The following is a 109,796-nucleotide window of genomic DNA, read 5'->3' as shown; positions in this document are numbered from 1 at the left end:
GGCCGTGACCGGCGAGGACGACGAGTTCATCGGCATGCTGTCGCGCAAGAAGGTGGTGGAGCTGGTGACGCCGGCCCTGTCCGAGACGGCGCCGGCGGAAGGCGCCGAGGCCGCGCCGGACCTGCCGCAGCCGGAGGGCGGCGCAGAGGTCCAGGCCGGCCCGGAGCGGCGCGACGAGGCTGCCTGACGCCCCTCCGGCGCGCCATCCGGCCAGCCTTCCTCGCTGCGCGAGCCGGCGCGACGGTCAGTCCGGGCAAGGCCCTGGCTCCATCCATGATGGGCCAGGGCCTTTTGCATGCGGGCGCGCCATGGCTATGATGGCTGTCGCCGCGCAATCCAGCGACGCGCGGCGACCACCTTCTCATTCATCCCGTCCGCTGTGGAACTTCGTCATGCCCATCCTGAACATTCAGATCCTGCAAGGCCACGCGGCCGCCGAAAAATCCGGGCTGCTGCGCGCGGCCTCCGAGGCCGTCGTCCAGAGCATCGCCGCGCCGCTGTCCAGCGTGCGTATCGTGCTGCATGAGGTGCCCGCCGGGCACGTGATCGTGGCCGGCGAGATCGGCAAGCGCATGGCGCAGGTGGACGTGGCGCTGATCGAGGGCCGCGACGAGGCCAAGAAGGCGGCGCTGATCGCGGCGCTGAACCAGGCGGTGTGCGGCGCCATCGGCATTTCCGGCGAAGACGTGCGGGTGCTGATCCGCGACGTGCCCAAGACCGACATGGGCGTGGCCAACGGCCTTTCCGCCAAGGCGGCCGGCCGCTAGCGTGTGGGACTGTCCCGGCCCGCCTGGCGCGGGCCGGCCGGCATTCTTTCCGTCCCTTGATCTGGAACGGATATCGGCCGCCGGCGCGTCGGCAAGCGAGCCGGCCGCGCGGGTATGATGGCCGGAACAACCAGGAGGAATCACCATGAATGAAGTCATCGTCGCGTCCGCCGTCCGCACCGCCATCGGCGATTTCGGCGGCGCGCTCAAGGACGTGCCGCCCTGCGACCTGGGCGCCACCGTCATCAAGGCCGCGCTGGAGCGCGCGGCGGTCAAGGGCGACGAAGTCGGCCATGTGGCCGTGGGCCACGTCATCAATACCGAGCCGCGCGACATGTATCTGTCGCGCGTGGCCGCCATCAACGCCGGCATCGCCAAGGAAACCCCGGCCTTCAACGTCAACCGCCTGTGCGGCTCGGGCCTGCAGGCCATCGTCTCGGCGGCGCAGACCATCATGCTGGGCGACGCCGAGATCGCGGTGGGCGCCGGCGCCGAGAGCATGAGCCGCGCGCCGTACATCGCGCCGGCGCAGCGCTGGGGCGCGCGCATGGGCGACAGCGTCATGCTGGACATGATGACCGGCGCGCTGTCCGATCCCTTCGGCCGCATGCACATGGGCGTCACCGCCGAGAACGTGGCGGCCAAGTTCGGCATCAGCCGCCAGGACCAGGATGCACTGGCCGCCGAATCGCACCGCCGCGCGGCCGCCGCGATCGAGGCCGGCCATTTCCGCGACCAGATCGTGCCGGTGACGCTGAAGTCGCGCAAGGGCGACATCGTCTTCGACACCGACGAGCACGTGCGCCGCGACGTCACGGCCGACAGCCTGGCCGGCCTGAAGCCGGTGTTCCAGAAGGAAAACGGCACCGTCACGGCCGGCAACGCCTCGGGCCTGAACGACGGCGCCGGCGCGGTCATCCTGATGAACGCCTCGGTCGCCGCCAAGCGCGGCGTCAAGCCGCTGGCCCGGCTGGTGGCCTACGCCCATGCCGGCGTCGATCCCAACATCATGGGCATCGGCCCCGTGCCGGCCACGCAGGCCGCGCTCAAGCGCGCCGGCCTGACGGTGGACCAGCTTGACGTGATCGAGGCCAACGAGGCCTTCGCGGCCCAGGCCTGCGCCGTGTCGCGCGAGCTGAAGCTGGACCCGGCCAAGGTCAACCCCAACGGCAGCGGCATCGGCCTGGGCCATCCCATCGGCGCCACCGGCGCCATCATCACCGTCAAGGCGCTGCACGAACTGCAACGCGTGGGCGGCCGCTACGCGCTGGTGACCATGTGCATCGGCGGCGGCCAGGGCATCGCCGCGATCTTCGAACGCATCTGAGCCCCCCACTGCGCACCAACCGTTGAACGGACGCGGCCCACCAGGCGGGAAAGGAACGCGTCCGACAAGCGGAGGGCCCCTATGAAAACGGGTGCCCCTCATCGGGACGCCGCGGATCCGGCTCCGCCGGTCCGCAGGCGTGCCCCTTGAGGGGGAGGCGCGCAAGCGCCTCGGGGGTGGGCCATCTCTCCGGTCCGTAGGCATGCCCCTGGGGGAGGCGCGCAGCGCTTCGGGGGGGCTCCACCCTCTACAATCGCGGCCATGCGCAGATCTTCTTCTCCCTCAGAATTCGACCAGCCCACGCTTTCCGAATCGGATGGCGTGCGCTACCTCCATTTCAATACCGAATGGGTGCAGGGCGCCATGCGCGTCAAGAACCCGGCCGAGCTGGTGCTGGAATACACCGGCCAGATGATGGCCTGGCTGCTGTTCCTGGAACCGCCCAAGGAAGAGGCCATCGGCATGCTGGGCCTGGGCGCCGGCTCGCTGGCGCGCTTCTGCGCCAAGCACACGCGCAGCCCGCTGCTGGCGGTGGAATGGAACCCGGCCGTCACCGCCGCCGGCCACATGTTCTTCCGCCTGCCCGGCCAGAACCGGCTGCAGGTCGAGCATGCCGACGCCGGTGCCTGGGTGGCCGATCCGCTGAACGCCGGGCGCTGCCCGGTGCTGATGGTGGACCTGTACGACGCCCAGGCCCAGGGGCCGGTGCGTGACAGCGTCAAGTTTTACCGCGACTGCCGGCGTGTGCTGGGCGAGGTCGGCGTGCTGGCGGTCAACCTGTTCGGCCGCCACGAGAGTTTCGGCAAGAACATCGACAACCTGTCCAAGGCCTTCGACGACCGCGTGATACTGCTGCCCGAGATCGACGCGGGCAACCAGATCGTGCTGGCCTTCTCGGGGCCGCGCCTGGCCGTCACTCCGGCCGAGCTGCTGGGCCGCGCGGCCATCGTCGAGGCGCGCTACGGCCTGCCGGCGCGCCGCTGGGCGCGGGCGTTGACGGCGCACGCCGTGGACGGGGTCCTGCACCTGTAGGACGCGTCCGAGTCGGCATCCTGCCGGCCCCGGTCTGGCCGGGGCGGCGCGCGCCTCGGGCCAGGCCGCGAGGGCACATCGTTTCCGTTCATTCAGGGTAGTCCCGGGGGCCGGCGGGGCTTTACCGGTCCCGCGTCGGGGTCTACTATGTCCGTGTTCATAATTATGAATTACGGCGTAGTCCAGGCCGTCCGACCATGACCGCTCCCATCGTCCGGCAAGCCTTGTACCTGGAAGTCGCGGATCGCCTGCGCGACATGATCCGCGTGCGCGCCCTGCGCAACGGCGAATGGATCGACGAGCTTCGGCTGGCCGGCGAAATGGGCATTTCCCGCACGCCGCTGCGCGAGGCCCTCAAGGTGCTGGCCACCGAAGGGCTGGTGCGGCTGGAGCCGCGCCGGGGCTGCTTCGTCAACGAGCTGTCGGCGCAAGACCTGGAAGACATCTTCCCGCTCATGGCCATGCTGGAAGGGCGCTGCGCCTTCGAGGCCGCGCGCAAGGCCGACGATGCCGAACTGGCCGCGTTGCAGCCCTTGCACGACGATCTGGCCGGACATGCCAAGGCCGGCCGCATCGACGAGTACTACCACACCAACTACCTGATCCACGAAGCCGTGCAGGCCCTGGCCGGCAATCAATGGCTGGTGGACATGGTGGGACAACTGCGCAAGGTGCTGAGCCTGTCGCGCCATCGCAGCCTGTCCTGGCCGGGGCGCATCGAGGAATCCTGCGCCGAGCACCTGGCCATCTATGCGGCGCTCAAGGCGCGCGATGCCCAGGGCGCCGAGGCGCTTGCCCGCAATCATTTGATGCGCCAGCTGGAAGTGCTGCGCGCCCTGGCGCTGGCCGAGACCGCCGGCGCCTCCGATCCGTCCGGCCCTATCGTCATGGAGGAACCTGCCCATGTCCGCACCCGAATCGCTCGCGCGCGTCGCGCGCACGCCTGAGTCCGATACCGGATTGCACGAAGAGGCCGCCAATGACGCCGCCGATGGCCTGATCGCGCGCCTGGGCCGCCTGTGGGAACGCGGCCGGTTGCCCAGCGAATCCGAAGTCCGCCGCTTGTTCGAGGCGCGGCTCACCGACGTGGCGGCCAACAAGCTGGCGCGGCGCTGGGTCGAGCTTTACACCGCCGCGGCCGGCAAGGAACGCCGCCTGATGCTGTCGGCGCTGGCCCAGGTGCGCGCCACCTATGCCGGCGACGGCGGTGAGGGCGTGCGCTTCTTCAAGCGCCTGAACGCCCAGTCGCAGGGCTTGCGCTTCCTGGTGGACCTGCGCGCTGACATGCTGCGCTGGCGCAAGCAGGTGGCGGGCCTGCAGGGGCTGGACAAGGAACTGGAAGGGCTGCTGTCGGCCTGGTTCGACGTGGGCCTGCTGGAGTTGCGTCCGCTGACCTGGGACTCGCCCGCCTCGCTGCTGGAGAAACTGATTCTTTACGAAGCCGTCCACGAGATCACCTCGTGGGACGACCTGCGCCACCGCGTCGCGCCCGACCGCCGCTGCTATGCCTATTTCCATCCGCAGATGCCGGGCGTGCCGCTGATCTTCGTCGAAGTGGCCTTCGCCGGGCAGATGGCCGGCAATGTGCAGGCGCTGCTGGACAGCTCCGCGCCGCCGCAGGACCTGGACAAGGCGCGCTGGGCGATCTTCTATTCCATCTCCAACACGCAGCCCGGCCTGAAAGGCATCAGCTTCGGCAATTTCCTGCTCAAGCGCGTGGTCGAGCAGCTGCTGCAGGAATTGCCCAAGCTCAAGTCCTTCGCCACGCTGTCGCCGATCCCCGGTTTCTCGGACTGGCTGGGCAAGCTGGACGCCAAGGCGGTGCAGGGCATCCTGCGCGATGGCAAGGGACGCGAGCGCGACGGCGGCCATGACGGCCAGCGCTGGGTCGCGCACCTGTCGCGAGCGGCCGCGGGCAAGGCGCCGGAGGCGCTGCGGCGCGCCGGCTTCCGGCTGGCGGCGCACTACCTGCAATCCATGAAGAACGGCGCGCCGCTGGACGCGGTGGCGCGTTTCCACCTGGGCAACGGCGCTCGCATCGAGCGCCTGAACTGGGCCGCGGACACCTCGGCCAAGGGCCTGAAGCAGTCCTGCGGGCTGATGGTGAACTACCTGTACGAGCTGGACGAGCTGGATGACAACCTGGCGCGGCTGGGTGAGGGCAAGCCGCAGGTCAGCCGGGGCGTCAGCCGCGCGGGCTGAGGCGACGCGGCGACAGCGGTGACGCCGGGGCGACCAGGCAAGCACGACCGTGCAAGAACAAGAGGCAAGCTCCAGGACGGAGCGGACATGAGGGGCGGACGGACATGAGCGCAGGGCAGGGCGGCCGCGTGCGGCTGGAAATCGACGGCCATCTGGCCTGGGTCACGCTGTCCCATCCGGGGCGGCTCAACGCCATCACCGTGGGCATGTGGGGCGAGCTGCGCGCGGTGTTCGATCAGCTGGCGGCCGACAATGCGCTGCGCTGCGTGATCGTGCGCGGCGAGGGCGGCAACTTCGCCGCCGGCGCCGACATCCGCGAGTTCCCCGCCGAGCGCGCCGACATGGCCGGCGTGCAGCGCTATCACCGCGAGGTGCTGGCGCCGGCGCTGGCGGCCGTGGCCGCCTGCCCGCATCCGGTCGTGGCCCAGATCGAGGGCGTGTGCGTGGGCGGCGGACTGGAGATCGCCAGCCAGTGCGACCTGCGCATCGCCGGCGCGTCCGCGCGTTTCGGCGTGCCGATCAACCGCCTGGGTTTTCCGATGGCGCCCGACGAGATGCGCGGCCTGATCGCGCTGGCGGGCCGCGCGGCCGCGCTGGCCATTTTGCTGGAAGGCCGCGTGTTCGGCGCCGACGAGGCGCGCGCCATGGGTCTGCTGACCCGCGTGGTCGACGATGCCCAGGTGGCGACTGAGGCCCGCCGCAGCGCCGAGCGCATCGCCCAGGGCGCGCCGCTGGCCGCACGCATCAACAAGCGCCTGTCGCGCAGGCTGGCCGAAGGCGGCCCGCTGAGCGAAGACGAATACCGCGATTATTTTTCCTACGCCGAGAGCCGCGACCACCAGGAAGGCGTGCGCGCCTTCCTGGCCGGCGAGGACCCCACCTTTACCGGAGACTAGACAAGGTGAGCAACGCCAATCTGTACGCAGTCCTGCAAGGCGGCTTCCCCGCCGATCGCAGCAAGGTCGCGCTGGAGACGCCCGACCTGCAATACACCTGGGACGATATCGACCGCGCCACCGCCTGCATGGCCAACCTGCTGGCCTCGCTCCGGCTGCCCGAGGGTTCGCGCGTGGCGGTGCAGGCCGAGAAGTCGCCCGAGGCGCTGCTGCTGTACCTGGCCACGCTGCGCGCGGGCCTGGTCTACCTGCCGCTGAACACCGCCTACCGCGAGGCCGAGATCGAGTACTTCCTGGAAAACGCCGAGCCCGCCGTGGTGGTGTGTTCCAGCAAGAACCGCGAGTGGGTCCAGCGCGCCGCCGACAAGGCCGGTTGCGCCCATGTCTACACGCTGGATGACGACCGCAGCGGCACGCTGCTGGACGCGGCCGGCGGCCTGTCGCAGCGCTTCGAGACCGTGGCGCGGCGGGAGGACGACCTGGCCGCCATTCTGTACACGTCCGGCACCACCGGCCGCAGCAAGGGCGCCATGCTGTCGCACGGCAACCTCGCGTCCAACGCGCGCGTGCTGCACCAGTACTGGGGCTGGCGCGCCGACGACGTGCTGCTGCACATGCTGCCCATCTTCCACGTGCACGGCCTGTTCGTGGCCTCGCATGGCGCGTTGCTGGCCGGCGCGCGCATGATCTGGCTGCCCAAGCTCGACATCGAGCAGGCGCTGCGCTATCTGCCGCGCAGCACGGTGATGATGGGCGTGCCGACCTACTACGTGCGCCTGCTGGCCGATGCGCGCTTCGACCGCAAGGTCTGCGCCAAGATGCGCCTCTTCATCTCCGGCTCCGCGCCGCTGCTGGCCGAGACCTTCGCCGATTTCAAGCAGCGCAGCGGCCACGCGATCCTGGAGCGCTACGGCATGAGCGAAACGGTCATGCTGACCTCCAACCCCTACGCGCCGGGCGACGGCGAGCGCCTGGCCGGCACGGTCGGACGGGCGCTGCCGGGCGTGCAGGTGCGGGTGGTGGACGACGCCGGCCTGGCGCTGGCGCCGGGCGAGATCGGCAACGTGCAGGTGCGCGGTCCGAATGTGTTCTCGGGCTACTGGCGCATGCCGGAAAAGACGCGCGAGGAATTCACCGCCGACGGCTGGTTCAAGACCGGCGACGTGGGCCGCTGGGGCGGCGAATCGGCCGGGCGCGACGTGCCGGCCGATTACCTGTCCATCGTCGGACGCAGCAAGGACCTGATCATCTCCGGCGGCTTCAACGTCTATCCGAAAGAGATCGAGACGCTGATCGACGACATGCCCGGCGTGGCCGAATCCGCCGTCATCGGCGTGCCGCACGCGGACTTCGGCGAGGCCGTGGTCGCGGTGGTCGTGCCCAAGGCGGGCGCGGCGCTGGACGCCGACGCCATGCAGGCCGAACTGAAGGCGCGCATCGCCAACTTCAAGGTGCCCAAGCGCCTGCACGTGGTCGACGAACTGCCGCGCAACGCCATGGGCAAGGTGCAGAAGAACGTGCTGCGCGAAACCTACAAGGCGCTCTGACCCGCACCGCCATGATGGCGCCGGCCCGCCCGGCCGGCGCCTTTTTTCCAAGGAGCCTCATCCGCCCAGCAGCCCTCATCCCACCCGCAGCTTTCCAATAATTCCCAAGTACTAGAAAGAAGAACGAGACGGGATGCGGAACCTCCGCGCCGTCCGCACGCTGCATGCCAGAGGAGACACTATGAAGACCCGCAAGACTGCGGCGGCCCTGTTCGCCGCCGCCGCGCTGATGGCCGGCGGCCAGGCCGCCGCGCAATGGCCCGAACGCCCCGTGACGCTGATCGTGCCGTTCCCGGCAGGCGGCGGCACCGACACCTTCGCCCGGCCGCTGGCCCAGCAACTGACCCAACAGCTCGGTCATTCGGTCGTGATCGACAACAAGGGCGGCGCCGGCGGCACCGTGGGCGCCGGCGTGGCGGCCAAGGCCCGGCCGGACGGCTACACCTTCTTCATGGGCGGCGCCCATCACGCGCTGGCGCCGTCGCTCTACAAGAGCCTGAACTACAACATTCAGAAGGACTTCGTGCCGGTCGCGCTGGTGGCGCAGCCGCCGCAGGTGGTGGTGATCAACGCCAGCAAGCTGCCGGTCAAGACGCTGCAGGAATTCATCGACTACGCGAAGAAGCGCCCCGGCGACATCAACTTCGGCACGGCGGGCAAGGGCAGCACGCACCACCTGGCCGGCGAGCTGTTCGCCATGCAGACCGGCATCAAGCTGGTGGACGTGCCCTACCAAGGCGCGGGGCCGATGCTGTCGGCGTTGATCGGCGGGCAGGTCGATCTGGCGTTCGATGGACTGGGCTCGTCGTCCAACCATATCCGTTCGGGCACCATCAAGCCGCTGGCCGTGGCCGCGTCCGAGCGTTCGCCGTCGCTGCCGGACGTGCCGACCGCCGCCGAGGCCGGCGTGCCGAACTACGTGGTGTCCACCTGGTACGCGATCTGGGCGCCGGCCGGCACGCCCAAGGAGGCCGTGGACCGCATGACGGCGGAGATCACCAAGGCCCTGAACACGCCCAAGATCAAGGAGATCTGGACCAGCAACGGCTCGGCCATTCCGGGCATGACGGGCGCCGATTTCGGCCAGTTCGTCGACAGCGAGGTCGCGCGCTGGGCCAAGGTGGTGCGGGATTCCGGCGTGCAGCTGGACTGAAGTCGCGCCAGGGCGGGCTGGATTGGATTATTATTGATAATTATTATCATTAATATATCTCGAGTCCGGTCCGTCGAATGGCCATGAATCAAAGCGGTTCCCCCGCGCCTGTCGAAGGGCTCTATATCCAGCATCACTCCTGGCTGCGCGATTGGCTGCGCAAGAAGACGGGCTGCCCGTTCGATGCCGCGGACCTGGCCCACGACACCTATCTGAAAGTGCTGTTGCGCGCCGGCGAGGCCCATGCCTGCCGCGAGCCTCGCGCCTATCTGGTGACGATCGCGCATGGTTTGATGGTCAATCTGTTCCGCCGCCGCGACATCGAACGCGCCTATCTGGACGCGCTGCATGCCTGCGAGGCCGGGCAGGCGCCATCGCCGGAACGCCGCGCCCTGGCGCTGGAAGCCCTGGTCGAAATCGATCGCCTGCTCGACGGACTGCCCGGCAAGGTGCGCAAGGCGTTCCTGCTGGCCCAGCTGGAAGGGCTGCGCCATGCCGAGATCGCCGATCGGATGCAGGTCTCGGTGAGTTCCGTGCGGCAGTACCTGGCCCGCGCCATGCAGCATTGCCTGGCGGCCTGGTGAGCGCGCGCGCGATGGCGGAGCCCGCCTTGCCCGAGTCGGTGATACGCGCGGCCAGCGAGTGGTTCGTGCGGCTGGGCGCGGAGGAGGCCGGCGCGGCCGACGAGGCCGCGTGGCGCGATTGGCTCGCGGCCGACGCGCGGCATCGTCGGGCCTGGGAGAGGGTGGAGGCGCTGGGCCGCCAGTTCGGCCAGGTGCAAGCGCGGGCCGGCCTGGCCGCGCTGGAACGGCCTGCCTCCGGCGGCCGCCGCCGCGCCTTGAAAATCCTCTCGCTGGCGGCAGGCACGGGCGGCCTGACCGCGGCGGGCCTGCCGTGGCGTGCCTGGACCTCGGACCTGTCCGCCGGTATCGGCCAGACGCGCGTCGCCACGCTGGACGACGGCAGCCTGCTCACGCTCAATACCGGCAGCGCGGCCGATGTCCGCTTCAGCGACGCGTTGCGCCTGATCGTGCTGCGCCAGGGCGAGCTGCATATCGCCACGTACCGGGACGCGATGACGCCTGCCCGGCCCCTGGCCGTGGACACGCCGATGGGTCGCGTGCTCGCGTTGGGCACACGCTACTTGGTGCGCCTGCACGACGACCGCGTCCGGGTGGTGGTGAATGACGGCGCGGTGCGGATCGAGCCCGCCGCCGCCGGCGCGGCGGGCGCGTGTCGGCTGGAGGCGGGCGAGGGCGCCTGGTTCGACGCGCGCGCGGCGCGGCCGTCCGGACCCGCGATGCACGAAGACGCCTGGCTTCAAGGGGCGCTATATGCCGACAACATGCGTCTGGACGCGTTCATCGCGGAACTGGGGCGCTACCGGCGCGGCCGGCTGGCCTGCGATCCGGCCGTGGCGGGTCTGCGCATTTCGGGATCCTTCCCCCTGGCGGACACCGATCGCGCGCTGGCCGCTGTCGAGCGCGCCTTGCCGGTGCAGGTGCTGCGCTATACCCGCTATTGGGTCGTGCTGCGCGGCAGAGCCTGAAAAACACAGGCCGGACTGTCACTTTTGCGTTTTCGATTGGCATACGGGTGAAGCCTCGATTTTCTTCGCCTGGAACCCAACGATATGTCCTTGCCTTCCGCTCCCTTCCATCCGCGCGTCTTGCGCATGAAAACCGGCGTCGCGCTGGTCATGGCGGCATTGGCCGGCGCCGCGCTGGCGGCCGCCCAGGCCCATGCGCAGACGCCCGCGACCGCCGCGCCGCGCGTCCGGGCCAATGTGCCGGCTGGCCCGCTGGGCGCGGCGCTGGCCGGCTTCGCGCGGCAGGCCCAGGTACTGCTGTCGTTCGATCCCGCCCTGGCCGATGGCCTGCAGAGCCCCGGCCTGCAGGGCAGCCATGGCGTGCAGGAGGGGTTTGACGCATTGCTGGCCGGCACCTCCTTGCAGGCGCATCGCCGCGCGGACGGTGATTTCGAACTGCGGCGCGCCGGCGCGGATGCCGCGCAATTGGCGCCGGTGGTGGTGCTGGGAGCGGGAGCGACGACCGAGGGCTCGGGCCTGTATACCGCCGACTGGATGCGGTCCGCCAACGGCCTGGTGCTGTCGCAGCGCGATACGCCGCAGTCGACCAGCGTCATCACCCGGCAGCAGATGGACGACCGCGCCATCGGCAGCGTGCGCGACGTCATGGAGAACGCCACCGGCATGAACGTGCAGCAGGCCGAATCGGAGCGCCTGACCTATTACTCGCGCGGCTTTTCCATGGATACCTTTCAGTTCGACGGCGTGGTCAAGCCCTTGAACAGCCTGTACCAGTTCGGCGAAGGCAACCTGGATCCGGCCATCTATGACCACGTGGAGATCATCCGTGGCGCCACTGGCCTGATGAGCGGCACGGGCAATCCCGGCGGTTCGGTCAATTTCATCCGCAAGCGTCCGACGCGTGAATTCCAGGGAGAGGCCAAGGTCTCGGCCGGCAGCCACGACACGTATCGGGGCGAGATCGACCTGTCGACGCCGTTCAACGCCTCCGGCTCGGTGCGGGGGCGCCTGGTCGGCGCGAAAGAGCGCCGTGGCGACACGATGGATCTCTACAGCAAGAAGCGGGACGTGCTGTATGGCATCGTCGAGGCCGATATCGGCGAGTCGACGACGATCAGCGCGGGCGGTTCGGTGCAGCGCTCGCGTCCGCGCGGCATCAGCTGGGGCGGCCTGCCGGCGCTGGACGCCTCGGGCAAGCCGATCGACTGGCCCAAGGGCCAGGCCATGGGCGCGAAGTGGTCGCGCTGGGACACGGATTCCCATGAATACTTCGCCCAGATCGAGCACGGTTTTTCCAATGGCTGGAACGCGCGCCTGTCGTACACCCGGCTGGAGAACACCTTCGATGCGCCGCTGCTGTTCACCTCGGACGTGCCGGTGACGTTGAACGGGTTCTCCAAGCCGCCGCTGCTGCGCAAGTTCAAGGGCGGCAGCGACCAGGACGTGTACGGCGGATCGATGGACGGCGCGTTCGATGCGCTGGGCCGCAAGCACCAGTTCAACCTGGGTTTCTCGCATTCGATCATCAAGGCGTGGAACCAGAGCTGGGACACGTCGGACCAGGCCGGCTACCCGATACCGGACGTGAAGGACTGGACCGGCGACTGGCCCGCGCCGCGCTGGAACATCCTGGCGCTGTCGCAGACCCACCGTGACGAGCAGACGGGCATCTACGGCACCTTGCGCCTGCAGCTGGCCGATCGCCTGCACCTGCTGGCCGGGGCGCGCTGGACCCGCTGGCAGTCCAGCGAGACCAGCGGCGGCGTGGCGGGCTACACGCATACCTATTCCGAGGTCACGCCGTATCTGGGCGCCACGTATGACCTGGACGATACCTATACCGCCTACGCCAGCTACACCAACATCTTCCTGCCGCAGATGGTCAAGACCCGCAGCTGGGACATGGCCGGCCCGGCCTATGGCCACAACTACGAGGCGGGCATCAAGGCCGCCTATCTGGATGGGCGGCTGAACGCGTCGCTCGCGGTGTTCCAGACGGACCAGAAGGATGTGGCCGAGTACGGCGGCTTCGATCCGGTGCATGACGACGGCTGGTACTACATCCTGGAAGGCACGCGCACGCGCGGCTTCGAGGCCGAGCTGGCCGGCGAGGTGACGCCGGGCTGGAACGTGTTCGTGGGCTATACCTACCGGCAGTCCAAGGACAACGAGGGCAGGAAGGTGCAGACCACGCAGCCGGAGCAACTGCTCAAGGCCAGCACGGCCTATCGCCTGCCCGGCAGCTGGAACAAGCTGACCGTCGGTGGCGGCGTGCGCTGGCAGAGTCGCACCAGCGCGCAGACCTATTACGGTCTGCAGGCGGGCGACATCGTGCAGAAGCCCTATGCCTTGTTCGACTTGATGGCGCAGTACGACTTCAGCGACAAGACCCGGCTGCAGTTGAATATCCGCAATCTGGCCGACAAGAAGTACTACCGGTCCATGGGCTTCTACAACTCCGTGTTCTACGGCGAAGGCAGGACCGCGATGCTGACGCTCAGCCAGCGCTTCTAGCGTGTCCGGCGTTCAGACGCGCCAGTCGCTGGCCCGGCTGAGCTTGGCGAGCTGGTCGCGGCTGAGCGTCAGGCTGGCGGCCTTGACCAGTTCGTCGAGTTGTTCCAGCGAGGTGGCGCTGACGATGGGCGAGGTGATGCCGGGCTGCGCGATCTGCCAGGCCAGCGCGGCCTGGGCCGGCGTGCAGTTCGCGTCCTCGGCCACTTCGTCCAGCGCCTTCAGGATGCGCAGGCCGCGCTCGTTCAGATAGGTGTCGACGATCTTGCGGCCGCGCACGCTCTTGCCCGCGTCGGCGGCGCTGCGGTATTTGCCGCTGAGAAAGCCGCTGGCCAGCGCGTAGTAGTTGATCACGCCCATGTCCTGCGCCCGCACCAGCGATTGCAGGCCGGACTCGAAGCCCTCGCGCTTGTACAGGTTGTATTCAGGCTGCACGCTTTCGTAGCGCGGCAGGTTGTGGCGCTCGCTGGCGATCAGGGCTTCGGACAGGCGCACGGACGTGTAGTTGGACGCGCCGATGGCGCGCACCTTGCCCGCTTCCATCAGCCGGGCGTAGGCGCCCAGCGTGTCGGTCAGCGGCGTGTCGGGGTCGTCCTGGTGCGACTGGTACAGGTCCACGTAGTCCGTCTGCAGCCGCGACAGCGAGGCTTCCAGCGACTGGCGGATGTAGGCGGGCGCCAGGCCCTTGCGGCCGGGCCCCATTTCCATGCCGACCTTGGTGGCGATCAGCACCTGGCTGCGCCGGCCCGAGCGCTTGATCCACTTGCCGATCAGGGTTTCGGATTCGCCGCCCTGGTTGCTCGGCGCCCAGCGCGAATACACGTCGGCGGTGTCGATGAAGTTCAGTCCGGCGTCGACCATGGCGTCCAGCAGGGAACAGGCGCCGGCCTCGTCGACGGTCCAGCCGAAGACATTGCCGCCGAAGGTCAGGGGAGGGATCTGCAGGCCGGAACGGCCCAGCGCGCGCTTGATCATGATGAGGCCCTCTGTGTTGCCGCCGGGGGCGGCCGGACGACCGTCCCGATTGTCCAGTGTATCGGGAATGGGGCGGGCGGCGGCGCCGGGATCCGGGGCGCGGCGCGCGCCATGCACCCATTCAGGGATTCCCCGCAAAGGCTTTTGATCTGCGCCACGTTAGACTATACGGCTTTTACGGCCGGACGGACCTGCGGGAAGCCGCCGGGGCCGCCGTAAAGAGAACCAAGACAGCCTTGGGCGTACAGTCCAACAACGAACAATCACCGAAGGTTCAAGGAGCTTATCTATGCTGATCGGAAAAAAACATTTTCTGACGGTTGGCGCCATGGCGCTCGCGATGGCTATCGCCTCGCCCGTGTCGGCGCAGCAGAAATCGGTGGCGGTGACCGCCATCGTCGAGCACCCGGCGCTGGACGCCGTGCGTGACGGCGTGCAGGACGCCCTCAAGCAAGCCGGCTATGAGCCGGGCAAGAACCTGAAATGGCAGTATCAGAGCGCGCAGGGCAATAACGGCACCGCCGCTCAGATCGCCCGCAAGTTCGTCGGCGACAAGCCCGACGCCATCGTCGCCATCGCCACGCCGTCGGCCCAGGCCGTCGTGGCGGCCACCAAGGACGTGCCGGTCGTGTACTCGGCCGTGACCGATCCGGTCGCCGCCCAGCTGGTCGCCAGCATGGAACCCACGGGCACCAACGTCACCGGTGTGTCGGACCTGCTGGCCCTGGACAAGCAGATCGACCTGATCAAGAAGATCGTGCCCAACGCCAAGCGCGTCGGCATGGTCTACAACCCGGGCGAGGCCAACTCGGTCGTGGTGGTCAAGAAGCTGCAGGAGCTGCTGCCCAAGTACGGCATGAGCCTGGTCGAGGCGGCCGCGCCGCGCTCGGTCGACGTGGCCTCGGCCGCGCGCAGCCTGATCGGCAAGGTCGACGTCATCTACACCAACACCGACAACAACGTGGTCTCGGCCTACGAGTCGCTGGTGAAGGTCGGCAACGACGCCAAGATCCCGCTGGTCGCCTCGGACACCGACAGCGTCAAGCGCGGCGGCATCGCCGCCCTGGGCATCAACTACCGCGACCTGGGCGTGCAGACCGGCAAGGTCGTCGTGCGCATCCTGAAGGGCGAGAAGCCCGGCGCCATCGCCTCGGAAACCAGCTCCAAGCTGGAACTCTATGTGAATCCGGGCGCAGCCGCCAAGCAAGGCGTCACGCTGTCCGACGCGCTGATCAAGTCGGCCGCGGTGGTGGTGAAGTAAGCCGCCCCGCCTGAAACCCCGCGCATGCCTTGCGGCATGAGCGGGGTTTTGTTTTACCTGCCTGTCTGTCTTGCCTTCCCGTCCCGCCGCTTTCCTGTCTTGCCGCACGGCGCCTGCCGCCGGCGGGAATGCCCGCGTCGGACTCGTCCCCGCTAGAAATCCGCGCGCCCTGGGCGCGCGAGCCGGCCGCCGAATCGGGCTGCCGGGGCAGGACCGTGCGCGCTTTGGCAGAAAACAGGCGAAAATCGTCGCTGGGGAAATGTTCGTTGCAAAAGCTCGGGTAAAACTTACCCCGAAACGCAAGAAGTGCGACGTTTCAACTCTTTAATATGCTCGTTTCTCATCTGATTGGATTTGACCCATGTCATTGTTTTCGTTGTTAGGCGCGTTGGAGATCGGGCTGATCTTCAGCCTGGTGGCTTTGGGCGTGTTTATCTCCTTCCGCCTGTTGCGCTTTCCGGACCTGACGGTCGACGGCAGCTTTCCGCTGGGCGGCGCGGTCTGTGCCACGCTGATCGCCGCGGGCACCGATCCCTTCCTGGCCACGATCGCGGCTACCTTCGCCGGCGCGGCCGCCGGCCTGGTGACGGGCTGGCTGAACGTCAAGCTCAAGATCATGGACCTGCTGGCGAGCATCCTGATGATGATCGCGCTGTACTCGGTCAACCTGCGCATCATGGGCAAGCCCAACGTGCCGCTGATCACCGAGCCCACCATGTTCTCCATCCTGCAGCCGGCCTGGCTGCCGGACTACGTGGCCCGTCCGCTCATCCTGGTGGTGGTCGTGATCCTGGCCAAGCTGCTGCTGGATTGGTTCTTCGCCACGCAGACCGGCCTGGCGATGCGCGCCACAGGCTCCAACGGCCGCATGGCCCGCGCGCAGGGCGTCAACACCGGCCGCATGATCCTGGGCGGCATGGCGCTGTCGAACGCGCTGGTGGCGATGGCCGGCGCGCTGTTCGCGCAGACCCAGGGCGGCTCGGACATCTCGATGGGCATCGGCACCATCGTGATCGGCCTGGCCGCGGTGATCGTGGGCGAGAGCATCCTGCCGTCGCGCAAGCTGGTCCTGGCCACGCTGGCCGTGATCATCGGCGCCATCGTCTACCGCTTCTTCATCGCGCTGGCGCTGAACAGCGACTTCATCGGCCTGAAGGCGCAGGACCTGAACCTGGTCACGGCGGTGCTGGTCACGATTGCCCTGGTCATTCCGATGCTCAAGAAAAAACTGAAGTAGAGATGGCCCACCCCCGAAGCGCTGCGCGCTTCCCCCTCAAGGGGGCACAGCTGCGGACCGGCGGAGCCGGATCCGCGCTGCCCCGATCTTGTGGGGACGGCCGGTGTGCGGGGGAACTATGCGCAGAATGGAGAATTGAAGAATGTTGTCCGCTAAAGATCTGAAGATCACTTTCAACGCCGGCACGCCGATCGAGACGCGCGCGCTGTGCGGACTGTCGCTGGAGATTCCGTCGGGCCAGTTCGTCACCGTCATCGGCTCGAACGGCGCCGGCAAGTCCACCTTCCTGAACGCCGTGTCGGGCGACCTGCTGGTGGATTCCGGCCGCATCGACATCGACGGCGTGGACATGACGCGCAAGCCGGTGTGGGCGCGCTCGTCCAAGGTGGCGCGCGTGTTCCAGGACCCGATGGCCGGGACCTGCGAAGACCTGACCATCGAAGAGAACATGGCGCTGGCGCAGCTGCGCGGCGACCGTCGCGGCTACAGCCGCGCGGTCAAGGCCTCGATGCGCGAAGGCTTCCGCGAGCGGCTGGCGACGCTGGGCCTGGGCCTGGAAAACCGCCTGGCCGATCGCATCGGCCTGTTGTCCGGCGGCCAGCGCCAGGCCGTCAGCCTGCTGATGGCGGCGCTGCAGCCGTCGCGCATCCTGCTGCTGGACGAGCACACCGCCGCGCTCGATCCGCGCACCGCCGATTTCGTGCTGCAGCTGACGGCGCGCATCGTCGCCGAAAGCAAGCTCACCACCATGATGGTGACGCACAGCATGCGCCAGGCGCTGGACGTGGGCGAGCGCACGGTCATGCTGCACCAGGGGCAGGTGGTGCTGGACGTGTCCGGCGACGAGCGCCGCGGCATGGACGTGCCGGACCTGCTGGCCATGTTCGAGCGCGTGCGCGGCGAGAAACTGTCGGACGACGCGTTGCTGCTGGGCTAGAAGACCGACGCTGTGGCGTCCAGCCCGCCGCCGGCCTGCACAAGGCGGGCGGCGGGTTTTTTCTTTGTCAGGCGACTTCGGGGCGCGCGCTCAGGATGCGCGCCGCCGCCGTCACGCCCCACCAGGCCGCTTCCTCGAACACCGAATAGCCCGACAGGTCGGCGTGGGCGAACAGGATCTGGCCGTCGACGTCCCGCAGCGCGGCCAGTCCGGCGTTGGACAGGCTGCCGCAATGCGGCGTGGCCATCGCATGGCCGCGCACGGTGATGTCCAGCCGGCGCGCGCGGCGCCAGAATTCCTCGCCATAGGCGGCGATCAGGTCGGCGGCGGCTTCGTCGCGCAAGGCCTCGGGGCTGGCCTGGCTGAGCCAGCGGCGCGCCTCGGCGGGTTCCAGGCGGCTCAGCGCATGGTAGGCGGTGAACACGCTGCGCGGCGACCGCGCCACCCGCAGCAACTGGTGCGTGGAGACCACATAGCCCAGTCCCTGGCCCTGGTAGACCACGTTGTCCCAGGACAGCGGTTCGCCGGGCGCTTCCAGCGGATAGCCGTCCATGACGAAGTTCGACACCATCCAGGCCGCGCGCGGCGAGGCGTGCACCGCCGGGTCGTAGCCATAGGCGCGGATGTCGGGCAGCAGGCGCTGCGCCACGAATAGCGGCATGGCGCAGACGGCGCGGCGCGCCCGCAGGGCGTAGGCGCCGCCGTCATCGGTGACGCAGGCGATGCGCGGGCCGGCGGGCGTTTCGCGGATGCGCGCGGCCGTGCCGGGCAGCAGCCAGCGTTCATGGCCCAGCCTGGCGCTGATCGCCGCGCGCATGCGCGCCACCAGTGTCGACAGGCCGCCCGGCCAGGTCAGCACCGCGCCCTCGGCGGCGTTGGCGGCATGGCCGTCGCGCGCGGCGAAGTAGTGCAGTCCGGCCCAGGCCGACACGGCGCCGGTGTCCGCGCCGTAGTCGTCGCGGCAGCAATAGTCCAGATACCAGCGCAGGGCTGGCGAGGTATAGCCCTCGCGCTCCAGCCATTGCCTGAAGGTGATGCCGTCCAGCGCGGTCCAGGCCGGATCGCGCGAGGACAGGGTCAGCGGGATGGCGAAGACCTTGCGTCCGTCGTTGCCGCGCCGCGTATGCAGGGCCTGCACCTGGGCCAGGAAGCGGCGGTGCTGCGCCAGGTCGGCCTCGGGCAGGCCCTGCATCGGCAGCAGGCTGTCTTCCCAGCGGCCATCGCGCAGCAGTCGTTCCTGCGGCGAATGGACCAGCGCGGTTTCGTCGTAGTAGGGCGTGTCGCCGCCGGCGTCGCGCTCGATCAGGCCGAAGTCGGCCAGCATCTCGCGCACGTGGATCGATTCGCGCGAGGGCAGGGGCAGGTAGTGCGCGCCCGTCGGATAGTCCAGGCCGTCCTGTGCGCCGCCGGCGGCGTTGCCGGCGTATTCCGGCCCCGCCACCACGACGAAATCGGCATGGCCCTCGCGCGCCAGTTTCCAGGCGCAGGACAGGCCGGCGACGCCGGAACCCAGGATCGCCACGCCGCAGGCGCGCGCGTCGGTGGGCTCGGGCAACGCGGCGCCGTCGCGCAGCGCATGGCCGGCCTGCATGCCGGGATAGCGGACCTGGGCCGGCGTCTCGACGATGCGCGCGCGCAGGTAGCCGGCGCCGCCGGCGATGGCGGCCGCGGCGGTCGCGCCCAGCAGGAACGCGCGGCGCTGCATCAGCGGATGACCTTGCGCCAGTCTTCGTCGAAGTAGCGCACGAGGGACTGCTCGTTCAGGCGGTTCGGCGGCATGGCCAGCGCGGGCATGTCGGCGGGGAAGTGGAACAGCTCGCGCAACGTGGCCGGGTCCAGGTAGCGCGCCGGCACGGTGATCTTGTCCGCGGGCGTGTAGTCGCGGCGCTTGCCGGCCAGGATGAAGCCCCAGTCGCCGAAGGACGGCACGTAGGCGTGGTAGGGCCAGGTGTGCAGGCCGGCTTCCTTGAGCGTGGCGTCCACGCTCCAGAACGAGCGCGGCGCGAAGTACGGCGAGGTGGACTGGATCACCATGTAGCCGTTCTCGGCCAGGTGGCGCGCCATCAGGTGGTAGACCGGCACAGAGTACAACCGGCCCAGGCCGAAGTTGGACGGGTCGGGGAAGTCCACCACGATGTAGTCGTAGACCTCGGCATGGCTTTCCAGCCAGCGGCCGGCGTCATCGTTGATGACTGTGACGCGCGGGTCCTTGAGCGCGCCCTGGTTCAACTTGACCAGCGGCTCGGAGCGCGAGAACAGGCCCGTCATGGCCGGGTCCAGGTCCACCAGCGTGACGTGTTCGACGTTCGGGTGCTTGAGAATCTCGCGCACCGCCAGCCCGTCGCCGCCGCCCAGCACCAGTACGTTGCGGGCCCAGGGCAGGGCCAGCAGGCCGGGATGCACCAGGGCCTCGTGGTAGCGGTGCTCGTCGCGCGAGGAGAATTGCAGGTTGCCGTTGATGTACAGGCGCAGGTCGTCGTGCCAGCGCGTGACCACCAGGCGCTGGTAGGGCGTGGTCTCGGCATGGACCACGTCGTCGCCGTACAGGCCCTTTTCCGCCCAGGCCGTCATGTGGCCGGAATAGACGAAGCCCAGCGTCAACAGGCCCAGCACCACGCCGCCGCGCACCGCGCGCTCGGCGGGCCGGCGCACTTCGGCGCGGAACAGCCAGGTGGTCCACAGCGCCACGCCGGCGTTCAGCATGCCGAACAGGAAACTGGTGCGCAGCAGCCCCAGCTTGGGCGCCAGCAGCAGCGGAAAGACCAGCGATACGGCCAGCGCGCCCAGGTAGTCGAAGGTCAGCACCCGGCTGACGATCTCGCGGAACTCGGCCTTGCGCTGATTGAACACGCGCATTACCAGCGGGATCTCCATGCCCACCATCAGGCCGATGACGAACACGCCCACGTAGAGCGCGGCGCGGAACGGCGCCGACAGCCAGGCGAACACCAGGAACAGCACGGCGGCCGATACCCCGCCCAGCAGCGCGACCAGCAGCTCCACGTCGATGAAGCGATTCAGAACGTCTTCATCTTTTACATATTTTGACAACCACGAGCCGATGCCCATGGCGAACAGATAGCAGCCGATGACCGAGGAGAACTGCAGGATCGAATCGCCCAGCAAATAGCTGGCGAGCGCGCTGCTGATGAGCTCGTAGCCCAGGCCGCAGGAGGCGACGATGAGGACCGACAGGATGAGGACGCGATCGCGCATGGAGGATCCGACAGGAAAAATGCACTCGGAGTATATCGAAGGCGCCGTATATACTTCGCGCAATTGGGGAGAGGCAACCATGCATCCTGCAGTGACCTATCTGATCTACATCGCCTCGGCGCTTGTCATGCTGGGGCTGTTCACGGTGATCTACACCGGCGTGACGCGCTACAAGGAATTCGACCTGATCCGCGAAGGCAACATCGCCGCGGCGATGTCCTACGGCGGCGCGCTGGTGGGTTTTTCGCTCACGCTCTGCTCCAGCATCGCCGTCCATGCCAGCTTCACCATGTTCCTGGTCTGGGGCCTGGCCGCGCTGGTCGTGCAGATCGTGGTCTACGTGGCGGTGGCGCAATGCGTGCGCGGCATGAATGACGCCATCCAGGAAAACAACGTCGCCATGGGCGGGCTGATGGGCGCCGTCTCGCTGGCGGCGGGCATCGTCAACGCCGCCTGCCTGACCTGATCGGGCGCGGCATCAGCATAGCAACAGGAGGACTGGCCATGAGTCTCGGTTCATTTATCCGCAAGCAGTTCATCGACATCCTGCAATGGAACGAGGATCGCGACGGCGTGCTCGCCTGGCGCCATCCGATGCAGGATTTCGAAATCCAGTACGGCGCCAGCCTGACGGTGCGCGAGTCGCAGATGGCGGTGTTCGTCAACGAAGGCAAGGTGGCCGACGTGTTCGGCCCCGGCATGTACAAGCTGACCACGCAGACGCTGCCGATCCTGACGTACCTGAAGAACTGGGACAAGCTGTTCGAGTCGCCGTTCAAGTCCGACGTGATCTTCTTCAGCACGCGCCTGCAGCTGGGCCGGCGCTGGGGCACGGCCCAGCCGGTGACGCTGCGCGACAGCGAGTTCGGCATGGTGCGCCTGCGCGCCTTCGGCGTGTACTCGTACCAGATCGCCGATCCCGGCACGTTCTACCGCGAAGTCAGCGGCACGCGCGACGTGTACACGGTGGACGACCTGGAATTGCAGCTGCGCAACATGGTGGTCGCCGCAATGACCACGGCGCTGGGCGGTTCCAAGGTGCCGTTCCTGGACATGGCCGGCAACCAGGGCCTGATGTCGCAGAGCATCAGCGAGCAGCTGGCGCCGACCTTCGAGCGCTACGGCGTCAAGCTGGACAACTTCACCGTCGAGAACGTGTCGCTGCCGGAAGAGCTGCAGAAGGCGCTGGACACGCGGATTTCCATGGGCATGGCCGGCGACCTGGCCAAGTTCACCCAGTACCAGACGGCCACGGCCATTCCGATGGCGGCGCAGAACGAAGGCGGCATCGCCGGCATCGGCGCCGGCCTGGCCGCGGGCGCGGCGCTGGGCCAGACCATGGCGCAGGGGCTGGGCGCGGCTGCGGCAGGGCAGGCCGCCCAGTCCGCCGCGCAGGCGGTGCCGGCCGCCGTCGATCCGGTGCAGAAGCTGCAGCAGCTCAAGGACCTGCTCGATAAGGGCCTGATCACCGCGGCCGACTATGACGCGGCCAAGGCCGACGTGCTCAAGAAACTCACCAGCTGATCCCAGACCGCACCAGAGCATCCTCCGAACCCATGCAGCAGGTCCTGTGCCCGCAGTGCGGCGCTCCCGTCTCGTTCACGTCCGCCGCCTCCGTCATGGCGGTTTGCGGCGCCTGCCGCAGCACGCTACTCAAGGATGCCGCCTCGGTGCGCCGCATCGGCGAGGCGGCCGAGGTGCTGGAGGACTACTCGCCGATCTGCCTGGGCGCGGCCGGCAAGTACGAGAGCAAGCGCTTCGACGTGGTCGGCCGCATCCAGATGCGCTACGACGACGGCTTCTGGAACGAGTGGTACCTGTGGTTCGAGGATGGCTCGGACGGCTGGCTGTCTGACGCGTCCGGCCAGTACGCGGTGACGCGGCGGCGGCGCGCCAAGACGGCCGGGGAAATGCCGGCCTTCGACCAGATCAAGCCGGGCTTCTTCTTCAAGCTGGACGGCCAGAATTACGTGGCCTCCGACATCCGCACCTGCGCGGCCGGCGGCACGCAGGGCGAGCTGCCCTTCGTGGCCGACGGCGGCTGGCAGGCCAAGGTGGCCGACTTCCGCAGCCTGGACGCCTTCCTGACGCTGGACTATTCCGACGGGCCCGATCCCGAGCTGTACATCGGCCGCGCGTTCGCGCTGTCCGACATGCAGGCCGCCTCGCTGCGCAACGCCGATCAGGTGCGCGAGACGGCGGGCCGGTTCCGCGGCCAGATCAAGGCGCTGGACTGCCCCAATTGCGGCGGCTCCATCAGCTTCGTGGCGGCGATGGCCACCCAGGTGGTGTGCCCGTCCTGTGGCTCTACCGTGGACTGCGCCGGCGAGAAGGCCGAGGTCATCGAGAAGGCGCGCAAGCTCAAGTCCATCAAGACCACGCTGGCGCTGGGCGAGACGGCCAGCATCGACGGCGCCGACTACAGCCTGATCGGCCTGATGAAATGCGCGGACCCGGATCCCGAGGAGCCGTCGCAATGGATCGAATACCTGATGTTCAACCCGGCCCAGGGCTTTCTGTGGCTGGTCGAGACCGATGAGGGCTGGGAGCGCGTCAAGGTCTGCGATACCTGGCCCAGCCAGGTCAATGCGTCCACCGTGCGCTGGCAATCGCGCCAGTACCGCAAGCTGTACGACTACACCTCGCGAGTGGATCTGGCGCTGGGCGCGTTCAACTGGCGCGTCAAGGTCGGCGACAGCACCCAGATCACCGATTACCAGACGGGCGATTTCAAGCTCACGCGCGAGCAGGGCGAGGCCGAGCTGGGCTGGTCCGCGTCCTCGCCGGTGTCGGGCGCGCAATTGGCCGAATGGTTCAAGCGGCCGGAGCTGGCGGCGCTGAAGTCGTCGGTCGGCGGGGGCAAGTCCGGCGCCTACGCCGGCTGGGCCTGGATCGCGACCATCGTCCTGGCTTTCCTGAATTTCGACAACATCCTTGAGGGCCGGCTGCTGCCGTCGCTGATCGGGCTGGCCTTCCTGTGGCTGCCGGCCAAGCTGGCGGACAAGCTTTCCGGAAGAGGCGAATAAGACGATGGGCAAGTTCATCTACACCGTCTATGCCGTGATCGTGGTGCTGGCCACCACCGGCGCCAGCGCGCCGGGGGCGCGCTTTGGCGGCACGGGCACCAGCGGCAGCACCTGGGGCGGCGGCTCCTCCAGCAGCACCGGCTGGTCCAGCGGGTCGCACAAGTGACGGTCCACGCCACGCCCGGCCGCCATGTGCTGGCCGATTTCCACGGCGTGGCCGCCGCCGGCCTGTCCGACGCGGCCGCGCTGGAGCGCCAGCTGCTGGCGGCGGCCGACGCCGCCGGCGCGCGCGTGCTGAGCGCGCATTTCCATCATTTCGGGGAAGGGGCGGGCGTGACCGGCGTGGTCATGCTCAGCGAATCCCATATCAGCATCCACACCTGGCCGGAACACGGCTACGCGGCGCTGGATGTGTTCATGTGCGGCGCGGCCCGGCCCGAGCGCGCGCTGGACAGCCTGCGCGCCGCGCTGGCGCCGGCCTCGGTCCGCGTCACGGTCGTCGACCGGGGCTGACGCGCGGCGCTTTTTCCCTTGTTTGACATGCCTCAAGGCGCTATAGGGTTCAAATTGACGTTCGTTATATACCTATATATATTTCGTGGCCAATAGACAACCCGATCGCTCTGGAGAGCAAGATGTCAGTCAACCGTCCGACCCTGCGCCCGACCCTGGCCGCCGCCTTCGCGCTGGCCACCCTGTGGGGCGCCAACGCCAGCGCCGGCGAGCTGGTCGTGTCCGCCGCCGCCAGCCTGACCAATGCGTTCAAGGACGTGGCCGCCGCCTATGAAAAAGAGCATGCCGGCACCAAGGTGGTCCTGAACTTCGGCGCCTCCGACGTGCTGCTGCAGCAGATCGTCAAGGGCGCGCCGGCCGACGTGTTCGCCTCGGCCGACCAGAAGGCCATGGACAAGGCGGTCGAGGAAAAGGCCGTCAAGCCCGCCTCGCGCGTGGACTTCGCCGCCAACCAGGTCGTGCTGATCGTCCCGACCGACAGCCGCGCCAACATCACCGCGTTGAAGGACCTGACGCGCGACGACGTCAAGCGCATCGCCTACGGCAATCCGGCCTCGGTGCCGGTCGGCCGCTACACGCAGGGCGCGCTGCAGGCCGCCGGCCTGTGGGACGCCGTGCAGGCCAAGAGCGTGCTGGCGCAGAACGTGCGCCAAAGCCTGGACTATGTGTCGCGCGGCGAGGTCGACGCCGGCTTCGTGTTCGCCACCGACGCCGCCATCATGGCGGACAAGGTCAAGGTCGCCGTGCGCGTGCCGTCGCAGACGCCCGTCACCTATCCCATCGCCGTGACCGCGCGCGAAGCCGCCGCCAAGGAGGCCCAGAGCTTCGTCGCCTACGTGCTTTCGCCCGCCGGCCAGGAGATACTGTCGCGCTACGGCTTCCAGAAGCCCTGATTCCGCTTGAGCGCATGCGTCGATGAGTGATTCTGTCTGGGTGCCCCTGCTGCTTTCCTTGAAAGTGGCGGGGTGGGCCACATTACTGGCGGCGGTGGCCGGCACCGCCGCCGCCTATGGTCTGTCGCGCTGGCGCTGGCGGGGCCGCGACCTGCTGGACGCCTTGCTGACGCTGCCGCTGGTGCTGCCGCCCACCGTGCTGGGCTACTACCTGCTGGTGCTGCTGGGCCGGCGCGGCGTGCTGGGCGAGACGCTGGCGGGCTGGGGCATCGAGCTGGTCTTCACCTGGCAGGGCGCCGTCATCGCCGCCGCCGTGGTGGCGTTTCCGCTGGTGTTCAAGTCGGCCCGCGCGGCGTTCGAGAACGTCGACGCGCAGCTGGAGAACGCGGCGCGGGTGCTGGGCGTGTGCGAGGCGGGGGTGTTCTTCCGCGTGACGCTGCCGCTGGCCGCGCGCGGCATCGTCGCCGGCGTGTTGCTGGCCTTCGCGCGGGCGCTGGGCGAATTCGGCGCCACGCTGATGATCGCCGGCAACCTGCCGGGCCGCACCCAGACGCTGTCGGTCGCCATTTACGAGGCGGTACAGGCCGGCGATGACGCCACCGCCAACCTGCTGGTGCTGGTCACGTCCGTGACCTGCGTGGTGGTCCTGCTGCTGGCGGGACGGCTGGTGCCGGTGTCCGGCAGGCGTGATTCGGGGGCACGATGAGCGTCGCCATACAGATCCGGAAGCGCATGGTGTCCGGCGACCGGCATTTCGCGCTGGACGTGGATGTCACGTCCAGGTCCAAGCGCATCGCGCTGTTCGGCCCGTCCGGCGCCGGCAAGAGCCTGACCCTGCGGGCCGTGGCCGGCCTGCTGCGGCCGGATGCCGGACGCATCGACATCAATGGCCGCGCGCTGTTCGATTCGGCGCAAGGCATATGCCTGCCGCCGCAGTCGCGCCGCGTGGCCTATCTGTTCCAGGACTACGCGCTGTTCCCGCACCTGACGGTGGCGCAGAACATCGCGTTCGGCATGCGGCGCGGCTGGCGCAATCCGCCGCGCAAGCAGGTCAGCGAGCAGGCGCGGCGCTGGGTCGACGCCTTCGAGCTGGGCGCCATCGTGGGCAGCTATCCGAGCGAGATATCGGGCGGCCAGAAGCAGCGCGTGGCGCTGGCGCGGGCGCTGATGCTGGAACCCGACATCCTGTTGCTGGACGAGCCGTTCTCGGCGCTGGACTCGCAGCTGCGCGGCAAGATGCGGCAGGAGCTGGACGCCTTGCAGCGGCGGCTGGACGTGCCGATGCTGCTGATCACGCACGATCCGGCCGACGTCGAGGCGCTGGCCGACGAGGTGTTCGAGCTGCGCGACGGCCGCGTGCGCCGCCGGGATGAAGACGTGGGATTGTGACGGCGACCGGATCGCTATCTGATTGATCAGCGCTGGCCCGAGACCGCCGCGGGCCGGTTCCCGGGGCCCGTGCGAGACGCTTAATCCAGCACGCCCAGGATGACGTTCGAGGCCTTGAAGATGGCGACGGCCGGCGAACCCTGTTTCAGGCCCAGTTCCTGCGCGCTTTCATTGGTGACGATGGCGGCCACGGTGGCGCCGCCGTCGAGCTGGATCAGGATTTCGCTGTTCACCGCGCCGGGGCGCACGGCCGAGACGGCGCCCGGCAGCTGGTTGCGGGCCGACAGGCGCAGGCCCTTGCCGGGCACGCCCACTATCACCGAGGATGCCTTGATCAGGGCGATGGCTTCCTTGCCGTCGGCCAGGCCCAGTTCCTGGGTGCTTTCGCGGGTGATGGTGGCGGTGAGCGTCTGGCCGCCGGCGATGCGCAGGCGGATTTCGTCGTTGACCGCGCCCGACGTGATGCCGATGACGGTGCCCAGCAGGCGGTTGCGCGCGGAGGTCTTGAGCATGAAGCGCCTCATGAGGTCGATGTCGCCGCTGGCGTCCAGGCCGGCGCGCGTCAGGTTTTCCATGAACTTGCGGTGTTCGGCCTCCAGCGCGCGGAAGGTCGCGATCAGGCGGCGCGCCCGGTCGGTCAGCTGCGTGCCGCCGCCGCCCCGGCCGCCGGCCGCCCGCAGCACCAGCGGTTCGCCCGCCAGGTTGTTCATCGCGTCGATGGCGTCCCACGCGCCCTTGTAGCTCATGCCCACGGCGCGCGCGGCGGCGGTGATCGAGCCGGTGGCGTCGATCTGGGCGAGCAGGTCGATGCGGTTCTTGCCGCCCCAGGTCTGGGCGCCGGAGCGCAGCCAGATCGAGCCGTCGAGTTCCAACATGGCGGTGAGGTCCGTTCAGTTCCGATTGAAGGCTTGCAGTGTAATGGACGGTCGGCCCCGGCGGCGACGGCGCGATGGGAATGAGAGGCGTCATTGAAACTTTGCGGGCTTCGCGGCACTATGTGCTGGCCTCGGATTCCTGGAGACCGGATCATGAAAGCCCCAACCCTGCTGGCCGCGGGCTGCCTGGCGGCGCTGCTGTCGGCCTGCGCCACCGGACCATCGATACGCAGCGACTACGACCAGAAGGCGGATTTCTCGCGCTATCGCACCTTCGGCTACATGAGCCCGCTGGGTACGGACAAGGCCGGCTACAGCAGTCTGCTGACCGAGCGCCTGAAGGACGCCACGCGCGGCCAGATGGAAATGCGCGGCTACGTCTATAACACCGCCGATCCGGACCTGCTGATCAATTTCAACGGCAAGCTGCAGCAGAAGACCCAGGTCACCCAGGCGCCGCCGGCCATCGGTCCTTATTACGGCTATCGCAGCGGCTTCTATGGCGGCTGGCCCGGCTATGGCTGGGGCGACACCGTCTATCAATACACGGAGGGCACGCTGAACATCGACCTGGTCGACGCGCGCCGCAAGCAGCTGGTGTGGGAAGGCGTGGCCGTGGGCGAGGTGCGCAATCCCGAGATGGCCGCGTCGCAGCAGAGCGTGGAAAAGGCCGTCGCCCAAGTGTTCTCGAAATATCCGTTCCGCGCCGGCGTGGCCGCGCCGCAGGGACCGGACAAGTCCAAGCCTTGAGGAGTCCCGCATGAGCACGGCACGCCCGTCCCGCAAGCGCCAGGCCGCCCCGGCCGATACCGACAGTCCGCGCCGCACGTCCAAGACCGCCCCGGACAACGCCGACAGCCCGGGCCGCGCCGCCGCGGACTCCGGCGGCGCGCAGTCCTACGACACGGTCGCCCTGGTGCTGCAGGGCGGCGGCGCCCTGGGGGCCTACCAGGCCGGGGTGTACCAGGGCCTGCACGAGGCCGGCATCCGCCCCAACTGGGTGGCGGGCATTTCCATCGGTTCGATCAACGCCGCCATCATCGCCGGCTCGCCCGAGGACGAGCGCGTGGCGCGGCTGCGCGGGTTCTGGGAGACGATCTGCCGGCCGACCGGCTTCGCCGCCCTGCCTTGGGGCGATACGCTGGCCGGCATGTTCGAGGGCATTCCGTTCGGCTTCGGCTCGCCGGCCATGAACGGCCAGCTGTCCGCCTTCCATGCGCTGGTGTCCGGTCAGCCTGGTTTCTTCAAGCCGCGCTTTCCGCCGCCCTACCTGTTGCATGGGCAGGGGGCGGCTTCCACCAGCTTCTACGACACGTCTGCGCTGGCCGATACGCTGCGCCAGTTCGTCGACTTCGACCTGCTGAACGCGGGCAAGGTGCGCGCCAGCTTCGGCGTGGTCAACGTGCGGACCGGCAACTTCGCCTATTTCGACAGCCGCAAGGACCGGCTGGGCCCCGAGCACGTCATGGCCTCCGGCGCATTGCCGCCGGGCTTCCCGTCCGTGGAAATCGATGGCGAGCATTACTGGGACGGGGGCGTGGTGTCCAACACCCCGCTGGCCCAGGTGGTGGGCGCGGAGAACATGCGCGACACGCTGGCCTTCCAGGTGGACCTGTGGCCGGCGCGCGGCGGCCTGCCCACCTCGCTGGAAGAAGTGGCCGAGCGGCAGAAGGACATCCAGTATTCCAGCCGGACCCGCCTGGTGACCGACCAGTTGCGCCGGGTGCTCAAGCTGCGCCACGGCCTGCAGAAGCTGCTGGCGCGCCTGCCCGAATCCGAGCGCGGCGCGGCCGACCTGGAAGAGCTGCGCCGGCTGTCGCACACGCCGGCGACCAACATCGTCAACCTGATCTACGAGTCCAAGCACCGCGAGCGCTATTCCAAGGACTACGAGTTCGGCACCGAGGCCATGCGCGAGCACTGGGAGTCCGGCCTGTCGGACATCCGCCTGACCCTGGCCCGGCCGGGCGTGCTGGACCGTCCGACCGAGGACAGTTGTTTTGTCGCCCACGACATCCATCGCAACGGCAAACGGCATTGATCGAGGGGGCGGGCAGGATGGGGAAAAGATAGGATCTTCAGCCGATATGAACTGAATTTAAAGGGATTAGTCTGATCCTGGCGTAGCAAGAGGAAATCCGGCTTGCAGGCCCGTTAGTCTCTCGAACAAGTTGCATTTTTTGTTTCCGGCGCCCGGAAACCGCGGATTGCGCGGTGCCGAGTCCGGTGGAGAGCCAGCCGTGATCGTTACCGCCCAATCCGAGCCCGTTCTGTCCGCCTCCGGCGCGCCCCTGGCCGCGCCGGTCCATGCCGTCCAAGGCGTCCCCGTCGATGGTCTGATAGCCGCCAGCGACAGGCTGGAAGGCTGGTGGACGCTGCGCTACGGCGGCTGGACGCTGCTTACGCCCCGTGGCGGCCGCCTCGACCTGTCCGAACTCGAGCGCGCCTGCTTCCTGTGTCTGTTGCGCAACCCGCGGCGCGAGCTGTTGCGGTCCGAGCTGGTGGCCATGCGGCAGCACACCAAGATGCGCACGCTGAATGTCGCCATCTGCCGGCTGCGCCGCAAGGTGGGCGATGCCGGCGACCAGTTGCCGCTGCATACCGTGCACGGCATCGGCTACGTCTTCCTGGGCAAGCTCCGGGAATTCGCCGAACCCTGACAGGCCAGAGGGCGCGCGCGGCTCGCGGCCCGCCCCTCACTTCAAGGCGTCCGCCTGATCGGACCCTGTTTTTGTGGCGAACTCCTCTCCATATAGTGTGGCGCGGCGCCAAATTTGGCGTCCGTCGCTGCGCAACCACGCCAAATCCCCCTCGAAAACCCTTGGATCGCCTGATAACTGAGTTACATTATTGGGCTATTCAGGCGCCCGCCCCGGCGCGGATCTTGCGTTGGCCATGGCTGCACGCAGGCGCCTGACGATCTTGCTTACTTGACGCGGCATACTACGCGGGGGTTTCGATGCGGTTTTCGCCTAAACGTGTTTCAGGTCTGGCTCTTTCGGGTGGCGCGCTGGCGCTGCTGTTGGCGGGGTGCGGCGAGCACCCGCAAATGAACCCCGGCATGCCCCAGGTCAGCGTCATCACGGTCCAGCCCGAGCGCACGCCGATCGTGGCGGAGCTGCCCGGCCGTGTCGATGCGGTCCGCGATGCGCAGATCCGCGCGCGGGTGACCGGCATCGTCCAGAAGATCGCTTTCGAGCAGGGCGGCGACGTCCAGGAGAAGCAACTGCTCTTCAAGATCGATCCGGCGCCGTACAAGGCGGCCTACGATCAAGCCACCGCCCAGCTCAAGCAGGCGCAGGCCAATCTGTTCAGCGCCAAGGTGCTGGCCGATCGCTACGCGCCGCTGGTCAAGGCCAATGCGGTCAGCAAGCAGGAATACGACAACGCCGTGGCGTCGTACCGCCAGGCCGAGGCCGCCGTGGCCGCCGCCAAGGCCGCGCAGGACAACGCCTCGATCAATCTCGGCTACACCGACGTGACCTCGCCCATCACCGGACGCATCGGCAAGCCGCTGGTCACCGAGGGCGCGCTGGTCGAGGGCACCTCGGCCACGCAGATGGCCACGGTGCAGCAGCTCGACCCCATCTATATCGACTTCAACCAGTCCACCACGGATCTGGCGGCGCTGCGTCGCGCCTTCGCCAGCGGCAAGCTGCAGCAGGTCGGCAAGGACGCCGCCCGCGCCACGGTGGTGCTGGAGGACGGTTCCGAGTATCCGCACCCGGGCAAGCTCTTGTTCACCGGCATCACGGTCGACCCGACCACCGGCCAGGTCAACCTGCGCGCCGAGGTGCCGAACCCGGACAACGTGCTGTTGCCGGGCATGTATGTGCGCGTGAGGCTGGAGCAGGGCGTGGACGACAAGGCGCTGCTGGTGCCGCAGCAGGCGCTGCAGCGCACGCCCGACGGCGCCCAGAGCCTGATGCTGGTCAACAAGGAAAACAAGGTCGAGCAGGTGCCGGTGACCACCGGCGGCGCCGTCAAGACCAACTGGATCGTCACCAGCGGCCTGAAGGCCGGCGACACGGTGGTGGTCGAGGGCTTCCAGAAGATCCGCCCCGGCGCGCCGGTGCAAGCCAGCCCGTGGAAGGCCGGCGGCCAGCCGGGCGCCGCGCCCGCCGGCCAGCCTGCTGCGCAGCAGCCGGCCAAGCCGGCCGAGGGCGCGCCCGCCAAGCAGGAGCCTGCCAAACAAGACCCGGCCGCAGGCCAGAAGTCCTAAGCGGCTCGCGGCGCCCATAAGGCGCCGCGTTCCCCTTCAGTGAGCATCGCTTTCAGAGTCCGCCCACATGCCGCAATTCTTTATTGAAAGACCAATTTTCGCCTGGGTCGTCGCCCTGTTCATCCTGCTTGCGGGTGTGCTGGCAATCCCCAGCATGCCGGTGTCGCAGTACCCGAACGTGGCACCGCCCGCCATCACCATCACGGCCACCTATCCGGGCGCGTCCGCCAAGGAGGTGGCTCAGTCGGTGACCTCCATCATCGAGGACAAGCTCAACGGCGCCAAGGGCCTGCTGTACTACGAATCGGTCAGCGATTCCTACGGCACCTCGACCATCACCGCCACCTTCGCGCCCGGCCGCGACCCCGATCTGGCGCAGGTGGACGTGCAGAACCGCGTGTCCAACGTGATCGCGCAACTGCCCACCGCCGTGCAGCAGCAGGGCCTGAAGTACGAGCAGACCAGCACGGGCTTCCTGCTCGTGGTGACGGTGTCGTCCACCGACGGTTCGCTGGACCAGACCGCGCTGGCCGACTACATCGCCCGCAATATCCAGAACCCGATCTCGCGCGTGCCCGGCGTCGGGCAGTTCCAGCTGTTCGCGGCGCCGCGCGCCATGCGCATCTGGGTCGATCCTGCCAAGCTGGTCGGTTTCAACCTGAGCATGGCCGAGGTCAATCAGGCGATTTCCGCGCAGAACGTCCTGATCTCGGGCGGCAGCGTCGGTTCGCCGCCTAACCCGGATTCGCAGCGCATCACCGCCACCGTGACCGCCAACGGCCAGCTGTCCACGATCGAGGGCTTCGGCAAGATCGTGCTGCGCGCCAATACCGACGGTTCCAAGGTGCTGCTGCGCGACGTGGCGCGCATCGAGGTCGGCGCCGACAACTACCAGTTCGGCGCCCGCCTGAACGGCAAGCCCACGGCCGCCTTCGCCGTCGTGCTGTCGCCCAACGCCAACGCGCTGGCCACGGCCCAGGGCGTGCGCAAGCAGATGGTTGAGCTGGCCAAGTATTTCCCGGGCAACATCACGTATTCCATTCCCTATGACACCGCGCCCTACGTGAAGGTGTCGATCGAGCAGGTGCTGCACACCCTGGTGGAAGCCATGGTGCTGGTGTTCCTGGTGATGTACCTGTTCCTGCAGAACGTGCGCTATACCCTGATCCCGGCGCTGGTGGTGCCGGTGGCCATGCTGGGGACATTCGCGGTGATGCTGGGGCTGGGCTTCTCCATCAACGTATTGACCATGTTCGCCATGGTGCTGGCCATCGGGATCCTGGTGGACGATGCCATCGTGGTGGTCGAGAACGTGGAGCGCATCATGGCCACCGAGGGCCTGCCGCCCAAGGAGGCCACCAAGAAAGCCATGCCCCAGATCAGCGGCGCCATCGTCGGCATCACGCTGGTGCTGGTGACGGTGTTCCTGCCGCTGGCCTTCATGGGCGGGTCGGTGGGCGTGATCTACCGCCAGTTCTCGGTGGCGATGGCCGTGTCGATCTTCTTCTCGGCCCTGCTGGCTCTGACCTTCACCCCGGCGCTGTGCGCCACCATCCTCAAGCCCATCCCCAAGGGTCACCATGAGGAAAAGAAGGGCTTCTTCGGCTGGTTCAACCGCAAGTTCGATGCCACCACGCACGGCTACCAGAACTGGGTGGCGCGCGTCCTGCACAAGGGCGGCCGCATGATGCTGGCCTTCGTGCTGCTGGTCGTGCTGCTGGGTTGGCTGTTCCTGCGCCTGCCGTCGTCGTTCCTGCCTGAGGAAGACCAGGGCTACGTGGTCAGCAACATCGAGCTGCCGACAGGCGCCACGGCCAACCGGACCGTCGACGTGCTCAAGCAGGTCGAGGACTACTTCATGAAGATCCCGGCGGTCGAGAACGTCATTGCGATCCAGGGGTACAGCTTCAACGGCAACGGCCTGAACGCCGCCATTGCCTTCACCACGCTCAAGGATTTCAGCAAGCGCAAGGGCAGCGAGGATTCCGCGGGCGCCATCGCCTTCAACGCCTTCCAGCAGCAGCTGATGGGCATCCACGACGCCATGGTGTTCACCCTGGTGCCGCCGGCCATCTCCGCGCTGGGCAACGCCACCGGCTTCGACTTCCGCCTGCAGGATCGCGGCGCGGCCGGAACCGAGGCGCTGGCCGCGGCCACCGGCCAGCTGATGGGCCTGGCGATGCAGAGCCCGGTGCTGTCGCAGGTCCGCATCACCGGCCTGGGACCGGGCACGCAGCTCAGCCTGAACATCGACCGCGACAAGGCGGCCGCGCTGGGCGTGGACTTCAACGAGGCTGCGGCGTTGATCTCCACCGCCGTCGGCTCGGCCTACCTGAGCAAGTTCCCCAACCTGGGCCGGATGCAGAACATCTGGGTGCAGGCCGACGCGCCGTACCGCATGCAGCTCAAGGATGTGCTGGCGCTGAACGCCCGCAACCTGCAGGGCGGCATGGTGCCGCTGTCGTCCTTCGTCACGGCCGAATGGAAGCAGGGCCCCGTCCAGGTGGTGCGCTACAACAGCTACGAGTCGATCCGTATCGGCGGCAATGCCGCGCCGGGCTATACCACCGGCGATGCCATGGCCGAGATGGAGCGCCTGGTGGCGCAGCTGCCGCCGGGCTACGGCTTCGAGTGGAACGGCCTGTCCTACCAGGAACGCCAGGCCGGCAACCAGGCCCCGATCCTGATGGGCCTGTCGCTGCTGGTCGTGTTCCTGGTGCTGGCCGCGCTGTATGAAAGCTGGGCCATCCCGCTGTCGGTCATGCTGGTGGTGCCGCTGGGCATGCTGGGCGCGGTGGCGCTGGTCAGCGCGCTGGGCATGTCCAACGACGTGTACTTCCAGGTGGGCATGGTGACCGTGATCGGGCTGGCGGCCAAGAACGCCATCCTGATCGTGGAATTCGCCAAGGACCAGTACGCGCGCGGCATGGGGCTCTACGAGGCGGCGGTCGAGGCCGCGCGATTGCGGTTCCGGCCCATCCTGATGACCTCGCTGGCCTTCATCCTGGGCGTGGTGCCGCTGGCCATGGCCACCGGCGCCGGCGCCGCCAGCCAGCGCGCGGTGGGTCTGGGCGTGCTGGGCGGCATGCTTGCCGCCACGCCTTTCGCCGTGATGTTCGTGCCGACCTTCTTCGTGGTGGTGCTGGGCCTGTTCAAGACCAAGCCCCGCCTGCTGGGCGCCGAACTGAAGGCATTCGAGGAAGAACAGGCCGCCAAGAAGGCCGCCGAGGCTTCCGGCGCGCAACTACCCGCTCAACCCCATGGTGGCCAGGAGGGCAAGGTATGAAAGCCCTGATGTACAAACAGACCGCCTTGTCCGCCTTCGTGGCGGTGGCGTTGGCCGGCTGCTCGCTGGCGCCCGATTACAAGCGTCCCGACGCGCCGGTGTCCGGCAACTGGCCGGACCAGCCCAAGGTGCAGTACGGCGCCTATGCCAAGCCGACCGCGCTGGGCACGCAGCCCGCGGCCTCGGTGGAGCCGCAGGCCGGCACGCCGGCCGCCGACATCGGCTGGCGCGAGTTCTTCCGCGATCCGCGCCTGCAGCGCCTGATCGAGCTGTCGCTGGCCAACAACCGCGACCTGCGCGTGGCCGTGCAGCGCGTCGAAGAGGCGCGCGCGCAGTACGGCGTGCAGCGCGGCGCGCAGTGGCCCAGCATCGGCGCCGGCATCCAGGGCCAGCGCCAGCACCTGCCCGCCAACATGCGGGCGCCGGGCGCTGGCTCGATCAGCAGCAGCTACCAGGCCGGCATCGGCCTGACCACGTTCGAGATCGACCTGTTCGGCCGGTTGCGCAGCCTGTCCGAGGCGGCGTACCAGCAGTACCTGTCGACCGAGCAGGCGCAGAAGAGCGTGCACATCACGCTGGTGGGCTCGGTCGCGCAGGCCTATTTCAACCTGCGCGCGGCCGAGGTCCAGATGGACCTGACCCAGCGCACGCTGGCCTCGCGCCAGGAGTCCTACAACCTGGTCAAGCGCCGCTTCGACGGCGGTGTGTCGTCCGAGCTGGACTTGAATCAGGCCAAGACCTTGCTGGATTCGGCCTCGTCCAGCCTGGCCGAGCTGGCCCGCGCGCGCGCGCAAGCCGTCAACGCGCTGGTGGTGCTGGTGGGCGCGCCCTTGCCCGAGGACCTGCCCGCGCCGGCCGCGTTCGGCCGCGAACAGCTGCTGGCCACGGTGCCGGCGGGACTGCCGTCCGACCTGCTGGAGCGCCGGCCCGACATCGTCGCCGCCGAGCACCAGCTCAAGTCGGCCAATGCCAATATCGGCGCGGCGCGCGCGGCGTTCTTCCCGACCATCTCCCTGACCGGCCTGCTGGGGGCGGCCAGCCCCTCGCTGTCCGATCTTTTCAAGGGCGGGCAGGGGTACTGGAGCTTCTCGCCGTCTATCACCACGCCGCTGTTCGCCGGCGGCAGTATCCGCGAAGGGCTGAACCTGGCCAAGGCGCGCGATAATATTGCGGTGGCGCAGTATGAGAAAACCATCCAGCAGGCGTTCCGCGAAGTCTCGGACGCGCTGGCCGGCGAGGCTACCTACAGCGCCCAGCTGGATGCCCAGCGCGGCCTGCAGGATTCCTCGGCGCGCACGCTGGAACTGTCGAACCTGCGCTATACCAACGGCGTCGACAGCTATCTGCAGGTGCAGACGGCGCAAGTGGACTTTTTCAATGCCCAGATTTCCCTGGTGCAGACGGGGTTGGCCGCATTGATCAACCGCGTGGAGCTGTACAAGGCCCTGGGCGGCGGCTGGCAGGAAACGACTAGGACGCAATGATAGAACTTGGTGTAAATATCGATCACGTGGCCACGCTGCGCCAGCAGCGTCACACGGTTTATCCGGACCCGGTCGCCGCCGCCCTGCGGGCGGAGGACGCCGGGGCCGACCTGATCACGCTGCACCTGCGCGAGGACCGCCGCCACATCCAGGACAAGGATGTCTACGCGCTGCGCCCGCTGCTGCGCACGCGCATGAACCTGGAGTGCGCGATCACGGCCGAAATGCTGGAGATCGCCTGTGCCGTCAAGCCCAGCGACGTCTGCCTGGTGCCCGAAAAACGCACCGAGCTGACCACCGAGGGCGGCCTGGAAGTGGCCGGCGCGCTGGCCGCCGTGACCGACGCCGTCGGCCTGCTGGCCGAGTCCGGCATCCGGGTGTCGCTGTTCATCGATCCCGAGCCGGCGCAGATCGCGGCCGCCGCCCAGGCCGGCGCGCCCGTGGTCGAGCTGCACACCGGCGCCTATGCCGAAGCGCAGGACGAGGCCACGGCCCGGGCCGAGCTGACGCGCATCCGCGTGGCGGTGGCCGAGGGCCTGCGCCACGGACTGCGCGTGAATGCGGGCCACGGCCTGCACTACGGCAATGTGGGTCCGGTGGCGGCGGTGGACGGGATCGCCGAATTGAACATCGGCCACGCCATCGTGGCGCAGGCGGTGTTCGACGGCTGGGAAAAGGCGGTGCGCGACATGAAGGCGCTGATGGTGCAGGCGCGCCTGGAAGCGCTGCGCGGCCGCTGATCCGTGGCCGCGAGGCCTGCACGACGCCCCGTACCTGAACCCGCCGCCGCGCTCATGCCCATGTCCGACGCCGCCTACGATCCCGCAGCCGCCACGCCGCCAGTCCCGTCCGCGCCGAAGGCGGGCGCCATCGCCGGCATCGGCATGGACCTGCTGCGCATCGACCGCATCGAGCGCGCGCTGGCGCGCCACGGCGACCGCTTCGCCGAGAAGATCCTGGGCGTGGAGGAACTTCGCAAGTTCCATGCGCGCCGCGCCCGCGACCCGGTGCGCGGCGTGCGCTTCCTGGCCACGCGCTTCGCCGCCAAGGAAGCGTTTTCCAAGGCCATCGGCCTGGGCATGCGCATGCCCATGACCTGGCGTCGGGTGCAGACCCTGAACGCGCCGGGCGGGCGGCCGGTGCTCGTCATCGCGCCGGAGCTGCAACAATGGTATGCGGCGCGCTTCGGCGCCGCGCATGTGTCCATTACCGACGAAACCGACATGGCCGCCGCCTACGTGGTGGTCGAAAGCAAGCCCTGACCGCGGCGCCCGTATCCTCGGGCCCGCCTGATGCAACGAAAAGGACTGCCCGATGACCAAGAAATCATCCAAGAAAGCGGTCCTGCCTCCCGGCCCCGTGATGGTCGATGTGGCGGGATTCACGCTCACCAAGGAAGAAAAGAAGCGCCTGCGCCACCCGCTGGTGGGCGGCGTGATCCTGTTCGCGCGCAATTTCGAGAGCCGCGCCCAGCTGACCCGCCTGACGCGCCAGATCCACAAGGCGCGCAAGGAGCCGCTGCTGATCCTGGTGGATCATGAGGGCGGCCGCGTGCAGCGCTTCCGCGAGGACGGCTTCACGCCGCTGCCGCCGATGCGCGCGCTGGGCGAGCTGTGGGACCGCGATCCGCTGAACGCCATGCGCCTGGCCACCGAGGCCGGCTACGTGCTGGCCGCCGAGCTGCGCGCCTGCGGCGTGGACATGAGCTTCACGCCGGTGCTGGACCTGGACTACGGCGTCAGCAAGGTGATCGGCAACCGCGCCTTCCACGCCGATCCGCGCGTGGTCGCCATGCTGTCGCGCGCGCTGATCCAGGGCCTGTCGCTGGCCGGCATGTCGGCCTGCGGCAAGCATTTCCCCGGCCACGGTTATGTGCAGGCCGATTCGCACCACGAGATCCCGGTCGACCCGCGCCCGCTGGCCGACATCCTGCGCGACGACGCCGCGCCCTATGCCTGGCTGGGCGACGCCGTGCTGCCCTCGGTCATGCCGGCGCACGTCATCTATCCCAAGGTCGACAAGCATCCCGCCGGCTTCTCCAGGCGCTGGGTGCAGGACATCCTGCGCAAGCGCCTGGGCTACGACGGGGTGGTGTTCTCCGACGACCTGACCATGGAAGGCGCCTCGGTGGCCGGCGACATCCTGGACCGCGCCAACGCGGCGCTGGGCGCGGGCTGCGACATGGTGCTGGTGTGCAACCGGCCGGACCTGGCCGACGAGCTGCTGTCGCGGCTGTCGTTCAAGCACCCGCCCGAGTCGGTCGAGCGCATCCGCCGCCTGATGCCGCGCTTCGACGCGCCGGACTGGGACACCCTGCAGGCCGAAAGCCGTTACCAGAATGCCCGACGACTTCAATCTCAAATCGTTCCTGGCTGACCTGCCGCATCTGCCGGGCGTGTACCGGCACCTGGATGCGGCCGGCGAGGTCATGTATGTCGGCAAGGCGCGCGACCTGAAGAAGCGCGTCTCGTCGTATTTCCAGAAGACCCTGTCCAGCCCGCGCATCGCCCAGATGGTGGCGAAGGTGGCGCGGCTGGAGGTCACGGTCACGCGCTCGGAGGCCGAGGCGCTGATCCTGGAAAACAACCTCATCAAGACCCTGAAGCCGCGCTACAACATCCTGTTCCGCGACGACAAGTCCTATCCGTACCTGCTCATCACGGGCCATGAGTGGCCGCGCATCGCCTACTATCGCGGCGCCACCAACAAGCGCGGCCAGTTCTTCGGCCCGTTTCCCAACGCCTGGGCGGTGCGCGAAACCATCCAGATCCTGCAGAAGGTCTTTCGCCTGCGCACCTGCGAGGACTCGGTCTTCGCCAACCGTTCGCGGCCCTGTCTGCTGCATCAGATCGGGCGCTGCTCGGCGCCCTGCGTGGGCGTGATCGGCGCCGAGGATTACGCGCGCGACGTGCAGCGCGCCGTGCGTTTCCTGAACGGCGAGGCCAAGGACGTCATGGGCGAGATCGAGTCGCGCATGCAGCAGGCGGCCAGCGAGCTGCGCTTCGAGGAGGCGGCGGCGCTGCGCGACCAGATGGGTTCGCTGGCGCGCGTGCTGCACCAGCAGACCATGGAAAGCACCAGCGGCGAGGACACGGACATCATCGCCGTGGCCATCGCCGGCGGCAAGGTCTGCGTCAACCTGGCCATGGTGCGCGGCGGCCGCCATCTGGGCGATAAGCCGTTCTTCCCATCGCACGCCGAAGGCGAGGCCGCGCCGCAGGTGCTGGAGGCCTTCGTCGCCCAGCACTACGCCGACAACGCGCTGCCGCCGGTGCTGGTGTGCTCGCATGCCTTGCCCGATCCCGAGCTGGTGGACCTGCTGGCCGAGCAGGCCGGCGGCCGTCCCACGCGCGTGCTGACTCGGCCGCAGGGCGCGCGCCGCGCCTGGCTGGAGCAGGCCGGCAAGAACGCCGACATGGCGCTGGCGCGGGCGCTGACCGAATCCGGCGCGCGCGCCGCCCGCACCCTGGCCCTGGCCGAAGCGCTGGACCTGGACACCGACGAGGCCGCGCTGGACGCGCTGCGCATCGAGTGCTTCGACATCAGCCACACGGCCGGCGAAGCCACCCAGGCGTCCTGCGTGGTGTTCGAGCATCACGACGTGCAGCCCTCGCTCTACCGCCGCTACAACATCGCCGGCATCACGCCGGGCGACGACTACGCCGCCATGCGCCAGGTGCTGTCGCGCCGCTTCGCCAAGGTGGCCGACGGCGAGGCGCAGATGCCGGGCCTGGTGCTGATCGACGGCGGCAAGGGCCAGGTGGAAGTCGCGCGGCAGGTGTTCGCCGAGCTGGGCCTGGACATCCAGACCCTGGTCGGCGTGGCCAAGGGGGAAGGGCGCAAGGTCGGCCTGGAAACCCTGGTCTTCGCCGATGGCCGCCCGCCGGTGGCGCTGGGCGGCGAATCGGCCGCGCTGATGCTGATCGCCCAGGTGCGCGACGAGGCGCACCGCTTCGCCATCACCGGCATGCGCGCCCGCCGCGCCAAGGCCCGCAACGTGTCGCGCCTGGAAGAAATCGAAGGCATCGGCGCCCGCCGCCGCCAGCGCCTGCTGGCCCGCTTCGGCGGTTTTTCAGGCGTGGCCTCGGCCAGCATCGAAGACCTGGCCTCGGTCGACGGCATCTCCCAAGACCTCGCCATCCGCATTTATGAAGCCTTGCGGTAGCACTTCCGTGCTACATATCCCCACCTTGTTCAAACCCGTCGCACAGGGAAAGCCGACCGCGCAGCGTGGAAAGCAGGCCTTTCAGGCCAGCCAATACAGCCTGTCTGCAACGCTGCCGCGCCACGCAACAGCCGAGCCGGGCCACGCAAGCCGAGCGACGCAAGCCGCTGGTGCCCCACAATCCGGGCCACGCGGAGCCGGCTTTGCCGGTCCGCAGTGGCGCCCCCTTGAGGGGGAAGCGCCGCAGGCGCGTCGGGGGTGGACCCTTGATGTAGCATACGGATACTATGCCAATTAACGTACCCATAATCCTGACATGGCTGCGCATCGCCATGATTCCGCTGGTCGTCGGGCTGTTCTACCTGCCCGACAGCTGGATGGCGGTCACCACGCGCGACACGCTGGCCGCCTGGGCCTTCATCATCGCCGCGTTGACCGATTGGTTCGATGGCTGGCTGGCCCGCCGCTGGAACCAGACCTCGGCGTTCGGCGCCTTCCTCGATCCGGTGGCCGACAAGCTGATGGTCTGCGCCGCGCTCATCGTGCTGCTGGACCTGAGCCGCGTCGACGCCTTCATTTCCCTGATCATCATCGGCCGCGAGATCACGATTTCCGCGCTGCGCGAATGGATGGCCCAGATCGGCGCCAGCGCCAGTGTGGCGGTGCACCGGCTGGGCAAGTTCAAGACCGCGGCGCAAATGGTGGCGATTCCCTGCCTGCTGTACAACCAGCCGGTCATGGGCGTGAGCACCAAGCTGCTGGGCGACCTGCTGATCATCGTCGCGGCGGTGCTGACGGTCTGGTCCATGCTGTACTACCTGCAGCGCGCCTGGCCGGCGATCCGCGAAAAGGCCAAGTAAACTAACGCGTTAACGTAATGGCGGCCCGGCTCGCGCCCGGGGCCGCCATCGTATTCCAAGAGCGATGCCGGCAGACCGGCACGGCCGCCGCGCCGCATTCGCCGAGAGACCGGCGCCGTGATCCGCGGCGCCGCCGGAGACAACCCGCGAGCCGCCCGCAGCCGGCGGCCGCCATCGCCGCCTCGCGCGGTCCATCGCAATGAACAGCGCAGCAAATTCCCTGGCCCCGGACGCCGCCGTCCGGCGCCGCGACTGGCAGATCATCCTCCTGATCGGCGTGATCCACGCCAGTTCGCACTTCTTCCAACTCGTCCTGCCGTCGCTCTACGTTTCGCTGGGCAATGCCTTCGGGCTGGATTTCGCCCGGCTGGGCCTGCTGGTGTCCACCTTCTACGTGGTGTCCGGCATCGGCCAGGCGTCTTCCGGATTCGTGGTGGACCGCATCGGCGCGCGGCCGGTGCTGTGGTTCGGCCTGAGCTGCTTCGTGGTGTCGGGGCTGCTGATCGGCTCGGCCAATGGCTACGCCATGCTGATGGCCGCCGCCGTGGTGGGCGGCATCGGCAATTCGGTGTTCCATCCGGCCGACTATTCCATCATCAATCATCGCGTCACGGCTCCGCGCCTGGGCCATGCGTTCTCGGCGCACGGCCTGACCGGCAATCTGGGCTGGGCGCTGACGCCGGTGTTCATGACCAGCATCACGCTGCTGGCCGACTGGCGCGTGGCGGCCTACTGCGCCGCCGGGCTGGTGGCGCTGGTGCTGTTGCTGGCCGTGTTGGGGCGAGATCTGATCGGCGGCCCTGCGGCGGCCGAGGCCGACGCGGCCAAGACCGGCGCGCGGCCGCCGGAGGCGCAGCAGGGCGTGCTCGCGACCCTGGCGACCTTGCTGTCCAAGCCGGCGCTGTGGGGCGCCTTCCTGTTCTTCGCTTTCACCTCGATCGCGCTGTCCTCGGTGCAGAACTACACCATTCCCTTGCTGGGCCAGCTCTATGACCTGTCCAAGGTCGCCGCCAGTTCGGCGCTGTCCGGCTACATGATCGCGTCCGCCGTGGGCATGGCGGCGGGAGGCTTCCTGGTGTCGGCCAATCCGCGCACCGAGCGCACCGTGATGGTGGCGCTGATCCTGGCCGGTCTGACGCTCGTGGTGCTGGCGCTGGGCCTGGTGCCCGCCGCGCTGGCCGCGCCGGTGGTGGGGCTGGCGGGCTTTTGCTCCGGCGTGGCGGCGCCGTCGCGCGACATGCTGATCCGCCGCGTGACGCCCAAGGGCGCCACCGGCTCGGTCTATGGCCTGGTGTATTCGGGCATGGACGTGGGCTCGGCCCTGGGGCCGCTGGCCTTCGGCCTGCTGCTGGACGCGGGCCTGCGCCAGGGGCCGTGGGTGGGCGCGGGCGTGGCTTTCGCCGTCGCGGCGCTGCTGGCCCAGTGGATCGCGGTGCAGGCGCGCCGCGCCGATCCGGTGGCGGCCGCGCCCGCGCGGTCCTGAGGCGCGTCGTTCACGGCGATCCGTCTGGCGGATCGCCGTGGGCCTGAGCGCCGGCACAATGGCCGCGACGCTCCTGCCGGCCGTCCGACCGGCCTTTCTCTTCGCCTTCCTCTTCGTTCTGCGCCGCATCTGGCGCGCGCATCTGCTCATTCCCCCTTTCGCCTTCGCGTGCTTGCGTCTGGTCAACGCCGCGCGTGGCTGGCGCGCGACCGGCTTGCAGGCTTGACCGGCCGCAAGCAGCGTCGGGGCCTTCATCGCTGTAATACCTCATAAGCAGAGAGGTCATTCAACGGGAGTAAGCGACATGAGTAAGCAAAGCGTATGGCTCGCCGCAGGACTGCTCGCGGGGCTGTGGGCCAGTCCGGCCACGGCGACGACCGCCGCGCAGGAGCCGATACAGCCGATCGAGGCCGCGGTGATCAAGGATCCCGCCAAGGTGGAGCTGGGCAAGAAGCTGTTCTTCGATCCGCGCCTGTCCAAGTCCGGCGCCATCTCCTGTAATTCCTGCCACAACCTGGGCATGGGCGGCTCGGACAACATCAAGGGCTCCATCGGCCACAATTGGCAGCAAGGCGGCATCAACTCGCCGACAGTGCTCAATTCCAGCCTGAGCATCGCGCAGTTCTGGGACGGCCGCGCCAAGGATCTGAGCGAGCAGGCCGGCGGCCCCATCGCCAACCCCATGGAAATGGCGTCCTCGCACGAGCTGGCGGTGCAGGTGCTCAATTCCATCCCTGGCTACAGGGCCGAGTTCAAGCAGGTGTTCGGCAAGGACGCCATCACCATCGAGGAAGTGACCGGCGCGCTGGCCGCGTTCGAGGAAACGCTGGTGACGCCGAACGCGCGCTTCGACAAGTGGCTGCGCGGCGACAAGCAGGCGCTGACGGTGCAGGAACTGGCCGGCTACCAGCTATTCAAGAACAGCGGCTGCGTGGCCTGCCACAACGGCGCGGCGGTGGGCGGCAACTCGTTCCAGAAGATGGGCGTGGTCGAGCCCTACAAGACCGACAACAAGGCCGAGGGGCGCTCGGCCGTGACCGGCAAGGACGCCGACCGCTTCAATTTCAAGGTGCCCACGCTGCGCAACGTCGAGCTGACCTATCCCTACTTCCATGATGGCGAAGCCGCCACGCTGACGCAGGCGGTGGACGTGATGGGCCGGCTGCAACTGGGCCGCACCTTCACGAAGGAGGAGAACGCCCAGATCGTGGCCTTCCTGAAGACGCTGACGGGCGACCAGCCGGTGTTCCAGTATCCGATCCTGCCGCCCTCGGCGGACGATACGCCGAGGCCGCAGCCCTTCACGAAGTAGGCCATGGCCAGGCGCGCGCAGTCCTCGATGGGGCTGCGCCGCCGCATTCCGCCGGCCGGGCGCGCCGGCGGTTTGCCTTATTGGCGCACCGTGCGCACGTCGGGCGGCGGGGCCGCCTCGAAGTTGCTGCGCCACGGGTTGATGTCCAGCCCGCCACGGCGCGTATAGCGCGCATAGACCGTCAGCAGCTCGGGCCGGCAGGCCGCCATGATGTCGGTGTAGATGCGCTCCACGCAGTGCTCGTGGAATTCCGCGTGCTGGCGGAACGAGATCACGTAGCGCAGCAGCGCTTCGCGGTCTATCGGCGCGCCGCGATAGCGGATCTGCACGCTGGCCCAGTCGGGCTGGCCGGTGACCGGGCAGTTCGATTTCAGCAGCCGCGAGCACAGCGTCTCCTCGACGGCATCGCCGGGCCGCGTGCGCAGCAGCTCGGGCGCGGGCTCGTAGGTGTCGATCTCGATGTCCAGCTTGTCTATATAGATGCCGTCCAGTTCGCCCATGCGCAGTTCGCCGAAACGCTGCGGCAGGATGAAGTCCAGGCCCACCGGCGCGCCGGCGGCCGCGCTCAGGTCGCGCTCCAGCCGGCCGCGCAGCGCGGCGGAATTGACCAGCCGGGTCTGGTTGAACGAGTTCAGGTAGAGCTTGAACGACTTGGACTCGATGATATTGGGGCTGTCCGCCGGCACCGAGAAGGTGGCCATGGCCACGCGCGGCTTGCCCTTGGCGTCCAGCCACGACAGTTCATAGGCGTTCCACAGGTCGACGCCGGCGAAGGGCAGGGCGCCGGCATGCAGGTCCAGCGCGGCGCGGTTGTGCGAGCGGGCGATGGGGAACAGCAGGGAGGGATCGTATTGCGAGGCGTAGGCCACGCTCTGGCCCAGCGGGCCGTGAGACAGCGTCATGGATGGATTGGGATCTACAGGGGAATGGACGCATTTTAGGCGCTTTGAAATGCGCATTTTTTTGCATTGTGAAATGCCGTCTTCGTCATGTGAAAGTTCGTGTTGCGCAGCAGCGGGAAGGCATTTCACAGATGGCGATAGCGTTCCGTAATGCAAAATTGAACTTTCAAGTTGTTGATATTAAAGAAATAACTTTTTCGTCTTATATAAGATATCTGGCCACATTGCTCCGCAGCACAGGAATAGACTTTCTCCAACGATTCACGCAATGCCCGGGCCGCGAAATTCCTCCGGACCCATCCTTGAAAGTCTTTCCCACTACTGACCAGGAGCATCACCATGAGCACCCGCGAAACCGAAATCCGCAATCTGCAGAAGGACTGGGCCGAGAACGCCCGCTGGCAGGGCATCAAGCGCGCCTACAGCGCCGAGGATGTGATCCGTCTGCGCGGTTCGGTCGCCGTCGAGCACACGCTGGCCCGCCGCGGTTCGACCCGCCTGTGGGAACTGCTGCACAGCGAACCGTTCGTGAACTCGCTTGGCGCGCTGACCGGCAACCAGGCCATGCAGCAGGTCAAGGCCGGCCTGAAGGCCATCTACCTGTCGGGCTGGCAGGTGGCGGGCGACGCCAACCTGGCCGGCGAGATGTATCCCGACCAGTCGCTGTACCCGGCCAACTCGGTGCCGCAGGTGGTCCGCCGCATCAACAACTCGCTGACCCGCTGCGACCAGGTCCAGTGGATGGAAGGCAAGAATCCCGGCGATGAAGGCTACATCGACTACTTCGCGCCCATCGTGGCCGACGCCGAAGCCGGCTTCGGCGGCGTGCTCAACGCCTTCGAACTGATGAAGGGCATGATCGAAGCGGGCGCCTCGGGCGTGCACTTCGAAGACCAGCTGGCCTCGGTCAAGAAGTGCGGCCACATGGGCGGCAAGGTGCTGGTGCCGACCCGCGAGGCCGTGTCCAAGCTGGTCTCGGCCCGCCTGGCCGCCGACGTGATGGGCACGCCGACCGTGCTGCTGGCCCGCACCGACGCCGACGCCGCCGATCTGGTGACCAGCGACGTGGACGACAACGACCGCCCGTTCATCACCGGCGAGCGCACCGTGGAAGGCTTCTTCCGCACCCGCGCCGGCATCGACCAGGCGATCTCGCGCGGCCTGGCCTATGCGCCCTATGCCGATCTGATCTGGTGCGAAACGTCCACGCCGAACCTGGAATACGCCCGCAAGTTCGCCGAGGCCATCCATCGCCAGTTCCCGGGCAAGCTGCTGGCCTACAACTGCTCGCCCTCGTTCAACTGGAAGAAGAACCTGGACGACGCCACCATCGCCAAGTTCCAGCGCGAGCTGGGCGCCATGGGCTACAAGTTCCAGTTCATCACGCTGGCCGGCTTCCACGCGCTGAACTACGGCATGTTCGAACTGGCCCACGGCTATGCCCGCCGCCAGATGAGCGCCTTCGTGGAACTGCAGCAGAAGGAATTCGCCGCCGCCGAGATCGGTTTCACCGCGGTCAAGCACCAGCGCGAAGTCGGCACCGGCTACTTCGACGCCGTGACCCAGACCATCGAGGGCGGCCAGTCCTCGACCACCGCGCTGACCGGCTCGACCGAGGAAGCCCAGTTCGAGCACGGCGCCGCCGGCAAGGCCAAGCTGGTCGCCTGACGAGGCCCGGGCCGCGAGGCCCGCGCTTCCCGAGTTTGCTGTAACCGTAGTTTGTAGTAGCTGTTGTAGGGTGGATTAAGGGTGCCTGCGGGCACCCTCTTTTTTTGGCAGTGTTCCAACCCCCAATCTGCTTGAGAGCAAACCGGGGTCAGCGGGGGCGGCGAGGGAGCATGCTGGTCGGACAGCGGTTTTCTACGCTTTGCTGGACGCGGGTGCGCAGCATGGCGAAATAGTCGGCGTTGGCAGGGGTAGCTGGCTCTGAAGCCTGCCCGGCAAGCAATATTTCCCGCAAGCGCAGCTTGTCTGCGTCTCTATGGGCTGATTCGCCAGTGGATGCGTAACGTCGCTTGTTCACGGCAGCAACTCCCGCGCCAGGATGTACTCGCTGGCGCTCAGCAGGTCCGCATGCAGCGCCTGGCGCGCGGCGGCGGGATCGCGTTTTTCGATGGCGGCGACCATGGCGCGGTGGTGCAGATGGGCCTCGCCCTGGCTCAGGCGCGCGGCGCTGCTGGCCAGGTCGTAGTTCAGCACCGGCCCGATCTGCAGCCACAGGCTCTCGATGATCTGCAGCAGCGCCGGCATGCGCGCGCTGCGGTAGATGGCGAAATGCAGGTTCTTGTTGGCGCGTACCGCCGCGCGTGAGTCGGGCTGGGCGCGGGCCTGCAGGAATTCCTGTTCGTGGCGCTGGATCTCGGCCAGTTCGTCCTCGTTGCGCTTGTCGGCGGCGGACTCGATGGCCAGGCATTCCAGCTGCAGGCGGATGGTGCGCAGTTCCAGGAAGCGCTCGCGCGTCATCAGCGGCACGCGGATCGCGCGGTTGGGCAGCACTTCCAGAGCCTGCTCGGCCGCCAGCCGGGTGACGGCTTCGCGCACCGGCATGGCGCTGGTGCCGATGGCCGCGGCCAGTCCGCGCAGCGTGAAGCGCTGGCCGGGCTCCATTTCCCCGGCCTGCAGAAGCTCCTTCAGGTCGCCGTAGACCTGGTCCGACAGCGTCTGGCGGACGATCTTTTCCATCTTCCCGTCCAGGTCGGCCTCGGCGCCGAAACGTGACGTGCGCGAGGGAGAACCCTGAGATTCCAACGGTTGCGTGGCCGGATTTGCAGTCGTACTATTATTTTTCATGATCTGTGATCACAGATAAGATTGGTCCTACAACAAGCTTAACCCGACCGGAGCCGCAAGAGTTCCGGCATGCGTGAAAACCTGCTGCCCGACGTGCCCGATCCCGCCCCGGCCGGACCGGGCCGGCCGGGATCAGGCGCCCCGATCCAGGAACAGCCTGGACCCGCCGCGCAACCAGACGTTGTCCATCGCAATACCGCGATAACCAACCGTTCCGGCCAGGAGACAAGCAAATGCATCGGTGGATCAAGAATGGGGCGGCCTGCGCCCTGGCAGCAGCCGGCCTGTTGCCCGCGCTGGCGGGCGCGCAGGCGCAGCCCGCCAGGGCCAAGGTGTTCCTCAGCATGAGCTACGTCGGCAACGACTGGCAGGCGGAGGCCTCGAACATGGTCAAGGCGATGGCGGCGCATCCCTCGCTGGCCAACAAGATCGACCTGCAGGTGCAGGTGGCCGGTCCCAATGCGCAGAAGCAGATCCAGCAGATCAACGCCATGGTGCAGGCTGGCGCCAAGGCCATCGTCATCTTTCCCATCTCGCCCACCGCGCTGAATCAGGTGGTGCGCAGCGCTTGCGCCAAGAAGGTGCTGGTGTTCGCCTACGACGGCGAGATCACCGAGCCCTGCGCGCACAACGTCACCATCGACCAGGAAGAGGCCGGGCGCGTCACGGCGCAATGGCTGGCCGACAAGCTGGGCGGCAAGGGCCGGGTGGTGATGGTGACCGGCGTGCCGGGCACCTCGGTCGACACGCAGCGCACCGACGCCGCGAAGAAGGTGTTCGCCAAGTATCCGGACATCAAGGTGGTGGGCGAGGCCGTGGGCATGTGGAGCCAGGCCGTGGCGCGCACCGAGCTGTCCAAGCTGCTGGCCACGCGCAGCTGGAACGATATCGACGGGCTGTGGATGCAGGTGGGCTGCTACACCGCCAACGCCATGCAGCTGGAAGCGGGCCGCAAGCCCGGCCAGTTGCTGCCCTGCGCGGGCGAGGGCTCCAACGGCGGCCGCGTGCAGATGCTGCCGGCCGGCACGGCGGCGGACGGCGCGGCGGGCAGCTACGCGCCCATGGGCGCGCCGCGCATTTCCTACGCCTCGCCACCGTACTCGGGCGCGCTGGCGCTGAAGCTGGCGGTGCAGGCGCTGGAAGGCAAGGACGTGCCCAAGCGCGTCACGCTGCCGTTGCCGCTGGTCACCAACGACACCATCAAGCTTTGCCAGGAGGGCAGCTGGGCGGAGATGAAGGCGGGCTGCAACGCGTTCAAGCCGTCCGTGGTGCAGAACCCGGGCTGGTTCGCGTCGATCTTTTCGGCCGACACGCCGGAGGTCGGGCTGAACGCCGCGCTGTCCGCTCAACCTGAAAAATGAGTAAGCCAGTGAACGGGCCCACCCCCGAAGCGCTGCGCGCTTCCCCCTCGAGGGGGCATGCCTGCGGACCGGCGGAGCTGGATCCGCGGCATCCCGATGGCGTGGCGGCTGCTGGTTGCGCGGACGGTGGCGCCGCGCAGGCGCCGGCGGTGCGCGCGCAGGGCCTGCGCAAGGCCTATGGCGCCACGGTGGCGGTGGACGACGTGTCGTTCGACATCCTGCCCGGCTCCGTGCATGCGCTGCTGGGCGAGAACGGCGCGGGCAAGTCCACCATCGTCAAGCTGCTGTCGGGGCTGGTCGAGCCCAGCGCGGGCCGGCTGTGGGTGCACGGCAGCCCGGCCGCGCTGCGCTCGCCGCGCGCGGCGCACGCGCTGGGCATCCAGACCGCGTTCCAGGAAATGACGCTGGTGCCGGACCTGAGCGTGCTGGACAACATGTTGCTGCCCTATGCGCCGCAAGGACCGCTGGGCATGATCGCGCGCCGCCGCGCGGCGGAACGCGTGGACGCGCATCTGCGCAGCCTGGCGTTCGAGGTGGACCTGCGGGCCGAGGCCGGCGCGCTGGAGCTGGCGCAGCGCCAGAAGGTCGAGATCGCGCGGGCGCTGTGGCGCCAGCCGCGCATCCTGCTGCTGGACGAGCCCACGTCCACGCTGGCCGGGCGCGACGTGGACTGGCTGGGCGGCATCATCGGGCAGCTCAAGCGCCAGGGCGTGACCGTGGTGTTCATCTCGCACCGCATGCGCGAGGTGCGCGAGTTCTGCGACCGCCTGACCATCCTGCGCAACGGCAAGCACATATCCACCGGCCCGGCCGACGCCTTGAGCGACGACGAGGTGATCGAGCGCATTATCGGCCGCAGCCTGTCGCAGGCGTTTCCGCCGCGCCCGGAACCGCCGACCGAGACGCGGCCGCGGGTGCTGGAGGCGCGCGGGCTGGACGCCGGCCGCGCGCGCGGCGTGGACTTCGTGCTGCGGCGGGGCGAGATCCTGGGCGTGGCCGGCCTGCAGGGCATGGGCCAGCAGGACCTGTTCAACGCCTGCTTCGGCATGACGCCGCCACGGGCGGGCCAGATCCTGGTGGACGGGCGCGAGGTCGCGCTGGGGTCGCCCGCCGACGCGATCCGGCCGAACATCGGCATCGGCATGGTGCCCGAGGATCGCAAGACCGAGGGCTTGTTCCTGAAGCTGGATGGCCGCGCCAACGCCACGCTGCCGGTGGCCGCGCGCTTCGCGCGCTGCGGCGTGCTGAGCGCCCGGGCCGAAGGCGCCGCCGTGGCGCGCGCCTTCGCGCAGGTGCAGGTGGACCGGCGCGCGGCCTGGACGCCGGCCGGCGCGTTCTCGGGCGGCAATCAGCAGAAGATCGCCATCGCCAAATGGCTGGTGGCGCAAAGCCGCATTCTGCTGCTGTTCGATCCCACGCGCGGCATCGACGTGGGCACCAAGCACGAGCTGTACCTGTTGATGCGCCGCTATGTCGAGGCGGGCGGCGCGATCCTGTTCCATTCCACCGAGATCCCCGAAATCGTGCACCTGTGCGACCGCGCGCTGGTGCTGTACGGCGGCCGCGTGCAGACCGAGCTGGCGGGCGAGGCGTTGACCGAGGCGGGCATCATGCGCGCCGCGCTGGGCGGATCCGAGTCCGGCAGGAGCGCCGCATGAATACAGACCTGACCGGGAGCGCGCCCATGCTGCGTCGCGTATCGCAAGACCGCCGCGCCGGCGCGGGCTGGAGCCGGCATCGCGGCCTCGTCACCGCCATCGCCGTGTTCGCGCTGCTGCTGGCCACGGTGGCGGCGCTGGGCAATGGCGGCCTGAGCTATTTCGACCTGTCCTTCCTGGCCAGCGGCGGCGCCACGCTGGCGATCGCCGCCATGGGCGCGACGCTGGTGATCCTGACCGGCGGCTTCGACCTGTCGGCCGGCGCGGTGATCTCGCTGGTCAACGTGGCGCTGGCGCTGGGGCTGGCGGGCGGCGAATCGGCCTCGCCGCTGGCGCTGACGGCGGCGGGCATCGCCATTGGCATGGCGGCGGGCGCGTTCAACGGTTTCTTCGTCGCCGTGCTGCGGCTGCAGCCCATCGTGGTGACGCTGTCCACCATGTTCATCCTGCAGGGCGCGACGCTGCTGATCATGGACAAGCCCGGCGGCGCGGTGGCGCCGGCGCTGGCCGAGTTCTACATGGGCGACGCCGTGCCGGGCCTCGTGCCCATGCCGCTGGCGCTGCTGGCGACGCTGGGACTGGCCTGGGCCTGGTTCAAGCGCACCCGCGCCGGGGTGGCCCTGTACGCCGTCGGCAGCGACGCCGAATCGGCGCGGGCCGCAGGACTGCGGGTCGACGCGACGCGCTTCCTGGCCTATGTCATGGCCGGCGGGCTGTACGGGCTGGCCGGCGTGTTCCTCAGCGCGCAGACCGGCTCGGGTGATCCGCTGGTGGGCAATCCGCTGCTGCTGTCGCTGTTCGCGGCCGTGGTGGTGGGCGGCACGCGGCTGGGCGGCGGCCGGGGCGGGCCGATGGGCTCGGTGTTTGGCGCCTACATCCTGATGATCGTCGTCAACATCCTGCTGGTGTTGAACGTGTCGGCCTATTTCTCGACGGTGGCCGAAGGCCTGATCCTGATCGCGGCGGCGCTGGCCGCCGCCGCCAGCCGCGACTCGGCGCTGGCGCTCCAGCTGCGCGCGGCGGCGGCGCGCTGGCGCGCATGGCGCGCCGGCATGCTGCCGCGCCAGCTGGGCGGGCCGGACCGGCGGCTGGCGCTGCCGGCGGCCGATAGCGCGGCAGCCGCTGCGCCCAGGCCGGGCTTCGCCGTCCGTCACGCCCAGACCCTGCGCTACGCCTTGCCGGCCGTGGTCTGCCTGCTGCTGGTGCTGGTCGTCACCCAATGGACCCTGGGCCGTTCGCTCACGCATTGGGGCTACTGGAACGCGCTGATCGTGCTGTCCAGCTTCCTGGCCATCCTGGCGCTGGGGCAGGGCGCGGTGATCCTGACCGGCGGGCTGGACCTGTCGCTGCCCTGGACCATCGGCCTGTCGGGCATCCTGTTCGCGGGCATGACGCAGGGCATGGACGCGGCCATGCCGGGCGCGCTGGCGGCGGTGTTGCTGGTTGGCTGCCTGATCGGGCTGGTCAACGGCCTGGCCGTGGCGGCGCTGGGGCTGTCGCCCATCGTCGCCACGCTGGCCGTCAACGGCATCCTGCAAGGCCTGGCGCTGCTGTACTCGGGCGGCACGCCGGCGGGCTTCGCGCCGCCGCTGCTGCGCGGCTTCATGACGGGGCAGGTGCTGGGCGTGACGCCGGTGGTGCCGGCGATGGCGCTGTTCGCCGTGCTGGCGGTGCTGCTGCTGTCGCACACGGCCTTCGGCCGGCGCGTGTACGCGGTCGGCAACAGCGTGCGCGCGGCGCGGCTGGCGGGCGTGCCGGTGGGGCGCACGCTGGTCTGCGCCTATGTGCTGTCGGGCCTGTGCGCCGCGCTGGCCGGCATCCTGCTGACGGGTTTTTCCGGCCAGGCCAGCCTGGGCATGGGCGATGACTACCTGCTGCCGTCGATCGCGGCGGTGGTGGTGGGCGGCGGCCTGATCACGGGCGGACGCGGACATTATCTGGGCATGCTGGCGGGCGTGCTGCTGCTGACGGCGTTGCAGACGCTGCTGGCCGGCAGCAACCTGCCTTACGCGACCCGCGCCATCCTGTACGGGCTGGTGGTGCTGGGCGCGGTGATCGCGCTGCGCGAGCGGCGCGCATAGCGGATTCGGACCGGGCCGCCTTGCGCGGCCCGCCATCAGGCGGCGCGAGCCGCGGGAGAGAGAGCAGCATGGCGAATGTGGCAATCATCGGCGCGGGCCTGATCGGCCGGGCATGGGCCCTGGTGTATGCGCGCGGCGGGCACCGTGTCCGCCTGTGGGACAGCCAGCCCGCGCAGGTCGGGCAGGCGTTGGCCTTCGCGCGCGAGGTGGCGCCGGGCCTGGCGCAGGCGGGTCTGCTGCGCGGGCGCACGGTGGACCAGCTGCTGGCGGCGCTGGAGCCCGCCGGGCGCATGGAGGACGCGCTGCGGGACGCCGACTACGTGCAGGAAAGCACGCCCGAACGGTTGGACAGCAAGCGTCGCGTCTATGCCGAACTGGATCGCCTGGCGCCGGCCGGCGCGATCCTGGCCAGCTCGACCTCGGCGCTGCTGCCCTCGCATTTCACGGCCGACCTGCCTGGCCGCGCGCGTTGCCTGGTGGCGCATCCAATCAATCCGCCGTACCTGGTGCCGGCCGTGGAAATCGTGCCGGCGCCCTGGACCGACGCCGCCTACGTCGAGCGCGCGCGCAGCCTGCTGGCCGAGGCCGGCCAGCAGCCCATCGTGATGCGGCGCGAGATCGACGGCTTCGTCGTCAACCGGCTGCAGGGCGCGCTGCTGCACGAGGCGTTCCGGCTGGTGGCCGACGGCTATGCCGGCGTCGAGGACGTGGACACCTGCATCCGCGACGGTTTGGCGCTGCGCTGGGCCTTCATGGGCCCGTTCGAGACCATCGACCTGAACGCCCCGGCCGGCGTGCGCGACTACGCCGAACGCTACGAAGGCATGTACGCCGGGATGTTCGAGTCCATGACCCGGCGCGTGCCCTGGAGCGGCGACACACTGAACCGCGTCGAGGCGCAGCGCCGCGAGCATTTGCCCGCCGACGGGCTGGCCCAGCGCCAGATCTGGCGCGACCTGCGCCTGATGGAACTGGCCGCGCACAAGGAGCGGCTGCGCCAGGGGCGGGAGCTGCCTTGAACCCCATTCCCCTTTCCGATTGTTGATTCCCCATCGCGCCGGCCGCCGGCCCGCGCATCTTCCAAGCTTGGAGCAGAAGCATGTCCCAGGAAAAAGTCATCATCACCTGCGCCATCACCGGCGCGATCCACACGCCGTCGATGTCGCCGCACCTGCCGATTCAGCCGGAGCACATCGCGCGCGAGGCCATCGCCGCCGCCGAGGCGGGCGCCGCCATCCTGCACCTGCACGCGCGCAACCCCGAGAACGGCAAGCCGGACCAGACGCCGGAGGCCTTCGCGCGCTTCCTGCCGCAAGTCAAGCAGGGCACCAACGCGGTCATCAACATCACCTCCGGCGGCAGCCCCTACATGCGGGTCGAGGAACGCGTCCGGCCCGCCGCGCAGTTCAAGCCCGAGGTCGCCTCGCTGAACATGGGCTCGATCAACTTTGGCCTCTACCACCTGCTGAACAAGTACACCGAGTTCCAGTTCGAGTGGGAACGCGAGCACCTGGAGGCCACGCGCGACCTGATCTTCCGCAACAGCTTCAAGGACATCGAGTACATCCTGTCCACCTGCTACGACAACGGCACGCGCTTTGAATTCGAGTGCTACGACATCGCCCACCTGTACAACCTGGCCCACTTCGCCGACCGGGGCCTGGTCAAGGCGCCGTTCTTCGTGCAGTCGGTGTTCGGCCTGCTGGGCGGCATCGGCACGCACCCCGAGGACGTGATCCACATGCGCCGCACCGCCGACCGCCTGTTCGGCAAGGACTACCGCTGGTCGGTGCTGGGCGCCGGCGCCAGCCAGTTCCGCATCGCGGCGCAGTCCGCTGCCATGGGCGGCAATGTGCGGGTGGGTCTGGAGGACAGCCTGTGGGCCGGCAAGGGCAGGCTGGCGCAGTCGAACGCCGAACAGGTGCGCTCGGTGCGGCAGATCATCGAGGGCCTGGGCCTGCAGATCGCCACGCCCGAGGATGCCCGCCGCATCCTGCAGCTCAAGGGCGGCGACCAGGTGGCGTTCTGAATCAAAGGAGACAGGCATGCGCATCGAGATTCTGGCCGACGTCAAGACCACGCTGGGCGAAGGGCCCTTGTGGGACGTGGACGAGCAGCGGCTGTACTGGATCGACAGTTTCGACGGCCGGGTATTCCGCTGCACCGCCGACGGCCGCGAGCTGCGCGCCTGGGACGTGCCGCAGAAGATCGGCTCAATGGCGTTGCGCAAGCAGGGCGGGGCGGTGGTGTCGCTGGCGCGCGGCTTTCACTTCCTGGATTTTCGTAGCGGCGAGGTCGAGCTGATCGTCGATCCCGAGCCCGACAAGCCCGCCAACCGGCTGAACGACGGCAAGGTCGACCGGCAGGGGCGTTTCTACGCCGGCAGCATGGACACGCAGGAAGCCGGGCCCAATGGCGCGCTCTACCGGCTGGATCCGGACCTCTCGCTGCATCGGCTGGACACCGGCATCGTGGTGTCGAACGGCCCTTGCTGGAGCCCGGACGGCAGGACCTTCTATTTCGCCGATACCTGGTCGGGCGAGATCTGGGCCTATGACTGCGATCCAGCCAGCGGCGCGATCTCGAACCGCCGCACCTTCACGCGCGTGGACATGAGCGGCGGCGGCGCGGCCGACGGCTCCACGGTGGACGCCGAGGGCTATCTGTGGAACGCCCAGGTCTACGACGGCAAGCTGGTGCGCTATGCGCCCGACGGCAGCGTGGACCGCGTCATCGAGATGCCGGTCAAGAAAGTCACCAGCGTGATGTTCGGCGGCCCGGAGCTGGACGTGCTGTACGTCACGTCCATGGCCAAGCCGCCGCTGCCGCGCTTTCCGCAGGACGGCGTGGCGCGCGGCAGCCTGTTCGCGTTGCACGGGCTGGGCGTGCGCGGCTTGCCCGAGCCGCGCTTCGGCGGTTGAAGCGGCCGGGCGGTTTGGGCCCCCGGCCCGCCTTGGCGCGGCGGCGGGTTCAGCCGCCGGAGCCACCCTCGGGGCTGCCTTCCAGCGCCGCCAGGCAGTCGGCCAGCGGCGCGATGCCGCGCGCCAGCTCGGCCACGGCAGCCGCGTCCACCCGCGCCAGCGGCGGGATCTCGGCCAGCACGCGGACTTCGCCAAAACGTTCGATGGCTTCCCTGTTGCCGGGCGACAGCGGGCCGCTCATGACCACGCCCAGCACCGGGATGCCTCGGCGGCGCAGCGCCTCCAGGCTGAGCAGCGTGTGGTTGATGGTGCCCAGGCCGCTGCGCGCGGCCAGCACCACGGGCATGCCCAGCCGCGCGATCAGGTCGATCATCATGTGCCGGTCATCGATCGGCACGTACAGGCCGCCGGCGCCTTCCACGATCAGCGGCGCGTCGGTGTCCGGCGGCACGATGGTGGTGGCGTCCAGCTCGGCGTCTTCCAGCGGCGCGGCCGCCCAGGGCGACAGCGGCGCCTGCAATACGTAGGCCGGCAGGTGCAGGCGCTCGGGCGGCAGCTGCGCCAGCCCGGCCACCGTGTCGGTGTCGCCGGGTTCTTCGGCCACGCCGGTCTGCACCGGCTTCCAGTAATCGGCATTCCAGGCGCGCGCCAGGATGGCCGAGACCAGGGTCTTGCCGATGCCGGTGTCAGTGCCGGTCACGAAGACGCCGGCGCGGCGGGAGTCGGTTTTCTTCCACATGCCATAGGCCAGGTGATAGGTCACGCTGGCTCCTTGTTCGTTGAATGTCGCCAGCACGCGGCGCAGCGCCGCCGCGCCCAGCGGCTGGTGGCCGGGCGCGGCGGCGGTGGCGCCGATGCCTTTCAGGTCTTGCAGGAAATGCAGGCCGTCACGATGCTGTTGTACCAGCCGTTCGGCGCGCACGGCACCGGCCAGATTGCCCATGGCCGGACGGATGGCGCCGGGCGCGGGATAGGCCGGGGTGCCGGCGTCCAGGCCGGCGCGGGCGTGGGCGGCACGCCATTCGGCGAAGGTGTCCTCGGCCAGCGTGGCGATGGCCAGATGGCCGCCCGGCGCCAGCAGCGCGGCCAGCCGGCCCAGCCCCGCGTTCAGGTCGCCGAACCACTGCACCGCCAGGCTGGAGCAGATGAGGTCGTAGCCGCCGGGCAGTGCGTCGGGATGTTCCCCGTCCAGCGCCGCGTAGCGCACGCTGCCTTGCGGCGCGGGACCGAGCCGCGCGATCTCCAGCATGGCCGGGGATATGTCGGTGAGCGTCCAGTCGGCCGGTCCCAGGCGGCGCGCCAGCTCGCGCGTCAGCAGTCCGGTGCCGCAGCCGATCTCCAGGATGCGCGGGCGCGGCGGCAGGTCCAGCCGGGCGATGTCCTCGGCCAGGCGCCGCGCGGCGGCGCGCTGGGCCGGGGCATGCGCTTCGTAGCGGGCGGCGGCGCGGCCGAAGCGCGCGCCGATGGCGGCGTTGCGTGCGCGGCCGTTCATGTCAGGCTCCGATGCCGGCCAGGCCGAGCGCGAAGTCGCGGATGTGTCCGGCGCACCACTGCGGGTCCGATCGCGGCAGCAAATGGCCGCCGCGCGCATGCCAGCGCAGCGCGACGCCGGGCAGCGCCGCGCCGGTCATGGCCGGCGGCACGACCGGATCCTCGGCGCCGGCCAGCGCCAGCGCCGGCATGGGCAGCGCCGCCAGTCCGGCGCGCCGGTCCTCGTCGCGCAGCGCCAGCAGGCCGCGTTCCAGCGCGGCCATGTCGGGCGCGCCGGATGGCGTGTCGTCGCCGCAGCGCGCGCGGAAATCGCGTACCACCGCCTGGGGCTGGGCGGCCAGCTGCCGCAGCATGCGGTCGAGCAGGCGCGGCGCCACGCCTTCGGGAAAGTCCGGGCCGGCGCCGAAGCGCGCGAAGCCGTTGATGCAGACCAGGCCGGCGCAGCCGGGCGGCGGCTGGCGCAACAGGCGAAGTACGCCCAGTGAATGGCCGATGGCGATCACCGGGCCGGAGACTTCCGGCAGGCGGGGGACGCCGAAATAGCCGGCGTCGTCGGCCACCTGGGGCCAGTCGGACAGGGCCGCGCGCAGCGGCGCCCAGAACGACGCGTCATAGGCCCAGCCGTGCGCGAACCAGAGCGTGGCTTGCGACATGGTCAGGCCAGCTCGGCCGTCAGGCCGTCGATCAGGCGGGCGAGATCGTCCTCGCCATGGGCGGCGCTGAGCGCGATCCGCAGCCGGCTGGTGCCAGCGGGCACCGTGGGCGGGCGGATGGCCACGGCCAGCAGGCCGCGCCGCTCCAGCCCGGCGGCCAGGGCCAGCGCGCGGGCTTCGTCGCCGACGATGGCGGGCACGATCTGGGTCGAGGATCCGCCCGTGTCCACGCCCAGCCCCGCCAGCGCGGCGCGCAGCGTTTGCGCGCTGTCGGCCAGCCGCGAGCGTTCAGCGTCCAGTCGCGGCAGCAGGTCCAGCGCCGCGTCCATCGCGCCCAGCACGGCCGGCGGCAGCGCGGTGGTGTAGATGAAGCCCGAGCAGGCGTTGACCAGGTAGTCGCACATGACGCGCGAGCCGGCCACATAGGCGCCGAAGCCGCCCAGCGCCTTGCTGAAGGTGCCCATGATCAGGTCCACCCGGCCCGGCGCCAGGCTGGACAGGCCGGCGCCCTGGGCGCCCAGCACGCCGGTGGCGTGCGCCTCGTCCAGGTAGAGGAAGGCGTGGTGGCGTTCGGCGATCTCGCCCAGCCGGGCCACGTCGGTCCGGTCGCCGTCCATGCTGAACACGCTTTCGGTGACGATGAAGCGCACCGCCGGCTTGCCGCCGGGGCCGGGCTCGGCGCGGGCCGCCAGCAGGCTTTCCAGGTGTTCCAGGTCGTTGTGGCGGTAGCGGATCTGCTTCACGCCGGCGGCCTGGCAGCCGTGGTGCAGGCTGGCGTGGTTGAGCTTGTCGGCATAGAGCTGGACCTCGCCCTGGCCGGCGGCGGCGCGCAGCAGCGCGGGCAGCACGGCGGCGTTGGCCTGCCAGCCCGAGGCCAGCAGCAGGGCGGCCTCGGCGCCCTTGAGCCGGGCCAGCTTGGCCTCGACCTGTTCATGCAGGTCCAGGTTGCCGCAGACCAGTCGCGAGGCCTGGGCGCCGGCGCCGCGCAGCGCGGTCCATTCGCGCGCCCGCTCGACCAGCAGCGGGTGGCGCGCCAGTCCCAGGTAGTCGTTGCTGGAGAAGTTCAGCATGGGCGCGCCGTTCAGGACGATGCGGCCGGCGGGGGCGGCGGCGGCGGTGCGCAGGCGGCGGCGCACGCGGCGCGTCTCGGCGAGCGCGAGCTCGGAGGAGAAAAGGGAATCCAGCTTCGACATCGGCAAATCCGGGGGCGGCCGGGCGCGGCGGGGCGGCCAGGCCGTAGAATGCGGGCCATTGTAGTGGAGGCGCCGCCGTCCGCCCGGCGCCCCGGCAGACGGCCCACCGGGAGTTCCCTGGCCCGGGCCTCCGGTTTTGCAGGAGCTCTATATATGCACACGCCCGACTGGGTGGCCCAGGGCCAGCCCCACATCTGGCTGCCCTATGCCCAGATGAAGACCGCCACGCCGCCGCTGCCCGTGGTGCGCAGCCACGGCAGCCGGCTGGAGCTGGCCGACGGGCGCAGCCTGATAGACGGGGTGGCGTCCTGGTGGACCGCCTGCCACGGTTACAACCATCCCCACATCGCCCAGGCCGTGCGCGCCCAGCTCGACGTCATGCCGCACGTGATGTTCGGCGGCCTGACCCACGAGCCGGCGCTGACGCTGGCGCGGCGGCTGGCGGCGCTGCTGGGGCCGGGTCTGGACCGGGTCTTCTACACGGATTCCGGCTCGGTGGCGGTGGAAGTGGCCATGAAGATGGCGCTGCAATACTGGCTCAACCAGGGCGAGCGCGGGCGTGGCCGCTTCCTGGCGTTCAAGGGCGGCTACCACGGCGACACCTTCGGCACCATGGCGGTCTGCGATCCGGAAGAGGGCATGCACAGCCTGTTCCGGGGCATGCTGACCGAGCACGACATCGTCGCCCTGCCGCGCGACGAGGCCGGCGAGGTCGAGCTGGACGCCTTCCTGGAGCGCCGGGGCCCGCAGCTGGCCGGGATCCTGGTCGAGCCGCTGGTGCAGGGCGCCGGCGGCATGCTGATGCACGATCCCGAGGTGCTGCGCCGCCTGCGCCGGCTGGCCGACCGCCACGGCCTGCTGCTGATCTACGACGAGATATTCACCGGCTTCGGCCGCACCGGCACGATGTTCGCCTATGAACAGGCCGGCGCGCGTCCCGACATCATCACCCTGTCCAAGGCGTTGACCGGCGGCACGCTGCCGCTGGCCGCCACGGTCGCCAGCAACCGGGTATTCGACGCCTTCTGGTCCGATGACCCGTCGCACGCGCTGATGCATGGTCCCACCTTCATGGGCAACGCGCTGGCCTGCGCCGCCGCGAATGCCTCGCTGGACCTGTTCGAGCGCGAGCCGAGGCTGGATCAGGCGCGGGCGATCTGCGCCGCGCTGGAGCAAGGGCTGGCGCCGTGCCGCGAGCTGCCCTGGGTGCGCGACGTGCGCGTGCTGGGCGCGATCGGCGCGGTGGAGCTGGACGGCATCGCCGACCGCGAAGCGCTCAAGCGGCGGCTGGTCGAAGCCGGCGTCTGGGTGCGGCCGTTCGGCAACGTGGTCTACCTGACCCCGGCGCTGACCATCGCGGCGGACGAGCTGGCCGTCCTGACAGGCGCCGTGTCGGACGTGCTGCGCCGTCAGCGGCCCTGAACCGACGACGCCCGGACCGCCGGCTCGCCAGCCGCCGGTCCCGGACCGGCCGGCGGCAAATCCGGTCCGGCCGCTTGATCCATGTCAAGACGCCGGACCGGGCGGCTGGCTAAGATCGGCGCATGCGAGCCAAATCGATCTTCGCCGTCCCCGCCGGCCTGTCCGACGTCGACCGCCAGCAGCGCCGGCACGCGCTGGTGCGCCTGTCGCTGGCCTGGCTGGCCATGATGCAGGTGATGATGTTTGCCTGGCCCGGCTACCTGCGCCACGACGGCATCCCCACGGATGCCCTGGAGACGCTGGACTGGGCCATCGTGCTGATGAACTGGGCCAGTTTCGCGCTGACCGTGCCCGTGGTGCTGTACTCGGCATGGCCGATCTGGCGCCACGCCGGCGACAACCTGCGCCATGGCCGCGCCGGCATGGACGTGCCGGTGGCGCTGGGCATCGTGGCCGCCTTCATTCCCTCGGTGCACGCGACCTATACCGGACACGGCGAGGTGTATTTCGATTCCGTGACCATGTTCGTGGCCTTCCTGCTGACCGCCCGCTACCTGGAACTGTGCGCGCGCCAATCCTACGGCGGCTCGGCCGGCGGCCTGCGCCATTCCCGCGTCGAAGCGCGCCGCCTGAGCCTGGGCGCCAGCGCCGACCGGCTGGCCTCGCGCTTCGTGATGATCCAGGTGCTCCTGGCGCTGGCCGCCGCCGCGGCCTGGGCCTATATCGATCCGGCCCACAGCATTCCGGTGATGGTGGCGCTGCTGGTCATGAGCTGTCCCTGCGCGATGTCGATGGCCGTGCCCACGGCCATGGCCTCGGCGCACGCCGCGCTGGCGGCGCATCCGTCCATGCCCGACGCGGCCTTGCAGGCGCTGCTGGACGAGGCGGGCCGCAAGGCGCGCCAGAACTTGCATGGCTCGCTTGTATGGCATCTGCTGATGACGCCGCTGGCGCTGGTCGGCTGGGTCACGCCCTGGCTGGCGGCCATCACCATGCTGCTGTCCTCGCTGGCGGTGGCCTGGAACTCCTGGCGGCTGTCGCGCCGCGACTGGTCCGGCGCATTGGCCGCCGGCGCGCCGGAATCCGCATGACCATCCTCTACCTGCTGCTGCCCCTGTCGCTGCTGTTCGTGCTGGCGATCGGCGTGTCGCTGTGGTGGGCCGTGTTCAACGGCCAGTACGACGACACCGACAGCGCCGGCACGGCCATCCTGCGCGACGACGACAGCGGGCCGGGCAGCCGGGGCTAGGCCGCCGCCGCCGATATGTCTGATCCGGTCGGAAGCCGCTGCTTCTGACCCGTTGCCCGCGCGCCGCGTTCCCCATTTCTCGAATAGGGACTTGATCCACATCAACGCGGGTTTACCCCGGCCCCCCCATCATTGAAGCCTGGAACTGTTTGTTTCTTTTAGGGGAAGGGTGATGAACGATTGCGCCGCAATCGCAAGCAAGGCCGACACCTTCAACTACAAGATCGTGAGGCAATTCGCGCTCATGACGGTAGTGTGGGCAATCGTCGGCATGGCTGTGGGCGTACTGCTCGCCGCGCAGCTGATTTGGCCTCAGTTGAACTTCGACACCGCCTGGCTGACCTATGGCCGGCTGCGTCCGCTGCACACCAACGCGGTGATCTTCGCGTTCGGCGGCAGCGCGCTGTTCACCACGTCGTACTACGTGGTCCAGCGCACCTGTCAGACCCGCCTGTTCTGCGGCCCGCTGGCCGCGTTCACCTTCTGGGGATGGCAGATCGTCATCGTCGCCGCCGCGATCACCCTGCCGCTGGGCTACACCAGCAGCAAGGAATACGCGGAACTCGAATGGCCCATCGACATCCTGATCACGCTGGTCTGGGTGGCCTACGCCATCGTGTTCTTCGGCACCATCATCAAGCGCCGCTCCAAGCACATCTACGTGGCCAACTGGTTCTTCGGCTCGTACATCCTGACCATCGCCATCCTGCACATCTTCAACAACCTTGAAGTGCCGGTGTCGATGTGGAAGTCGTACTCCGCCTACGCCGGGGTGCAGGACGCCATGGTGCAGTGGTGGTACGGCCATAACGCCGTGGGCTTCTTCCTGACCACCAGCTTCCTGGGCATGATGTACTACTTCGTGCCCAAGCAGGCCGGCCGTCCGATCTACTCGTACCGCCTGTCCATCGTCCACTTCTGGGCGCTGGCCTTCACGTACATGTGGGCGGGCCCGCACCATCTGCTGTACACCTCGCTGCCGGACTGGACCCAGTCGCTGGGCATGACCTTCTCGCTGATCCTGCTGGCGCCTTCGTGGGGCGGCATGATCAACGGCATCATGACGCTGCAGGGCGCCTGGTACAAGCTGCGCACCGATCCGATCCTGAAGTTCATGGTCACGGCGCTGTCGTTCTACGGCATGTCGACCTTCGAAGGCTCGATGATGTCGATCCGCACGGTCAACGCGTTGTCGCACTACACGGACTGGACCATCGGCCACGTGCACTCCGGCGCGCTGGGCTGGGTCGCCATGATCTCGTTCGGCTCGCTGTACTACCTGATCCCGCGCCTCTATGGCCGCGAGAAGATGCACAGCGTCAAGGCCATCGAACTGCACTTCTGGATCGCGACCATCGGCGTGGTGCTGTACATCGCCGCCATGTGGATCGCCGGCGTGCAGCAGGGCCTGATGTGGCGCGACACCGCCGCCGACGGCACCCTGGTCTACAGCTTCGTCGAGGAACTGAAGACGCGCGTTCCGTACTACCTGATTCGTCTGCTGGGCGGCACCCTGTTCCTGTCGGGCGTGTTCGTGATGGCGTGGAACGTCTGGATGACGGTGCGCGGCGCGACCGCGGTCAACCCCGCCATTCCCCAGGACGATCCGCAAGCCGCGCGCACGCCGGTCACCGCCGCCGCTCCGGCTACCGTTTGACGAGGACATCATGGCCAACAAGCAACACGGCTTCTTTTCCCACCAGACGCTCGAGAAGAACATCGGCTGGATGATCATCGCCAGCATCCTGGTGGTGTCCTTCGCCGGCCTGGTGCAGATCATCCCGCTGTTCTTCCAGCACAGCACCACGCAGGCGGCCGAGGGCGTCGAGCCCTACAGCCCCCTGCGCCTGATGGGCCGCGACATCTACATCCGCGAGGGCTGCGTCGGCTGCCATTCCCAGCAGGTGCGCCTGCTGGCGGCCGAAGTGCAGCGCTACGGTTCGTACTCGCTGGCCTCGGAATCGGTGTTCGACCATCCGTTCCTGTGGGGTTCCAAGCGCACGGGTCCCGACCTGGCGCGCCTGGGCGAGCGCTATTCCGACGAGTGGCACCGCATCCACCTGCGCAACCCGCGCATGGTGGTGCCGGAGTCCAACATGCCGGCCTATCCGTGGCTGGAGAAGACCTCGATCACCGGCCAGAACGTGCAGGACCGCATGCGCGCCCTGCGCCTGGTGGGCGTGCCGTACAGCGACGAGGAAATCGCCGCCGCGCCCAAGGCCATCGAGGGCAAGACGGAAGAGGACGCGCTGGTGGCCTACCTGCAAGGGCTGGGCGTGGGCGTGCGCAAGGCGCAGCAGGCCAAGAAGGCCGCCGCCGCCGAGGAAGCCGCCAAGAAGGCCGTCGACGCCGCCAGGCAGCCGGCCGCCCAGCCGGCCTCGGGAGGCTGATCATGGCCTACATCAGCGCAATCGTCACCGCCATCTCGATGGCAACCTTTTTCGGCATCGTCTGGTGGGCCTGCTCGCGCGGCCGCCAGAGCGCCAACAGCGAATCGGCGATGCTGCCGTTCGCGCTGCCCGATGAATTCGGGCCGGCACAACAAGATGGAGCGAATCGGTCATGAGCGATTTCGTCAATGGCTTCTGGGGGTATTTCATCTCCGTCGTCGCCGTGGGCGGCGTGGTCTGGTGCGTGTGGCTGCTGTACACGCAGCGTCGTTGGCTCAGCACCAAGCCGGCCAACGGCCAGGTCGAGGACACCGGCCATGTCTGGGACGGCGACCTGACCGAGCTGAACAACCCGGTCCCCAGCTGGTGGACCTGGATGTACCTGCTGGCTTGCGTGTTCGCGCTGGGCTACCTGTTCTTCATGCCGGGCCTGGGCGAATACAAGGGCTCGCTGGGCTACAGCAGCGCCGAGGAAGTGGCGCGCAACCAGGCCAAGCTGGCCGAGGCGGTGCGCCCCATCTATGCGCGTTTCGAGACCATGACCGTGCCGCAGATCGCCGCCGACCCCGGCGCGCGTGAGATCGGCCAGCGCCTGTTCCTGAACACCTGCGCGCAATGCCACGGCTCGGACGCCAAGGGCGGCCCCAGCTTCCCCAACCTGGCCGATGGCGACTGGCTGCACGGCGGCTCTCCCGAAGCCATCATGCAGACCATCACCAAGGGCCGCATCGGCGTGATGCCCCCGTGGAAGGGCGTGATCGATCCCAAGACGGCCGGCGATATCGCGCAATACGTGCGCTCGCTGTCGGGCCTGACCGCCGATCCGGTGCGCGTGTTCCGCGGCAAGCGCGAGTTCGCCAACTACTGCGTGGCCTGTCACGGTGTCGACGGCAAGGGCAATCAGTCGCTGGGCGCGCCGAACCTGACGGACGAAGTCTGGCTCTATGGCAGCTCGGAAGCGACCATCGTGCAGACCATCCTGGAAGGACGCCAGAACCGCATGCCCGCGCATGAGGACGTGCTGACGCCCGACCAGATCAAGATCCTGACGGCCTGGGTGTGGGGCCTGTCCAACAAGCCGGACGCCAAGCCGCAGGCGGCCGAGAAGACGGCGGCCCGCTGATCGCGGACCTGTATGTGGCATAGAGCCTGAGAGAAACGGCGTTTCTCTCAGGCGACGTGGACTTGATGAGTACGGAGCAGCAAATGAAGATGACCCCCCACGCCGCGCGCGCGTTGTGCGCTTGCTGCCCCCCCGAGGGGGGCGCGTTTCATCTTGGGGCGGCCCTGCGATGAAAAACGATGGGTCAACCGCAACCGTCAGCACGCCGCCCGGCGGCGATCCGCCGCCCTGGCGGCCGCATGTGCGGCCGCCGCGTCCCGGCCAGGAAACGCTGGAACAGACCCTGGCCGGCGTGCGCAGCAAGATCTACCCGCGATCCGTCAGCGGCCTGTTCGCGCGCTGGCGCATCGCCTTCGTCTTTCTGACCCAGCTCATCTTCTACGGCCTGCCCTGGCTGCAATGGAATGGCCGCCAGGCCGTGCTGTTCGACCTGGGCGCGCGCAAGTTCTACCTGTTCGGCCTGGTGCTGTGGCCGCAGGACGTGGTCTACCTGGCGGTGCTGCTGGTGATCTCGGCGCTGGCGCTGTTCCTGTTCACCGCCGTGGCCGGCCGGCTGTTCTGCGGCTACGCCTGTCCGCAGACCGTCTACACCGAGATCTTCATGTGGATCGAGCGCAAGGTCGAAGGCGACCGCGTGGCCCGCATCCGCCTGGACGAGTCGCCCTGGTCCTGGCACAAGGCGCGGTTGAAGATCACCAAGCATTTCCTGTGGATCGCGCTGGCCTGGTGGACTGGCTCGACCTTCATCGGCTACTTCGCGCCCATCCGCGAACTGGGACATGAACTGTTCACCTTGCAGCTTGGTCCCTGGCAGTGGTTCTGGATGGTGTTCTACGGATTCGCCACCTGGGGCAACGCGGGCTTCATGCGCGAGTCGGTCTGCAAGTACATGTGCCCCTACGCCCGCTTCCAGAGCGTGATGGTCGATCCGGACACCTTCGTGGTCACCTATGACAAGCGTCGCGGCGATCCGAGAGGCGGCCGCTCGCGCAAGGTCGACCACAAGGCCGCCGGCCTGGGCGACTGCGTCGATTGCAGCCTGTGCGTGCAGGTTTGTCCGACCGGCATCGACATCCGCGAAGGGCTGCAATACATGTGCATCGGCTGCGGCGCCTGTATCGACGCCTGCGAGCAGGTGATGGACAAGATGCAGTACGAGCCGGGCCTGATCCGCTATACGTCCGAGCGCGCCATGCTGGACGGCCTGTCGACCAAGAGCGCCCGCTCGCACCTGCTGCGTCCGCGCGTGCTGGTCTACGGCACGCTGATCCTGATCCTGGTCATCGCCTTCATCGCCTCGCTGGCCATGCGCAATCCCCTGCGCGTGGACGTGATCCGCGATCGTGGCGTGTTGGGCCGCGAAGTGGCCGGCGGACTGATCGAGAACGTGTACCGCCTGCAGATCATCAATACGTCGGACTCGCCGCTGCGCCTGCGTCTGTCGGCCGAGGGCCTGCCCGGACTGGCGGTGCTGGCCGGCCAGGAAGCGTCGGACGTGGTGGAGGTCGAGGCCGCCGCCAACAAGCTGGTGCCGATGGTGATCCGCGTACCCGCGGGCGGCAAGCCCGGCGCGCATCCGATCACCTTGCACGCCCGCGCCCAGGACGGCGAGAATCGCGGCATCGAGACCGACGAACCCGCCAGCTTCTACATTCCCAACTGAGCGCGGCATGGACCCGCGCAAGGATCAAAGGACACGCTATGACTACCGCCACGATCGCCAAGCCCTGGTACCGTGAATTCTGGCCCTGGTTCCTGATGGCCGGCCCGTTCCTGGCGATGCTGGGCTGCTTCATCACCATGTATTTCGCCTTCACCCAGTTCAGCAACCAGCCCATCCAGGAAGAGGGGCTGGTCAAGCGCGGGCTGGTCATCGAGCAGCAGGGAGTGGGGGCGGCGCGTTAGGCGGCCGTCCGGTCCAACCCGTAAGACAAAGGAGGGGCACGCATGGGCCTGAGATCGTTGATGTGGATCCTGTGGCCGTCGTTCCTGGCGGCGGCAGCCTGTAGCGCGCTGATCTTCGCGCTGATCGACCCGCTGGACGTGGCCATATTCGGGCACGTGCCCACCGGGCGCACCGGCTTCTACACCGTGTCCTTCTTCGTGCTGTGGGTGATGGCCGGGCTGTCCAGCGCGCTCACGGCCTATCTGATGCCCAAGCCCAGGGAAGACGACGAGCTGTAATGGCGGCGGGGCGGGCGGCCCAGGCTCCATTTTCGGTCTGAACACGCTCCAGGGCCGGCCTAGGCCGCCGCGCCCGCCTCGTGCAGCAGCTCGACGAAATGACGCGCCGGCGCGCTCAGCGGCCGGTCGCGCGGTACGATGCTGCCGAACGCCGTCAGCGCGTGCCGGATCTGGTACGGCAGGATGGCCAGCAGGCCGTGGGCCGCGTAGCGGCTGGCCACGGACTCCGGAATCACGCCCAGCATGGTCGACTTCATCGCCAGGTTGGTGGTGGTCAGGATGGAGGCCGATTCGATCAGGCCCGGCGGCGTGGCCGCGTCATGGGAGCGGAATTCCTGCTCGATCACGTCACGCATCGGGCTGCCCTGCGGCTGCAGGATCCACGGATACTCCCGCAAGGCCTCGAAACTGACGCGCGCGCGTCCGGCCAGGGGGTGGTCGACGGCCGCGATCACCGACAGCGCCTCGTCGCCGATGGGGCGGAACACATAGTCGCGCGGCGGCAGCGTCAGCATGCGGCCGATCACCACATCCAGCCGACCCTCGTTCAGCCGTCCGATCAGCAGGTCGCTGGTGCCCGTCGAAATCTCCACCGCCAGCAGCGGATAGGTCTGCTTGAGCCGCAGCAGCGCGTCGGTCAGCGGCCCGGGCGAGGCGGCCATGATGCTGCCGATGAACAGCTTGCCCGCGCTGCCGAGCCGCAGCTCTTCCAGCTCGCGCGCCAGCGAGGACACCGTGCCGCGCATGCCGCGGAAATAACCCATCACGCAATCGCCCGCCGCCGTCAGCGCCAGGCCGCGGCCTACCCGCTCGAACAGCGGCTGGCCGATGGCCTGCTCCAGCTCGTGCAGCATCTTGCTGGCGGCCGACTGGGTCATGTTCAGCGCCGCCGCCGCCGCGCGCAGCGTGCCGCGTTCCTCGATGGCCAGCAGCAGCACGATCTGCCGCATGCGCAGGCGCGCCAGCAGGGCGGGGGCATTCAGGGCTCGTTCCATGATTGATCGCCTGGAGTGAACGGTTGGTGCCAAAGTTTCATTTTACGGAAACGAATCGACTCCCTAAGATGGCTGCATCAAAACAAGCCGCCGGGCACGGACCCGGAATGGCGCAAAGCCCCCAAGGAGACAAGCATGAAGACCCGTTTGCTGGCCGCGATCGCGGCGGGCGCCCTGTGCCTGGCGGCATCGGGCCCATCCCTGGCGCAGGACGCCAACTGGCCCGTCAAGCCGCTGCGGCTGCTGGTGGGATCGGCCCCCGGCGGCGGCACCGACGCCATGGCGCGCGCGGTGGCCGACAAGCTGGGTCCGAGGCTGGGCCAGACCGTGGTGGTGGAGAACAAGCCGGGCGCCTCGAACACGCTGGCCGCCGACCTCGCGGCCAAATCCGGCGACGCGCACACCATGGTGATGGGCGTGTCCACCGCCCATGCCATCGCCCCGCACCTGCTCAAGCTGGGCTATGACAACGACCGCGACCTGACGCCGGTGGTGTTCGTGGGCGCGGTGCCCAACATCCTGGTCGTCAACAACCAGGTGCCGGCGCGCACGGTGCAGGAACTGATCGCGCTGCTCAAGGGCAAGCCGGGCGAGTACAACTTCGCCAGCAGCGGCGCCGGCAGCACCCAGCACATCGCGGCCGAGCTGTTCAAGGACGCCACCGGCGTGCAGATCACGCACATTCCCTATCGCGGCAGCGGCCCGGCCATGGTCGACCTGATGGGCGGCCAGGTGCAGATCGCCTTCGAGACCGCGTCCTCGGTGATTCCGCACATCAAGAGCGGCAAGGTGCGGGCGCTGGCGGTCCTGAGCGCCGCCCGCAATCCGCAGCTGCCCGACGTGCCCACCATGGCCGAGGCCGGCGTGCCCGGCGTGGAGATGAGCGCCTGGTATGGCATCTACATGCCCAGCGGCACGCCCGCCGCGATCCAGCGCCGCGTGCACGACGAGGTCAACGCCATCCTGGCGCTGTCCGACACCCGCGCGCGCCTGCAGGCCATCGGCGCCGACGTCAGCCCGATGAGCCAGGAACAGTTCGCCCGCTTCCATCAGGCCGAGAACCAGCGCTACGCCGCGATCATCAAGAAGAACCACATTTCCGTCGAGTGAAGACCATCATGCATCCGCAGCATCGAACCGCCGGCCAGCCGGCGCAGGACCTGCCCGTCGTCGCCCTGACGCTGGGCGACCCGGCCGGCATCGGCCCGGAACTGATCGCCCGCCTGCTGGCGCGGCCGCAGGCCGCGCAGCTGGCCAACATCGTGTTGGCCGGCGACCCCTGGCTGTGGGAAGCGGGACAGCGGATCGCCGGCGTGCGCGTGGCGCTCGATCCGGTGGACAGCTTCGCCGCCGTGCGCGGCCGGCCCGCCACCGGCCGCGCCGCCTGGCTGGCGATGGACACGGTGCGGCCCGGCGACGTCAGCCCGGGCCAGGCCGGCGCGGCCGGCGGCGCATCGGTGCTGCGCGCGCTGGACGCCTGCATGGACGCGGCGCTGGCCGGCCACGTCGACGCCATCTGCTTCGCGCCGCTGAACAAGCACGCCATGAAGCTGGGCGGCCTGCGCCACGACGATGAACTGCATCATTTCGCCCAATACCTGGGCGTGACCGGTTACTTCTGCGAGTTCAACACGCTCGGCGATCTGTGGACCTCGCGCGTGTCCTCGCACATCCCGCTGAAGGACGCGGCCGCCGCGCTGAGCGTGGCCGGCATCAAGGACGCCGCCCGGCTGATCCACCGCGCCTTGCAGGCCAGCGGCGTGCCCGAGCCGCGCGTGGCCGTGGCCGCCTTCAACCCGCATGGCGGCGATGGCGGCACCTGCGGCCGCGAGGAAGTCGACATCATCGCGCCGGCGGTGCGCGAACTGAACCAGGAAGGCTTGCCGGTGCAGGGGCCGTTTCCGGCCGACACCATCTTCCTGAAGGCCCAGGCCGGCGAGTTCCAGGCCATCGTCACCATGTATCACGACCAGGGCCAGATCGCGATCAAGCTGCTGGGCTTCTCGCGCGGCGTGACGGTGCAGGGCGGGCTGCCCATTCCCATCACCACGCCCGCGCATGGCACCGCCTACGACATCGCCGGCCAGGGCAGGGCGAGCGACGCGGCCACATGGCAGGCCTTCAACGTGGCCTGCCGCATGGGTCGTTCGCACCGCGCGGCGCGCGCCGCCCGGGCCTGAACCGGTATCCAGACATTCCGGCGCGGTCCGCGCGCCGTTCCCCACGCCTCAGGAATCCCCTCATGAAAATCAAATCCGTGCGCGCCCGCGTCTACGAATGGACCGGCAAGACCGTGCCGCCGCAAGGCAATTTCTGCTCCAACGCCATGGACCTGCTGTATTCGCCGCAGGAAACCATGAGCACCTTCCGCTTCCACGGCTGGACCGTGGTCGAGATCGAGACCGACGACGGCATCGTGGGCCTGGGCAACGTGGCGCTGGCGCCGCGCATCGCCAAGGCCATCGTCGACCAGTACCTGGCGCCGCTGGTCATCGGCCACGACCCCTGGGACTACGAATACCTGTGGCAGCGCATGTACCGCGCCACCCACGCCTGGGGCCGCAAGGGCGTGGCCATGGCGGCGATCTCGGCGGTGGATCTGGCCATCTGGGACATCCTGGGCAAGTCCGTGGGCAAGCCGGTGTTCAAGCTGCTGGGCGGGCGCACCAAGGAGAAGATTCCCTGCTACTACTCCAAGCTCTATCGCGGCGATCTCGACGCCATGCAGCGCGAGGCGCAGACCTATCTGGACCAGGGCTTTCGCGCCTTCAAGATGCGCTTCGGCTACGGGCCGGCGCATCTGCAGCACGGCGTGGCCGAGAACCTGAAATCGGTCGAGGCCGTGCGCGAGGTGATCGGCTACGACACCGACCTGATGCTGGAGTGCTACATGGGCTGGAACCTGGAATACGCCAAGCGCATGCTGCCCAAGCTGGAGAAGTTCGAGCCGCGCTGGCTGGAGGAGCCGGTGATCGCGGACGATATCGACGGCTACGCCGAGCTGAACCGCATGGGCTCGATTCCCATCTCGGGCGGCGAGCACGAATTCTCGCTCTATGGTTTCAAACAGCTGCTGGACCGCAAGGCCATCTCGGTGGCGCAGTACGACACCAACCGCGTCGGCGGCATCACCGCCGCGCACAAGATCAATGCGTTGTGCGAGGCCCATAGCGTGCCGGTGATTCCGCACGCCGGCCAGATGCACAACTATCACCTGACCATGAGCACGCTGGCCTCGCCCATGAGCGAGTATTTCCCCATGTTCGACGTGGAGGTCGGCAACGAGCTGTTCTATTACATCTTTGACGGCGAGCCCACGGCCAGCAACGGCTTCATCGACCTGGACGACGCCAGGCCCGGCCTGGGGCTGACGCTCAAGACCGAGTTCCTGGACCAGTTCCGCATCACCGAGTGAGGCCGCCATGCCCGGACTTTCCAACCCGCGCTATCGCGGCATCTTCCCCGTCGTTCCCACCACCTTCGGCGAGGACGGCGCGCTGGACCTCGCCAGCCAGCGGCGTTGCGTCGATTTCATGATCGATTCCGGCGTGGACGGGCTGTGCATCCTGGCCAATTTCTCGGAGCAGTTCCTGGTCTCGGACGAGGAGCGGGAGATCCTGACCCGCGCGGTGCTGGAACACGTGGCCGGCCGCGTGCCGGTGATCGTCACCACCACGCACGCCAGCACCCGCGTCTGCGCCGAGCGCAGCCGCCGCGCCCAGGACATGGGCGCGGCCATGGTCATGGTCATGCCGCCGTACCACGGCGCCACCTTCCGCTTCGGCGAGGCGCAGGTGCGCGCCTTCTACCAGGGCGTGTCCGACCGCATCGGCATTCCCATCATGATCCAGGACGCGCCGGCCGCCGGCACGCCGCTGTCGCCCGCCTTCCTGGCCGGCATGGCGCGCGAGATCGAGCAGGTCTCGTACTTCAAGATGGAAACGGCCGGCGCCGCCGGCAAGCTGCGCGAGCTGATCGCGCTGGGCGGCGAGGCGGTCGAGGGCCCCTGGGACGGCGAGGAGGCCATCACGCTGCTGGCCGACCTGGAGGCCGGCGCGACCGGATCCATGACCGGCGGCGGCTATGCCGACGGCATCCGGCCCATCATCGAAGCCCATCGCCGTGGCGATGTCGAGGCCGCCTACGCGCAGTACCAGCGCTGGCTGCCGCTGATCAACCACGAGAACCGCCAGGCCGGCTTCCTGGCCGCCAAGGCGTTGATGAAGGAGGGCGGCGTGATCGCCTGCGACGCCCCGCGCGCGCCCTGGCCGCCGCTGCATCCCGAGACGCGCCGGCAGTTGCTGGCGATCGCGCGCAGGCTGGACCCGCTGGTGCTGCGCTGGGGGCGTTGAACGCAAGCGCCGGGCTGGCGGCGCCGGCCCGATCCGCGGCCGCCCGGCAGGTCCTTGCCGCCCGCCATTGGCCAGCGGCCGCGAACATAGCGTTCCGCTCCCGCTGACAAGGTCGTATCCTACGGCAGGTAAAATCCCCGCTGTTCCAAACCATCCAGCGGGGCGTCCGTGCAGCCGGTCATTTCAGTCCAGGGCTTGTCCAAGCGATATGCATCCGGGTTCCAGGCGCTCAAGGGCGTGGACCTGGAAATCCGGCGCGGAGAGATCTTCGCCCTGCTCGGGCCCAACGGCGCGGGCAAGACCACGCTGATCAGCATCATCTGCGGCATCGTCAACGCCACCGAGGGCCGGGTGCTGGCCGACGGCCATGACATCGTCGCCGACTACCGCAAGGCCCGCGCCAAGATCGGGCTGGTGCCGCAGGAAATCTCCACCGACGCCTTCGAGAGCGTGTGGAACACGGTGTCGTTCAGCCGCGGGCTGTTCGGCAAGCCGGCCAATCCCGCCCTTATCGAGAAGATTCTGCGCGACCTGTCGCTGTGGGACAAGAAGGACAACCGCATCATGGCGCTGTCCGGCGGCATGAAGCGGCGCGTCATGATCGCCAAGGCGCTGTCGCACGAGCCGCAGATCCTGTTCCTGGACGAGCCCACCGCCGGCGTGGACGTGGAGCTGCGGCGCGGCATGTGGGACATGGTGCGGCGGCTGCGCGAGAACGGCGTGACCATCATCCTCACCACGCACTACATCGAGGAAGCCCAGGAAATGGCCGATCGCGTCGGCGTGATCCGCAAGGGCGAGATCATCCTGGTCGAGGAAAAGCACGCGTTGATGGAAAAACTGGGCAAGCGCCGGCTGGCCCTGACGCTGAAGACGCCGCTGGCGGCCGTGCCGCCCGGTCTGGAGGCCTATGCGCTGGAGCTGGCCGAGGACGGCCGCAAGCTGGTCCATACCTACGGCAAGCAGGACGGCGGCGATATCTCGCTGCTGCTGCGCGCCCTGGCCGAGCGCGGCGTCGAATTCACCGACCTCAATACCTCCGAAAGCTCGCTCGAGGAGATCTTCGTCAGCCTGGTGCACGCGCAATCATGAACTTCCACGCCATCCTCGCCATCTACAAGTTCGAAATGGCGCGCGCCTGGCGCACGCTGATGCAGAGCGTGGCCTCGCCGGTCATCTCCACCGCGCTGTACTTCGTCGTGTTCGGCTCGGCCATCGGCTCGCATATGGTCGAGATCGACGGCGTCAGCTACGGCGCCTTCATCGTGCCCGGCATGATCATGCTGGCGCTGCTGACGCAGAGCATCGCCAACGCCTCGTTCGGCATCTACATGCCGCGCTTCACCGGCACCATCTATGAAATCCACTCGGCGCCGATCTCCTACGTGGAGATCGTGGCCGGCTACGTGGGGGCGGCCGCCAGCAAGTCCATCCTGCTGGGCCTGATCATGCTGGCCACGGCGCGGCTGTTCGTGTCCTTCGGCGTGGCGCATCCGTTCTGGATGCTGGGCTTCCTGGTGCTGACGGCGGTCACGTTCAGCCTGTTCGGCTTCATCATCGGCATCTGGGCCGACGGCTTCGAGAAGCTGCAGATCATCCCGCTGATGATCATCACGCCGCTGACCTTCCTGGGCGGCACCTTCTATTCCATCAAGATGCTGCCGCCGTTCTGGCAGAGCGTCACGCTGCTGAACCCCGTGGTCTACCTGGTCAGCGGATTCCGCTGGGCATTCTACGGAGTGGCCGATGTCAGCGTGGGCGTCAGCGCCGGCATGACGCTGGCCTTCCTGGCGCTGTGCCTGGTCTGCGTGCGCTGGATCTTCAAGACCGGGTACCGGCTCAAGACCTGAGCCGGGCGGTGCGGGATCGGGCGGCTTGCGTTCAAGCCTGAGTGGAGGCCGCCTGCGCGGCGCGGGCCAGGCCGCCGTGCGCGTCCAGCAGCCGTTCGCGCCAGGCATGGACGGCGTCGTCCGGCGCCAGCAGTTCCTGCGCGCTGGTGCAGCGCGCCCACATGAACATCCCGAACACCGCGTAGTCGGCATAGGCCGGCGCGTCGCCGGCCAGGTAGGGCTGGCGCGCCAGCGTCAGGCGCAGCGGCTGCAGGGCGGCGCGCAGCGCCTCGATCTGCGCCGCATAGCCGGCCGGCAGCTCCTCCAGCGGGCCGAAGCGCTTTTCGCGCGTGACGCGGAAGTAGTCGCGGTCCTTCTCGTGGATCAGCGCGTGGATGGACGGCAGCAGCAGCCGGGCCAGGATGGGCACCAGCGTGGCGTCGCTCCAGCTGTTGACGAACAGGCTCAGCTTGCGGCCGGCCTCGCCGCCGAACAGCGAGGGGCGGTCGGGAAAGGCGTCTTCCAGGTGGCAGGCGATCCGCCAGGAATCGCTGACCGCCTGGCCGTCGTGCAGCAGCACCGGCACCAGCTTCTGGCCGGAGAACGCGATCTCTTCCTTGTCCGTGAAACGCCACGGCACCGTGGCGGCCGACAGCCCCTTGTGGGCCAGGGCCATGTGGATCTTCCAGCAATGCGGGCTGAACCGCAGCGACGCGTCGGCGCCGGCCAGGTCGTACAGGGTGAGATCGGGATTCAAGGCGATGCGCTCCTTGCGATGGCGGGACGGAAATCCTGACCCCAAGGATAGCGCGTTACGCCGATCCGCCGGCATGGCGGATCGGCGGGACAGCAGGCTAGCGCGTCTTGCCGGACGGATTGAGCTTGGACACGCGCTGCTGCAATTGCGGATCCTGCTGCACGGCGCGGCTGATGCCGTTGAATTCGTCGACGGTCAGGCCGTCGGCGCGCACCAGCTGCACCATTTTCTCGTCGGCTTCCTTGACCAGCTTCTGCTTGGCCTCGTCGGTCTTGGCCGATTCGACCTTGGGCCGATATTCGTCCACGACGCCCGAGACCTTCTGCGACGCCGAGGCAAAGCGTTGCAGCTGCTGGTCGGACGGCTGCGGCACGGCCGGCGCCTGCATCGGCGATGGCGTCTGGCTGGCTGGAGGCTGTTGCTGCGCCAGGACCGGCGCGGCCAGGGCGGCGGACAGCAGGGCTGCGTACAGGAACGTGCTGGGGGATCGCTGCATGGGGACCTCCTTGTGATGCGTAAAGCGTGGCAGGCCAAAGGGGAGCCCCGTCGGGGCATCCCGATGGATACGGGTCCATGATGGCAAAGCACGTCGGCCGGCCTCAAGTTTCCCGATGTGTTTTCCTGTGTCGGCGAGCCACCGCAAGGTCGCGGCGACTCCCAGGGCGCGCCCTGGGACGGCGCCGGAAACGTTTTGCGCGATTTGGTAGGCGCTGCTGGCCGCCATGTTTCCTTGCGTGTGCGGCCGCGCCATAATCTGGGGCCGTCCCTTCCAACCGAGGCCATGCCGTCCATGAGCGCGCTGCGCATTTCCACCGACAAGTCCGAACTCGACGTTGACATGATCCACGCCTTCCTGCGCGACCAGACGCCCTGGGCGCGCGGCATGCCCCGGGACACGCTGGAGCGCGCGCTGGCCGGCTCGCGCTGTTACGGCGCCTACCTGGACGGACGCCAGGTGGCCTTCGCGCGGCTGGTGACGGACGAGGCCACCTTCGCCTATCTGTGCGATGTGTTCGTGCTGCCGGACTGCCGGGGCCGGGGCTATTCGCGCGAGCTGATGCGCCACGTGTTCGACGATCCGGTTGTGGCGGCGTTGCGGCGCATCGTGCTGGTGACGACCAGCGCGCATGGCGTCTACGCGCCGCTGGGCTTCACCGCGCCCGAGCATCCCGAACGCTACATGGAACTGCACCGCCCGGATGTCTATGCGGCGTCGCCGGCCGTTGCCGGCTAGCGAGCCATGCAGGTTTTCGGTCGCTGGAAAGGCAAGGGCGTGGCAGACCGGCGTTCCTAGGCCAGCAGCATGCCCAGCAGCACCAGCGCCAGCAGCACCAGATAGGCGCGGGCGTGCAGGCGGTCGGGGATGCGCGGGATCAGCGGCGCGCCCAGCCGGATGCCCACCAGCGATCCCAGTGACAGCAGGGCGAAGGCAGGCAGGTCCACATAGCCGGCCATCCACGGCGCCAGACCGGCGGGCAGGTCGCGGGCGGCGACGACATAGGCCAGCGTGCCGGCCACGGCCACGGGCAGCGTCAGCGGATTGGCCATGGCCGCGGCCTGCGCCATCGGCAGTCCGCGCCGGCGCAGCAGCGGCACCGTCATCACGCTGCCGCCCACGCCCAGGAAGGCCGCCACCGCGCCGATCGCCAGGCCGCCGCCCGCCGTCGCCGCGCCGCCCAGCGGGCGTGGCTGGCCGCCGCCGTCATGCGCCAGGAAGCCCTGGCGCAGCAGGCAGTCGGCCAGCGTGACGGCCAGGTAGGCGATGAAGGCCAGGCGCACCAGTCCGCCGTCGATCCGCATCGCCGCCAGCGCGCCCAGCGCCGCGCCCACGGCGATGTAGCCGGCCAGCGGCCAGACATAGGCGCGCAGGATGTTGCCGGCCTTCTGATGGCGCCGGGTGGCGGCCGCGGCGTTCACGATCATGACGCAGGTGGACGTGGCCACCGCGATGTGCATGGCGGCCAGCGCGGCCGGATCGTCGGCCGCGTGGCCGGCCCGCAGGGCGGCATACAGCACCGGTACGGCGACGAAGCCGCCGCCGAAGCCGAACAACACGGTGGTGACGCCGCTGAGGACGCCGAACAGGGCCAGGACCAGATACAACATGCCGCGATTCCTGCGAAGAATGATGATGGGATCACGATAGCGGCGCCCGCCCTGGCCGGCTTTCGAAATGAAGACAGTAATATTCGAGTTTCAGCCAACTCCCGAACAGCCTCCGTGGCTGCCCGCTGCGGGCAGACGGGAGGACGCCCGCATGCGCAATACCCATATCGACCTGCATGACGCCCTGGACCGCGCGCTCGTCGCCATCGGCAACGACTATCCGGCCGGACACCTGCTGGACGCGCACGCGCACCGGCGCGCGCAGCTGCTGTACGGCGCCACCGGCGTCATGCTGGTGCTGAGCGAGGATGGCGGCTGGGTGGTGCCGCCGCAGCGCGCCGTCTGGATCCCGGCCGGCGTCACGCACCAGGTGCGGATGCTGGGGGTCAGCACGCGCAGCGCCTACATCGAGCCGGGCGCGGCGCGCGCGGACGCGCGGGCCTGCGAAGTGGTGGAGGTGTCGCCGCTGTTGCGCCAGCTGCTGCTGGCGGCCGTGGACATGCCGGCGCAGTACGACAGGGAAGGGCGCGACGGCGCGCTGGCCCGACTGCTGCTGCACGAGGTGGACCGCGCGCCGGCGCTGCCGCTGCACATCCCGCTGCCGCGCGACGCGCGGCTGGGGGCGTTGTGCCAGGCCTTCATGGCGGCGCCGGACATCCGCTCGCGGCCGCAGGACTGGGCCGGGCGGCTGCACATGAGTCCGCGCAGCTTCAGCCGCCATTTCCGCGAGCACACCGGCATGTCCTACGCCCAATGGCGTCAGCGCGCCTGCGTGGTGCTGGCGCTGGCGCGGCTGGCGGCGGGCGATCCGGTCACCGTCATCGCGCTGGATTTCGGCTACCAGGGGCCGGCCGCGTTCTCAACGATGTTCAGGCGCGTGCTGGGCGCGGCGCCCTCCGCCTACCTGCGCACCGACTAGGACCCTCCATAGCACGCAGGAGGTGCTGCTTCAGCGGGATGCCGCGGAGCCGGCTTTGCCGGTCCGCAGGCATGCCCCTGGGGGGGCGCGTCAGCGCTTCGGGGGGGATGTCAACCCTTGGCGTACCAGAGGACGGCGAAGAAGTGGCAGGCGGTGCCGGCCAGCACGAACAGATGCCAGACGAAATGCGCGTAGCGCCAGCGCGAATCGAACACGAAGAACACCACGCCGCCGGTGTAGGCCAGGCCGCCGGCCACCAGCCACCACAGCCCGCCCTCGGGCACGCGCTCGATCAGCGGGTTGACGGCGATCAGCACCAGCCAGCCCATGGCCAGGTACAGCCCGGTGGAAATGGCGGGGCGGTTCAGCCGCTTGCTGGCCTTCAGCCCCACGCCCAGCAGGGCCAGGCCCCAGACCAGGCCGAACAACGTCCAGCCCCAGGGCCCGCGCAGCGCGCCCAGCGCGAAGGGGGTGTAGGTGCCGGCGATCAGCAGGTAGATGGCTGAGTGGTCCAGCACGTTGAACAGGCGCTTGGCGCGGTTCAGCGGCAGGGCGTGGTAGATGGTGGACGCCAGGTACAGCAGCACCATGGTCGCGGCGAAGATGGCGGCGCCGGCGATGAAGGCCGCGTCGCCCTGGCGCGTGGCGGCGACGATCAGGATGGGGGCGGCGGCCACCGCGCAGGCGGCGCCCAGGCCGTGGCTGACGGCGTTGGCGATTTCTTCGCCCAGGGTCTGGGGGCGGTCGTTGGGGAACATGCGGTGGAGCGTCCGTGGCGGAGTGTGGGGAATCGGGGCTCCCACCTTAGGCGTTTTGCGGCGGCGGCTCAAGCGCCGCCTCCTGTAACGGCGAGGCGTGTTCCATCGGCTTGATTTTCGGCAAGCGGGGCCGTCGGTTACGTTTCGGATATGGGTTCCATGCGGTTACTGTGTGATACATTTGATCCGCACAAATAATCGGCCCGGACAGGCGACTGGCGCCGCTGCTGGCCGATTTTTCCGTTTCCGGCGGCGGCGCGCTCGGCGCCCGCTCAATCAAACGCTATCGCATGTTCCGGGGGGCACCTATGATTCCTGTCATCGGCATTATGGTTGGGGCTTACATCGTCACGCGCATGACCGCGATGCTGACCCGGCCGGACACCAACAAGATCGTCAAGGCGCTCTCCATCGTCACCATCGCGATCGCCTTGCTGTCCTGTCTGGAGCTGTTCACCAGCGGCGCCGCGATGTCGGCCCGGGCGGGCCGTTACTGAGCACACGCAGCAAATCCGGCATCCGTCGCCCGGCGGATGAGGCAGTCGGCGGGCCGTGCAGCTGCGGCCAGGTGGTATCGGGACGTCGTCTTGGGGCAAGCAAGGTTCAACTGGCCGAGGCCTGACAATGGCGCGCAGTTTTTCCACTCTGTTTTTCAAGGCCGCGAAAAAGCTCGGCAGGATCCAGCGCGCGGCCTTGAACCTGGCCGTGCCCGGCGCCTCCGGCAAGCGCGCCGCCGCGTCGCGCCGGGCGGCGGCCAGGCGCGGCGCCAATGCCTCGCGCGACGGCGCCTCGCCCTCGCTGGGCCTGGGCCGCTGGGAGGCCTCGCGCCAGTTCACCGACGGCCTGGGCCGGCGTCTCGCCTTCGCCCGCTACATTCCGCCCGGCGTGCCGCGCCAGGGCATGCCGCTGGTGGTCATGCTGCACGGCTGTCGCCAGACCGCGCTGTCGTTCGCGCAGGGTTCGCGCATGAACCAGTGGGCCGACGCGGCCGGCTTCATGGTGCTGTACCCGCAGCAGTCCATGGCCCGGCAGGTGCAGCGCTGCTGGCGCTGGTTCCAGCCCGACGCGCTGCACGGCGGCGGCGAGGCCGACCTGATCGCCGCGCTGGTCCGCTCGGAAGTGGGGCGTCATGGCCTGGATCCGACGCGCGTGTACATCGCCGGCCTGTCGGCGGGCGCCGGCATGGCGGCTCTTGTGGCGCTGCGGCATCCGCAACTGGTGGCGGCGCTGGCCATGCATTCCGGCCCGGTGACGGGCGACGCGCACAGCGCCGCCGCGGGCCTGCAAACCATGCGCCGGGGCGCGCTCAAGCCCCTGCGTCCGCTGCTGGAAAGCGTGGCCAATCCGGCCGCGCTGCGCCTGGGCATGCCGGCCATCATCCTGCAGGGCCAGCTCGATCCCGCCGTGGCGCCGCGCAACGCGCGCCAGCTGTTCGACCAGTTCCGCCTGCTCAATGGCCTGCACCCCCAGGATGTTCCGGTCGAGCGCGTACTGGGGCTGGGCACGGACAAATCCTATCGCCGGGTCGACATGCTGAAGGACCGCCGCGCCGTGGTGCGGCTGTGCGAGATCACGCATGTCGAGCATGCCTGGAGCGGCGGCGATCCGGCCGTGAGATACCACAGCAGGGGCGGGCCGGACGCATCGGCGCTGATCTGGCGCTTCTTCCAGGCACAGCGGCGCGGCACGCCGCCGGCCCTGTAGCCGCGACCGGCGCAAGCGGCTATTGTTCGCGGATCGGGAATGGTGATGTCCAGGCCGGGCGCGGGCCAGGTTGGCGCGGGCGACGGTAAGATCGCGGCATTCCCGAGGCCCCGCCGCCGTCGCGGCGGGCGGTCGCAAGCACACCGTTGGAACGTCCCATCATGTCCCTTTCTCTCTACCAGGCTTCGGTGCCTGTATTCGTCCGCGGCCTGAATGTGCTGGCCGCGCTGCTGGAAAAAGCCGAGTCGCATGCCCGCGAAGCCGGCATCGATCCCGCCGAACTCGTCAACGCCCGGCTGGCGCCGGACATGTATCCTTTGTCTGGCCAGATCCAGCGCGCCAGCGACGCGTCCAAGTTCGCCGCGCAGCGTCTGTCGCGGATCGAGGCGCCGAAGTTTCCCGACGATGAAACCACGCTGGCGCAGCTGCGCCAGCGCGTGGCCGACACCATCGCCTATCTGCAGGGCCTGGCGCCGCAGGCCTTCGACGGCGCCGAAAGCCGCAAGGTCACGCTGTCGTTCGGCGACTTCAAGCCCGAGTTCCAGGGCGACGCCTATCTGCTGAGCTTCGCGCTGCCGAACTTCTACTTCCACGTCGCCACCGCCTACGGCATCCTGCGCAACCAGGGCGTGAAGATCGGCAAGCTGGATTTTCTCGGACCGTATCCGGGCTTGAACCCGGCCTGAGCGCGGCCGCTACTTCGGGCCGCCGCAGCCGCCCATCTTTTCCATGTTCTGGCGGATTTCCTCCGGCGTCAGGTCGAGCTTGTGCGTGGCCATGGACCAGCGGTGGCCGAACGGATCCACCAGCTGGCCGTAACGGTCGCCCCAGAACATGTCGGCCACCGGCATGGTGACCTGGGCGCCGGCGTCCACGGCCTGCTTCATGGCCGCGTCCACATCCTTGACATACAGGTGCAGGTAGACCGGCGAGCCCTTGAGCGCCTTGGGCCCCAGACTGCCCCATTGCGGGAAGTCGTCGCACAGCATGATGGTGGAGTCGCCGATGCGCAGCATGGCGTGCATCAGCTTGCCGTCGGCGCCGGGCAGGCGCGCCAGCTCCTCGGCGTTGAAGGCCTTCTTGTAGAAGGCGATGGCGTCGGATGCGCCTTCGCAGACCAGGTGCGGGGTCAGCGTGTGCATGCCGGGGGGAATTGCGTGGGTGGCGGGGGTGGGCATGGGTTTGCTCCAGGGACAAGGGCGCCGGCCGGGATCTCCGGACGGGCAGGGTGTTTGGCCGGAAAGGCCGGTGACGCAGGCCCCGTTCGGGCCGGCGGGTGTCGGTCAGCTTCCGATCATGGACGTGAAGCCGCCCCAGCACATGCGCTTGGGATCGAAGATGCCTCCGCATTCCATGTTGGCCAGACGCGGATCGCTCATGGCCAGCGCGTTGATGCGGTCGCGCTCGGCCTTGCTGGCGAACAGGATCCAGGCGAACACCACGGTTTCGTCGGGACCCGCGCCGGCGGCCTTGGTGAAGGAGGCGAAGGCTTCGTTGTCCAGTTCGTCGCCGCGGCATTCGCGGTAGTCCAGCGCGCCGTGTTCCAGCCATACGGTGCGCGCCAGTCCGGCCATTTTCTTGTACGCCTGCAGCTCGGCCGTTGCCACGCTCAGCAGGTAACCGTCTATGTACTTTTCCATCGATGACTCCATTGCAGGGTGTTGTTCTACGCGGCGCGACGCCCGCGCGCCGCTGATTCCGCCGTCCGGACATCGAGCCGGTGAGAAACACTTTATCGGGATCCGCGCGCGCTTCCGATAGGCGATTGCGACAATCTTGCGGGTGGATTGCGACAGGCTTCCGGCGTATTCTTTGCCGGGTAAAAACGGGTGTGCCGGATACCGCGCGGCGCGCAGCGGGCGCCGCGCGCCGCCGCCAGAAAACAGGACGATTCCGCCATGAAAAACGTCGCTTTCCTGCTGCCCACGGGCGCGAACATCGCTTCCCTGGAGACCGCCAGGCAGGGCTTCCTGGTGGCCAACGAATACCTGGCGGCGCAAGGACGTCCGCCCGGATTCAGCGTGCGCACGCTGGCCGTCACGCGCGAGGTCCGGCTCGATGACGGCCGCATCACGGTCCAGGCCGATGCCGTGCTGGACGAGGCCGGCGCTGTTGACATCTGCATTGCGCCGCCCCTGCTGGGTTCGGTGTCGGACGTGGTGCTGAACAACCGCGCGCTGATCGAATGGCTGGCGCGCCACCACCGGGGCGGCGGCGAGGTCGCCAGCCTGTGCATGGGCGCGGCGCTGCTGGCGGCGGGCGGCCTGCTCGACGGGCAGGAGGCAGTGGTGCACTGGGCCGCGCAAGGCATGTACGCGCAGCTGTTTCCCGAGGTGCAGTGGGTCAGCGACCGCGTGGTCATGGCCGGCGAGGGCATCTACACCAGCGGCGGGGCTTTTTCGGCCGCGCACCTGGTGCTGCACCTGATCGAGCGCTACGCCGACCGCGACACCGCCATCTGGTGCGCCAAGTATTTCCAGCTGGACTGGAGCCGGCAGAGCCAGCTGCCCTTCGCCGTGTTCATGGGGCAGAAGGCGCATGCCGACCAGGCGGTGCGCGCGGTGCAGGAATACATCGAAGGCCGCTATACCGAGAAGATCATGGTCGAGGCGCTGGCCGACCGCCACGCGATGGGGCGGCGCACGCTGGAGCGGCGCTTTCGCCAGGCCACCGGCAACAGCATCGTCGAATACGTGCAGCGGGTGCGCGTCGAGGCGGCCAAGAAGCGGCTGGAAAACTCGCGCAAGAGCGTGTCCGAGGTCATGTACGAGGTCGGCTACAACGACACCAAGGCGTTCCGCGACATCTTCAGCAAGTACTGCGGCATGTCGCCGGTGGGCTACCGGGAACGCTACCAGTAGCGTCGCCGCGCAGGCGGCGGCCGGCCTACACAAGGCATACATAATCCGCACAGTTTTTCACATTGCGGCGGGTCGGGCTTTCTACAATTTCCGCGCTACCCGCGGGTTGCGCGCGTCCGCCTGCAGGCGGATCGCGTCCGCGTCGAACTCTCGGAGAACCGCTTGGATCCCTTCCTTGTATCGGCCCACGGCCGGCCGGCGCCGGTGGCGCGCGCCGGCATGCGCGTGCGCGCGCGCCTGGCCGGCGCGTCGTTGTGCGCGGTCCTGGCCTGCGCCGGCGGCGGCGCGGCGGCCGCGGCCGGCAAGGTGCTTGAATCGCAGCAGCGCTACGCGCCCACGGCCGCGCAGCTGGCGCTGGTGGAGCAGTATCGCGGCGCGCCGCTGGAGGACTTTTCCGAAGCGGTGTTCGATGCGGGCAAGACCGACATGCCGTACCGGCTGCTGGCGCCGGCCCGGCCGGTGGCTGGCGAGCGCTACCCGCTGGTGGTGTTCTTTCACAGCTCCGGCGGCATCGGCGACGACAACCTCAAGCCCATGACGGCCTTCACGCGCCTGTGGGCCGCGCCCGATGTGCGACGCAGCTTTCCGGCCTATGTGGTGGTGCCGCAGATGCGCGACCGCAGCGCCAACTACATTAATGACACGCATGGCCTGCGCGTTTCCCAGCCGGGGGCGCCGCTGGCCGACGTGCTGGCGCTGGTGGATGAGCTGATGCGCCGCCATCCGATCGACCCGGCCCGCGTCTATGCGCTGGGCTTTTCGATGGGCGCGTCCGCCGCGATGGACGCCGCCGTGGCCCGGCCCGGCCTGTTCGCCGCGATGGTCGCGCTGTCGGGCGTGCCGCCCGAGCGCAGCCTGGCGCGTTCCGTGGCGCATGTGCCGACCTTGCTGATCCACGGCGACTACGATCAGGAGAATGCCTATGTCGGCGCCCAGGTCTGGGCCGAGGAACTGGCCGCCGCCGGCGGTCGGCCCCGGTTCATCACCTATGTCGGCATGGACCATCGCGTGCCGCCGCAGCTGTTCACCGACGGCGCCTGGCGCCAATGGCTGTTCGAGCAGCGCAAGCCGCGCTAGCGCGCCGTTGTGGACCCGCCCGGCCATGGGACAATACGGCATTCTCTTCGGCCCCGGTGATCCACGATTCCCATGTCCAAGCCACTCATGTCGTTGCTGGTCGGTTTTTCTTCTCCCATGCATGGCGAGGTCAATGGTCCGGCCGTGCCTCGGCCGGACGTCGCGTCCGCCGGCGGCGCGCCCGGCCGGGCGGCGCAGGCATGAGCGGCTATGCACCCATCCGCGACCAATTCCTTCGTTTCGGCGACCTGCGCCCGCAAGGCGCGGGCGAGTGGCGCGGCCCGTTTCCGCTGCCACCGGCGCTGGCCGAGTTCTACGCCGAAGTCGGGCCGCTGGGCCCCGTGGTCTATGAGCATGTCGGCCCGGTGGGCGTGACCATTCCCGGCACGGCCCTGGGTTTCGCGCCGCTGGCCAAGCTGTGGGTCCGGCAGGCCGGTTATCGCTGGGACGGCAACAGCGGCGAGCGTCTTACGGACTGGCCCGAGGACTGGCTCGTCATCGCCGACCAGCACGCCGATCCGCTGATCCTGGAAATGTCCACCGGCCGCGTCCTGTACGCGCTGCATGGCGCGGGCCGCTGGGATGCGCAATGGCTGGCGCCCGACCTGCGCACGCTGGCCGCCGTGCTGGCGGCCGTGGGCGGTGTCCATGAAGACGCCGGCGACGATCTGTGCGACGACGAGGGCGAGCTGCGCCCCAGGCACCGCGAGGCCGCCGTCCGGGCCGCCGCCGCCGTGCTGGGCGGCGACGAGGCCGCCCGCGCTTTCTTCGATCTGCTGGAATGGTGAGCCCGGCCGCCATCAGCTTGAGGCTATGGCGGCATCAGCAGTCCGAATGGCGCGGCCGCGCCGTCTCTCTAGAATAGCGATCCAGGCGCGCAGGACACGGCGGACGCAAGCCGGCGCGGCGCGCCACGGGGAGAAGGACTCATGGATGGCTGGTGGCTGGTCGCGCTGGGCGCGGCCGTGGCGGGATTCGTGCAGGGTTTGTCGGGCTTCACGTTCGGCATGGTGTCGATGTCGTTCTGGGCCTGGGCGCTGGATCCGCGCCTGGCGGCCGCGCTGGCCGTGTTCGGCTCGCTGACCGGCCAGCTGCTGGCGGTGTTCTCGGTGCGGCGCGGTTTCGACTGGAAAATGCTGTGGCCCTTCGTGGCCGGCGGGCTGGCCGGCGTGCCGCTGGGCGTGCAGCTGCTGCCCATGCTGGACATGACCTGGTTCAAGGCGGTGCTGGGCGCCATCCTGGCGATCTGGTGTCCGACCATGCTGTTCGCCGCGCGCCTGCCGCGCATCAAGGGCAGCCGGGTCGGCGACTGCGCGGCCGGACTGGTGGGCGGCGTGATGGGCGGCATCGGCGGCTTCACCGGCGTGGTGCCCACGCTCTGGTGCACGCTGTGCGGCTTCGACAAGCACGCGCAGCGCGCCGTCATCCAGAACTTCAATCTGTCGATGCTGGCGGTGACCATGCTGACCTATCTGGGCACGGGCATGATCACGCGCGACATGCTGCCGATGTTCGCGGTGGTCGCGCCCGCCATGCTGGTGCCCACGCTGCTGGGCACGCGCCTGTACATGGGGATCTCGGAGCTGGCGTTCCGCCGCATCGTGCTGGGCCTGCTGACCTGTTCGGGCGTGACCCTGCTGATTTCGGCCGTGCCGCAGTTGCTGGCGCGCTAGCGCGGGGCCATTGCGGCCCCGCGCGGCATCGCTAGTGTGCTGCCCCGCAGATACGCCCGCACGAAATCCACCCCTAGCCGCCATGGCGTCGTTGCAAATCCTCGCGATACCTACGGGTATCGCTGCGGTTTGCGCCTAGCCCTGACGTCTATGGATGAATTTCGTCATGCGCACGCATCTACGGGACAGCACACTAGTCGGCGGCCGACAGCAGCGCGACGATCTCGCGCAGCTCGGCCGCATCCTCCAGGCGGCGCAGGCGGCGGATCAGCGCCTCGGCCCGGTCCGGCGGCACGGGAGGTTGGGCCGAGGCGCAGCAGGCGCGGAACTTGGCGTCTTGCGCGGCTTCGTCCAGCGGCAGCGCCGGGCTGCCCGGAAACTCGGGCATGTCCAGCGCCAGGCAGCGGCCGTCCCGCAGATGCAGTTCCACGCGCTGCGGGCACATGGCGTTGGGATCGGGATTGCCGTCGTCCAGCACCTCGATGCGGGCGGCCAGCTCCAGCCGGCGCGGATCGGCCAGTGCGTCCGGATCGAAATCCTGGATGCCCACCTGGCCATGCAGGATGGCCGTGGCGACGGTGTAGCCCATGCACAGTCGGGCGGTGGCCGAGTCCATGCCGGGCCGGGCGGGCCGGCCGACCAGGCGCACGATCAGCGACGACGCGTACACCTTCATGCCGGCGATGTCCCCGGGCCGCAGCGCGTGTTCGCGCATCAGCCGCAGCGCGGCGCCGATGCCGCTGTGCGTGGCGCGTCCGGTGGGGTAGGGCTTGTGGCTCATGCGCGCGATCTGGAAGACGCGGCCGACGTCGCCGGCGACTTCGTCCCAGCGCGCCTGGCCGGCGTCGTAGAGCGCGAAATAGCCGAACGGCCCCTCCAGGATGTCGCGCGGGCCGGGAAAACCGGCGCGCGCCAGCTCGAAGGCCGTGACCGCGGCGCGCGCGTTCAGACCGACCTGCAGGCCGACGGCGGGCGAGCCTTCGATGTGCGCCTGCATGGTGCCGGACAGATGGCTGTAGGCCAGGCCGAGGGCGTCGCGCGTGGCGGCCTCGTCCAGGCCGGCGAGCTTGCACAGGGTGGCGGTGGCGCCCAGCCCGCCGCACATGGCTGGCCGGAAGAAGCGCATCGGCGCGCGCTGTGCCAGCGCCACGTGGATGGCGAAGTCCAGCCCTGCGGCCACGGCGGTGATCAGGCGCCTGCCGTCCACGCCGCCCTCGCGCTCGGCATAGCCCAGCGCGGCGGGCGCGATGCAGGCGAAGGCGTGCACCACGGCGCGGTCATGGATCGCGTCGAATTCCTGGTTGAAGACCTGGTAGGCGTTGAGCATGACCGCGCTGGCCAGCGGCAGCCGTTCGCCGCTGGCCCAGACCGTGGCCTCGGCGCCCTGGCCCAGCGCGGCGGCGGCGTGCTTGAGCGCCGCCATGCGCGGGTGGCGCGAGCCCGACAGCCCGACGCCGATGGCGTCCAGCAGGAAGGTCCGGGCGGCGGCGACAGCCTCGGCCGGCAGGTCCTCGTAGCGCAGGCGCTGCAGGTGCGCGACCAGCGCGTCGATGGCGCTGGCGGCTGGCTGGGACGGCTCCGCGTCGCGCGCGGCGGTGGTCTGCGCGCCGCTCATGCCTGGTCTCCCGGCGCGCCGCGCAGCGGCGGCGAGCACTGGCCGGCATACCACGCGTACAGTTCGGCGCCGGTGACGAAGCGGGTCATGGAATGGCGCTGGAGCCGGTCCAGCATGGCCTCGAAATCGGGGTAGCGATGCGGCACGCCCATCAGGTGCGGATGCAGTCCCAGCGTCAGCACGCGCGGCATGCCGGACGCGGCGGCCTCGCGCGCGTAGACGTTGAGCGTGTGATCCAGCCGGCGGCCGAACTCGCCGGTGGCGTGCTTTTCCACGGCATGGATCACCGAATCGTTCAGCTCCAGCGCATAGGGCAGGGCCAGCAGCGGGCGCGGGGCGGCGCGCATCCAGTTGGGCAGGTCGTCCAGGCACCAGTCGAACACATAGTCCACGCCAGCCTGCGCCAGCAGGTCGGGCGTTTCGCTGGTTTCACGCAGGCCGGGCGAGAGCCAGCCGCGCGGGCGCGCGCCGCTGAAGCGCTCGATCCGGTCCAGCGCGGCGGCGATGGCCTCGGCCTGCCCGACGCCGCCGTCCTGCGACAGCGCGCGCTGGTGGATGCCGTGGCCGATGAATTCCCAGCCGGCCTGCAGCAGCGCGTCGGCGGCCGCCGGATAGGCGTCGATGACCGAGGCGTTCAGGCTGGCCGAGGCCGGCAGGCCTCGGCCAGCGATGGCGTCGATCATGCGGGGCAGGCCGCAGCGCAGGCCGTATTCGGCCCAGCTGAAATTGGGCACGTCGGGCACGTTGCCGATGCCGTGCGGCGGGGTGAGGATGGTGCGCGGCATGGGCTGGTCGAACGGCCAGTGTTCCACGTTGACGACCAGGTGGACCAGGATGGGGCGTCCGTCCAGGCCGGCCAGCGGCGGGCGCTGGCGCGGCATCAGGAAGGGAATGCGGGGATTGTTCATGATGTCTGTCGGCAAGTCCGGACGGCGTCAGCGGCCGGTGAAAACGGGGTCGCGCCTTTCGGCGAAGGCGCGGCGGCCCTCGGCGTAGTCGGCGCTGTCGAAGCATTGGCGCACCAGCGCGGCGATGGTCTCCAGTTCGGCGGCGGAGGGTTCGCGCATGGATGCCAGTATCGCCGCTTTCGCCGCCCGCAAGGACAGGGGCGCGTTGGCGGCGATGCGTTGCAGGCGGGCCTGGGAGAGCCGCTCGAAATCGTCCAGCGCGAAACGCTCGTGCAGCAGTCCGCCGGCCTGCGCCTGTTCGGCGTCCAGGGTGCGGGCGGTGTAGAACAGCTCGAAGGCCGCGGCCATGCCGGTCACCGCCACCACGCGGCGCATGTCGGCATAGCCATAGCCCAGGCCCAGGCGCGCGGCGGGCATGCGAAAGCGCGCGCTGGCGCTGGCATAGCGCAGGTCGCAGGCCAGCGCCAGGCCGATGCCGCCGCCCATGCAGGCGCCCTGGATCAGCGCCACCGTGGGCGCCGGAAAGCGCGCCAGCGCGTCCTGTGCCTCGGCAACGGCCTGGTTGTAGACGGCGGCCGCCTCGGCGCTGTCGCGGGCCTGGTCGAATTCGCTGATGTCGGCGCCCGACACAAAGGCCTGCGAGCCCGCGCCGGTCAGGGCCAGCACCCGCAGGTCCGGCGCTTCGCGCAACCGCGCCAGGCTGGCCGCCAGCTGCCGCCACATGGCCAGCGTCATGGAGTTGCGGCGAGCCGGGTTGCTGATCGTCAGCGTGGCGATGCCGTCACGCAGCGCTTCCTGGATGTGGCCGGCGGGCTGGCCGCCGGCCGGCGAGGACGCGCCGGTCATACCACGCCCTCCGCGCGCAGGCGCGCGATGCCGGCGGCGTCGTAGCCCGCTTCGGCCAGCATCTCGTCGGTGTGCTCGCCCCAGCCCGGCGCGGGCCGGGCGATGGCGGCGGGCGTGCGCGTCAGCGTGACGGGCTGCGAGATCAGGCGGTAGGCCTGGCCATCGTCGCCGGTCACCGACTGTGCCACGCCCAGGTGCCGCACCTGCTCGTCCTCGAATACCTGGGGAATGGTGTAGACCGGGCCGGCCGGCACGCCGGCGCGGTTCAGCAGCTCGACCCAGTGGGCCACGCTGGCTTCCCGGAAGCGCCGCGCCAGCGCCTCGTTGAGCGGGGCGCGGTTGGCCACGCGCAGTTTCTCGGTGGCGTAGCGCGGGTCTTGCAGCCACTGCGGCGCGTTCAGGCAGTCGCACAGGCGCTTCCAGTTGCCCTCGCCGGAGGCGCCCAGGTTGAAGGCGCCGTCGCTGGCCTCGAACAGGCCCATGGGGCTGCTGGTGGGATGGTCGTTGCCGGCCTGTGCGGGCGTATCGCCTTCGTTCAGGTAGCGCGCCGCCTGGAAGTCCATCAGCGCGATCTGGGTATGCAGCAGCGAGCTGTGCACCCACTGGCCCTCGCCCGAGCGCTCGCGCTCCAGCAAGGCCAGCAGGATGCCGACCGCCGCGTAGATGCCGGTGCCGCAGTCGGCCACGGCCAGGCCCGCGCGCAGCGGCCCGCCGCCGGCATGGCCGGTGACCGACATCAGCCCGCCCATGCCTTGGATGATCTGGTCAAAGCCGGGCCGGCCCGCATAAGGGCCGGCCTGGCCGAAGCCGGAGATGCTGGCCAGGATGATGCGCGGGTTGATGGCGCGCAGGTCCTCATAAGCCAGGCCCAGTCGCGCCTTGACGTCCGGGCGCCAGTTCTCGACCACCACGTCGGCGGTGGCGACCAGGCTGCGCAGCACGGCCAGGCCTTCAGGCTTCTTCAGGTTCAGCGTCAGCGAACGCTTGTTGCGGTTCAGGTTCTGGAAGTCGCCGCCGTGGCGGTCGGCGGCGAACATGGCTTCGTTGGGATCGACGCCGGCGGGCGGTTCGATGCGGATGACGTCGGCGCCGAAGTCCGCCAGGATGCGCACGCAGGTCGGGCCGGCGCGCACGCGCGACAGGTCGAGGACGCGAAAGCGCGACAGGGCGGGGGAGGCGGTGATCTTGGACATGGTGGTTCCCATGGGTCAGCGTTGCAGAAACGTGGAGTGAGGCAGGGCGAACTGGCGGGCGAAGGCCAGCATTCGCGCCTCGCTGCCCGGCGCGCCGATCAGCTGCGCGCTGACGGGGCGACCGCGGCCGTCCAGGCCCACCGGCAGCACCAGCGCCGGCAGGCCCAGGAAATTGACGTAGGCGTGATGGCGATGCAGCGCGGCCAGCGCGCGCGGGTCGAAGGCGGGGCTGGAGGTCGTGACCGCGTCGCGGTCCGGCACGCCTTGCGGGAAGCAGGGCGCCAGCAGCAGGTCGGCGTCGCCCAGGCTGCCGGCCAGGAAGGCCGCGCGCAGCGGCGCCGCCTGCGCCAGCGCGTGGCGATACCAGACGGCCGGCATGGCCCAGCCCGGCAGCGCGATGGCGCGGGTCGACGGGGCCAGCGTGTCCAGGTCGCCGCGCACGGCCGCCGCCAGCGCCAGCGCGGCCTCGGCGTGCAGCACGATCTGCGCCAGCCGGTTCAGGCGGTCCAGGTCGGGCAGCGCGGCCGGCTTCAGCCTGGCGGCGCCGCGCAGGCGCTGCTCGAAGCCGGTCAGCGCGGCGGCGACCGTGGGATCTTCCCCCTGCGCATGCAGCGCATTGGCGATACGCCAATCTCGCGGGCGCGCCAGCTCGCGCTCCAGCGCGTCCAGCCGCAGGGGCAACCCGGGATCTTCGTCGCCGGCGGGCAGGGCGGCCGCGAAGACGCTGGCGGCGTCCAGTGCGTCGCGGGCGATCACGCCCACCGTGTCCAGCGTCGGCGCGAGCGGGGCCACGCCTTGCGCGGACAAGCGTCCCGGCGTGGGCTTCAGGCCGATCAGGCCGCAGGTCGCGGCCGGCATGCGGACCGAGCCGGCGGTGTCCGTGCCCAGCGAGGCCGGGCACAGGCCGGCCGCCACCGCGACCGCCGAGCCGCTGGAAGAGCCGCCGACCGCCGCCGCGCTGTCCAGCGGGTTCATCAGGGCTGGCGCGTGCGGGTTCTCCGCCGTGGCGCCGCAGGCATGTTCGGCCATGGCCAGCGCGCCCAGGTTCAGCGCGCCATGCCCGGCCAGTCGCCGCAGCACCGCCGCGGCGGGACGGGGCGTGCCCGTCGCTCGCGGGCCGCCCAGGCGGGGCGCGTGCCGGCCGGTGTCGAAGGCGTCCTTGTGCGCCAGCGGCACGCCGGCCAGCAGCCCGTCCGCGTCGGCGGGGGCCGATGCGGGGGCGAACAGCTGGACCACGCAGCCCAGCGGCGCGGCGCGGCGCGTGAAGCCGGCGGCCAGGGCGGCGACGTGGGCGTCGCGCAGCGGCGGCGCGGCGCGTCGATAGGCTGCGCGCGCGCCGGCCACGGAGAGGAAGGCAGAGGCGTCAATCATGGCCGTCCTCGCGCGGCGCGATCTCGGCGGCCACGGCCGACAGGCGCATCAGCGTGCGGGCGACGGCCCGTTGCGCGTCCGGCGGCACGGCCAGTCCGTGGCTCAGGAAGGCCAGCTCGACCCAGGACTGCCAGTCTTCCTTGCGTTTCTCGTCCATGACGGGTGTCTCCTGCTACGCTTAGGTCTTAAAATAAGATTCCAGTGTCATAAATATATTTATAGAAGTCAAGAAAATAATATGACGAACCGTGCACGCCTGAACCTTTCGATTCCGGGAGCGCCGCGATGAAGGCCGCCGAACGCATACGCCTGTCCATCGAGGAATCCATCCGCGACGGCAGCCTGCTGCCGGGCGACGCCGTGGACGAGCAGCAGCTGATGCAGACCTACGAGGTGTCGCGCACGCCGGTGCGCGAGGCCTTGCTGCAATTGCAGGCGCAAGGGCTGCTCAACAGCCTGCCGCGCGGCGGCATGGTGGTGGCCAAGATGGACGTGGCGCAGCTGCTGGCGATGTGGGAACTGCTGGCCGAGCTGGAGGGCATCGGCGCGCGGCTGGCCTGCGAACGCATGACGCCGGCCGAGCGCGAGGAACTGGCCGCCATCCACGAACGCGCCGGCGCGGTGGCGCGGCGCGAGGACGCGGAAGCCTGGCAGGACCACAACCGGCGCTTTCACGACGCGCTCTACCAGGGCGCGCGCAATCCCTATCTGCGCCAGGAGATCCTGCGCATGCGCTCGCGCACCGGCGCCTACCGCCGCCACGCCTATTCGGCCTTCGGCCACCTGGCTTCCTCGTGGGCGCAGCACGGCGAACTGGTCGCCGCGATCCAGGCCCAGGACGCGGGCCGCGCCGCCACGCTGATGACGCGGCACATGAGTCCCGGCCAGGGCTCGATCAGCTTCGCGTCCTTCATCGCGGCGCTGCCCAAGGATCTGCTGGCCTGAAGCCGGAGGGTCGAGGGAACGGACCGGCGGCGGATTCGGCCCGCCGCGGGTCCGACTGCGGGTAAGCCCTGATTACTGCATTTTTTCGATGCTTCAAAATATATTTATAAGAAATTTAAAAATCTTGATGCGTCGCCCTGCCTGGTTGTAACGGGTTGGGCCCCAACCCAGTCCGGTACACCAAGGAACTAGTCATGGATGCCGTATCCCCGCAGCCCGCCGCACAGCCGGCCCCGCAGCATTCCCGAGGCGATGCCCCGGCCGTCGATTCCGCCCGCATGCACAGCAAGGTCGCGTGGCGGCTGATTCCTTTCCTGATCTTCCTGTTCCTGCTCGCCTGGATCGACCGCGTCAACGTCGGCTTCGCCAAGCTGCAGATGCTGCAGGACCTGCGTTTCAGCGAGGCCGTGTACGGCCTGGGCGCGGGCATCTTCTTCATCGGCTATTTCCTGTTCGAGGTGCCGAGCAATCTGCTGCTGCAGCGCATCGGCGCGCGCAAGACCCTGGCGCGCATCACCATCCTGTGGGGGCTGACGTCGATGGCCATGGCCTTCGTCACGACGCCGTTCTCGTTCTATCTGCTGCGCTTCCTGCTGGGCGTGTTCGAGGCGGGCTTCTTTCCCGGCGTCATGCTGTACCTGACGTACTGGATCCCCGCCGGCCGGCGCGGCCGCATCAACGGCTGGTTCATGACGTCCTTCGGCATCGCCGGCGTGGTCGGCGGTCCGATCGCGGGCCTCATCATGAGCGGCATGGACGGCGTGGCGCCGTTGCGCAACTGGCAATGGCTGTTCGTGCTGGAGGGCATACCCTCGGTGATCGCCGGCATCGTGGTGCTGGGCTACCTGCCGGACCGGCCGCGCCAGGCGCGCTGGCTGTCGGCCGCCGAGCAGACGGCGCTGGAAGCCGAGCTGGAGGCCGAGCAGCGCCACGGCGGCAAGCACGCCAGCTTCGCCCAGGCCCTGCGCCAGCCGGCGCTGTGGCTGTGCACGGCCGCCTACTTCTGCATCGTCGGCGGCAACGCCACGCTGGCGTTCTGGATGCCTTCGCTGGTGCGCGAGCTGGGCGTGCGCGGCGCGCTGGACATCGGCCTGCTGTCGGCGATCCCCTTCACGCTGGGCACCGTGGCGATGGTGCTCAACGGCGCGCACTCCGACAAGACCGGCGAGCGGCGCCTGCATTGCGCCGGCGCCACGCTGGTCGGCGCGGCGGGGCTCGCGCTGACCGCCGCCTACATCGGCAATCCCGTGCTGGCGATGGCCGCGCTGAGCGTGTCCGCCATCGGCGTGCTGGGCGCGTTTCCCGTGTTCTGGGCGATTCCGGCGGGCTTCTTGACCGGCACGGCAGCCGCCGGCGGCATCGCCTTCATCAATTCGGTCGGCAACCTGGCGGGCTTCGCCACGCCCTTCATGATGGGCTGGATGAAGGAATGGACCGGCGGCGTGGCCGCCGGCCTGTACGTGGTGGCCGCCATGCAGCTGACCTCGACCGCGATCGTCGCGCTGGCGATGCGCCGGCTGGCGCGCTAGCGCAAGGCGACGGGCGGCCACCCGCTGGCGGCGAACGGCGGTCCGCCGGTTGCGGCCGCGTCCGCGTCGTCTCAGTGCGGCCGCAACCGTTCGCCGACGCTAGCCGCCAGCAATTGCGCGGTGGCCGCCGACAAGGTCCAGCCCAGGTGGCCGTGGCCGGTGTTGTAGAACACGCCCGGCCGCTTGCCCGGACCCACGCGCGGCATCATGTCCGGCGTCATCGGGCGCAGCCCGCACCAGGGCACCACGCGCGCCGTCCTGACGCCGGGGAAGTGGCGGCGGGTCCAGTCCACCAGCGGCTGCACGCGTTCGGCGCGGATGTCCAGGTTGTAGCCGTTGAACTCGGCGGTGCCGGCCACGCGGAAGCGGTCGCCCAGCCGGCTGGTGACGATCTTGGCGGCCTCGTCGAGCAGGCTGACGCGCGGCGCGGCCTCGCGGCTGGCGGCGTCGTCCAGGTGCACGCTGATCGAATAGCCCTTGACCGGATAGATGTTGACCGTGTCGCCCAGCTGCCGCGCGAAGCGTCGGCTGGCCGCGCCGGCGCAGACCACCACGGCGTCGGCCTGGTGCCGGTCGTCGCCGCCGTCCGTGTCGGCCAGGTCCAGCGCGTAGCCCGTGCCGTCGGCCGCGATCGCGGCGACGTCGGCGTCCTGCACGAAGCGCACGCCCAGTCGCTCGCAGGCCTGGGCCAGCCCGCGCGTGAACTTGTGGATGTCGCCGGTGGCGTCGGACGGCGTGTAGAAGCCGGCGTGGCAGGCCGTTTGCAGCGCCGGCTCGATGTCGCGAGCCTCCTCGGGCGTGACCGCGTAGCGTTCCAGGCCGCCTTCGCGCAGCAGCTCGTTGCCGCGTCGCGCGGCCTCGAAGCTGGCGGCGTCGTGGTAGATGTGCAGGATGCCGCGCCGCTCCAGGTCGAAGTCGATGCCTTCGGCCTCGGCCATGTCGTACAGGTGCTGGCGCGCCTCGATCGCCAGCCGGGTGGTGGCGATGGTGTTGCGGCGGTGGTTGGGGATCTGGCGCATGAATTGCAGCAGCCAGGAATACTTGTGCCAGCTCAAGCGCGGATTGAGCAGCAGCGGCGCGTTGCTGCGGCCCAGCCAGCGCAGACCCTTGAGCACGGTGGCGGCGCTGTTCCAGACCTCGGCGTTGCTGGCCGACAGCTGGCCGCCGTTGGCGTAGGAGGTTTCCATCGCGGGATAGCGCTGGCGGTCGTAGACGGAAACGTCGTAACCCTGCTTGCGCAGGACGTAGGCGGACGTGACGCCGGTGATACCGGCGCCAATGATGGCGATGCGGGGCATGATTGCTCCAGATGGCGTGGCGACGGCCGGCCGGCCGCTGCACCCCATCTGTCCCGGTACCTGAGAGCTTTGCCCGGCGCGTGCCGGGGTTCCCCTTCGGTGGGCGCGCAATGCGCCTCTCTCCAGATCGTCTACACCGCGCAGTCCTGTCTGCCTGAGAGTTTCCGGGGCGGTTGCTCCGTCGGCGCCCGCCGCGCGGCCGGGCCGGGGCGAGTCTCTTCTGCGGGGTGTTTGCTACGACCGTGGCAGGATAGCCAAATATTTCGCGTCCTGGAATTCAGGGTTAGTACCAGTATGGGCGCGGCGGCGCTACCATCCTGGGTTCGCGCGGGGCGCGCGCCGGCATGCCGGTCGCCGCCGCCTGGCCCCGCCCGCCTTGCTTGCGCTGTTTTCCGGGAGTTCTCCATGCGCCTGTCCGCCTTGTTCCGCCGCTGCCTGCTGGCCGTTGCCCTTGCCGCATCGCTGCCCGCGTCGGCGCTGTCCCCCATCTACGACGCCGACGCCCGCGTGCGCGCGGCCGTGCTGACGGTGATGAAGCAGCATGAAATCGCCGGCATGGCGGTGGCCGTGACCCGGCAGGGCGAGCAGCATTTCTACAGTTTCGGCCTGGCATCCTGGGAGACGCGCGTCCCGGTCACCAACGACACGCTGTTCGAAGTGGGCTCGATCAGCAAGACCTATTCGGCCACCTTGGCCGCCTATGCGCAGGCGCTGGGTCGGCTGTCGCTGGCGGATCCGGTCGAGCGCCACGTGCCCGAGCTGGCGGGCAGCGCTTTTGGCAAGGTCTCGCTGCTGGGCCTGGCCACGCACACGGCGGGCGGCTTTCCGCTGCAGGTGCCTGACACGGTGCGCGACCGCGCCCAGCTCATGGCCTATCTGCAGGCCTGGCAACCCAGCTACGCGGAGGGCACGCGCCGCACGTATGCCAATCCCAGCATCGGCATGCTGGGCGTGGCCACCGCCAATGCCATGGGCCAGGCCTATGTGCCGCTGATGCAGGGCACGCTGTTGCCCAAGCTGGGCCTGCCCAGCACCTATCTGCAGGTGCCGGCCGACCAGATGGCGCGCTACGCGCAGGGCTACGACAAGCGCAACCAGCCGGTGCGCGTGAGTCCCGGCGTGCTGGCCGACGAGGCCTACGGCGTCAAGACCAGCGCCCGCGACCTGCTGCGCTTCGTGGAACTGAACCTGGGCGGCACCAGCGGCGACGCCAAGCTGGATCAGGCCATCGCCGACACGCACCGGGGCTACTTCGAACTGGGCGGCATGACGCAGGACCTGGTGTGGGAGCAGTACCGCTATCCGGCGCCGCTGGATACCGTGCTGGAAGGCAATTCCAACACGGTCGCCTTCGAGACGCACGACGTGCGCGCGCTGCGTCCGCCGCTGGCGCCGCGCGCCGACGCCTGGATCAACAAGACCGGCGCCACCAATGGCTTCGGCGCCTACGTCGCCTTCGTGCCGGGACGCCGGATCGGCATCGTGATCCTGGCCAACCGCAACTATCCCAACGCCGATCGCGTGCGCCTGGCCTATGAGGTGCTGGACGCGCTGGAGACGGGAGGCCGTTGAGCAGGCGCGTGGGGCAGTCGCGGCGGCGGGCGCTGCCTAGGCCGGTCCGCCGGACGGTCTCCGGTCAGGCGGCCGGCGCCGCGCCGGCGCCAGCCCCGTTCAGCGCCGAGCCGCAGCGCGGCAGCAGGCCCAGCAGCGCCAGCCGGTCGCGCAGCTGCTCCAGCCGCTGCATCCGATACGCGTCCACGTCCACGCCGGCGTAGTCGTAGAAGCCCTGGCCGTCGCGCAAGCCGTTGCGGCCCTGTTCCATGTTGCGCGCGATCACGTCCGGCGCCGCGAAGCGCGGGTCCAGCGCGCCGGCCAGGTAGCGCGAGGCGTAGTAGAGGATGTCGCCGCCGCCCCAGTCGATGAATTCCAGCAGGCCCAGCACCGAGAAGCGCAAACCGAAGCCCAGGCGCACGGCGGTGTCGATGTCCTCGGCGCTGGCCACGCCTTCCTCGACCATGCGGGCCGCCTCGTTCATGGCCAGCGCCTGGATGCGCGGCACGATGTAGCCGGCGGACGGCGCGCACATCACCGGCGTCTTGCCCGCCATGCGCAGCAGCTCCAGCAGCTGGTCGGCGGCGGCGTCGCGGGTGGCGGGGCCCCGGCTGACTTCCACCAGCGGGATCAGGCTGGCCGGGTTGAGCCAGTGCGCGTTCAGGAAGCGTTCCGGATGCGCCGTCAGCGCCGCCAGTTCGGTGACCAGGAAGGTGGACGTAGTGGAAGCCACGACGGTCTCGGCCGGGCAGGCCTTGTCCAGCCAGCGCAGCGCGTCACGCTTGGCGTCCAGGCGTTCGGGCACGGCCTCGAACACCGAGCGCGCCGCGCGCAGGTCGGCGGCCGCATCGTCCCTCGCGCGCAGCCGCAGCCGGGCCAGCGCGGCGTCGGCCTGGTCCTCGCTCAGCACGCCCAGCCGCGCGAGCATGCCCAGCTCGGCCCGCACGGCCACGCGGGCCGCATCGTGGACGCGCGCCTGTTCATCGGCGGCGCGGGGCTTGAGGTCGATCAGCGACACCTCCAGGCCGGCGATCAGGTAGGACGCGGCGATGCCCTGTCCCATGCGGCCGGCGCCGATCACGCACAAGGGGGCGGCCATCTCAATAGCCCTCTTGCAGCAGCGCGCGCATGTCGGCGCGCGACAGCGCGGACAGGCCCAGGTTCTCCAGCGTGCGGCCCTCGGCGTACAGGTCGCGCCCGGTCAGCGCCGAGGCCAGGGCCAGCAAGCCCTGCGCCACCGGCATGGGCACGCCGGCCCAGCGGCCCGTCGATACCAGGAAGGACAGCCCCAGCCGCGTGTCCTCCAGCATGTAACGGTGGCGGTGCAGGTCGATGGTCTCCCGCCAGTCGCCGCTGTCGGTCAGGCGGCCATGGGCGCCGCGCCCGTACATCCATTCATCGCCTTCCTGGGCGTAGTGGTCGGCCAGCGGGAAATGCGGCGCGCCATAGCCCAGCGCCTCGCGCAGCGCCACGCGCTCGGCGTCCAGCGCATCGGTCACGGCGCGGATGGCCGGCTGGGTGCCTTCGTTGTGGATGTCCCAGCGCTCGAAATGCTGCAAGGGACCGGCGTTCATCAGGATGAGCGGCGGGTGGATGATGGGGCCGGCATTCATGAGCGCGCCGGACAGGCCGTCGCCCGCCGGCTCCACGCTGGGATAGGCCTGGGCCAGCCGCCGCAGCGCGGCATCGGCCAGCCGCAGAGGCAAGACGCCGGTGGGCAGGCGCGTGGCGTAGCCGCTGATGACCACGCGCTGGCCGTGCTTGCGCGCCAGGTAGGGCAGGGTGCCGGTCTCGGCATAGGCGACCTGCGCGCGGTTGCCGGCCTGGCGCTGGGCGTGTGCGAACAGCTGGCAGCCGAAGGTGCCGGGCGGCAGGAACACCACCTGCCCGTCCTCCAGCAGCGGCGCGAGCCGGGGCGCCAGCTCGTCGTGCGTGGTGGCGGGCAGCGGAATGACGATCAGCTCGGCGCCCTGGACCGCGTCGCGCAGTTCGCGCGCCAGCCGCAGCTGGCCGGGGCCGTCGCCGACGGCGATGCGGCGGGTGCCGCGATAGTCGGTGACCTCCAGCCCGCCGGCCTTGGCCAGCGCGGCGCTGGCCTCGGCGTCGCGCCGCCACCAGCGCACCTCGTGGCCTTTTTCGTGCAAGTCCGCGGCGGCCGCGTAGCAGCCGTGTCCGCCTCCGATGACAGTGACGCGCATGATCGTGCTCCTTGATGACGATGCGACGATCCTAGCGGCGCGGATGGAGGCCGGTCTGCGCCGAACGCGCAAGCGCCGTTCCATTCCGGCAAGGGATTCGGGCGGCCTGGCGGTGTGCTACAAACCACGGCGGGCGCATGCTCCAATTTTCGACATCGCTTTCCAACAGGTCGTCAGCATCATGAAAATCCTTGCCGCAGCGCTATTGAGCCTTTCGTTCCTGGCGGCTTCCGCCGTTGCCGGAGCCGATGCCAGCGCCGATCTCAGTCCCGACACCAATCTGGACGAGGCCGAGCTCGTGGCGACGCTGGAGGGCGGGCATTGGCGCTCCGGCGATGCGAAGGGCACTTACCGGGTGATCCTGGAGAACGTGGGTTTCGAGCACGTCAGCTGCCGCGTCTGGATCGAGTGGCTGGCCGATGCCAGGTCCGGCGGCGCCAAGTCAGGCCAGCCGCCGCGCGTCGTGGCCCGGGTGCCTTACGCCGAGATCTCCAACGGCTTCTGGTCCTGCGGACCGAAGCGCAACGGCCTGTCGGGCGTCACGCTGACCATACCCGCCAAGCATGCCTATTCGGGCGAGGCCCGCAAGTTCCAGGCGGTGCTGGGCGCGCCGGGCGAATACCGCCATCGCGGCGCCGGCGGCTGAGCCCAGGCGCGGGCGGCGGCCCGTGCCGGCGCTAGCGGCCGCGCAGCGTGTCCGACGGTCGACAGCCGTAGCGCTTGCGGTAGTGGCTGGCGAAGTGGCCGAAGCTGGTCACGCCGTGGCGCAGCAGGATGTCGGTGACGTTGTCGCCCGGCCCGGCCTGTTCCAGCGCCGCGTGCACGCGCGCCAGCCGCAGGCCGCGGATGTAGTCGATGGGGCTCTGGCCCAGGAAGCGCGCGAAGCCGTTCTGCAGGGTGCGCGTGGACACGCCGGAGAGCGCGGCCAGCTCCGCCAGGGTGACGGCTTCGTCCAGATGGCTTTCGATGTAGTCGCGCGCGCGCCTGACGTGCAGCGGCAGCGGCTGCCGGCGGTCGGCGCGCAGCGCGTCGCTGTAGTTATGCGGCAGCTGCATCAGCAGCAATGACATCAGGTAGTCCGGGAAGCCCGCCGCCAGCGCCGGCGCCAGCCGGTCGATGTCGGGGTCCTGGTGCAGCCGGCACAGATAGTCCAGCGTCTGGCGCACCGCCGCCATGCCCGACGAACCTTCGGCCACGTCCACGTCGAACACCAGCGGCGCCCTGAGCGGACGCTCCAGCAGCTGTTGCAGGCGGCGTTCCAGCGCCGGCCGCTCCACCCGCAGGATCAGGCTGCGGCAGTCGCTGCCGACGCGGATGAGGCTGCGCTCGGAGGGCGAGGAGACGGTCAGGCTGCCGGCGCGGATGGCGGCGCTGCGGCGACCCAGCTCGACCATGCCGCTGCCGGCCAGCGTGGCGCGCACCAGGTAATAGCTGGCGATATCGCCGGCGTCGATCTCGACCTCGGCGCCATAGCGCAGGTCGAACAGCGCGGCGCTGCCGAAATACACGCCGTACAGGCGCGACTGCAAGGGATTTCCCTGAGGCACGCGCATCTGGTGCGACCACAGGTGATGGCTGACCTGATCCCGGATCTCGGCCATGTTGGCCGAGTCGAGCAGGCAATGGCGTTGCAGCGGAATCGAGTCTTGGAACATGCTTTCCTGCGCCCCGGGAACAGTGCTTGCGCGCCCCGTATAGAGCCGCGCCCGGCAAAGGCCTACAACTGACGGACCAGGCCGCGCCCGCCGGGCCGGCCTGGGAACTCCAGGACGGGCGCCGCGCGGCGGCCGGACCTGGCGCACACAAGCAGGCGATGCGCGGCCGGCCGGAACAAGGCTGGCGCGACAGCGCCGCCACGCAAGGGAAAAGACATGACTGGCGATATCCCCGACAGCGCGCCCGCGCGCCGCTACGCCTACGAATGGTACGTGGTCCTGGTCTGCATGCTAGCGTACATATTTTCCTTCGTCGACAGGCAGATCCTGGCGCTGATGATCGAGCCGATCAAGCGCGACCTGGGCCTGAGCGACACGCAGTTCAGCCTGCTGCACGGGCTGGCGTTCTCGCTGTTCTACGCCTTCATGGGCATCCCCATCGCGCTGTTGGCCGACCGCTATTCGCGGCCGCGCATCATCGCCATCGGCGTGGCCTTCTGGAGCCTGGCGACCGCCGTCTGCGGCCTGTCGCGCAACTTCGCCCAGATGTTCCTGGCGCGCATTGGCGTGGGCGTGGGCGAGGCGGCGCTGTCGCCCGCCACCTACTCGATGCTGAGCGACATGTTCCCGCGCGACCGGCTGGGCCGGGCAGTGGGCGTGTACTCGATCGGCTCATTCATCGGCGGTGGACTGGCCTTCCTGATCGGCGGCTATGTGATCAACCTGCTGAAAAGCGTGGACACCGTGGCGCTGCCGCTGCTGGGCGCGCTGCGGCCCTGGCAGGTGACGTTCTTCGTGGTGGGGCTGCCGGGCCTGCTGGTGGCGCTGCTGATTCTGCTGACGGTGCGAGATCCCGGCCGGCGCGGCCTGCGCCTGGGCGCCGACGGCCGCGCCAGCAAGCCCGCCATCGGCGACACCTTCCGCTTCCTGGCGCGGCACCGGCGCACGTTCTGCTGCCACTTCCTGGGGTTCTCGTTCTACGCGATGGCATTGTTCGCGCTGCTGGGCTGGACGCCGGCCTTCTATATGCGCAAGTTCGGCCTGTCGCCGACCGAGGCGGGCTATATGCTGGGCGCGGTGGTGCTGGCGGCCAACACCGCCGGCGTGTTCTGCGGCGGCTGGCTGATGGACGCGCTGGCGCGGCGCGGCCACGCCGACGCGCCGTTGCGGGCCGGCGTGATCGGCGCGGCCTGCATGGCGGCGCCGGCGGTGGCGTTCACGCAGGTCGATTCGCTGTGGCTGTCGGTGGGGCTGCTGTTGCCGGCCATGTTCTTCGCGTCCTTTCCCATGCCCACGTCGACGGCGGCGATGCAGATCCTGCCGCCCAACCAGCTGCGCGCGCAGGTCTCGGCGCTGTTCCTGCTGATCTCCAACCTGATCGGGCTGGGCCTGGGCACCACGGCGGTGGCCTTGCTGACCGACCGCTGGTTCCGCGATCCGGCGGCGGTGGGGCAGTCGCTGTCCGCGCTGATCGGCTCGGCGGCGGTCGCCTGCGTGGTCCTGCTGGCGATGGGCTGCGGCAGCTACAGGCGCAGCCTGGCCGCCGAGGCGACGGCCGGCGCGGTCGAGGCGTCCGATGGCGCGACGCCGCTGACGGCGCGGCCGGCCTCGACCGCGTAGCGGCTACGGGCTGCGGCGCCGGGGCGCGACAATTCGTCGCGGTTCGGGCGACGCCACCGGCGCGCCGCCGCGTGTGCCTGCGGCGATAATCCGCGCATGACCTACCAACTCCTGAAAATGCTTCATGTCGCGGCCGTGGCCGCGTGGCTGTGCGGCTCGCTGTTCGTGTCGCTGTTCTTGCTGACGTCCCAGCCGCAGGAAGGCGAGGCGCCCAAGGAACGCAAGATGCTGGGCGCGCTGCGCCGCTGGACCCTGTTCGTGACCACGCCGGCCATGGCCCTGAGCTGGCTGGTCGGCCTGCACCTGGCCATGAGCCTGGGCTGGTTCGCGATGAACTGGATCTGGGTCAAGATCGGCATCGCGGCGGTGCTGTCGGCGCTGCTGGGCATCCAGAGCGCGGCGCTGGGCCGCATGGCGCGCGGCGCCGGCGGACGGCCGCCGGCGCTGGATCTGTATGCGCCGTTCACGGTGCTGGCGGCCGCGGCCATCGTCACGCTGGCGGTGGTCAAGCCGTTCTGAGCGGCGCGGTCCGGCCGCGTCCGCGTGTGGCGCCTTCAGGCTGCTTGCTGCAATCCGCAATGGGCCGGCATATGCGCCCGCGCCATATGGAAACACCCGTGTAATAAGGACTCAACCAAGTATTCGTTCGCCCGCGATAAGCGCGTCCCTAGAATCGTCTCACTCTCATAACTGCACAGACTTAGAGGCGATTCCATCATGACTACCCGTTTTTTCATCGCCGAACTGGCCCAGGACGAAACGCAGCCCGTCGGAGAGCGGCAAGCGCACGCGGCGCGCTCGGCGCGCGGGCGGTTTTTCAAGCGCTTGCTGGGCGCGATCCTGGCCTCGGCCGCCATGTTCCACGGCCCGGCCTTCTCGGCCGATCCCAAGCCCTTGAAGGTCGGCGTGCGCGGCGGCGTGGACGAGCAGATCTGGGAAGTGGTGGCGCGGGTTGCCAAGAAGAACGGCCTGGCCGTCGAGCCGGTGGTGATCACCGGCACCGCCAGTCCCAACGAGGCGCTGAACAACGGCGACCTGGAAGCCAACTCCTTTCAGCACATTCCCTTCCTGAAAGACCAGATCAAGCAGCGCGGCTACAAGCTGGTGCCGGTGGCCAATACGCTGATCTCGCCCATCGCCTTCTATTCGAAGAAGTACAAGTCGCTTCAGGACCTGCCGCCCGGCGCCAAGGTCGGCATCCCCAATGATCCCAGCAACCAGACGCGCGCGCTGGTGGTGCTGCGCGACCAGGGACTGATCACGCTCAAGGATGGCTTCGATCCGTTCACCGGCACGGCCACGCTGGCCGATGTGACGTCCAACCCCAGGAAACTGGAGTTCGTCGAGAGCGCCTCGGTGGTGCTGGCGCGTTCGCTGCCGGACGTGGACACGGCGGCCATCGTCAACAGCTTCGCCTACCAGGCCGGCCTGATCGCCACGCGCGACGGCATCGCCGTGGAGAAGAAGGAAAACAATCCCTACGTCAACATCATCGTGGTGCGCGAGCAGGACAAGAACGCGCCCTGGGTGCCGGAGCTGGTCAAGGCCTACCATTCCGAGGAAGTGCGCCAGTTCATTCTGAGCAAGTACGAAGGTTCGGTCATTCCGGTGTTCTGACGCCGGCTGGCGCGATCCATCATGAAGCACTACGAACTTCCCCTGGCCGAGCCGCTGGCCGGCGCGGCCCCGGCCAGCGCGCCCGAGGCGGCGCGCGACCGCGAGCACATCGTGTTTGACAGCTTGCAGAAGCGCTACCAGGGGCCGCAAGGTCCGGTGGCGGCGCTGTCGGACGTGTCTTTTTCCATCGCGCGCGGCGAGATCTTCGGCATCATCGGCCGCAGCGGCGCGGGCAAGTCCACCTTGCTGCGCACCATCAACATGCTGGAGCGCCCCGGCGCCGGCCGCGTGCTGATCGACGGCGCCGATGTCGGGCAGCTGGACGAGGACGGGCTGGTGGCGCTGCGGCGCCGCATCGGCATGATCTTCCAGCACTTCAACCTGCTGTCGGCCAAGACCGTGGCCGAGAACGTGGCGCTGCCGCTGCGCGTGGCCGGCGTCAAGCCCGCCGCCGCGCGCGTCCGGGTCGACGCGCTGCTGGACCTGGTGGGCCTGCGCGACAAGGCCGATGCCTATCCGGCCAAGCTGTCCGGCGGCCAGAAGCAGCGGGTCGGCATCGCCCGCGCGCTGGTGCACGAGCCGCGGATCCTGCTGTGCGACGAAGCCACGTCGGCGCTGGATCCCGAGACCACCCAATCCATCCTGGCGCTGCTGCGCGACATCAACCGCAAGCTCGGCCTGACCGTGGTGCTGATCACGCACGACATGGCGGTGATCCGGGAGATCTGCCATCAGGTGCTGGTGCTGGACGGCGGCCGCAAGGTCGAGCAGGGCGAGGTCTGGCGCGTGTTCGGCGATCCCAGGGCCGAGGCCACGCGCGCATTGCTGCGGCCGCTGCAGCACGACCTGCCGGCCGACCTGGCCGCGCGCCTGTCGCCCGAGCCGCAAGGGCCCGGCGCCAGCGGCGTGCTGCGGCTGCGCTATACCGGCGCCGGCCGCGCGCAGGGCGTGCCCCTGGCGGCGCTGGCCGCGCTGGGACCGGGCGCCACGCTGCTGCATGGGGGGCTGGACCGGCTGGGCGGCCACGCGCAAGGCAGCCTGCTGGTGTCGGTGCCCGCGGGCATATTGCGGCAGGAAGCCGCGCGCGCCGCGTTGGCGGCGGATCAGATCGAGGTGCTGGGCTATGTCGCTGCCGATGCTTGATAAATACCTGCAGGCTTTCCTGCAGACGCTGGCGATGGTGGGCGTGTCGGCCGTGATCGCCATCGCGCTGGGCCTGTCGCTGGCGCTGGTGCTGACCGTGACGGCCTCGGGCGGGCTGTATCCGAAGCCGCGCCTGAACCGCGCGCTGTCGATCACGGTGAACACGTTCCGCGCGATTCCCTTCATCATCCTGCTGATCGCCATGCTGCCCTTCACGCGGCTGCTGGTGGGCACCACGCTGGGCACCTGGGCGGCCATCGTGCCGCTGTCGGCCAACCTGGTGCCGTTCTTCGCGCGCATCGCGCAGGTCAGCCTGAACGACGTGGACCCCGGCCTGGTCGAGGCCGCGCGCGCCATGGGCTGCCGCCGCCTGCACATCGTGCGCCACGTACTGCTGCCCGAGGCCTTGCCCGGCATCATCGGCGGCATGACGGTCAGCGTGATCGCGATGATCAACGCCTCGGCCATGGCGGGCGCGGTCGGCGCGGGCGGGCTGGGCGACCTGGCGATCCGCTACGGCTACGAGCGCTACGAGACGCGCGTGATGTTCGAGGTGATCGTGATCCTGATCGCGCTGGTGTCGATCGTGCAGTTCACCGGCGAATGGCTGTCGCGCCGCGCCGACCACAAGCGCTGACGCGGCGATGCGGCGGCGTATGTCAGGGCAGGGTGGCCGGCAGCAGGCTGGCCAGTTGCTGCGCGCCCAGCTGGTCCTGTTCGCGGACCAGGGCGTCGACGCGGGCCTGGTGCTTCCGATAGCGCGCCAGGTCGTCGTCGCGCTCGAACAGCAGCTGTCCGCCGCGCGCGACCCAGTAGGGGCGGTTGTCGTCGAGCAGCGTGATCATCTGGCCGAATTCGTCGAGGATGCGCGTTTCCAGGTCCCAGGCCCGGTTCACGTCGCGCAGCCGCGCCGGCCGCTGCGCCGCCACGCCGTCGAGCATGCGGGTCCTGGCGTCGTCGTCGATGTCCAGCGCGCGTATCAGCGCCGGCATGTCGTCCAGCGCCTGCTGGTTGCGCTGGCGGTAGGCCGGCAGCAGGCGGCCGGCCAGTTCGAGAATCATGCGGCTTTCCACCAGGCCCGTGTCGCGCGCCAGCCGGCCCGGATCGAACAGTCGCGGCAGGCCGATGTCGTCCAGATCCTTGACGTAGGCCTTGTGCTGCGCGAGCCGCTGGCCGGCCACGGTCTTGACCGCGCGCTCCAGCTCGCCGTAGGCGCCGTGGGCGCGAGGCGTGGGATCGATGTCGGGCAGCGCGCCGGGTTTCTCCGCGCCGCCGGCCATGCGGCGCAGCACGGCCATGGCGTCGCGGATGCCGGCGTTGGCCAGCTCGCGCTGGCGGTTCTGCTCGATCCGGCTCCAGGCCTGGCCGGCATCACCCAACAGCATCACCAGGCCCACGACCAGCACGATGTACAGCTGGCGGCGGGGATCGCGGAAGCGCTTGCCGATCGAGAACAGCGCACAGACCAGCAGCGGCGGCAAGGCCAACATGCCCAGCACTTCCAGGCTGGTAGCGGGCTGGCGCGCCAGCAGCATGCGCAGCGTGCCCTCGGCCATGTAGACCGCGCAGGCCAGCAGCAGGGGCAGCAGCCAGCCCGCGCGCCGCTGCGCCGCCGCGGACAGTGGCGCCTGGCTTGGAGCCTGGATGGGCCCGGATTGCGGGTTCATGGGATGCCGGTTGGGAATGCGTGGGGGATCTCAAAATGTAACAACGCCGCGCGGCGGCGTCAATGCGGCGCCGGCGCGCCACGGCGGCAGGCAGCACTTTCCGGCGCGGCCATGGCCGCGTCTTCGATGAACATGGACCACACAGGAGTCCCGTCATGACCGATCACTCGCAGCAAGGCTTCGCCACGCGCGCCATCCACCTGGGCTACGACCCGCTGCAAGAGCAGGGCGCGCTGTCGCCGCCGCTCTACCTGACCTCGACCTACACGCAGGAAAGCCTGGAGGCCTTCGATGAGATCCGCCTGGGAGAGCGCAGCGGCTACGTCTATGGCCGCACGCGCAATCCCACGCAGGCCCTGCTGGAAGAGCGGCTGGCCTCTCTGGAGGGCGCCGAGGCCGCCGTCGTCACCGCGTCCGGCATGGCCGCGATCTCGGCCACGCTGTTCTCGCTGCTGCAAAGCGGCGACGAGATCGTGGTCGACCAGATCGTTTACGGCACGGCCTTCACGCTGTTCACGCAGGGCCTGGCGCGTTTCGGCGTGCGCGCGGTGTTCGCCGATTTCACGCGCCCGGAGACGGTGGCCGCCGCCATCGGCCCCAAGACCCGCGCCGTGTATTTCGAGACGCCGGCCAATCCCAACCTGCGGCTGGTCGACATCCAGGCGGTGTCGGCCATCGCGCGCGGCAAGGGCCTGCTGACCATCGTCGACAACACCTTCGCCACGCCGGTGCTGCAGCGTCCCTTGGCGCTGGGCGCCGACCTGGTGCTGCATTCGGCCACCAAGTACCTGGGCGGCCATGGCGACCTGCTGGCCGGCGCCGTGGCCGGCCGCAAGGAACTGGTCGACGCGGTGCGCCTGCAAGGGCTGCGCTACTACACCGGCGCGACGCTGTCGCCCTTCACCGCCTTCCTGGTGCTGCGCGGCCTGAAGACGCTGGAGCTGCGCGTGCAGCGTCACAGCGAATCGGCGCTGCGCGTGGCGCGGCTGCTGCGCGAGCATCCGGCGGTGGCCGATGTGTTCTACCCGGGCCTGGCCGACACGGCCGGCGCCGAGATCGCGCGCCGCCAGCAATCGGCCGGCGGCGGGCTGGTGGCCTTTGAATTGAAGGGCGGGCTGGATGCGGGCCGGCGTGTGCTCAATGGCTTGAAGCTGGCGCGCATCGCGGTCAGCCTGGGCGATCCCGAGACGCTGATCCAGCATCCGGCGTCGATGACGCATGCCAGCTATTCGGCCGAGGACCGCGAGCGCTATGGCTTGTCAGAAGGACTGCTGCGTTTGTCGGTGGGACTGGAGACGCCCGACGATATCCTCGCGGACCTGAAGCAGGGGCTGGATCGCGCCTAGTTCCCGCGTCGGCGGTCGCCGGGCTGGCGTGGTGTCAGGGCGCGGCGTCCGTGGCGTCGCCGCGCCAGGCCAGCCATTCGCCCTCGCGCAGCCCATCCCTGGGCGCGCGCCGCGCCGCCGCCACGCCCTGGCGCAGCGCGGCCAGGTCCAGGCCGGGCAGGCGGCGCAGCAGCGCCGGCGGCAGATGGTCCGGATCCAGCGCGTCCGCGTCGAAGTCCACGGCCAGCAAGCCGCCGCCGTCGCTGGGCACGCGGATGAACCAGCTGGCTTCCAGATAGTCGCCGCTCCAGGGATCGGGAAAGCCCGCCAGCAGCAGGCGGAAGCCGAACTCGCGCACGTTGGCCCAGGGCCAGAATTCCGTCACGCCCGCCGCGCCGGCGTCGCGCCAGATGCCTGCGTCGTCGACGTGCACGCGGCTGGCCGGTGGCTGCGCGGGGTGGCGGGTGCAGAGGCGTTTCAGGCGTGACCACATGGGCAATGGGTGATGGAAGGGGGCGGACAGGGCAGGGTAGCAGGTCCACGCATTGCAAAAATGTTACAAGCATTGATCCGGATCAAACAGGCCCGGCGGCGAGCGGGTTAGGGTTGCCGTTTTTTCCTCGCCGGTCGCGGGCGGCTGTTCGCCGCTCGTGGCCCGGGCCACGCGCAGCAAGGACCATGACCATGACAGACAAGACCACGCCATCCACCGAATCGGACACGGCGGACGCGACGCGCAAGCGCGCCA

The 109,796-nt window shown here is 69.3% G+C and carries 108 protein-coding genes and 2 riboswitches (1 of these 110 running past the window's edge); of the genes, 80 read left to right on the top strand and 28 right to left on the bottom strand.

Features of this window, described 5'->3' with window-relative positions:
- The 12 genes from ACEU5R_RS03225 to ACEU5R_RS03170 all read left to right on the top strand — a co-directional run.
- On the top strand, positions 1–187 hold the final stretch of the coding sequence (locus ACEU5R_RS03225) for a glycine betaine/L-proline ABC transporter ATP-binding protein (RefSeq protein ID WP_103273668.1). The gene continues 1,094 nt to the left of window position 1, outside the view; only the last 187 of its 1,281 coding nucleotides appear in the window; the start codon falls outside the window, past its left edge; its stop codon occupies positions 185–187.
- Positions 188–392: 205 nt separating this feature from the next.
- Positions 393–767 carry a tautomerase family protein gene (locus ACEU5R_RS03220; protein ID WP_103273669.1) on the top strand — a complete coding sequence of 125 codons (375 nt, stop codon included), beginning with the start codon at positions 393–395 and terminating at the stop codon, positions 765–767.
- A 145-nt stretch (positions 768–912) separates the two neighbouring features.
- A complete protein-coding gene (bktB, locus tag ACEU5R_RS03215) occupies positions 913–2,094 on the top strand; it encodes a beta-ketothiolase BktB (RefSeq protein WP_103273670.1) in 1,182 nt (393 codons plus the stop codon).
- A 261-nt stretch (positions 2,095–2,355) separates the two neighbouring features.
- Complete coding sequence (locus tag ACEU5R_RS03210) at positions 2,356–3,126, top strand: spermidine synthase (RefSeq protein WP_392409062.1); 771 nt, start codon at positions 2,356–2,358, stop codon at positions 3,124–3,126.
- Positions 3,127–3,323: 197 nt separating this feature from the next.
- Complete coding sequence (locus tag ACEU5R_RS03205) at positions 3,324–4,073, top strand: GntR family transcriptional regulator (RefSeq protein ID WP_103273672.1); 750 nt, start codon at positions 3,324–3,326, stop codon at positions 4,071–4,073.
- Positions 4,030–5,328: a malonyl-CoA decarboxylase domain-containing protein gene (locus ACEU5R_RS03200; protein ID WP_199770829.1), complete on the top strand. Its 1,299-nt coding sequence runs from the start codon at positions 4,030–4,032 to the stop codon at positions 5,326–5,328. Before ACEU5R_RS03205 ends, ACEU5R_RS03200 begins: the two co-directional genes overlap by 44 nt.
- 104 nt (positions 5,329–5,432) lie before the next feature.
- On the top strand, positions 5,433–6,224 hold the full coding sequence (locus ACEU5R_RS03195) for an enoyl-CoA hydratase/isomerase family protein (RefSeq protein WP_392409061.1): 792 nt from the start codon (positions 5,433–5,435) through the stop codon (positions 6,222–6,224).
- Between the two features lie 5 nt (positions 6,225–6,229).
- Positions 6,230–7,771, top strand: coding sequence for a malonyl-CoA synthase (locus ACEU5R_RS03190; RefSeq protein WP_392409060.1), 1,542 nt, complete (start codon positions 6,230–6,232; stop codon positions 7,769–7,771).
- A 181-nt stretch (positions 7,772–7,952) separates the two neighbouring features.
- A complete protein-coding gene (locus tag ACEU5R_RS03185) occupies positions 7,953–8,924 on the top strand; it encodes a tripartite tricarboxylate transporter substrate binding protein (RefSeq protein WP_103273675.1) in 972 nt (323 codons plus the stop codon).
- Between the two features lie 83 nt (positions 8,925–9,007).
- On the top strand, positions 9,008–9,508 hold the full coding sequence (locus tag ACEU5R_RS03180; protein ID WP_103276401.1) for a sigma-70 family RNA polymerase sigma factor: 501 nt from the start codon (positions 9,008–9,010) through the stop codon (positions 9,506–9,508).
- Positions 9,505–10,473: a FecR domain-containing protein gene (locus ACEU5R_RS03175; protein WP_392409058.1), complete on the top strand. Its 969-nt coding sequence runs from the start codon at positions 9,505–9,507 to the stop codon at positions 10,471–10,473. Before ACEU5R_RS03180 ends, ACEU5R_RS03175 begins: the two co-directional genes overlap by 4 nt.
- 84 nt (positions 10,474–10,557) lie before the next feature.
- Positions 10,558–12,987, top strand: a complete 2,430-nt coding sequence (locus ACEU5R_RS03170) for a TonB-dependent siderophore receptor (RefSeq protein ID WP_392409057.1) — start codon at positions 10,558–10,560, stop codon at positions 12,985–12,987.
- A gap of 12 nt (positions 12,988–12,999) precedes the next feature.
- Here ACEU5R_RS03170 and ACEU5R_RS03165 read toward each other — a convergent pair whose 3' ends face one another.
- Positions 13,000–13,959: an aldo/keto reductase gene (locus tag ACEU5R_RS03165; RefSeq protein ID WP_392409055.1), complete on the bottom strand. Its 960-nt coding sequence runs from the start codon at positions 13,957–13,959 to the stop codon at positions 13,000–13,002.
- A 289-nt stretch (positions 13,960–14,248) separates the two neighbouring features.
- Here ACEU5R_RS03165 and ACEU5R_RS03160 point away from each other — a divergent pair, with 289 nt between their 5' ends.
- The 3 genes from ACEU5R_RS03160 (at position 14,249) to ACEU5R_RS03150 (ending at position 17,394) form a co-directional block, all read left to right on the top strand.
- Complete coding sequence (locus tag ACEU5R_RS03160) at positions 14,249–15,220, top strand: ABC transporter substrate-binding protein (RefSeq protein ID WP_212321203.1); 972 nt, start codon at positions 14,249–14,251, stop codon at positions 15,218–15,220.
- 361 nt (positions 15,221–15,581) lie between these two features.
- Complete coding sequence (locus ACEU5R_RS03155) at positions 15,582–16,457, top strand: ABC transporter permease (RefSeq protein ID WP_103273678.1); 876 nt, start codon at positions 15,582–15,584, stop codon at positions 16,455–16,457.
- A gap of 142 nt (positions 16,458–16,599) precedes the next feature.
- On the top strand, positions 16,600–17,394 hold the full coding sequence (locus ACEU5R_RS03150) for an ABC transporter ATP-binding protein (protein WP_103273679.1): 795 nt from the start codon (positions 16,600–16,602) through the stop codon (positions 17,392–17,394).
- 67 nt (positions 17,395–17,461) lie between these two features.
- Here ACEU5R_RS03150 and ACEU5R_RS03145 read toward each other — a convergent pair whose 3' ends face one another.
- On the bottom strand, positions 17,462–19,099 hold the full coding sequence (locus tag ACEU5R_RS03145; RefSeq protein ID WP_392409054.1) for an NAD(P)-binding protein: 1,638 nt from the start codon (positions 19,097–19,099) through the stop codon (positions 17,462–17,464).
- On the bottom strand, positions 19,099–20,610 hold the full coding sequence (locus tag ACEU5R_RS03140) for a polyamine aminopropyltransferase (RefSeq protein ID WP_392409053.1): 1,512 nt from the start codon (positions 20,608–20,610) through the stop codon (positions 19,099–19,101). Before ACEU5R_RS03140 ends, ACEU5R_RS03145 begins: the two co-directional genes overlap by 1 nt.
- A gap of 79 nt (positions 20,611–20,689) precedes the next feature.
- On the opposite strand from ACEU5R_RS03140, the gene ACEU5R_RS03135 reads away from it, so the two are divergent.
- From ACEU5R_RS03135 to ACEU5R_RS03100, 8 genes are all read left to right on the top strand, one after another.
- Positions 20,690–21,076: a DUF350 domain-containing protein gene (locus tag ACEU5R_RS03135; RefSeq protein WP_103273682.1), complete on the top strand. Its 387-nt coding sequence runs from the start codon at positions 20,690–20,692 to the stop codon at positions 21,074–21,076.
- A gap of 38 nt (positions 21,077–21,114) precedes the next feature.
- On the top strand, positions 21,115–22,134 hold the full coding sequence (locus ACEU5R_RS03130; RefSeq protein ID WP_392409052.1) for an SPFH domain-containing protein: 1,020 nt from the start codon (positions 21,115–21,117) through the stop codon (positions 22,132–22,134).
- Between the two features lie 32 nt (positions 22,135–22,166).
- Positions 22,167–23,636 (top strand): DUF4178 domain-containing protein, encoded by a 1,470-nt coding sequence (locus ACEU5R_RS03125; RefSeq protein ID WP_392409051.1) that lies wholly within the window; start codon positions 22,167–22,169, stop codon positions 23,634–23,636.
- Between the two features lie 4 nt (positions 23,637–23,640).
- Positions 23,641–23,802, top strand: a complete 162-nt coding sequence (locus tag ACEU5R_RS03120; protein WP_199770830.1) for a hypothetical protein — start codon at positions 23,641–23,643, stop codon at positions 23,800–23,802.
- Positions 23,799–24,149, top strand: a complete 351-nt coding sequence (gene speD / locus ACEU5R_RS03115) for an adenosylmethionine decarboxylase (RefSeq protein WP_103273685.1) — start codon at positions 23,799–23,801, stop codon at positions 24,147–24,149. Before ACEU5R_RS03120 ends, speD begins: the two co-directional genes overlap by 4 nt.
- Before the next feature lie 122 nt (positions 24,150–24,271).
- Positions 24,272–25,042: a molybdate ABC transporter substrate-binding protein gene (modA, locus tag ACEU5R_RS03110; protein WP_392409050.1), complete on the top strand. Its 771-nt coding sequence runs from the start codon at positions 24,272–24,274 to the stop codon at positions 25,040–25,042.
- 22 nt (positions 25,043–25,064) lie between these two features.
- The gene (gene modB / locus ACEU5R_RS03105; protein WP_103273687.1) at positions 25,065–25,748 is read left to right on the top strand and encodes a molybdate ABC transporter permease subunit; all 684 of its coding nucleotides are present in this window, start codon (positions 25,065–25,067) and stop codon (positions 25,746–25,748) included.
- Positions 25,745–26,431 carry an ATP-binding cassette domain-containing protein gene (locus tag ACEU5R_RS03100; protein WP_103273688.1) on the top strand — a complete coding sequence of 229 codons (687 nt, stop codon included), beginning with the start codon at positions 25,745–25,747 and terminating at the stop codon, positions 26,429–26,431. Before modB ends, ACEU5R_RS03100 begins: the two co-directional genes overlap by 4 nt.
- A gap of 80 nt (positions 26,432–26,511) precedes the next feature.
- Here ACEU5R_RS03100 and ACEU5R_RS03095 read toward each other — a convergent pair whose 3' ends face one another.
- Complete coding sequence (locus ACEU5R_RS03095) at positions 26,512–27,306, bottom strand: TOBE domain-containing protein (protein ID WP_392409049.1); 795 nt, start codon at positions 27,304–27,306, stop codon at positions 26,512–26,514.
- Between the two features lie 153 nt (positions 27,307–27,459).
- Here ACEU5R_RS03095 and ACEU5R_RS03090 point away from each other — a divergent pair, with 153 nt between their 5' ends.
- The 14 genes from ACEU5R_RS03090 (at position 27,460) to ACEU5R_RS03025 (ending at position 44,118) form a co-directional block, all read left to right on the top strand.
- Positions 27,460–28,056 carry a DUF4136 domain-containing protein gene (locus ACEU5R_RS03090; RefSeq protein WP_392409048.1) on the top strand — a complete coding sequence of 199 codons (597 nt, stop codon included), beginning with the start codon at positions 27,460–27,462 and terminating at the stop codon, positions 28,054–28,056.
- Positions 28,057–28,066: 10 nt separating this feature from the next.
- Positions 28,067–29,347: a patatin-like phospholipase family protein gene (locus ACEU5R_RS03085; protein WP_392409047.1), complete on the top strand. Its 1,281-nt coding sequence runs from the start codon at positions 28,067–28,069 to the stop codon at positions 29,345–29,347.
- Between the two features lie 295 nt (positions 29,348–29,642).
- The gene (locus ACEU5R_RS03080; protein WP_199771038.1) at positions 29,643–29,966 is read left to right on the top strand and encodes a helix-turn-helix domain-containing protein; all 324 of its coding nucleotides are present in this window, start codon (positions 29,643–29,645) and stop codon (positions 29,964–29,966) included.
- A 299-nt stretch (positions 29,967–30,265) separates the two neighbouring features.
- Positions 30,266–31,528 carry an efflux RND transporter periplasmic adaptor subunit gene (locus ACEU5R_RS03075; protein ID WP_392409046.1) on the top strand — a complete coding sequence of 421 codons (1,263 nt, stop codon included), beginning with the start codon at positions 30,266–30,268 and terminating at the stop codon, positions 31,526–31,528.
- Between the two features lie 67 nt (positions 31,529–31,595).
- Complete coding sequence (locus ACEU5R_RS03070; protein WP_392409045.1) at positions 31,596–34,814, top strand: efflux RND transporter permease subunit; 3,219 nt, start codon at positions 31,596–31,598, stop codon at positions 34,812–34,814.
- Positions 34,811–36,298 carry an efflux transporter outer membrane subunit gene (locus tag ACEU5R_RS03065; protein WP_392409044.1) on the top strand — a complete coding sequence of 496 codons (1,488 nt, stop codon included), beginning with the start codon at positions 34,811–34,813 and terminating at the stop codon, positions 36,296–36,298. Before ACEU5R_RS03070 ends, ACEU5R_RS03065 begins: the two co-directional genes overlap by 4 nt.
- Positions 36,295–37,038, top strand: coding sequence for a pyridoxine 5'-phosphate synthase (locus tag ACEU5R_RS03060; RefSeq protein WP_103273694.1), 744 nt, complete (start codon positions 36,295–36,297; stop codon positions 37,036–37,038). The genes ACEU5R_RS03065 and ACEU5R_RS03060 overlap by 4 nt, the downstream gene beginning before the upstream one ends.
- A 60-nt stretch (positions 37,039–37,098) precedes the next feature.
- Complete coding sequence (gene acpS / locus ACEU5R_RS03055) at positions 37,099–37,560, top strand: holo-ACP synthase (RefSeq protein ID WP_369869672.1); 462 nt, start codon at positions 37,099–37,101, stop codon at positions 37,558–37,560.
- Positions 37,561–37,612: 52 nt separating this feature from the next.
- Positions 37,613–38,674 carry a beta-N-acetylhexosaminidase gene (nagZ, locus tag ACEU5R_RS03050; protein ID WP_103273695.1) on the top strand — a complete coding sequence of 354 codons (1,062 nt, stop codon included), beginning with the start codon at positions 37,613–37,615 and terminating at the stop codon, positions 38,672–38,674.
- A complete protein-coding gene (gene uvrC / locus ACEU5R_RS03045) occupies positions 38,637–40,463 on the top strand; it encodes an excinuclease ABC subunit UvrC (RefSeq protein ID WP_392409043.1) in 1,827 nt (608 codons plus the stop codon). The genes nagZ and uvrC overlap by 38 nt, the downstream gene beginning before the upstream one ends.
- A gap of 287 nt (positions 40,464–40,750) precedes the next feature.
- Positions 40,751–41,323, top strand: coding sequence for a CDP-diacylglycerol--glycerol-3-phosphate 3-phosphatidyltransferase (gene pgsA / locus ACEU5R_RS03040; RefSeq protein WP_103273697.1), 573 nt, complete (start codon positions 40,751–40,753; stop codon positions 41,321–41,323).
- 199 nt (positions 41,324–41,522) lie between these two features.
- Complete coding sequence (locus tag ACEU5R_RS03035; protein WP_392409042.1) at positions 41,523–42,806, top strand: MFS transporter; 1,284 nt, start codon at positions 41,523–41,525, stop codon at positions 42,804–42,806.
- Between the two features lie 58 nt (positions 42,807–42,864).
- Positions 42,865–43,032, top strand: coding sequence for a hypothetical protein (locus tag ACEU5R_RS03030; protein ID WP_158658392.1), 168 nt, complete (start codon positions 42,865–42,867; stop codon positions 43,030–43,032).
- Positions 43,033–43,110: 78 nt separating this feature from the next.
- Positions 43,111–44,118, top strand: a complete 1,008-nt coding sequence (locus ACEU5R_RS03025) for a cytochrome-c peroxidase (protein ID WP_392409041.1) — start codon at positions 43,111–43,113, stop codon at positions 44,116–44,118.
- Positions 44,119–44,195: 77 nt separating this feature from the next.
- On the opposite strand, the gene queF is transcribed toward ACEU5R_RS03025, so the two are convergent.
- Positions 44,196–45,020, bottom strand: a complete 825-nt coding sequence (gene queF / locus ACEU5R_RS03020) for an NADPH-dependent 7-cyano-7-deazaguanine reductase QueF (protein WP_103273700.1) — start codon at positions 45,018–45,020, stop codon at positions 44,196–44,198.
- 339 nt (positions 45,021–45,359) lie between these two features.
- Here queF and aceA point away from each other — a divergent pair, with 339 nt between their 5' ends.
- Positions 45,360–46,688, top strand: coding sequence for an isocitrate lyase (gene aceA, locus ACEU5R_RS03015; protein WP_212321335.1), 1,329 nt, complete (start codon positions 45,360–45,362; stop codon positions 46,686–46,688).
- 351 nt (positions 46,689–47,039) lie between these two features.
- On the opposite strand, the gene ACEU5R_RS03010 is transcribed toward aceA, so the two are convergent.
- A complete protein-coding gene (locus tag ACEU5R_RS03010) occupies positions 47,040–47,702 on the bottom strand; it encodes a GntR family transcriptional regulator (RefSeq protein WP_212321341.1) in 663 nt (220 codons plus the stop codon).
- Positions 47,703–48,043: 341 nt separating this feature from the next.
- Here ACEU5R_RS03010 and ACEU5R_RS03005 point away from each other — a divergent pair, with 341 nt between their 5' ends.
- The 6 genes from ACEU5R_RS03005 (at position 48,044) to ACEU5R_RS02980 (ending at position 55,831) form a co-directional block, all read left to right on the top strand.
- A complete protein-coding gene (locus ACEU5R_RS03005; RefSeq protein WP_392409040.1) occupies positions 48,044–49,171 on the top strand; it encodes a sugar ABC transporter substrate-binding protein in 1,128 nt (375 codons plus the stop codon).
- Between the two features lie 8 nt (positions 49,172–49,179).
- Positions 49,180–50,829 (top strand): sugar ABC transporter ATP-binding protein, encoded by a 1,650-nt coding sequence (locus tag ACEU5R_RS03000; protein WP_392409039.1) that lies wholly within the window; start codon positions 49,180–49,182, stop codon positions 50,827–50,829.
- Positions 50,826–52,910 (top strand): ABC transporter permease, encoded by a 2,085-nt coding sequence (locus tag ACEU5R_RS02995; protein ID WP_392409038.1) that lies wholly within the window; start codon positions 50,826–50,828, stop codon positions 52,908–52,910. Before ACEU5R_RS03000 ends, ACEU5R_RS02995 begins: the two co-directional genes overlap by 4 nt.
- 68 nt (positions 52,911–52,978) lie before the next feature.
- Positions 52,979–53,929, top strand: a complete 951-nt coding sequence (locus ACEU5R_RS02990) for a 3-hydroxyacyl-CoA dehydrogenase (RefSeq protein ID WP_392409037.1) — start codon at positions 52,979–52,981, stop codon at positions 53,927–53,929.
- Between the two features lie 80 nt (positions 53,930–54,009).
- A complete protein-coding gene (locus tag ACEU5R_RS02985; RefSeq protein WP_212313783.1) occupies positions 54,010–54,939 on the top strand; it encodes a 3-keto-5-aminohexanoate cleavage protein in 930 nt (309 codons plus the stop codon).
- Positions 54,940–54,955: 16 nt separating this feature from the next.
- Positions 54,956–55,831, top strand: coding sequence for an SMP-30/gluconolactonase/LRE family protein (locus tag ACEU5R_RS02980; protein WP_103273707.1), 876 nt, complete (start codon positions 54,956–54,958; stop codon positions 55,829–55,831).
- 49 nt (positions 55,832–55,880) lie between these two features.
- Here ACEU5R_RS02980 and bioD read toward each other — a convergent pair whose 3' ends face one another.
- From bioD to ACEU5R_RS02965, 3 genes are read right to left on the bottom strand one after another with little or no spacing between them, the layout of a single operon-like run.
- Positions 55,881–57,323, bottom strand: coding sequence for a dethiobiotin synthase (gene bioD, locus ACEU5R_RS02975; RefSeq protein WP_392409036.1), 1,443 nt, complete (start codon positions 57,321–57,323; stop codon positions 55,881–55,883).
- Between the two features lies 1 nt (position 57,324).
- Positions 57,325–57,975 (bottom strand): alpha/beta fold hydrolase, encoded by a 651-nt coding sequence (locus ACEU5R_RS02970; protein ID WP_392409034.1) that lies wholly within the window; start codon positions 57,973–57,975, stop codon positions 57,325–57,327.
- A gap of 2 nt (positions 57,976–57,977) precedes the next feature.
- On the bottom strand, positions 57,978–59,168 hold the full coding sequence (locus ACEU5R_RS02965) for an aminotransferase class I/II-fold pyridoxal phosphate-dependent enzyme (RefSeq protein ID WP_392409033.1): 1,191 nt from the start codon (positions 59,166–59,168) through the stop codon (positions 57,978–57,980).
- Between the two features lie 153 nt (positions 59,169–59,321).
- On the opposite strand from ACEU5R_RS02965, the gene ACEU5R_RS02960 reads away from it, so the two are divergent.
- The 10 genes from ACEU5R_RS02960 (at position 59,322) to ACEU5R_RS02915 (ending at position 67,536) form a co-directional block, all read left to right on the top strand.
- Entirely contained in the window at positions 59,322–60,590 is a 1,269-nt protein-coding gene (locus tag ACEU5R_RS02960) for an adenosylmethionine--8-amino-7-oxononanoate transaminase (RefSeq protein WP_392409032.1), read from the top strand.
- Positions 60,591–60,712: 122 nt separating this feature from the next.
- Positions 60,713–61,681 carry a hypothetical protein gene (locus ACEU5R_RS02955; protein ID WP_103273712.1) on the top strand — a complete coding sequence of 323 codons (969 nt, stop codon included), beginning with the start codon at positions 60,713–60,715 and terminating at the stop codon, positions 61,679–61,681.
- Positions 61,678–61,839 (top strand): cbb3-type cytochrome oxidase assembly protein CcoS, encoded by a 162-nt coding sequence (gene ccoS, locus ACEU5R_RS02950; RefSeq protein WP_103273713.1) that lies wholly within the window; start codon positions 61,678–61,680, stop codon positions 61,837–61,839. The genes ACEU5R_RS02955 and ccoS overlap by 4 nt, the downstream gene beginning before the upstream one ends.
- Positions 61,840–62,011: 172 nt before the next feature.
- The gene (ccoN, locus tag ACEU5R_RS02945; protein WP_212313797.1) at positions 62,012–63,496 is read left to right on the top strand and encodes a cytochrome-c oxidase, cbb3-type subunit I; all 1,485 of its coding nucleotides are present in this window, start codon (positions 62,012–62,014) and stop codon (positions 63,494–63,496) included.
- A gap of 10 nt (positions 63,497–63,506) precedes the next feature.
- Positions 63,507–64,229: a cytochrome-c oxidase, cbb3-type subunit II gene (gene ccoO / locus ACEU5R_RS02940; RefSeq protein ID WP_103273715.1), complete on the top strand. Its 723-nt coding sequence runs from the start codon at positions 63,507–63,509 to the stop codon at positions 64,227–64,229.
- Positions 64,229–64,405: a CcoQ/FixQ family Cbb3-type cytochrome c oxidase assembly chaperone gene (locus ACEU5R_RS02935; protein ID WP_103276407.1), complete on the top strand. Its 177-nt coding sequence runs from the start codon at positions 64,229–64,231 to the stop codon at positions 64,403–64,405. Before ccoO ends, ACEU5R_RS02935 begins: the two co-directional genes overlap by 1 nt.
- Positions 64,402–65,352 (top strand): cytochrome-c oxidase, cbb3-type subunit III, encoded by a 951-nt coding sequence (ccoP, locus tag ACEU5R_RS02930; RefSeq protein ID WP_103273716.1) that lies wholly within the window; start codon positions 64,402–64,404, stop codon positions 65,350–65,352. The genes ACEU5R_RS02935 and ccoP overlap by 4 nt, the downstream gene beginning before the upstream one ends.
- 169 nt (positions 65,353–65,521) lie before the next feature.
- A complete protein-coding gene (gene ccoG, locus ACEU5R_RS02925) occupies positions 65,522–67,015 on the top strand; it encodes a cytochrome c oxidase accessory protein CcoG (protein WP_392409031.1) in 1,494 nt (497 codons plus the stop codon).
- 38 nt (positions 67,016–67,053) lie between these two features.
- Entirely contained in the window at positions 67,054–67,257 is a 204-nt protein-coding gene (locus tag ACEU5R_RS02920; protein WP_392409030.1) for a FixH family protein, read from the top strand.
- Positions 67,258–67,299: 42 nt separating this feature from the next.
- The gene (locus ACEU5R_RS02915) at positions 67,300–67,536 is read left to right on the top strand and encodes a hypothetical protein (RefSeq protein WP_103273719.1); all 237 of its coding nucleotides are present in this window, start codon (positions 67,300–67,302) and stop codon (positions 67,534–67,536) included.
- A 59-nt stretch (positions 67,537–67,595) separates the two neighbouring features.
- Here ACEU5R_RS02915 and ACEU5R_RS02910 read toward each other — a convergent pair whose 3' ends face one another.
- On the bottom strand, positions 67,596–68,531 hold the full coding sequence (locus ACEU5R_RS02910; RefSeq protein ID WP_103273720.1) for a LysR family transcriptional regulator: 936 nt from the start codon (positions 68,529–68,531) through the stop codon (positions 67,596–67,598).
- A gap of 135 nt (positions 68,532–68,666) precedes the next feature.
- Between ACEU5R_RS02910 and ACEU5R_RS02905 the strand changes: the two genes are divergently transcribed.
- The 6 genes from ACEU5R_RS02905 to ACEU5R_RS02880 all read left to right on the top strand — a co-directional run bounded on the left by ACEU5R_RS02905 (position 68,667) and on the right by ACEU5R_RS02880 (position 74,733).
- Positions 68,667–69,641 carry a tripartite tricarboxylate transporter substrate binding protein gene (locus ACEU5R_RS02905; protein ID WP_103273721.1) on the top strand — a complete coding sequence of 325 codons (975 nt, stop codon included), beginning with the start codon at positions 68,667–68,669 and terminating at the stop codon, positions 69,639–69,641.
- A gap of 8 nt (positions 69,642–69,649) precedes the next feature.
- The gene (locus ACEU5R_RS02900; RefSeq protein WP_103276408.1) at positions 69,650–70,711 is read left to right on the top strand and encodes a 4-hydroxythreonine-4-phosphate dehydrogenase PdxA; all 1,062 of its coding nucleotides are present in this window, start codon (positions 69,650–69,652) and stop codon (positions 70,709–70,711) included.
- Between the two features lie 62 nt (positions 70,712–70,773).
- Entirely contained in the window at positions 70,774–71,946 is a 1,173-nt protein-coding gene (locus ACEU5R_RS02895; RefSeq protein ID WP_103273722.1) for an L-rhamnonate dehydratase, read from the top strand.
- A gap of 7 nt (positions 71,947–71,953) precedes the next feature.
- Positions 71,954–72,883 carry a dihydrodipicolinate synthase family protein gene (locus tag ACEU5R_RS02890; RefSeq protein WP_103273723.1) on the top strand — a complete coding sequence of 310 codons (930 nt, stop codon included), beginning with the start codon at positions 71,954–71,956 and terminating at the stop codon, positions 72,881–72,883.
- A gap of 168 nt (positions 72,884–73,051) precedes the next feature.
- Positions 73,052–73,975, top strand: coding sequence for an ABC transporter ATP-binding protein (locus tag ACEU5R_RS02885; protein ID WP_103273724.1), 924 nt, complete (start codon positions 73,052–73,054; stop codon positions 73,973–73,975).
- Complete coding sequence (locus tag ACEU5R_RS02880; protein WP_103273725.1) at positions 73,972–74,733, top strand: ABC transporter permease; 762 nt, start codon at positions 73,972–73,974, stop codon at positions 74,731–74,733. Before ACEU5R_RS02885 ends, ACEU5R_RS02880 begins: the two co-directional genes overlap by 4 nt.
- Before the next feature lie 31 nt (positions 74,734–74,764).
- On the opposite strand, the gene ACEU5R_RS02875 is transcribed toward ACEU5R_RS02880, so the two are convergent.
- Both ACEU5R_RS02875 and ACEU5R_RS02870 read right to left on the bottom strand, forming a co-directional pair.
- Complete coding sequence (locus tag ACEU5R_RS02875; RefSeq protein ID WP_392409028.1) at positions 74,765–75,469, bottom strand: glutathione S-transferase family protein; 705 nt, start codon at positions 75,467–75,469, stop codon at positions 74,765–74,767.
- Between the two features lie 97 nt (positions 75,470–75,566).
- The gene (locus ACEU5R_RS02870) at positions 75,567–75,965 is read right to left on the bottom strand and encodes a DUF4168 domain-containing protein (RefSeq protein ID WP_103273727.1); all 399 of its coding nucleotides are present in this window, start codon (positions 75,963–75,965) and stop codon (positions 75,567–75,569) included.
- Positions 75,966–76,259: 294 nt separating this feature from the next.
- On the opposite strand from ACEU5R_RS02870, the gene ACEU5R_RS02865 reads away from it, so the two are divergent.
- A complete protein-coding gene (locus ACEU5R_RS02865) occupies positions 76,260–76,703 on the top strand; it encodes a GNAT family N-acetyltransferase (protein ID WP_103276409.1) in 444 nt (147 codons plus the stop codon).
- A gap of 56 nt (positions 76,704–76,759) precedes the next feature.
- Here ACEU5R_RS02865 and ACEU5R_RS02860 read toward each other — a convergent pair whose 3' ends face one another.
- Positions 76,760–77,575: a sulfite exporter TauE/SafE family protein gene (locus ACEU5R_RS02860; RefSeq protein WP_103273728.1), complete on the bottom strand. Its 816-nt coding sequence runs from the start codon at positions 77,573–77,575 to the stop codon at positions 76,760–76,762.
- A 151-nt stretch (positions 77,576–77,726) separates the two neighbouring features.
- Here ACEU5R_RS02860 and ACEU5R_RS02855 point away from each other — a divergent pair, with 151 nt between their 5' ends.
- Complete coding sequence (locus ACEU5R_RS02855; RefSeq protein ID WP_392409027.1) at positions 77,727–78,494, top strand: AraC family transcriptional regulator; 768 nt, start codon at positions 77,727–77,729, stop codon at positions 78,492–78,494.
- Between the two features lie 110 nt (positions 78,495–78,604).
- Here the strand turns inward: ACEU5R_RS02855 and ACEU5R_RS02850 are convergent, their stop codons facing one another.
- A complete protein-coding gene (locus ACEU5R_RS02850; protein ID WP_103273730.1) occupies positions 78,605–79,252 on the bottom strand; it encodes a hemolysin III family protein in 648 nt (215 codons plus the stop codon).
- Positions 79,253–79,560: 308 nt separating this feature from the next.
- On the opposite strand from ACEU5R_RS02850, the gene ACEU5R_RS02845 reads away from it, so the two are divergent.
- The 3 genes from ACEU5R_RS02845 to ACEU5R_RS02835 all read left to right on the top strand — a co-directional run bounded on the left by ACEU5R_RS02845 (position 79,561) and on the right by ACEU5R_RS02835 (position 81,642).
- Positions 79,561–79,749: a hypothetical protein gene (locus ACEU5R_RS02845; RefSeq protein ID WP_103273731.1), complete on the top strand. Its 189-nt coding sequence runs from the start codon at positions 79,561–79,563 to the stop codon at positions 79,747–79,749.
- A 127-nt stretch (positions 79,750–79,876) separates the two neighbouring features.
- Positions 79,877–80,956 carry an alpha/beta hydrolase family esterase gene (locus tag ACEU5R_RS02840; RefSeq protein ID WP_392409026.1) on the top strand — a complete coding sequence of 360 codons (1,080 nt, stop codon included), beginning with the start codon at positions 79,877–79,879 and terminating at the stop codon, positions 80,954–80,956.
- A 161-nt stretch (positions 80,957–81,117) separates the two neighbouring features.
- Complete coding sequence (locus ACEU5R_RS02835) at positions 81,118–81,642, top strand: DUF1993 family protein (protein WP_103273733.1); 525 nt, start codon at positions 81,118–81,120, stop codon at positions 81,640–81,642.
- Positions 81,643–81,651: 9 nt separating this feature from the next.
- On the opposite strand, the gene ACEU5R_RS02830 is transcribed toward ACEU5R_RS02835, so the two are convergent.
- Together ACEU5R_RS02830 and ACEU5R_RS02825 are read right to left on the bottom strand one after the other, a co-directional pair.
- On the bottom strand, positions 81,652–82,134 hold the full coding sequence (locus ACEU5R_RS02830) for a VOC family protein (protein WP_103273734.1): 483 nt from the start codon (positions 82,132–82,134) through the stop codon (positions 81,652–81,654).
- Between the two features lie 105 nt (positions 82,135–82,239).
- Positions 82,240–82,596 (bottom strand): DUF1428 domain-containing protein, encoded by a 357-nt coding sequence (locus ACEU5R_RS02825; protein ID WP_103273735.1) that lies wholly within the window; start codon positions 82,594–82,596, stop codon positions 82,240–82,242.
- A gap of 258 nt (positions 82,597–82,854) precedes the next feature.
- Between ACEU5R_RS02825 and ACEU5R_RS02820 the strand changes: the two genes are divergently transcribed.
- From ACEU5R_RS02820 to ACEU5R_RS02800, 5 genes are all read left to right on the top strand, one after another.
- Positions 82,855–83,817 (top strand): GlxA family transcriptional regulator, encoded by a 963-nt coding sequence (locus ACEU5R_RS02820; protein WP_392409024.1) that lies wholly within the window; start codon positions 82,855–82,857, stop codon positions 83,815–83,817.
- A gap of 162 nt (positions 83,818–83,979) precedes the next feature.
- Positions 83,980–84,894 (top strand): prolyl oligopeptidase family serine peptidase, encoded by a 915-nt coding sequence (locus ACEU5R_RS02815; protein WP_392409023.1) that lies wholly within the window; start codon positions 83,980–83,982, stop codon positions 84,892–84,894.
- Between the two features lie 72 nt (positions 84,895–84,966).
- Positions 84,967–85,098 carry a hypothetical protein gene (locus ACEU5R_RS02810; RefSeq protein ID WP_392409021.1) on the top strand — a complete coding sequence of 44 codons (132 nt, stop codon included), beginning with the start codon at positions 84,967–84,969 and terminating at the stop codon, positions 85,096–85,098.
- Positions 85,095–85,682 carry a hypothetical protein gene (locus ACEU5R_RS02805; RefSeq protein ID WP_392409020.1) on the top strand — a complete coding sequence of 196 codons (588 nt, stop codon included), beginning with the start codon at positions 85,095–85,097 and terminating at the stop codon, positions 85,680–85,682. The genes ACEU5R_RS02810 and ACEU5R_RS02805 overlap by 4 nt, the downstream gene beginning before the upstream one ends.
- A 141-nt stretch (positions 85,683–85,823) precedes the next feature.
- A complete protein-coding gene (locus ACEU5R_RS02800; protein ID WP_392409018.1) occupies positions 85,824–86,567 on the top strand; it encodes a sulfite exporter TauE/SafE family protein in 744 nt (247 codons plus the stop codon).
- 193 nt (positions 86,568–86,760) lie between these two features.
- Here the strand turns inward: ACEU5R_RS02800 and ACEU5R_RS02795 are convergent, their stop codons facing one another.
- From ACEU5R_RS02795 to ACEU5R_RS02770, 6 genes are read right to left on the bottom strand one after another with little or no spacing between them, the layout of a single operon-like run.
- Positions 86,761–88,182: an MmgE/PrpD family protein gene (locus ACEU5R_RS02795; RefSeq protein ID WP_392409017.1), complete on the bottom strand. Its 1,422-nt coding sequence runs from the start codon at positions 88,180–88,182 to the stop codon at positions 86,761–86,763.
- Positions 88,179–89,090 carry a polysaccharide deacetylase family protein gene (locus ACEU5R_RS02790; RefSeq protein ID WP_392409016.1) on the bottom strand — a complete coding sequence of 304 codons (912 nt, stop codon included), beginning with the start codon at positions 89,088–89,090 and terminating at the stop codon, positions 88,179–88,181. The genes ACEU5R_RS02795 and ACEU5R_RS02790 overlap by 4 nt, the downstream gene beginning before the upstream one ends.
- Before the next feature lie 27 nt (positions 89,091–89,117).
- Complete coding sequence (locus ACEU5R_RS02785) at positions 89,118–89,936, bottom strand: enoyl-CoA hydratase (protein WP_392409015.1); 819 nt, start codon at positions 89,934–89,936, stop codon at positions 89,118–89,120.
- Positions 89,933–91,129: a CaiB/BaiF CoA-transferase family protein gene (locus ACEU5R_RS02780; protein ID WP_103276411.1), complete on the bottom strand. Its 1,197-nt coding sequence runs from the start codon at positions 91,127–91,129 to the stop codon at positions 89,933–89,935. Before ACEU5R_RS02780 ends, ACEU5R_RS02785 begins: the two co-directional genes overlap by 4 nt.
- A gap of 15 nt (positions 91,130–91,144) precedes the next feature.
- Positions 91,145–92,500, bottom strand: coding sequence for an amidase (locus ACEU5R_RS02775; protein WP_103273742.1), 1,356 nt, complete (start codon positions 92,498–92,500; stop codon positions 91,145–91,147).
- Positions 92,493–92,657 (bottom strand): hypothetical protein, encoded by a 165-nt coding sequence (locus ACEU5R_RS02770; RefSeq protein WP_158658393.1) that lies wholly within the window; start codon positions 92,655–92,657, stop codon positions 92,493–92,495. Before ACEU5R_RS02770 ends, ACEU5R_RS02775 begins: the two co-directional genes overlap by 8 nt.
- A 128-nt stretch (positions 92,658–92,785) precedes the next feature.
- Between ACEU5R_RS02770 and ACEU5R_RS02765 the strand changes: the two genes are divergently transcribed.
- The gene (locus ACEU5R_RS02765) at positions 92,786–93,445 is read left to right on the top strand and encodes a GntR family transcriptional regulator (RefSeq protein ID WP_103273743.1); all 660 of its coding nucleotides are present in this window, start codon (positions 92,786–92,788) and stop codon (positions 93,443–93,445) included.
- A 194-nt stretch (positions 93,446–93,639) separates the two neighbouring features.
- Entirely contained in the window at positions 93,640–94,974 is a 1,335-nt protein-coding gene (locus ACEU5R_RS02760) for an MFS transporter (protein WP_392409014.1), read from the top strand.
- A gap of 71 nt (positions 94,975–95,045) precedes the next feature.
- On the opposite strand, the gene ACEU5R_RS02755 is transcribed toward ACEU5R_RS02760, so the two are convergent.
- Positions 95,046–96,272 carry a D-amino acid dehydrogenase gene (locus ACEU5R_RS02755; protein WP_392409012.1) on the bottom strand — a complete coding sequence of 409 codons (1,227 nt, stop codon included), beginning with the start codon at positions 96,270–96,272 and terminating at the stop codon, positions 95,046–95,048.
- 46 nt (positions 96,273–96,318) lie between these two features.
- Positions 96,319–96,400, bottom strand: a riboswitch (glycine riboswitch).
- 3 nt (positions 96,401–96,403) lie between these two features.
- Positions 96,404–96,505: riboswitch (glycine riboswitch) on the bottom strand.
- A 172-nt stretch (positions 96,506–96,677) separates the two neighbouring features.
- Here ACEU5R_RS02755 and ampC point away from each other — a divergent pair.
- The gene (gene ampC, locus ACEU5R_RS02750; RefSeq protein ID WP_392409011.1) at positions 96,678–97,844 is read left to right on the top strand and encodes a class C beta-lactamase; all 1,167 of its coding nucleotides are present in this window, start codon (positions 96,678–96,680) and stop codon (positions 97,842–97,844) included.
- Positions 97,845–97,908: 64 nt separating this feature from the next.
- Here ampC and ACEU5R_RS02745 read toward each other — a convergent pair whose 3' ends face one another.
- Together ACEU5R_RS02745 and ACEU5R_RS02740 are read right to left on the bottom strand one after the other, a co-directional pair.
- Complete coding sequence (locus ACEU5R_RS02745; RefSeq protein ID WP_392409010.1) at positions 97,909–98,922, bottom strand: 3-hydroxybutyryl-CoA dehydrogenase; 1,014 nt, start codon at positions 98,920–98,922, stop codon at positions 97,909–97,911.
- A gap of 1 nt (position 98,923) precedes the next feature.
- Positions 98,924–100,021: an NAD/NADP octopine/nopaline dehydrogenase family protein gene (locus ACEU5R_RS02740; RefSeq protein ID WP_392409009.1), complete on the bottom strand. Its 1,098-nt coding sequence runs from the start codon at positions 100,019–100,021 to the stop codon at positions 98,924–98,926.
- Between ACEU5R_RS02740 and ACEU5R_RS02735 the strand changes: the two genes are divergently transcribed.
- Complete coding sequence (locus tag ACEU5R_RS02735; protein ID WP_158658394.1) at positions 100,020–100,667, top strand: hypothetical protein; 648 nt, start codon at positions 100,020–100,022, stop codon at positions 100,665–100,667. The two genes, ACEU5R_RS02740 and ACEU5R_RS02735, sit on opposite strands and share 2 nt — an antisense overlap.
- Before the next feature lie 31 nt (positions 100,668–100,698).
- On the opposite strand, the gene ACEU5R_RS02730 is transcribed toward ACEU5R_RS02735, so the two are convergent.
- Positions 100,699–101,676: an AraC family transcriptional regulator gene (locus ACEU5R_RS02730; RefSeq protein WP_103273750.1), complete on the bottom strand. Its 978-nt coding sequence runs from the start codon at positions 101,674–101,676 to the stop codon at positions 100,699–100,701.
- A 216-nt stretch (positions 101,677–101,892) separates the two neighbouring features.
- Between ACEU5R_RS02730 and ACEU5R_RS02725 the strand changes: the two genes are divergently transcribed.
- From ACEU5R_RS02725 to ACEU5R_RS02705, 5 genes are all read left to right on the top strand, one after another.
- Positions 101,893–103,296, top strand: a complete 1,404-nt coding sequence (locus tag ACEU5R_RS02725; RefSeq protein ID WP_392409007.1) for a spinster family MFS transporter — start codon at positions 101,893–101,895, stop codon at positions 103,294–103,296.
- 96 nt (positions 103,297–103,392) lie between these two features.
- Positions 103,393–103,815: a CopD family protein gene (locus ACEU5R_RS02720; protein WP_103273752.1), complete on the top strand. Its 423-nt coding sequence runs from the start codon at positions 103,393–103,395 to the stop codon at positions 103,813–103,815.
- Between the two features lie 336 nt (positions 103,816–104,151).
- A complete protein-coding gene (locus tag ACEU5R_RS02715) occupies positions 104,152–104,913 on the top strand; it encodes a MetQ/NlpA family ABC transporter substrate-binding protein (RefSeq protein ID WP_233772873.1) in 762 nt (253 codons plus the stop codon).
- A 21-nt stretch (positions 104,914–104,934) separates the two neighbouring features.
- Positions 104,935–106,056: a methionine ABC transporter ATP-binding protein gene (locus ACEU5R_RS02710; protein WP_392409006.1), complete on the top strand. Its 1,122-nt coding sequence runs from the start codon at positions 104,935–104,937 to the stop codon at positions 106,054–106,056.
- Positions 106,037–106,693 carry a methionine ABC transporter permease gene (locus ACEU5R_RS02705; RefSeq protein ID WP_103273754.1) on the top strand — a complete coding sequence of 219 codons (657 nt, stop codon included), beginning with the start codon at positions 106,037–106,039 and terminating at the stop codon, positions 106,691–106,693. The genes ACEU5R_RS02710 and ACEU5R_RS02705 overlap by 20 nt, the downstream gene beginning before the upstream one ends.
- Before the next feature lie 22 nt (positions 106,694–106,715).
- Here the strand turns inward: ACEU5R_RS02705 and ACEU5R_RS02700 are convergent, their stop codons facing one another.
- Complete coding sequence (locus tag ACEU5R_RS02700; protein WP_103273755.1) at positions 106,716–107,723, bottom strand: hypothetical protein; 1,008 nt, start codon at positions 107,721–107,723, stop codon at positions 106,716–106,718.
- Positions 107,724–107,878: 155 nt separating this feature from the next.
- Here ACEU5R_RS02700 and ACEU5R_RS02695 point away from each other — a divergent pair, with 155 nt between their 5' ends.
- Complete coding sequence (locus ACEU5R_RS02695) at positions 107,879–109,069, top strand: trans-sulfuration enzyme family protein (protein ID WP_392409005.1); 1,191 nt, start codon at positions 107,879–107,881, stop codon at positions 109,067–109,069.
- 34 nt (positions 109,070–109,103) lie between these two features.
- Here the strand turns inward: ACEU5R_RS02695 and ACEU5R_RS02690 are convergent, their stop codons facing one another.
- A complete protein-coding gene (locus ACEU5R_RS02690) occupies positions 109,104–109,541 on the bottom strand; it encodes a hypothetical protein (RefSeq protein WP_392409004.1) in 438 nt (145 codons plus the stop codon).
- Positions 109,542–109,796 lie beyond the last annotated feature (255 nt).

It is taken from the genome of Achromobacter sp. 413638, from assembly GCF_043119405.1.
Classification (GTDB): Bacteria; Pseudomonadota; Gammaproteobacteria; order Burkholderiales; family Burkholderiaceae_B; genus Achromobacter.
Note: the sequence above shows the minus strand (reverse complement) of the source record. Positions and strands in the feature narration are given on the sequence as shown.

What these genes read in the sequence shown, in the direction of transcription:
- ACEU5R_RS03140 (WP_392409053.1), bottom strand. Translation starts at nt 20,610, where the DNA reads ATGCGCGATCGCGTCCTCATCCTGTCGGTCCTCATCGTCGCCTCCTGC.
- ACEU5R_RS02705 (WP_103273754.1), top strand. Translation starts at nt 106,037, where the DNA reads ATGTCGCTGCCGATGCTTGATAAATACCTGCAGGCTTTCCTGCAGACG.
- ACEU5R_RS02965 (WP_392409033.1), bottom strand. Translation starts at nt 59,168, where the DNA reads ATGTCGAAGCTGGATTCCCTTTTCTCCTCCGAGCTCGCGCTCGCCGAG.
- ACEU5R_RS03180 (WP_103276401.1), top strand. Translation starts at nt 9,008, where the DNA reads ATGAATCAAAGCGGTTCCCCCGCGCCTGTCGAAGGGCTCTATATCCAG.
- ACEU5R_RS03200 (WP_199770829.1), top strand. Translation starts at nt 4,030, where the DNA reads ATGTCCGCACCCGAATCGCTCGCGCGCGTCGCGCGCACGCCTGAGTCC.
- ACEU5R_RS02730 (WP_103273750.1), bottom strand. Translation starts at nt 101,676, where the DNA reads ATGTTCCAAGACTCGATTCCGCTGCAACGCCATTGCCTGCTCGACTCG.
- ccoS (WP_103273713.1), top strand. Translation starts at nt 61,678, where the DNA reads ATGACCATCCTCTACCTGCTGCTGCCCCTGTCGCTGCTGTTCGTGCTG.
- ACEU5R_RS02860 (WP_103273728.1), bottom strand. Translation starts at nt 77,575, where the DNA reads ATGTTGTATCTGGTCCTGGCCCTGTTCGGCGTCCTCAGCGGCGTCACC.
- ACEU5R_RS02735 (WP_158658394.1), top strand. Translation starts at nt 100,020, where the DNA reads ATGATCGTGCTCCTTGATGACGATGCGACGATCCTAGCGGCGCGGATG.
- ACEU5R_RS02850 (WP_103273730.1), bottom strand. Translation starts at nt 79,252, where the DNA reads ATGTTCCCCAACGACCGCCCCCAGACCCTGGGCGAAGAAATCGCCAAC.
- ACEU5R_RS03030 (WP_158658392.1), top strand. Translation starts at nt 42,865, where the DNA reads ATGGCCGCGACGCTCCTGCCGGCCGTCCGACCGGCCTTTCTCTTCGCC.
- ACEU5R_RS02695 (WP_392409005.1), top strand. Translation starts at nt 107,879, where the DNA reads ATGACCGATCACTCGCAGCAAGGCTTCGCCACGCGCGCCATCCACCTG.
- ACEU5R_RS03135 (WP_103273682.1), top strand. Translation starts at nt 20,690, where the DNA reads ATGCATCCTGCAGTGACCTATCTGATCTACATCGCCTCGGCGCTTGTC.
- ACEU5R_RS03090 (WP_392409048.1), top strand. Translation starts at nt 27,460, where the DNA reads ATGAAAGCCCCAACCCTGCTGGCCGCGGGCTGCCTGGCGGCGCTGCTG.
- acpS (WP_369869672.1), top strand. Translation starts at nt 37,099, where the DNA reads ATGTCCGACGCCGCCTACGATCCCGCAGCCGCCACGCCGCCAGTCCCG.
- ACEU5R_RS02880 (WP_103273725.1), top strand. Translation starts at nt 73,972, where the DNA reads ATGAACTTCCACGCCATCCTCGCCATCTACAAGTTCGAAATGGCGCGC.
- ACEU5R_RS03070 (WP_392409045.1), top strand. Translation starts at nt 31,596, where the DNA reads ATGCCGCAATTCTTTATTGAAAGACCAATTTTCGCCTGGGTCGTCGCC.
- ampC (WP_392409011.1), top strand. Translation starts at nt 96,678, where the DNA reads ATGCGCCTGTCCGCCTTGTTCCGCCGCTGCCTGCTGGCCGTTGCCCTT.
- ACEU5R_RS02725 (WP_392409007.1), top strand. Translation starts at nt 101,893, where the DNA reads ATGACTGGCGATATCCCCGACAGCGCGCCCGCGCGCCGCTACGCCTAC.
- ACEU5R_RS03165 (WP_392409055.1), bottom strand. Translation starts at nt 13,959, where the DNA reads ATGATCAAGCGCGCGCTGGGCCGTTCCGGCCTGCAGATCCCTCCCCTG.
- ccoP (WP_103273716.1), top strand. Translation starts at nt 64,402, where the DNA reads ATGAGCGATTTCGTCAATGGCTTCTGGGGGTATTTCATCTCCGTCGTC.
- uvrC (WP_392409043.1), top strand. Translation starts at nt 38,637, where the DNA reads ATGCCCGACGACTTCAATCTCAAATCGTTCCTGGCTGACCTGCCGCAT.
- ccoN (WP_212313797.1), top strand. Translation starts at nt 62,012, where the DNA reads ATGAACGATTGCGCCGCAATCGCAAGCAAGGCCGACACCTTCAACTAC.
- aceA (WP_212321335.1), top strand. Translation starts at nt 45,360, where the DNA reads ATGAGCACCCGCGAAACCGAAATCCGCAATCTGCAGAAGGACTGGGCC.
- ACEU5R_RS02995 (WP_392409038.1), top strand. Translation starts at nt 50,826, where the DNA reads ATGAATACAGACCTGACCGGGAGCGCGCCCATGCTGCGTCGCGTATCG.
- queF (WP_103273700.1), bottom strand. Translation starts at nt 45,020, where the DNA reads ATGACGCTGTCTCACGGCCCGCTGGGCCAGAGCGTGGCCTACGCCTCG.
- ACEU5R_RS03155 (WP_103273678.1), top strand. Translation starts at nt 15,582, where the DNA reads ATGTCATTGTTTTCGTTGTTAGGCGCGTTGGAGATCGGGCTGATCTTC.
- ACEU5R_RS02745 (WP_392409010.1), bottom strand. Translation starts at nt 98,922, where the DNA reads ATGGCCGCCCCCTTGTGCGTGATCGGCGCCGGCCGCATGGGACAGGGC.
- ACEU5R_RS02840 (WP_392409026.1), top strand. Translation starts at nt 79,877, where the DNA reads ATGGCGCGCAGTTTTTCCACTCTGTTTTTCAAGGCCGCGAAAAAGCTC.
- ACEU5R_RS03220 (WP_103273669.1), top strand. Translation starts at nt 393, where the DNA reads ATGCCCATCCTGAACATTCAGATCCTGCAAGGCCACGCGGCCGCCGAA.
- ACEU5R_RS02865 (WP_103276409.1), top strand. Translation starts at nt 76,260, where the DNA reads ATGAGCGCGCTGCGCATTTCCACCGACAAGTCCGAACTCGACGTTGAC.
- ACEU5R_RS03075 (WP_392409046.1), top strand. Translation starts at nt 30,266, where the DNA reads ATGCGGTTTTCGCCTAAACGTGTTTCAGGTCTGGCTCTTTCGGGTGGC.
- ccoG (WP_392409031.1), top strand. Translation starts at nt 65,522, where the DNA reads ATGAAAAACGATGGGTCAACCGCAACCGTCAGCACGCCGCCCGGCGGC.
- bioD (WP_392409036.1), bottom strand. Translation starts at nt 57,323, where the DNA reads ATGAACGGCCGCGCACGCAACGCCGCCATCGGCGCGCGCTTCGGCCGC.
- ACEU5R_RS02715 (WP_233772873.1), top strand. Translation starts at nt 104,152, where the DNA reads ATGTTCCACGGCCCGGCCTTCTCGGCCGATCCCAAGCCCTTGAAGGTC.
- ACEU5R_RS02785 (WP_392409015.1), bottom strand. Translation starts at nt 89,936, where the DNA reads ATGACCGGCGCGTCCTCGCCGGCCGGCGGCCAGCCCGCCGGCCACATC.
- ACEU5R_RS02845 (WP_103273731.1), top strand. Translation starts at nt 79,561, where the DNA reads ATGATTCCTGTCATCGGCATTATGGTTGGGGCTTACATCGTCACGCGC.
- ACEU5R_RS02900 (WP_103276408.1), top strand. Translation starts at nt 69,650, where the DNA reads ATGCATCCGCAGCATCGAACCGCCGGCCAGCCGGCGCAGGACCTGCCC.
- ACEU5R_RS02890 (WP_103273723.1), top strand. Translation starts at nt 71,954, where the DNA reads ATGCCCGGACTTTCCAACCCGCGCTATCGCGGCATCTTCCCCGTCGTT.
- modA (WP_392409050.1), top strand. Translation starts at nt 24,272, where the DNA reads ATGTCAGTCAACCGTCCGACCCTGCGCCCGACCCTGGCCGCCGCCTTC.
- ACEU5R_RS02985 (WP_212313783.1), top strand. Translation starts at nt 54,010, where the DNA reads ATGTCCCAGGAAAAAGTCATCATCACCTGCGCCATCACCGGCGCGATC.
- ACEU5R_RS02825 (WP_103273735.1), bottom strand. Translation starts at nt 82,596, where the DNA reads ATGGAAAAGTACATAGACGGTTACCTGCTGAGCGTGGCAACGGCCGAG.
- ccoO (WP_103273715.1), top strand. Translation starts at nt 63,507, where the DNA reads ATGGCCAACAAGCAACACGGCTTCTTTTCCCACCAGACGCTCGAGAAG.
- ACEU5R_RS02870 (WP_103273727.1), bottom strand. Translation starts at nt 75,965, where the DNA reads ATGCAGCGATCCCCCAGCACGTTCCTGTACGCAGCCCTGCTGTCCGCC.
- ACEU5R_RS03065 (WP_392409044.1), top strand. Translation starts at nt 34,811, where the DNA reads ATGAAAGCCCTGATGTACAAACAGACCGCCTTGTCCGCCTTCGTGGCG.
- ACEU5R_RS03095 (WP_392409049.1), bottom strand. Translation starts at nt 27,306, where the DNA reads ATGTTGGAACTCGACGGCTCGATCTGGCTGCGCTCCGGCGCCCAGACC.
- ACEU5R_RS02955 (WP_103273712.1), top strand. Translation starts at nt 60,713, where the DNA reads ATGCGAGCCAAATCGATCTTCGCCGTCCCCGCCGGCCTGTCCGACGTC.
- ACEU5R_RS03120 (WP_199770830.1), top strand. Translation starts at nt 23,641, where the DNA reads ATGGGCAAGTTCATCTACACCGTCTATGCCGTGATCGTGGTGCTGGCC.
- ACEU5R_RS02740 (WP_392409009.1), bottom strand. Translation starts at nt 100,021, where the DNA reads ATGCGCGTCACTGTCATCGGAGGCGGACACGGCTGCTACGCGGCCGCC.
- ACEU5R_RS03150 (WP_103273679.1), top strand. Translation starts at nt 16,600, where the DNA reads ATGTTGTCCGCTAAAGATCTGAAGATCACTTTCAACGCCGGCACGCCG.
- ACEU5R_RS02855 (WP_392409027.1), top strand. Translation starts at nt 77,727, where the DNA reads ATGCGCAATACCCATATCGACCTGCATGACGCCCTGGACCGCGCGCTC.
- ACEU5R_RS02960 (WP_392409032.1), top strand. Translation starts at nt 59,322, where the DNA reads ATGCACACGCCCGACTGGGTGGCCCAGGGCCAGCCCCACATCTGGCTG.
- ACEU5R_RS02980 (WP_103273707.1), top strand. Translation starts at nt 54,956, where the DNA reads ATGCGCATCGAGATTCTGGCCGACGTCAAGACCACGCTGGGCGAAGGG.
- ACEU5R_RS02915 (WP_103273719.1), top strand. Translation starts at nt 67,300, where the DNA reads ATGGGCCTGAGATCGTTGATGTGGATCCTGTGGCCGTCGTTCCTGGCG.
- ACEU5R_RS03010 (WP_212321341.1), bottom strand. Translation starts at nt 47,702, where the DNA reads ATGGAAAAGATCGTCCGCCAGACGCTGTCGGACCAGGTCTACGGCGAC.
- ACEU5R_RS02775 (WP_103273742.1), bottom strand. Translation starts at nt 92,500, where the DNA reads ATGATTGACGCCTCTGCCTTCCTCTCCGTGGCCGGCGCGCGCGCAGCC.
- ACEU5R_RS03145 (WP_392409054.1), bottom strand. Translation starts at nt 19,099, where the DNA reads ATGCAGCGCCGCGCGTTCCTGCTGGGCGCGACCGCCGCGGCCGCCATC.
- ACEU5R_RS02970 (WP_392409034.1), bottom strand. Translation starts at nt 57,975, where the DNA reads ATGTCGCAAGCCACGCTCTGGTTCGCGCACGGCTGGGCCTATGACGCG.
- ACEU5R_RS03210 (WP_392409062.1), top strand. Translation starts at nt 2,356, where the DNA reads ATGCGCAGATCTTCTTCTCCCTCAGAATTCGACCAGCCCACGCTTTCC.
- ACEU5R_RS03035 (WP_392409042.1), top strand. Translation starts at nt 41,523, where the DNA reads ATGAACAGCGCAGCAAATTCCCTGGCCCCGGACGCCGCCGTCCGGCGC.
- nagZ (WP_103273695.1), top strand. Translation starts at nt 37,613, where the DNA reads ATGACCAAGAAATCATCCAAGAAAGCGGTCCTGCCTCCCGGCCCCGTG.
- bktB (WP_103273670.1), top strand. Translation starts at nt 913, where the DNA reads ATGAATGAAGTCATCGTCGCGTCCGCCGTCCGCACCGCCATCGGCGAT.
- ACEU5R_RS02720 (WP_103273752.1), top strand. Translation starts at nt 103,393, where the DNA reads ATGACCTACCAACTCCTGAAAATGCTTCATGTCGCGGCCGTGGCCGCG.
- ACEU5R_RS03205 (WP_103273672.1), top strand. Translation starts at nt 3,324, where the DNA reads ATGACCGCTCCCATCGTCCGGCAAGCCTTGTACCTGGAAGTCGCGGAT.
- ACEU5R_RS03185 (WP_103273675.1), top strand. Translation starts at nt 7,953, where the DNA reads ATGAAGACCCGCAAGACTGCGGCGGCCCTGTTCGCCGCCGCCGCGCTG.
- ACEU5R_RS02830 (WP_103273734.1), bottom strand. Translation starts at nt 82,134, where the DNA reads ATGCCCACCCCCGCCACCCACGCAATTCCCCCCGGCATGCACACGCTG.
- ACEU5R_RS02810 (WP_392409021.1), top strand. Translation starts at nt 84,967, where the DNA reads ATGTCCAAGCCACTCATGTCGTTGCTGGTCGGTTTTTCTTCTCCCATG.
- ACEU5R_RS03195 (WP_392409061.1), top strand. Translation starts at nt 5,433, where the DNA reads ATGAGCGCAGGGCAGGGCGGCCGCGTGCGGCTGGAAATCGACGGCCAT.
- modB (WP_103273687.1), top strand. Translation starts at nt 25,065, where the DNA reads ATGAGTGATTCTGTCTGGGTGCCCCTGCTGCTTTCCTTGAAAGTGGCG.
- ACEU5R_RS02795 (WP_392409017.1), bottom strand. Translation starts at nt 88,182, where the DNA reads ATGAGCGGCGCGCAGACCACCGCCGCGCGCGACGCGGAGCCGTCCCAG.
- ACEU5R_RS02755 (WP_392409012.1), bottom strand. Translation starts at nt 96,272, where the DNA reads ATGCCCCGCATCGCCATCATTGGCGCCGGTATCACCGGCGTCACGTCC.
- ACEU5R_RS02990 (WP_392409037.1), top strand. Translation starts at nt 52,979, where the DNA reads ATGGCGAATGTGGCAATCATCGGCGCGGGCCTGATCGGCCGGGCATGG.
- ACEU5R_RS02805 (WP_392409020.1), top strand. Translation starts at nt 85,095, where the DNA reads ATGAGCGGCTATGCACCCATCCGCGACCAATTCCTTCGTTTCGGCGAC.
- ACEU5R_RS02690 (WP_392409004.1), bottom strand. Translation starts at nt 109,541, where the DNA reads ATGTGGTCACGCCTGAAACGCCTCTGCACCCGCCACCCCGCGCAGCCA.
- ACEU5R_RS02760 (WP_392409014.1), top strand. Translation starts at nt 93,640, where the DNA reads ATGGATGCCGTATCCCCGCAGCCCGCCGCACAGCCGGCCCCGCAGCAT.
- ACEU5R_RS02820 (WP_392409024.1), top strand. Translation starts at nt 82,855, where the DNA reads ATGAAAAACGTCGCTTTCCTGCTGCCCACGGGCGCGAACATCGCTTCC.
- ACEU5R_RS03005 (WP_392409040.1), top strand. Translation starts at nt 48,044, where the DNA reads ATGCATCGGTGGATCAAGAATGGGGCGGCCTGCGCCCTGGCAGCAGCC.
- ACEU5R_RS03060 (WP_103273694.1), top strand. Translation starts at nt 36,295, where the DNA reads ATGATAGAACTTGGTGTAAATATCGATCACGTGGCCACGCTGCGCCAG.
- ACEU5R_RS02710 (WP_392409006.1), top strand. Translation starts at nt 104,935, where the DNA reads ATGAAGCACTACGAACTTCCCCTGGCCGAGCCGCTGGCCGGCGCGGCC.
- ACEU5R_RS03025 (WP_392409041.1), top strand. Translation starts at nt 43,111, where the DNA reads ATGAGTAAGCAAAGCGTATGGCTCGCCGCAGGACTGCTCGCGGGGCTG.
- ACEU5R_RS03085 (WP_392409047.1), top strand. Translation starts at nt 28,067, where the DNA reads ATGAGCACGGCACGCCCGTCCCGCAAGCGCCAGGCCGCCCCGGCCGAT.
- pgsA (WP_103273697.1), top strand. Translation starts at nt 40,751, where the DNA reads ATGCCAATTAACGTACCCATAATCCTGACATGGCTGCGCATCGCCATG.
- ACEU5R_RS02700 (WP_103273755.1), bottom strand. Translation starts at nt 107,723, where the DNA reads ATGAACCCGCAATCCGGGCCCATCCAGGCTCCAAGCCAGGCGCCACTG.
- ACEU5R_RS03170 (WP_392409057.1), top strand. Translation starts at nt 10,558, where the DNA reads ATGTCCTTGCCTTCCGCTCCCTTCCATCCGCGCGTCTTGCGCATGAAA.
- ACEU5R_RS03160 (WP_212321203.1), top strand. Translation starts at nt 14,249, where the DNA reads ATGCTGATCGGAAAAAAACATTTTCTGACGGTTGGCGCCATGGCGCTC.
- ACEU5R_RS02910 (WP_103273720.1), bottom strand. Translation starts at nt 68,531, where the DNA reads ATGGAACGAGCCCTGAATGCCCCCGCCCTGCTGGCGCGCCTGCGCATG.
- ACEU5R_RS02800 (WP_392409018.1), top strand. Translation starts at nt 85,824, where the DNA reads ATGGATGGCTGGTGGCTGGTCGCGCTGGGCGCGGCCGTGGCGGGATTC.
- ACEU5R_RS02905 (WP_103273721.1), top strand. Translation starts at nt 68,667, where the DNA reads ATGAAGACCCGTTTGCTGGCCGCGATCGCGGCGGGCGCCCTGTGCCTG.
- ACEU5R_RS02920 (WP_392409030.1), top strand. Translation starts at nt 67,054, where the DNA reads ATGACTACCGCCACGATCGCCAAGCCCTGGTACCGTGAATTCTGGCCC.
- ACEU5R_RS03100 (WP_103273688.1), top strand. Translation starts at nt 25,745, where the DNA reads ATGAGCGTCGCCATACAGATCCGGAAGCGCATGGTGTCCGGCGACCGG.
- ACEU5R_RS03130 (WP_392409052.1), top strand. Translation starts at nt 21,115, where the DNA reads ATGAGTCTCGGTTCATTTATCCGCAAGCAGTTCATCGACATCCTGCAA.
- ACEU5R_RS02770 (WP_158658393.1), bottom strand. Translation starts at nt 92,657, where the DNA reads ATGGACGAGAAACGCAAGGAAGACTGGCAGTCCTGGGTCGAGCTGGCC.
- ACEU5R_RS02790 (WP_392409016.1), bottom strand. Translation starts at nt 89,090, where the DNA reads ATGAACAATCCCCGCATTCCCTTCCTGATGCCGCGCCAGCGCCCGCCG.
- ACEU5R_RS02895 (WP_103273722.1), top strand. Translation starts at nt 70,774, where the DNA reads ATGAAAATCAAATCCGTGCGCGCCCGCGTCTACGAATGGACCGGCAAG.
- ACEU5R_RS02765 (WP_103273743.1), top strand. Translation starts at nt 92,786, where the DNA reads ATGAAGGCCGCCGAACGCATACGCCTGTCCATCGAGGAATCCATCCGC.
- ACEU5R_RS02835 (WP_103273733.1), top strand. Translation starts at nt 81,118, where the DNA reads ATGTCCCTTTCTCTCTACCAGGCTTCGGTGCCTGTATTCGTCCGCGGC.
- ACEU5R_RS03125 (WP_392409051.1), top strand. Translation starts at nt 22,167, where the DNA reads ATGCAGCAGGTCCTGTGCCCGCAGTGCGGCGCTCCCGTCTCGTTCACG.
- ACEU5R_RS02780 (WP_103276411.1), bottom strand. Translation starts at nt 91,129, where the DNA reads ATGTCCAAGATCACCGCCTCCCCCGCCCTGTCGCGCTTTCGCGTCCTC.